The 101,352-nt window shown below is 64.2% G+C and carries 106 protein-coding genes and 1 pseudogene (1 of these 107 cut by a window edge); 35 read left to right on the top strand and 72 right to left on the bottom strand.

Going from position 1 to position 101,352, the window contains the following annotated elements; all coding sequences use genetic code 11:
• The 6 genes from FJ950_RS21480 to FJ950_RS21455 form a co-directional block, all read right to left on the bottom strand.
• Positions 1–610: hypothetical protein (locus FJ950_RS21480; protein WP_140618412.1), on the bottom strand; the 610-nt coding region annotated here is incomplete at its 3' end.
• 285 nt (positions 611–895) lie between these two features.
• On the bottom strand, positions 896–1,657 hold the full coding sequence (locus FJ950_RS21475; RefSeq protein WP_015315091.1) for a glucose 1-dehydrogenase: 762 nt from the start codon (positions 1,655–1,657) through the stop codon (positions 896–898).
• A gap of 10 nt (positions 1,658–1,667) precedes the next feature.
• Positions 1,668–2,480: an ABC transporter permease gene (locus FJ950_RS21470; protein WP_015315090.1), complete on the bottom strand. Its 813-nt coding sequence runs from the start codon at positions 2,478–2,480 to the stop codon at positions 1,668–1,670.
• Positions 2,480–3,343 (bottom strand): ABC transporter permease, encoded by an 864-nt coding sequence (locus FJ950_RS21465; RefSeq protein ID WP_041163641.1) that lies wholly within the window; start codon positions 3,341–3,343, stop codon positions 2,480–2,482. The genes FJ950_RS21470 and FJ950_RS21465 overlap by 1 nt, the downstream gene beginning before the upstream one ends.
• A 63-nt stretch (positions 3,344–3,406) precedes the next feature.
• Complete coding sequence (locus FJ950_RS21460; RefSeq protein ID WP_015315088.1) at positions 3,407–4,570, bottom strand: spermidine/putrescine ABC transporter substrate-binding protein; 1,164 nt, start codon at positions 4,568–4,570, stop codon at positions 3,407–3,409.
• Complete coding sequence (locus tag FJ950_RS21455; protein ID WP_140618410.1) at positions 4,551–5,687, bottom strand: ABC transporter ATP-binding protein; 1,137 nt, start codon at positions 5,685–5,687, stop codon at positions 4,551–4,553. Before FJ950_RS21455 ends, FJ950_RS21460 begins: the two co-directional genes overlap by 20 nt.
• 114 nt (positions 5,688–5,801) lie before the next feature.
• Between FJ950_RS21455 and FJ950_RS21450 the strand changes: the two genes are divergently transcribed.
• Positions 5,802–6,614 (top strand): LuxR C-terminal-related transcriptional regulator, encoded by an 813-nt coding sequence (locus tag FJ950_RS21450; protein WP_015315086.1) that lies wholly within the window; start codon positions 5,802–5,804, stop codon positions 6,612–6,614.
• 27 nt (positions 6,615–6,641) lie between these two features.
• Here the strand turns inward: FJ950_RS21450 and FJ950_RS21445 are convergent, their stop codons facing one another.
• The 5 genes from FJ950_RS21445 to FJ950_RS21425 all read right to left on the bottom strand — a co-directional run bounded on the left by FJ950_RS21445 (position 6,642) and on the right by FJ950_RS21425 (position 13,338).
• Positions 6,642–8,702 (bottom strand): 3-hydroxyacyl-CoA dehydrogenase NAD-binding domain-containing protein, encoded by a 2,061-nt coding sequence (locus FJ950_RS21445; protein ID WP_140618408.1) that lies wholly within the window; start codon positions 8,700–8,702, stop codon positions 6,642–6,644.
• A gap of 119 nt (positions 8,703–8,821) precedes the next feature.
• Positions 8,822–9,769, bottom strand: coding sequence for an ABC transporter permease (locus FJ950_RS21440; protein ID WP_140618406.1), 948 nt, complete (start codon positions 9,767–9,769; stop codon positions 8,822–8,824).
• Positions 9,770–9,772: 3 nt separating this feature from the next.
• Positions 9,773–10,753, bottom strand: a complete 981-nt coding sequence (locus FJ950_RS21435) for an ABC transporter permease (RefSeq protein WP_181171364.1) — start codon at positions 10,751–10,753, stop codon at positions 9,773–9,775.
• Between the two features lies 1 nt (position 10,754).
• Positions 10,755–12,275 (bottom strand): sugar ABC transporter ATP-binding protein, encoded by a 1,521-nt coding sequence (locus FJ950_RS21430; protein ID WP_246681358.1) that lies wholly within the window; start codon positions 12,273–12,275, stop codon positions 10,755–10,757.
• A 49-nt stretch (positions 12,276–12,324) separates the two neighbouring features.
• Positions 12,325–13,338, bottom strand: coding sequence for an ABC transporter substrate-binding protein (locus FJ950_RS21425; protein ID WP_015315081.1), 1,014 nt, complete (start codon positions 13,336–13,338; stop codon positions 12,325–12,327).
• A gap of 210 nt (positions 13,339–13,548) precedes the next feature.
• On the opposite strand from FJ950_RS21425, the gene FJ950_RS21420 reads away from it, so the two are divergent.
• The 8 genes from FJ950_RS21420 to FJ950_RS21385 all read left to right on the top strand — a co-directional run bounded on the left by FJ950_RS21420 (position 13,549) and on the right by FJ950_RS21385 (position 22,730).
• Entirely contained in the window at positions 13,549–15,966 is a 2,418-nt protein-coding gene (locus FJ950_RS21420) for a glucan 1,4-alpha-glucosidase (protein WP_140618402.1), read from the top strand.
• A 49-nt stretch (positions 15,967–16,015) separates the two neighbouring features.
• Positions 16,016–17,032: a phosphogluconate dehydrogenase (NAD(+)-dependent, decarboxylating) gene (gene gnd, locus FJ950_RS21415; RefSeq protein ID WP_140618400.1), complete on the top strand. Its 1,017-nt coding sequence runs from the start codon at positions 16,016–16,018 to the stop codon at positions 17,030–17,032.
• 22 nt (positions 17,033–17,054) lie between these two features.
• Positions 17,055–18,431: a glucose-6-phosphate dehydrogenase gene (zwf, locus tag FJ950_RS21410; protein WP_140618399.1), complete on the top strand. Its 1,377-nt coding sequence runs from the start codon at positions 17,055–17,057 to the stop codon at positions 18,429–18,431.
• 14 nt (positions 18,432–18,445) lie between these two features.
• The gene (locus tag FJ950_RS21405; RefSeq protein WP_140618435.1) at positions 18,446–19,150 is read left to right on the top strand and encodes an ROK family protein; all 705 of its coding nucleotides are present in this window, start codon (positions 18,446–18,448) and stop codon (positions 19,148–19,150) included.
• Positions 19,151–19,357: 207 nt separating this feature from the next.
• Positions 19,358–19,822, top strand: coding sequence for a MucR family transcriptional regulator (locus FJ950_RS21400; protein WP_140618397.1), 465 nt, complete (start codon positions 19,358–19,360; stop codon positions 19,820–19,822).
• 125 nt (positions 19,823–19,947) lie between these two features.
• The gene (locus tag FJ950_RS21395; protein ID WP_140618395.1) at positions 19,948–21,048 is read left to right on the top strand and encodes an aminotransferase class I/II-fold pyridoxal phosphate-dependent enzyme; all 1,101 of its coding nucleotides are present in this window, start codon (positions 19,948–19,950) and stop codon (positions 21,046–21,048) included.
• Between the two features lie 158 nt (positions 21,049–21,206).
• The gene (locus tag FJ950_RS21390) at positions 21,207–22,445 is read left to right on the top strand and encodes an MFS transporter (RefSeq protein ID WP_015315074.1); all 1,239 of its coding nucleotides are present in this window, start codon (positions 21,207–21,209) and stop codon (positions 22,443–22,445) included.
• Between the two features lie 15 nt (positions 22,446–22,460).
• Entirely contained in the window at positions 22,461–22,730 is a 270-nt protein-coding gene (locus FJ950_RS21385; RefSeq protein ID WP_051041236.1) for a hypothetical protein, read from the top strand.
• 58 nt (positions 22,731–22,788) lie between these two features.
• Here the strand turns inward: FJ950_RS21385 and FJ950_RS21380 are convergent, their stop codons facing one another.
• The 6 genes from FJ950_RS21380 to hemC all read right to left on the bottom strand — a co-directional run bounded on the left by FJ950_RS21380 (position 22,789) and on the right by hemC (position 28,874).
• Entirely contained in the window at positions 22,789–23,505 is a 717-nt protein-coding gene (locus FJ950_RS21380; RefSeq protein WP_140618394.1) for a glutamine amidotransferase, read from the bottom strand.
• Between the two features lie 15 nt (positions 23,506–23,520).
• Positions 23,521–24,000, bottom strand: coding sequence for a TerB family tellurite resistance protein (locus FJ950_RS21375; protein ID WP_140618392.1), 480 nt, complete (start codon positions 23,998–24,000; stop codon positions 23,521–23,523).
• Positions 24,001–24,037: 37 nt separating this feature from the next.
• Positions 24,038–25,630: a heme biosynthesis protein HemY gene (locus FJ950_RS21370; protein ID WP_140618390.1), complete on the bottom strand. Its 1,593-nt coding sequence runs from the start codon at positions 25,628–25,630 to the stop codon at positions 24,038–24,040.
• Positions 25,631–25,640: 10 nt separating this feature from the next.
• A complete protein-coding gene (locus FJ950_RS21365; RefSeq protein ID WP_140618388.1) occupies positions 25,641–27,119 on the bottom strand; it encodes a COG4223 family protein in 1,479 nt (492 codons plus the stop codon).
• 109 nt (positions 27,120–27,228) lie between these two features.
• Positions 27,229–27,945, bottom strand: a complete 717-nt coding sequence (locus tag FJ950_RS21360; protein ID WP_140618386.1) for a uroporphyrinogen-III synthase — start codon at positions 27,943–27,945, stop codon at positions 27,229–27,231.
• Positions 27,946–27,947: 2 nt separating this feature from the next.
• Positions 27,948–28,874: a hydroxymethylbilane synthase gene (gene hemC / locus FJ950_RS21355; RefSeq protein WP_140618384.1), complete on the bottom strand. Its 927-nt coding sequence runs from the start codon at positions 28,872–28,874 to the stop codon at positions 27,948–27,950.
• A 101-nt stretch (positions 28,875–28,975) separates the two neighbouring features.
• Here hemC and tsaD point away from each other — a divergent pair, with 101 nt between their 5' ends.
• Genes tsaD through FJ950_RS21320 form a run of 7 tightly spaced genes read left to right on the top strand, consistent with a single transcriptional unit; the run spans position 28,976 to position 33,754 of the window.
• Positions 28,976–30,061 carry a tRNA (adenosine(37)-N6)-threonylcarbamoyltransferase complex transferase subunit TsaD gene (tsaD, locus tag FJ950_RS21350; protein WP_181171368.1) on the top strand — a complete coding sequence of 362 codons (1,086 nt, stop codon included), beginning with the start codon at positions 28,976–28,978 and terminating at the stop codon, positions 30,059–30,061.
• Positions 30,058–31,080 carry an NAD(P)H-dependent glycerol-3-phosphate dehydrogenase gene (locus tag FJ950_RS21345; RefSeq protein ID WP_140618380.1) on the top strand — a complete coding sequence of 341 codons (1,023 nt, stop codon included), beginning with the start codon at positions 30,058–30,060 and terminating at the stop codon, positions 31,078–31,080. The genes tsaD and FJ950_RS21345 overlap by 4 nt, the downstream gene beginning before the upstream one ends.
• A 37-nt stretch (positions 31,081–31,117) precedes the next feature.
• Positions 31,118–31,414, top strand: coding sequence for a YciI-like protein (locus FJ950_RS21340; protein WP_140618378.1), 297 nt, complete (start codon positions 31,118–31,120; stop codon positions 31,412–31,414).
• A gap of 39 nt (positions 31,415–31,453) precedes the next feature.
• Complete coding sequence (locus tag FJ950_RS21335) at positions 31,454–31,879, top strand: EVE domain-containing protein (RefSeq protein WP_140618376.1); 426 nt, start codon at positions 31,454–31,456, stop codon at positions 31,877–31,879.
• Complete coding sequence (locus FJ950_RS21330) at positions 31,834–32,559, top strand: methyltransferase (RefSeq protein ID WP_181171362.1); 726 nt, start codon at positions 31,834–31,836, stop codon at positions 32,557–32,559. Before FJ950_RS21335 ends, FJ950_RS21330 begins: the two co-directional genes overlap by 46 nt.
• A gap of 21 nt (positions 32,560–32,580) precedes the next feature.
• Positions 32,581–32,997, top strand: coding sequence for a DUF1761 domain-containing protein (locus tag FJ950_RS21325; RefSeq protein WP_015315061.1), 417 nt, complete (start codon positions 32,581–32,583; stop codon positions 32,995–32,997).
• Between the two features lie 13 nt (positions 32,998–33,010).
• Positions 33,011–33,754, top strand: coding sequence for a glycosyltransferase family 25 protein (locus FJ950_RS21320; protein ID WP_140618372.1), 744 nt, complete (start codon positions 33,011–33,013; stop codon positions 33,752–33,754).
• 4 nt (positions 33,755–33,758) lie between these two features.
• Here the strand turns inward: FJ950_RS21320 and gcvA are convergent, their stop codons facing one another.
• Positions 33,759–34,691 carry a transcriptional regulator GcvA gene (gcvA, locus tag FJ950_RS21315; protein ID WP_015315059.1) on the bottom strand — a complete coding sequence of 311 codons (933 nt, stop codon included), beginning with the start codon at positions 34,689–34,691 and terminating at the stop codon, positions 33,759–33,761.
• 166 nt (positions 34,692–34,857) lie between these two features.
• Between gcvA and FJ950_RS21310 the strand changes: the two genes are divergently transcribed.
• Positions 34,858–35,100: a hypothetical protein gene (locus FJ950_RS21310; RefSeq protein WP_140618370.1), complete on the top strand. Its 243-nt coding sequence runs from the start codon at positions 34,858–34,860 to the stop codon at positions 35,098–35,100.
• Between the two features lie 121 nt (positions 35,101–35,221).
• On the opposite strand, the gene FJ950_RS21300 is transcribed toward FJ950_RS21310, so the two are convergent.
• The gene (locus FJ950_RS21300) at positions 35,222–35,758 is read right to left on the bottom strand and encodes a L,D-transpeptidase (RefSeq protein WP_174361983.1); all 537 of its coding nucleotides are present in this window, start codon (positions 35,756–35,758) and stop codon (positions 35,222–35,224) included.
• A 144-nt stretch (positions 35,759–35,902) separates the two neighbouring features.
• Between FJ950_RS21300 and FJ950_RS21295 the strand changes: the two genes are divergently transcribed.
• The gene (locus tag FJ950_RS21295; RefSeq protein WP_015315056.1) at positions 35,903–36,586 is read left to right on the top strand and encodes a response regulator transcription factor; all 684 of its coding nucleotides are present in this window, start codon (positions 35,903–35,905) and stop codon (positions 36,584–36,586) included.
• Between the two features lie 123 nt (positions 36,587–36,709).
• A complete protein-coding gene (locus FJ950_RS21290) occupies positions 36,710–37,165 on the top strand; it encodes a cyclic nucleotide-binding domain-containing protein (RefSeq protein ID WP_140618369.1) in 456 nt (151 codons plus the stop codon).
• Between the two features lie 169 nt (positions 37,166–37,334).
• On the opposite strand, the gene FJ950_RS21285 is transcribed toward FJ950_RS21290, so the two are convergent.
• From FJ950_RS21285 to tesB, 7 genes are all read right to left on the bottom strand, one after another.
• Entirely contained in the window at positions 37,335–38,141 is an 807-nt protein-coding gene (locus tag FJ950_RS21285) for an exodeoxyribonuclease III (RefSeq protein ID WP_140618367.1), read from the bottom strand.
• Positions 38,142–38,239: 98 nt separating this feature from the next.
• Complete coding sequence (locus tag FJ950_RS21280) at positions 38,240–38,920, bottom strand: outer membrane lipoprotein carrier protein LolA (protein ID WP_140618433.1); 681 nt, start codon at positions 38,918–38,920, stop codon at positions 38,240–38,242.
• A 133-nt stretch (positions 38,921–39,053) separates the two neighbouring features.
• Positions 39,054–41,711, bottom strand: coding sequence for a DNA translocase FtsK (locus tag FJ950_RS21275; RefSeq protein WP_140618365.1), 2,658 nt, complete (start codon positions 41,709–41,711; stop codon positions 39,054–39,056).
• Positions 41,712–41,919: 208 nt separating this feature from the next.
• Positions 41,920–42,198, bottom strand: a complete 279-nt coding sequence (locus FJ950_RS21270; RefSeq protein WP_015315051.1) for a hypothetical protein — start codon at positions 42,196–42,198, stop codon at positions 41,920–41,922.
• A gap of 325 nt (positions 42,199–42,523) precedes the next feature.
• Complete coding sequence (locus FJ950_RS21265) at positions 42,524–43,879, bottom strand: ammonium transporter (RefSeq protein ID WP_015315050.1); 1,356 nt, start codon at positions 43,877–43,879, stop codon at positions 42,524–42,526.
• Between the two features lie 31 nt (positions 43,880–43,910).
• Positions 43,911–44,249, bottom strand: coding sequence for a P-II family nitrogen regulator (locus FJ950_RS21260; protein ID WP_015315049.1), 339 nt, complete (start codon positions 44,247–44,249; stop codon positions 43,911–43,913).
• Between the two features lie 298 nt (positions 44,250–44,547).
• The gene (tesB, locus tag FJ950_RS21255) at positions 44,548–45,408 is read right to left on the bottom strand and encodes an acyl-CoA thioesterase II (RefSeq protein ID WP_015315048.1); all 861 of its coding nucleotides are present in this window, start codon (positions 45,406–45,408) and stop codon (positions 44,548–44,550) included.
• A 98-nt stretch (positions 45,409–45,506) separates the two neighbouring features.
• Here tesB and FJ950_RS21250 point away from each other — a divergent pair, with 98 nt between their 5' ends.
• On the top strand, positions 45,507–46,766 hold the full coding sequence (locus FJ950_RS21250) for a ubiquinone biosynthesis hydroxylase (protein ID WP_140618363.1): 1,260 nt from the start codon (positions 45,507–45,509) through the stop codon (positions 46,764–46,766).
• A 118-nt stretch (positions 46,767–46,884) separates the two neighbouring features.
• Here the strand turns inward: FJ950_RS21250 and FJ950_RS21245 are convergent, their stop codons facing one another.
• From FJ950_RS21245 to FJ950_RS21235, 3 genes are all read right to left on the bottom strand, one after another.
• Complete coding sequence (locus FJ950_RS21245; RefSeq protein WP_015315046.1) at positions 46,885–47,415, bottom strand: hypothetical protein; 531 nt, start codon at positions 47,413–47,415, stop codon at positions 46,885–46,887.
• 141 nt (positions 47,416–47,556) lie between these two features.
• The gene (locus tag FJ950_RS21240) at positions 47,557–47,913 is read right to left on the bottom strand and encodes a YciI family protein (RefSeq protein ID WP_140618362.1); all 357 of its coding nucleotides are present in this window, start codon (positions 47,911–47,913) and stop codon (positions 47,557–47,559) included.
• Positions 47,910–48,137 carry a hypothetical protein gene (locus tag FJ950_RS21235; RefSeq protein ID WP_140618360.1) on the bottom strand — a complete coding sequence of 76 codons (228 nt, stop codon included), beginning with the start codon at positions 48,135–48,137 and terminating at the stop codon, positions 47,910–47,912. Before FJ950_RS21235 ends, FJ950_RS21240 begins: the two co-directional genes overlap by 4 nt.
• Positions 48,138–48,349: 212 nt before the next feature.
• Between FJ950_RS21235 and FJ950_RS21230 the strand changes: the two genes are divergently transcribed.
• On the top strand, positions 48,350–48,775 hold the full coding sequence (locus FJ950_RS21230) for an OsmC family protein (RefSeq protein WP_023771884.1): 426 nt from the start codon (positions 48,350–48,352) through the stop codon (positions 48,773–48,775).
• A 157-nt stretch (positions 48,776–48,932) separates the two neighbouring features.
• Here the strand turns inward: FJ950_RS21230 and FJ950_RS21225 are convergent, their stop codons facing one another.
• From FJ950_RS21225 to FJ950_RS21195, 7 genes are all read right to left on the bottom strand, one after another.
• Positions 48,933–49,562, bottom strand: a complete 630-nt coding sequence (locus tag FJ950_RS21225; RefSeq protein WP_140618358.1) for a DUF480 domain-containing protein — start codon at positions 49,560–49,562, stop codon at positions 48,933–48,935.
• Positions 49,563–49,699: 137 nt separating this feature from the next.
• A complete protein-coding gene (locus tag FJ950_RS21220; RefSeq protein ID WP_140618356.1) occupies positions 49,700–50,479 on the bottom strand; it encodes a succinate dehydrogenase iron-sulfur subunit in 780 nt (259 codons plus the stop codon).
• Positions 50,479–50,913 (bottom strand): DUF3052 domain-containing protein, encoded by a 435-nt coding sequence (locus FJ950_RS21215; protein ID WP_140618354.1) that lies wholly within the window; start codon positions 50,911–50,913, stop codon positions 50,479–50,481. Before FJ950_RS21215 ends, FJ950_RS21220 begins: the two co-directional genes overlap by 1 nt.
• A 2-nt stretch (positions 50,914–50,915) precedes the next feature.
• Positions 50,916–52,751: a succinate dehydrogenase flavoprotein subunit gene (sdhA, locus tag FJ950_RS21210; protein WP_140618352.1), complete on the bottom strand. Its 1,836-nt coding sequence runs from the start codon at positions 52,749–52,751 to the stop codon at positions 50,916–50,918.
• A gap of 4 nt (positions 52,752–52,755) precedes the next feature.
• Entirely contained in the window at positions 52,756–53,151 is a 396-nt protein-coding gene (sdhD, locus tag FJ950_RS21205; protein ID WP_015315037.1) for a succinate dehydrogenase, hydrophobic membrane anchor protein, read from the bottom strand.
• Complete coding sequence (sdhC, locus tag FJ950_RS21200; protein WP_140618350.1) at positions 53,151–53,567, bottom strand: succinate dehydrogenase, cytochrome b556 subunit; 417 nt, start codon at positions 53,565–53,567, stop codon at positions 53,151–53,153. The genes sdhD and sdhC overlap by 1 nt, the downstream gene beginning before the upstream one ends.
• A gap of 256 nt (positions 53,568–53,823) precedes the next feature.
• On the bottom strand, positions 53,824–54,249 hold the full coding sequence (locus FJ950_RS21195; protein WP_181171360.1) for a hypothetical protein: 426 nt from the start codon (positions 54,247–54,249) through the stop codon (positions 53,824–53,826).
• A 240-nt stretch (positions 54,250–54,489) separates the two neighbouring features.
• On the opposite strand from FJ950_RS21195, the gene FJ950_RS21185 reads away from it, so the two are divergent.
• Positions 54,490–54,897 carry a hypothetical protein gene (locus tag FJ950_RS21185; protein WP_140618347.1) on the top strand — a complete coding sequence of 136 codons (408 nt, stop codon included), beginning with the start codon at positions 54,490–54,492 and terminating at the stop codon, positions 54,895–54,897.
• On the opposite strand, the gene FJ950_RS21180 is transcribed toward FJ950_RS21185, so the two are convergent.
• Together FJ950_RS21180 and FJ950_RS21175 are read right to left on the bottom strand one after the other, a co-directional pair.
• Entirely contained in the window at positions 54,881–56,098 is a 1,218-nt protein-coding gene (locus FJ950_RS21180; protein WP_140618345.1) for a GGDEF domain-containing protein, read from the bottom strand. The two genes, FJ950_RS21185 and FJ950_RS21180, sit on opposite strands and share 17 nt — an antisense overlap.
• 75 nt (positions 56,099–56,173) lie before the next feature.
• Positions 56,174–57,370, bottom strand: coding sequence for a GGDEF domain-containing protein (locus FJ950_RS21175; RefSeq protein ID WP_140618344.1), 1,197 nt, complete (start codon positions 57,368–57,370; stop codon positions 56,174–56,176).
• 149 nt (positions 57,371–57,519) lie between these two features.
• Between FJ950_RS21175 and FJ950_RS21170 the strand changes: the two genes are divergently transcribed.
• Positions 57,520–57,837 (top strand): hypothetical protein, encoded by a 318-nt coding sequence (locus FJ950_RS21170; protein WP_015315031.1) that lies wholly within the window; start codon positions 57,520–57,522, stop codon positions 57,835–57,837.
• Between the two features lie 39 nt (positions 57,838–57,876).
• Here the strand turns inward: FJ950_RS21170 and leuC are convergent, their stop codons facing one another.
• From leuC to rplS, 7 genes are all read right to left on the bottom strand, one after another.
• Positions 57,877–59,286, bottom strand: a complete 1,410-nt coding sequence (gene leuC / locus FJ950_RS21165; RefSeq protein WP_140618342.1) for a 3-isopropylmalate dehydratase large subunit — start codon at positions 59,284–59,286, stop codon at positions 57,877–57,879.
• Between the two features lie 255 nt (positions 59,287–59,541).
• Positions 59,542–60,177, bottom strand: coding sequence for a class I SAM-dependent methyltransferase (locus FJ950_RS21155; RefSeq protein ID WP_140618340.1), 636 nt, complete (start codon positions 60,175–60,177; stop codon positions 59,542–59,544).
• A gap of 53 nt (positions 60,178–60,230) precedes the next feature.
• Positions 60,231–61,040: an amino acid ABC transporter permease gene (locus FJ950_RS21150; protein WP_140618338.1), complete on the bottom strand. Its 810-nt coding sequence runs from the start codon at positions 61,038–61,040 to the stop codon at positions 60,231–60,233.
• A 90-nt stretch (positions 61,041–61,130) separates the two neighbouring features.
• Positions 61,131–61,928, bottom strand: coding sequence for a basic amino acid ABC transporter substrate-binding protein (locus tag FJ950_RS21145; RefSeq protein WP_140618336.1), 798 nt, complete (start codon positions 61,926–61,928; stop codon positions 61,131–61,133).
• Positions 61,929–62,098: 170 nt separating this feature from the next.
• Entirely contained in the window at positions 62,099–62,599 is a 501-nt protein-coding gene (locus FJ950_RS21140) for a MarR family winged helix-turn-helix transcriptional regulator (RefSeq protein ID WP_140618335.1), read from the bottom strand.
• Positions 62,596–63,009, bottom strand: a complete 414-nt coding sequence (locus FJ950_RS21135; RefSeq protein WP_140618333.1) for an organic hydroperoxide resistance protein — start codon at positions 63,007–63,009, stop codon at positions 62,596–62,598. The genes FJ950_RS21140 and FJ950_RS21135 overlap by 4 nt, the downstream gene beginning before the upstream one ends.
• Positions 63,010–63,166: 157 nt before the next feature.
• The gene (gene rplS, locus FJ950_RS21130) at positions 63,167–63,718 is read right to left on the bottom strand and encodes a 50S ribosomal protein L19 (protein WP_013892267.1); all 552 of its coding nucleotides are present in this window, start codon (positions 63,716–63,718) and stop codon (positions 63,167–63,169) included.
• Positions 63,719–64,055: 337 nt separating this feature from the next.
• Here rplS and FJ950_RS21120 point away from each other — a divergent pair, with 337 nt between their 5' ends.
• Both FJ950_RS21120 and FJ950_RS21115 read left to right on the top strand, forming a co-directional pair.
• Positions 64,056–64,808, top strand: a complete 753-nt coding sequence (locus tag FJ950_RS21120) for a sulfite exporter TauE/SafE family protein (RefSeq protein WP_140618332.1) — start codon at positions 64,056–64,058, stop codon at positions 64,806–64,808.
• 32 nt (positions 64,809–64,840) lie between these two features.
• Positions 64,841–65,212 (top strand): hypothetical protein, encoded by a 372-nt coding sequence (locus FJ950_RS21115; protein ID WP_140618330.1) that lies wholly within the window; start codon positions 64,841–64,843, stop codon positions 65,210–65,212.
• A 10-nt stretch (positions 65,213–65,222) separates the two neighbouring features.
• Here FJ950_RS21115 and trmD read toward each other — a convergent pair whose 3' ends face one another.
• Entirely contained in the window at positions 65,223–65,915 is a 693-nt protein-coding gene (gene trmD / locus FJ950_RS21110; RefSeq protein ID WP_140618328.1) for a tRNA (guanosine(37)-N1)-methyltransferase TrmD, read from the bottom strand.
• Positions 65,912–66,523: a ribosome maturation factor RimM gene (gene rimM, locus FJ950_RS21105; RefSeq protein ID WP_140618327.1), complete on the bottom strand. Its 612-nt coding sequence runs from the start codon at positions 66,521–66,523 to the stop codon at positions 65,912–65,914. The genes trmD and rimM overlap by 4 nt, the downstream gene beginning before the upstream one ends.
• Positions 66,524–66,638: 115 nt before the next feature.
• Between rimM and FJ950_RS21100 the strand changes: the two genes are divergently transcribed.
• Entirely contained in the window at positions 66,639–67,577 is a 939-nt protein-coding gene (locus tag FJ950_RS21100; protein ID WP_140618325.1) for a tyrosine recombinase XerC, read from the top strand.
• Positions 67,578–67,905: 328 nt separating this feature from the next.
• Complete coding sequence (locus FJ950_RS21095) at positions 67,906–68,973, top strand: TraB/GumN family protein (protein WP_140618323.1); 1,068 nt, start codon at positions 67,906–67,908, stop codon at positions 68,971–68,973.
• Positions 68,974–69,205: 232 nt separating this feature from the next.
• Here the strand turns inward: FJ950_RS21095 and FJ950_RS29565 are convergent, their stop codons facing one another.
• The 11 genes and pseudogenes from FJ950_RS29565 to mdh all read right to left on the bottom strand — a co-directional run bounded on the left by FJ950_RS29565 (position 69,206) and on the right by mdh (position 80,831).
• A complete protein-coding gene (locus FJ950_RS29565) occupies positions 69,206–69,586 on the bottom strand; it encodes a hypothetical protein (RefSeq protein WP_181171358.1) in 381 nt (126 codons plus the stop codon).
• 76 nt (positions 69,587–69,662) lie between these two features.
• On the bottom strand, positions 69,663–71,069 hold the full coding sequence (gene lpdA, locus FJ950_RS21085) for a dihydrolipoyl dehydrogenase (RefSeq protein WP_140618319.1): 1,407 nt from the start codon (positions 71,067–71,069) through the stop codon (positions 69,663–69,665).
• Positions 71,070–71,093: 24 nt separating this feature from the next.
• Positions 71,094–71,849: an SDR family oxidoreductase gene (locus FJ950_RS21080; RefSeq protein ID WP_015315017.1), complete on the bottom strand. Its 756-nt coding sequence runs from the start codon at positions 71,847–71,849 to the stop codon at positions 71,094–71,096.
• Positions 71,846–72,313 (bottom strand): hypothetical protein, encoded by a 468-nt coding sequence (locus tag FJ950_RS21075; RefSeq protein WP_181171366.1) that lies wholly within the window; start codon positions 72,311–72,313, stop codon positions 71,846–71,848. The genes FJ950_RS21080 and FJ950_RS21075 overlap by 4 nt, the downstream gene beginning before the upstream one ends.
• 78 nt (positions 72,314–72,391) lie before the next feature.
• Entirely contained in the window at positions 72,392–73,669 is a 1,278-nt protein-coding gene (odhB, locus tag FJ950_RS21070; protein WP_140618315.1) for a 2-oxoglutarate dehydrogenase complex dihydrolipoyllysine-residue succinyltransferase, read from the bottom strand.
• A gap of 32 nt (positions 73,670–73,701) precedes the next feature.
• Entirely contained in the window at positions 73,702–76,686 is a 2,985-nt protein-coding gene (locus FJ950_RS21065) for a 2-oxoglutarate dehydrogenase E1 component (RefSeq protein ID WP_140618313.1), read from the bottom strand.
• Positions 76,687–76,830: 144 nt separating this feature from the next.
• On the bottom strand, positions 76,831–77,733 hold the full coding sequence (gene sucD / locus FJ950_RS21060) for a succinate--CoA ligase subunit alpha (RefSeq protein WP_023784122.1): 903 nt from the start codon (positions 77,731–77,733) through the stop codon (positions 76,831–76,833).
• Between the two features lie 11 nt (positions 77,734–77,744).
• A pseudogene (locus FJ950_RS21055) lies at positions 77,745–78,243 on the bottom strand (DUF1579 family protein).
• A gap of 3 nt (positions 78,244–78,246) precedes the next feature.
• Positions 78,247–78,618 carry a cupin domain-containing protein gene (locus FJ950_RS21050; RefSeq protein WP_140618311.1) on the bottom strand — a complete coding sequence of 124 codons (372 nt, stop codon included), beginning with the start codon at positions 78,616–78,618 and terminating at the stop codon, positions 78,247–78,249.
• Between the two features lie 4 nt (positions 78,619–78,622).
• Complete coding sequence (sucC, locus tag FJ950_RS21045) at positions 78,623–79,816, bottom strand: ADP-forming succinate--CoA ligase subunit beta (protein ID WP_140618309.1); 1,194 nt, start codon at positions 79,814–79,816, stop codon at positions 78,623–78,625.
• Positions 79,817–79,862: 46 nt separating this feature from the next.
• Positions 79,863–80,831 carry a malate dehydrogenase gene (gene mdh / locus FJ950_RS21040; RefSeq protein ID WP_015315009.1) on the bottom strand — a complete coding sequence of 323 codons (969 nt, stop codon included), beginning with the start codon at positions 80,829–80,831 and terminating at the stop codon, positions 79,863–79,865.
• A 212-nt stretch (positions 80,832–81,043) separates the two neighbouring features.
• Between mdh and FJ950_RS21035 the strand changes: the two genes are divergently transcribed.
• Positions 81,044–81,472, top strand: a complete 429-nt coding sequence (locus FJ950_RS21035; protein ID WP_140618307.1) for a GNAT family N-acetyltransferase — start codon at positions 81,044–81,046, stop codon at positions 81,470–81,472.
• A gap of 72 nt (positions 81,473–81,544) precedes the next feature.
• On the opposite strand, the gene FJ950_RS21030 is transcribed toward FJ950_RS21035, so the two are convergent.
• From FJ950_RS21030 to FJ950_RS20985, 9 genes are all read right to left on the bottom strand, one after another.
• The gene (locus FJ950_RS21030; RefSeq protein WP_140618305.1) at positions 81,545–82,084 is read right to left on the bottom strand and encodes an NADPH-dependent FMN reductase; all 540 of its coding nucleotides are present in this window, start codon (positions 82,082–82,084) and stop codon (positions 81,545–81,547) included.
• A 36-nt stretch (positions 82,085–82,120) separates the two neighbouring features.
• On the bottom strand, positions 82,121–82,741 hold the full coding sequence (locus FJ950_RS21025) for a pyridoxamine 5'-phosphate oxidase family protein (RefSeq protein ID WP_015315006.1): 621 nt from the start codon (positions 82,739–82,741) through the stop codon (positions 82,121–82,123).
• Between the two features lie 19 nt (positions 82,742–82,760).
• Positions 82,761–83,435, bottom strand: coding sequence for a septation protein A (locus FJ950_RS21020; RefSeq protein ID WP_015315005.1), 675 nt, complete (start codon positions 83,433–83,435; stop codon positions 82,761–82,763).
• Positions 83,436–83,493: 58 nt separating this feature from the next.
• Positions 83,494–85,386, bottom strand: a complete 1,893-nt coding sequence (ftsY, locus tag FJ950_RS21015) for a signal recognition particle-docking protein FtsY (protein ID WP_140618303.1) — start codon at positions 85,384–85,386, stop codon at positions 83,494–83,496.
• Between the two features lie 12 nt (positions 85,387–85,398).
• On the bottom strand, positions 85,399–86,724 hold the full coding sequence (mtaB, locus tag FJ950_RS21010) for a tRNA (N(6)-L-threonylcarbamoyladenosine(37)-C(2))-methylthiotransferase MtaB (protein WP_140618430.1): 1,326 nt from the start codon (positions 86,722–86,724) through the stop codon (positions 85,399–85,401).
• Positions 86,724–87,608: a diaminopimelate epimerase gene (gene dapF / locus FJ950_RS21005; RefSeq protein WP_140618301.1), complete on the bottom strand. Its 885-nt coding sequence runs from the start codon at positions 87,606–87,608 to the stop codon at positions 86,724–86,726. Before dapF ends, mtaB begins: the two co-directional genes overlap by 1 nt.
• A gap of 93 nt (positions 87,609–87,701) precedes the next feature.
• Positions 87,702–87,863, bottom strand: a complete 162-nt coding sequence (locus FJ950_RS21000) for a DUF1328 family protein (protein WP_015315001.1) — start codon at positions 87,861–87,863, stop codon at positions 87,702–87,704.
• A gap of 213 nt (positions 87,864–88,076) precedes the next feature.
• Positions 88,077–88,643: a hypothetical protein gene (locus tag FJ950_RS20990; RefSeq protein WP_140618299.1), complete on the bottom strand. Its 567-nt coding sequence runs from the start codon at positions 88,641–88,643 to the stop codon at positions 88,077–88,079.
• 80 nt (positions 88,644–88,723) lie between these two features.
• Complete coding sequence (locus tag FJ950_RS20985; RefSeq protein WP_140618297.1) at positions 88,724–89,734, bottom strand: MBL fold metallo-hydrolase; 1,011 nt, start codon at positions 89,732–89,734, stop codon at positions 88,724–88,726.
• Positions 89,735–89,949: 215 nt separating this feature from the next.
• Here FJ950_RS20985 and FJ950_RS20980 point away from each other — a divergent pair, with 215 nt between their 5' ends.
• The 3 genes from FJ950_RS20980 (at position 89,950) to zapE (ending at position 92,375) form a co-directional block, all read left to right on the top strand.
• Positions 89,950–90,393: a hypothetical protein gene (locus tag FJ950_RS20980; protein WP_015314998.1), complete on the top strand. Its 444-nt coding sequence runs from the start codon at positions 89,950–89,952 to the stop codon at positions 90,391–90,393.
• A gap of 138 nt (positions 90,394–90,531) precedes the next feature.
• Positions 90,532–91,071 (top strand): protease inhibitor Inh/omp19 family protein, encoded by a 540-nt coding sequence (locus FJ950_RS20975; RefSeq protein ID WP_015314997.1) that lies wholly within the window; start codon positions 90,532–90,534, stop codon positions 91,069–91,071.
• A gap of 92 nt (positions 91,072–91,163) precedes the next feature.
• The gene (gene zapE / locus FJ950_RS20970; RefSeq protein ID WP_140618296.1) at positions 91,164–92,375 is read left to right on the top strand and encodes a cell division protein ZapE; all 1,212 of its coding nucleotides are present in this window, start codon (positions 91,164–91,166) and stop codon (positions 92,373–92,375) included.
• Positions 92,376–92,414: 39 nt separating this feature from the next.
• Here zapE and FJ950_RS20965 read toward each other — a convergent pair whose 3' ends face one another.
• Positions 92,415–92,624: a 4-oxalocrotonate tautomerase family protein gene (locus tag FJ950_RS20965; RefSeq protein ID WP_140618294.1), complete on the bottom strand. Its 210-nt coding sequence runs from the start codon at positions 92,622–92,624 to the stop codon at positions 92,415–92,417.
• A gap of 162 nt (positions 92,625–92,786) precedes the next feature.
• Complete coding sequence (locus FJ950_RS20960) at positions 92,787–93,707, bottom strand: SMP-30/gluconolactonase/LRE family protein (RefSeq protein WP_015314994.1); 921 nt, start codon at positions 93,705–93,707, stop codon at positions 92,787–92,789.
• Between the two features lie 282 nt (positions 93,708–93,989).
• On the opposite strand from FJ950_RS20960, the gene FJ950_RS20955 reads away from it, so the two are divergent.
• Positions 93,990–94,157, top strand: a complete 168-nt coding sequence (locus FJ950_RS20955) for a hypothetical protein (RefSeq protein ID WP_015314993.1) — start codon at positions 93,990–93,992, stop codon at positions 94,155–94,157.
• Between the two features lie 84 nt (positions 94,158–94,241).
• Here the strand turns inward: FJ950_RS20955 and FJ950_RS20950 are convergent, their stop codons facing one another.
• From FJ950_RS20950 to FJ950_RS20940, 3 genes are read right to left on the bottom strand one after another with little or no spacing between them, the layout of a single operon-like run.
• A complete protein-coding gene (locus tag FJ950_RS20950) occupies positions 94,242–97,577 on the bottom strand; it encodes an error-prone DNA polymerase (RefSeq protein WP_140618292.1) in 3,336 nt (1,111 codons plus the stop codon).
• Entirely contained in the window at positions 97,574–99,052 is a 1,479-nt protein-coding gene (locus FJ950_RS20945; RefSeq protein ID WP_140618291.1) for a DUF6504 family protein, read from the bottom strand. Before FJ950_RS20945 ends, FJ950_RS20950 begins: the two co-directional genes overlap by 4 nt.
• Entirely contained in the window at positions 98,994–100,037 is a 1,044-nt protein-coding gene (locus FJ950_RS20940) for a hypothetical protein (protein ID WP_140618289.1), read from the bottom strand. Before FJ950_RS20940 ends, FJ950_RS20945 begins: the two co-directional genes overlap by 59 nt.
• A gap of 178 nt (positions 100,038–100,215) precedes the next feature.
• On the opposite strand from FJ950_RS20940, the gene FJ950_RS20935 reads away from it, so the two are divergent.
• The 3 genes from FJ950_RS20935 to FJ950_RS30190 form a co-directional block, all read left to right on the top strand.
• Positions 100,216–100,638, top strand: coding sequence for a metallopeptidase family protein (locus tag FJ950_RS20935; protein ID WP_140618287.1), 423 nt, complete (start codon positions 100,216–100,218; stop codon positions 100,636–100,638).
• A gap of 200 nt (positions 100,639–100,838) precedes the next feature.
• Entirely contained in the window at positions 100,839–101,159 is a 321-nt protein-coding gene (locus tag FJ950_RS20930; RefSeq protein ID WP_348641175.1) for a type II toxin-antitoxin system RelE/ParE family toxin, read from the top strand.
• A 14-nt stretch (positions 101,160–101,173) separates the two neighbouring features.
• Positions 101,174–101,352, top strand: the 5' portion of a protein-coding gene (locus FJ950_RS30190) for an XRE family transcriptional regulator (protein WP_015314988.1). The gene runs 103 nt beyond the window's last position; only the first 179 of its 282 coding nucleotides appear in the window; its start codon is at positions 101,174–101,176; its stop codon lies off the right edge, out of view.

Below are 101,352 nucleotides of genomic sequence, written 5' to 3'. Positions count from 1 at the left end.
CCGCCTGCTGGGCAGTGATGTCAGCCTGCAGCGCCGATATCTGGCCGGGCAGGGCCGCCTGCTGTTCGGCTGTCATGGCGTCGATTTCGGCCTGAGACAGCGACGTCAGTGCGCTCAACTGCGAATTCAGCGTATCCAGTTGAGCCTGGGCCGCGGCAGCTGTGGCAGCGGCCGCCGCAGCCGCGGTCTGCGCGTTCTTGGCTTTCGCCGACTGCGTCACGAATGCCTGAACGGCGGCGAACTTCTTGCTCTTGGAGTTCATATAGGCGTTGACGTTGCGCTGCAGCGAGTTCAGCCGGCCAAGCTTGGCGTGGATATTCTTCTCCTTGGGCACGGACGAGACCTTTGTGTTCGTATCGACCGTGGCGTCGGCCGTTGTGTCCGTGTCCGTCTTGGCTGCCCGTCCCGGTGCCGACGACTTGCCGTGCGAAGCACCGCTGTTGCCGTTGCCATTCCCATGGGTGCCGCCATTGCCGCCGCCATTGCCGTTGCCGCCGCCATTGCCTCCAGCATTGCCGCCGCCATTGCCATGCCCATTGCCGGCGAGCGCCGGAGACGCCAGAAGCGCCAATGCGGCCACGGCCGCGAACAGTGTTTTCCGGTTTGTCATGCTAATCTCCTCGGGAATCGCCGCACTCGCCCACCGCTGAACCACCTGCGTATGAGAAATCACTAATCATACCCGGTAAACTTTAGACAAATGCGGTCTCAATCCGAGAGCGCGCGCTGCATCGGATCAATAACCAATTGAAAAGACAAGGAAATACACAGCTTTGACCTGGCTTGGCACTGAAGTCCCATACCCGCCAGACCATGGTCTTGTGCCGTCCGGCATCCCGCGAAACGACAGAAAAAGCGGGGCTGAACTGGGAAAGGTCGATCGATGAAAGCAGCGTCAGCCGATGCTCTCGCCGCCATCGATCACCAGCGCTTGCCCGGTCATGAAGGATGAACGGTCCGAGACGAGGAACAGGATCGCCTCGGCGATCTCTTCGGCCACCGCCCAGCGCCCCATCGGGATCTTGGTGCGGACATAGGTTTCGATCGCCTCGCGTCCGCCCATCTGGGCGATGAACGGCTCATTGAATGGGGTGTCGACCCAGCCCGGGCAAAGCGCGTTGACGCGCACATTGTGCCGGGCATAGTCGAGCGACATCTGCCTGGTCATCGCCACCACGGCATGTTTCGACGTCGCATAGGCGATCATCTCGCGGTCGTAGAACACACCCGAATTCGAAGCCGTGTTGAGGATGACGCCACCGCCTTGCGCGATCATCGACGGCATCACGATCCTCGCCGCGAGGAATTGCGCCCGCACATTGACCCGCCAGGATGCGTCCATGCCGGCGGTCTCGACCTCGGTCAGCGTGCCGCCGACCTGGATGCCGGCATGATTATGCAGGATGTCGATGCGCTGATGTCTGTCGAGCGTGCCGACGATGAGTTGGTCGATCGCATTGTCGTTCGAGACGTCGGTCGCGATCGCCTCGGCCCGGCCGCCCGCCGCCCGGATATCTGCGGCCGTTGCCTCGCCGGCGGTCCCGTCCCTGTCGGCGATGACGACCACCGCGCCTTCCCTGGCCATGATCATGGCGCCGGCACGTCCGATGCCGGAGCCGGCGCCTGTCACCACGGCGATGCGGTCTTTGAGGATCATGGAGCGGCTTTCAGTTTGACGGCTTGCGCTGGCGCAGTTGCCATTGGGCAAGCACCACGAGCAGGACGGAGGCGACGAGCACGATCGTCGCGATGGCGTTGATCTCCGGCGTTACGCCGCGCCGGATAGAGGCAAAGACATAGATCGGCAGCGTCGTCTGCGCGCCGGCGACGAAGAAGGCGACGATGAAGTCGTCGAAGGAGAAGGTGAAAGCGAGCAGGAAACCGGCGACCACCGCCGGCATGATCTGCGGCAGGACGATCGAGCGGAAGGTCGTCAACGGCGTGGCGTATAGATCGCTGGAGGCCTCGACCAGATTGCGATCGAGGCTGCCGAGCCGCGTGCCGACGATCATCGTTACCAGCGCCATCGAGAACAGGCCATGCGCGGCGATGATCGAGCCGTAGCCGAGCGACAGGCGCGGCGGCTGGTCGCCCGGCCAGACCGAGGCGAGGAACGGATTGACGACCGCGAACAGCTGAACGAGCGCGACCAGCGTCGAGATGCCGATGACGACGCCCGGAACAACGATCGCCGCGCCAAGCAGGCCGTCGAAGACGGCGCGGGTTCTGGCGCCGACACGCGCCAGGCCAAGCGCCGCCGCGGTACCGAACACCGCCGCCAGCAGGGCACTGGTGCTGGCGATGAACAGGCTGTTCTTCAGCGCCTCGACCAGGAACGGGTTGGACAGGGCCTTGCCATACCACTGCACCGAGAAACCGGTGAACTCGCTGGCGTGGTGGCCGGCGTTGAAGGAAAACAGCACGACCAGCACGATCGGCAGATAGAGGAACGCAAAGACGGCAATGACGAAGGCGCGCATCAGATGAGGTCCACCCGGCGAGCGCCCGCAACGCGGTTCGAAATGCGGTTGGCGACAATCAGCACCACCACCGAGACCAGCACCAGCGTGATCGCGATGGCCGACCCGAACGGCCAGTTGCGCGACTGCAGGAAGAGGTCGACCAGCGCGTTGCCGATGAAGAACACCTTGCCACCGCCAAGCAGCGTCGGGATCAGGTATTCGCCGAGCAGCAGGATCATGACCAGCGAGAAGCCGGTCATCACGCCCGGCAGCGACAGCTTCAGGGTCACGCCGAGAAAGGTCGACAACGGCCTCGCGCCGAGATCGGCGGAGGCCTCCAGCAGCCTTCGGTCGAGCCGTTCGAGGCTGACATAGATCGGCAGGATCATCAGCGGCAGATAGCCGTAGACGATGCCGAGCAGGACCGCGCCCGGCGTGTTGATCAACCTGACATCCTCGATGCCGGCAAAGGCGAGCAGCGCCGGGATGCCGCGTCCACCCAGAATGTACATCCAGGCATAGGTCCGCATCAAAAGGCTGGTCCAGAACGGAATGACGACCAGCGCGAGCAGGATCAGCCGCCAGCGCTGCGGCGCCCGCAGGGCGAGGTAATAAGCGACGGGATAGGCGACGAGCAGGCAGGCGAGCGCGCCCACTGGCGCCAGCACCATCGTGTTCCAGAACGCGGTCGCCCGTGCCGGGAGATTGGCATACTGCGCCAGCGTGAAGGCTGCCTGGTAGCCGCCCTCGGGCGCCCGCTCGCCGACGCTGAACACGGCGATGGCGATGAATGGCAGCACCAGGAAGACCACCAGCCATGCCGTCGCCGGCGCGAGCAGCAAGGCGGTCAGGAAATTACGCCGAAATCTGTTGCCGTGCATCGAAACCGCCCCGGTGCCGGCGAGCATGGGCCCGCCGGTCGATTGTCTTTATCCAGGCCAGTCTCAAGCCGATTTGAAGCGCGCCATCAGTTCGGCACGGCCTGGGTCGGTCAGCGTTGCCGCCGCGCCGAATTCGAGCGGCGTCAACAGCTCCGCCGCCGGATAGAGGATCGGATTGTCGAGCACTTCCTTGGGCAGCAGCTTGTTGACGCGCGCATCCGTCGAAGGCGCGCCGTTGGCAAGGTGCTCCTTCACCGCGACCTGGGGGTTCATCAGATAGTTGAGCAGCGCATAACCGGCGGGCTTGTTGGGCGCGTCCTTCGGGATGGCATAAAAATCGGTCCAGATCTCGCCGCCCTCCTTGCCCAGCACATAGGCGATCTCGGGAATGTCGCGATGCAGCTGCGCACCGTCATTGGTCCAGCACATCGTCATCCACGCGTCGCCCGCACGCATACCCGGCTGGTAGTCGGACGAGACGGCGAACAGATGCGGCTTGACCTTCAGCAGCAGTTCCTCTGCTTTGGCGAGCTCGTCCTGCTTCAGCGAATTGAACGAATAGCCGTAATATTTCAGCGCGTTGCCGATGGTGGTGAGCTGGTAGTCGTGCACCATGGTGCGGCCATCGCCCTCGGCCATGGCGGTATCCCAGAACTCCTTCCAGCTCGTCATCGGCTTGGTCAGCTTCTTGGTGTTCACTGCAAAGCCCGTGGTGCCCCAGTTCTTCGGCACGGCGTAGATCACCTTGTCGATCGTGCCCTCGGAGGTGAAGCGCGGATCTTCCTGCGTACCGTCGAAATTCGGCAGCTTCGCCATCTCCAGCGGCTCGATAATGCCGAGCTTCTTGTAGGTCGAGATCGTATAATTGGTCGGCACGAACAGGCTCCAGCCCGAGGCGCCGGCCTGCAGCTTGGCCAGCATCTCCTCATTGGAGCCGAACACGTTGACCTCGACGGCGACGCCGGTGTCCTTCTTGAAGTTCTCGAAGGTCTGCGGGTCATGGTAATTCGGCCAGGTGGCGATCGACATGCGGTCGCCAAGGCTTTCGGCGGCGAAGGCAGGGGTCGGCATGATGCCGATCTCGCGCGCCATCACCGCCGTTGCGATACCAAGGCCGGTGAGGCCAAGGAAGTCGCGGCGGCCGATCGAGCCGCGCTTCAGGCGCATCAGCTGGTCGACGAAATTCTCTGGGCTTATCGGCAGTCCGTCACGATATGATTTCGACATGTTTGTTTACCCTCTGGTTGGTCCCGTTGTTCTTGGTTTCCGGAAACGCCAGCGGCGTTCCCGTGGCATAGCCGATGGCGACGGGTTCACCCGGCTTGAAGAGATTGCCTTGGCCGATCAGGTGATCGGCCTTGGCGAGCAAAGTGCCGATGCCCTGCACTTCGATCGCGTATTCCGCGGTCGAGCCGAGGAATATCCGGTTGCGGACGATGCCCTTGAGCGGACCGCTTTCGGGAGCGCCAAGGCTGAGTGATTCGGGGCGCAGACTGACCGAGACGGTCTCGCCTTGTCGAAGCGCGGCTCGCTCGCGCGCCGCGACCACAGTGCCGTCCGCCAGCGCCACGTCCACCAGGTCGCCCGTGTGCCCGGCGACGGTGCCGCTCAACAGATTGGTCTTGCCGACGAAATCGGCGACGAACAGGTCGGCCGGCTCGTCATAGATCTCGCTCGGCTGGCCGAGCTGGACGATGCGCCCGCCATTCATGACGCAGACGAAATCGCTCATCGACAGCGCTTCCTCCTGGTCGTGGGTCACCAGCACGAAGGTGATGCCGATCTCGCGCTGCAGGTTCTGCAGCTCGATCTGCATGTCGGTGCGCAGCTTCTTGTCGAGCGCCGCCAGCGGTTCGTCGAGCAGCAGCACCGCCGGCTTGTTGACCAATGCACGCGCCAGCGCGACACGCTGCTGCTGGCCGCCGGACAGTTCGTGGATCTTGCGGCCGCCATAGCCGGCGAGCCGCACCATTTCGAGCGCTTCGCCAGCCCGCCGGCCGATATCGCGCGACGACAGCCGTGGCCTTGCCTGGCGCAGCCCGTAGGAAACGTTGGCTTCGACATCGAGATGCGGAAACAGCGCGTATTGCTGGAACACCATGTTGACAGGCCGTCGGTAGGGCGGCGTGCCGGCCATGTCCTGGCCACGGATGAACACCTGGCCTTCGCTCGGCTGTTCGAACCCGCCGATCATGCGCAGGCAGGTGGTCTTGCCGCAGCCGGACGGTCCAAGCAGCGCAACGAAGGCGGAGGGCGGCACGGCAAGGTCGATGCCGCTGACCGCGGTCACCGCGCCATAGCGCTTGGCGACGCCGCGAAATTCGATGTCGGGCACTGCGGTCAAGGCTGCGGGCTCCAGGACGATGCGATTTCAAGACGCTACCAGAGCTAATGGCAGCTAGTATATACCTCGCAGGTGGTATATCTGATCTATTTTCCCGTTTAAGGGGGTATTGGATTGAGCGCTTCCCGCAGCGACGAATACAGCCGGCTCGCGACGCTTGTCGCGGCGACGCGGGAGACGAGCGGCGATCTCTTCGGCCAAGCGATGGTCGATTGGCTGCGGCAGCATGTCGGCTTCGACCATTGCGTGATCTTCGGCTATCGGGGTGCCGCGCGCCCGCCACTGCTGTTCGAGACCTTCACGCCGGCCGAAAGCCACGTCTTCGTCGCGCTCTATCAGGAAGGCCCCTATCTGCTCGACCCCTTCCATCACGCGGCGGTCGAGCGCAAGGAAGGGTTCTGGCGCATGCGCGAACTGGCTCCTGATCGCTTCTACGCCAGCGAATATTTTCGCTCCTATTACAGCCAGACCAGGCTGGCCGAGGAAGTCGGCTTCTTCGTGCCGCTGCCGGGCAAGGACGCGCTGGTGCTGTCGCTGATGCGGCTCAGCGCTTCCGGTCCGTTCGGCACCGCCGATGCCAGGCTGCTGCGCGACATGGCGCCGACGGTGATCAGCTTCACCAGGCTGCGCTGGCCAACTCTTCCCGCCGACGAACCGGCCGAGACGAAGCAGGACGAGGAAATCACCGAGGTCAACGAGTTCGACCGCGCCCATATCTGGAAAAGCCTGTCGCTGACGCCGCGCGAAAAACACGTCGTCGACCTGGTGCTGCAGGGCCATTCGACGGAATCGATCGCCAGGGCCATGCGCATCGTGCCGGGAACCGTGAAGGTCCATCGCCGCAACATCTACCGCAAGCTCAACATCAAGTCGCAGGCCGGCCTTTTCGCCCGCTTCGTCGAGATCATCGACGCGCGGATCCGGTGATTCCCGCAGGCCGCTGACTACCCCGGGTCAGGCTTCCCACGAGTCGGTTTTGGCCATCCGCTCGAGCAAGGGCGCCGGTTTGAAAACATCCTTGCCCGTCCGCTCATGCCAATACCTGAGTCGCCCGACGATCCTGGCCGCGCCTTCGAGGCCGGCCCAGAACATCGGGCCGCCCTTGCCGATGGGAAAGCCGTAGCCATTGACCCAGACGACATCGATGTCGGACGCACGGGCCGCGATTCCCTCCTCCAGAATCTTCGCGCCTTCGTTGACCAGGGGATAGAGTGTGCGCTCGATGATTTCGTCGGCGTCTATCGTGCGCGGCACGATGCCCTTTTCCGCCGCCTTGTCGCGGATCAGCGCCTCGACCTCGGGATCGGGCACCGGCGTGCGCGAACCGTTCTCGTAGAGATAGAAGCCACGGCCGGTTTTCTGGCCGAAGCGCCCCTGTTCGCACAGCGTGTCGGCGATGACGGCCGTCAGGCCCCGCGCCTTGCGGTTGCGCCAGCCGATGTCGAGGCCGGCAAGGTCGCCCATCTGGAACGGACCCATCGGCCAGCCGAAATCGGTGAACGCCTTGTCGATCTGGCTGGGGGTCGCGCCTTCGAGCAGCAGCGCCTCGGATTCCGAGCCGCGCGCGGCCAGCATACGGTTGCCGACGAAGCCGTGACAGACGCCGACGACGACAGCCACCTTGCCGATCCGGCGCGCAAGGTCAATCACGGTCGCCAGCGCATCGGGCGCCGTTTTTTCGGCGCGCACGATCTCCAGCAGCTTCATGACGTTGGCCGGCGAGAAGAAATGCAGGCCGAGCACATCCTGCGGCCGCGAGGTCGAGGCGGCGATTTCGTCGATGTCGAGATAAGAGGTGTTGGTGGCGAGGATGGCGCCCGGCCTCGCCACCGCGTCGAGCTTCCCGAAGATTTCTTTCTTGACCGCCATGTCCTCGAACGCCGCCTCGACGATCAGGTCGCACTCGGCGAGATCGGCATGATCTATCGTGCCTTTGAACTGGGCGAGCCGCTGCCGCTTGGCATCCTCGCTCAAGGAGCCGCGTGCAACCGAGACGGTGTAATTCTTCTCGATCGTCGCCAGCCCGCGCCGCAGCGCCTCCTGGCTGGTTTCCAGCAAGGTGACGGGAAAGCCGCCATTGGCGAAGGCCATGGCAATGCCGCCGCCCATCGTGCCGGCGCCGATGACGCCGACGCGGGCGATCCTGCGCTTGACGACGTCCTTGCCGGGAAGCTTGGCCGCCTCGCGTTCGGCGAAAAACAGATGCCGTTGGGCGCGCGACTGGTCGCTGGCGACAAGCTTGACGAACAGCGCCCGCTCCTCCGCCAGCGCCTCGTCGAAGGGCAGCGTGACGGCATTGCGCACCGCCTGCGCACAGGCAATTGGCGCTTCGAGGCCACGCGCCTTCCTGGAAGAATCCGCGGCCTCGGCATCGAAGGCGGCAAGGTCGGTCTCCTTCAGGACGTCGTCGCGGTCGCGCACCGGCGAGAACGGACCGCCCTTGCGGGCCATTTCGCGGGCGAAATTCACTGCGTGGGTGGTCAGGTCGCCTTCGAAAACGGCATCCACCAGGCCGGCGCCGTAAGCCTCATCGGCACCGATCGGTGCACCGGAAACGATCATCTTCAATGCCTTGGCGGCGCCAACTAGGCGCGGCAGCCGTACCGTGCCGCCGCCACCGGGCAGGATGCCGAGCTTCACCTCGGGCAGGCCGAGCCTGGCGCCTTGATCGGCAACCCGGAAATGGCAGCCGAGCGCCAATTCCAGCCCACCGCCGAGCGCGGTACCGTGGATGGCGGCGACCGTCGGCTTGGCAATGGCTTCCAGCACCGCCACGATGGAACGCAATTCCGGCTGTCGCATCGGCTTGCCGAATTCGGTGATGTCGGCACCGGCAACGAAGGTCCGACCGGCGCAAGCAATGACGATGGCGGCGACCGATGCGTCATCGCGCAAAGCGACCAGAGCCTGCATCAGCGGTTCGCGGACGTGGAAACTCAGCGCGTTTACCGGCGGATTGTCGATGGTGAGGATGGCGACGCCACCCTCGTTCGCGACGCTGACAGAACTGGACAAGTGGGGGCCTCCCATGACCGACTGAGATCGGGGACCGGTTTACAAGGCCACGCCGCGAATGGGAACCGGCTGGTCCAATGGTTGGCGGATAGGCTGCGGTCGCGCCGGAGACGTTGCGGTCATCGCACCGCCTTCTCGCCGCCCGCAGCCGTAATCACCCCTACGATGATAAGCCCGGTCAGCAGGAGACGCACCCCGGCGCTGACGCCGAATGTGTTGAGCATGGTGAGCAGCAGCACTAGGAACAGCGCCGCGCCCCAGACGCCCGGCACATTCGCCTTGCCGCCCGCCACCGACGTGCCGCCGATGACGACCACGGCGATCGAAGCGAGCAGGTATTCGTTGCCGATGTCGACATTGGCGCCGCGGAAATAACCGGCGAGCAGCGCGCCATCGATGCCGCCGAGCGCGCCCGACAGCGTATAGGTGAGAAAACGGATGCGCCCGACATTGACGCCGGCGAGCCAGGCGGCGCGGATGTTCTGGCCGATAGCCAGCACCGAGCGGCCATAGATCATGCGCTGTAAGGCGATGGCCGCACCGATGGTGAACAGCACGGTGAGGATCGCCAGCACGGGCACGCCCAGCACCTGCCAGTTGGTGAAATCGGCGAAGCCAGGCGGCGGCTTGATCTGCAGTCCGCGCCCATAGCTGATGTCGACCGACTGGATGATGAAGCTCGCCGACAGCGTGGCGATGATCGGCGGAATGCGCAGCGCCCAGATCAAGAGATAGTTGATGGCGCCGATCGCTGCGCCACAGGCGAGCGCCGCCAGCAATCCGACCAGGATCATGGCATCGCTGCCGCCCATCACCTTCATGGCGACCGCGCTGGCGAGGCCGATATTGGCCGGCAGCGACAGGTCGACATTGCCGGGTCCGAGCGTGATGACGAACATCTGGCCGACACCGACGATGACGGTGAACACGGCAAGCGACAATGCCGCCGTGACCATGCCGCCGCCGCCATAGCCCCCGGTGAAGGCGATCGTCGCCAGCCACACCAGCAGCGCACCGACAAACGACCAGATCCAGGGTTTTGTGAGCAGGGTTTTCAGCGAAGCCATCGCTCACCTCTCCTTGCGGCTGATCAGCACCCGCGCCGCAAGCACGATGATCAGGATGGCGCCGTTGGCGGCCACCTGCCAGTCGGGCGGAATGTGCATGAAGGTGAGCAGCGGCGAGGCGGCCAGCGCCAGCGTCAGCGCGCCGATGACGGCGCCGATCGGCGAGACCCGGCCGCCGACGAACTCGCCGCCGCCGAGGATGACGCCGGCGATGGCCAGCAGCGTGTAACCATTGCCGATATTGGCGTCAGCCGAGGTGGTGATGCCGATCAGCGCCATGCCCGACAGCACGCCGAACAGGCCGGCCAGCGCAAACAGCACGATCTTGGTCTTGAGCAGCGACCAGCCGGCGCGCTTGAGCGCCGCCGGATTGCCGCCCGAGCCGCGCAGGATCACCCCATAGGAGGTACGCATCAGGCCGAAATGCACGACCGCCGCGATCAGCAGCGCGGCGATGATCGGAAACGGAATGAAAGGCGGCTTGAACGACATGATCGCCAGCAGCCAGTCCGGCGCCTTGCCGCCCGGTTTTGGCAGGACGAGAATGGCGAGGCCCTGCCAGACGAAGCTCATGCCGAGCGTCACCACGATGGAGGGCAGGTTGCGCAGATGGATCAGCGCGCCGAGCAGCGCATAGATGCCGATCGATCCGGCGAGAATAAGGACTCCAACGAGCGGCGCATCCTTCAGCCAGGTCGCGGTGACGCAACCGACAAAACCGACAAAGGTGCCGATCGAGAGATCAAGCTCGTTGCCGGCGATGACGAACATCTGCGCGATCGTCGCCAGCGCGATCGGAATCGCCAGATTCAACATCAGGCTGAAGCCGAAATAGCTGATGGCGCGCGGATTGAGCCAGGCGATCGCGAGCAACACCAGCGCCAGCGATAGCGCGGGCAGCAGGCCGCGCAACAGCCGCGCCCGCGCCGCCGCATTGCGTGCCGCCGATCCCTTGAAGCCATTGTCGATTGGCGTCGCCGTCATCTCAGGCCGCATCGCCGAAGGAGGACTGGATGATCTTCTCTTCGGTCAGCTCGTCGCGCGTCAGATTGGCGACGATGCGGCCGTTCTTGAAGACATAGATGTGGTCGCAATTGTCGAGCTCTTCGGTTTCGGTCGTGTACCAGAGGAAGGTGCGTCCGCGGCCCGCCTCCTCGCGCACGAGATCGTAGACCTCCAGCTTGGTACCGATGTCGACGCCGCGCATCGGGTCGTCCATCAGCACGATCTGGGCATCGGAGCCGAGCGCCCTGGCGAACAGCGCTTTCTGCTGGTTGCCGCCCGACAGCGAGAAAATATTGTTGTTCATGTCAGGCGTGCGGATGCCGATCTTCTTCTGCCAGAACGCGGCCAATTCGGCCTCACGCTGGGGTGAAATCAACAGCCCGTTGCGCAAGCGCGCCAGCGAGCGGATGCCGATGTTTTCGGCAATCGACCATTGCGGGAAAATGCCATCGGACTGGCGGTCGCCTGCCACCAGGGCCACCGGCGCCGTCACCTCGATGCCGGTCTTGGCGCGTGCGGCGGCATCAAAGATGCGCAGCAGCAAGTCGGTCTGTCCGTGACCGGCCAGGCCGGCAAGGCCGATGATCTCGCCCGCGCGCGCGACGAGGTCCTTGTCATCCGCCTGTCCGGCCGGCCGCGCCCGCACGCGCAGCGGATTGGCGCCTGTCTTGGCGGCGGCGGCCTGCGCGGCGGTCTTCGCACGCGCCTCGGCTCCGCCCATCACGGCTACCAGCCGGTCGCGATCAAAGGCACCAGCCGCGTCCGACGCCACCACCTTGCCGTCGCGCATCACCACGATCCGGTCGGCGTTCCGCAGCACCTCGCCCAGCACGTGCGAGATCAGGATGCAGCTTTTGCCACCAGCGACGAAGCGGCGCACGAAGGCCAGCAACTGGCCTGATGTGTGCGCGTCGAGCGACGAGGTCGGTTCGTCGAGGATGACCAGGTCGAGCCGGTCCTGCGTCACGGTGAAGGCACGCGCCACCTCGACCATCTGGCGCCGGCCGATCGACAGATCGCCGACAATGTCCCAGGCCGAGATGCCATGGTCCGGAAAAATTTCGTCCAGCTTGGCGGCGATCAGCTCTGCCGCCTTGCGCCGCCAGCCGAAGCCGGTGAGCGAAGCATGGTTGATGCGCGTGTTTTCGGCGACGCTGAGATTGGGGCACAGCGACAGTTCCTGGAACACGCAGCGTATGCCGAGCTGCTGCGCCCGCGACACCGAGTAGTTGTCCTCGATGCCGCCATGCACGGTGATCGTGCCGCTGTCGGGCGTCGAGGTCCCGGCCACCATGTGCATCAGCGTCGACTTGCCGGCGCCGTTATGGCCGACGAGGCCGACGCATTCGCCGGGCCCGACATGGAAATCCACCCCGCCCAGCGCCCTGACGGCGCCAAAATGCTTTTCGGCACCGTCAAGTCTTACGATATCAACACTGGCGGCGCCGAATTGGTTTTCGGCGCCGCCCAGTCTGATGATGTCCGTGTCGCCTGCAGCCATGCTCAACGATATCCGCTCGGTGATGCCCGCGGCAACGCGTCTGCGACTTTCACTTGATATTGGCTTTGATCGCCGCGATGGCATCTTCCTGCGTGTATTCGTGGGTGGCGACACCGCCCTCCTTGATCTTGGGCAGGGCCGCCTCGAAATCGTCCTGGGTGAAGGCCAGATACGGCACCAGCAGATCGTGCGGAATGTCCTTGCGGCCATCGAGCACCTGCTGCGCCACCCAGAAGGCGAGCGTCGATACGCCCGGCGCGATCGAAGCCGACCAGGTCTGGTAGCCGTCCTTGTCCTTCTGTTCCTTCCACCACTTCAATTCATCTTGCCGGTTGCCCATGATGATGGTCGGGCGCGGCTTGCCGGCGGCGGCGAAGGCTTGCGCGGCGCCATAGCCGTCACCGCCCTGGTCGACGATGCCGACGACGTCGGGTAGCGACGGCAGGATGGTCGCCACCGCTTTCTGAGCCGTGGTCTGGTCCCAGTCGCCGGTGACAGAACCGACGATCTTGAATTCGGGATGCGCGGCCACGCCTTCGAGGATGCCTGCATGGATGGCATCGTCGATCGAGGTGCCGGCAAGCCCCCGGATTTCAAGCAGATTGCCGCCCTTGGGCTGGAACTTGGCCATCTGCTCGACTTCCTGCTTGCCCATGTCCTTGAAGTCGACGACGACGCGGTAGGCGCAGGGCTCGGTGACGGTGCCGTCGAAGGAGACGACGGTGATGCCGGCATCGCAGGCCTGCTTGATGGCGCCGTTGAGCGCATCCGGCGAGGCGGCGTTGATGACGATGGCGTCATAGCCCTGCAGGATCAGGTTCTGCACCTGGGCGGCCTGGGTCGGCACCTCCTTGTCGGCGGTGGTGAAGACATCGGCCGCGCCGACGATCTTGTCGTCGACGGCCTTCTTGGTGACGATGCCATAGCTGTCGAGCATCGCCTGCCGCCACGAATTGCCGGCATAATTGTTGGAGAACGCGATCTTCTTGCCGCTGGTGTCGGCAAAAGCCGTACCGGCCGCGAGCACCGCCGCAAGCGTGCTGAGAACCAATAGTTTCTTCATGTGATACTCCTCCCGAGAGTTGCTGATCAGTTTGATTGTCGACGAATTTCGCGATTGAGATCCTGTTTTTTATCTATTGTCAGACAAAAGTGCAGAAGGCCGGCGGGCTGTCAACTGCAATCCGATGTGCGCCGGCGATCAACTTGCGGTGCGCTGATTGAAATGGCTTCGTTTGATGGCTAGGCATGCGGGCCAGGAGAGCGAACAAGCATGGCAGTGACGCCGACTGTGCCGCCGGGCGCACCGGGAATTCCCGCGCGCTGGACCTCTAGCGCCAAGAGCGGAGCCGGCTCGGCGCTTTCGCCGTCCAGCCGCGTCTGGTTCACCATCAGCCACGGCATCCTGAACGAGGTGTACTATCCGCGCGTCGACAGCGCCTGCACGCGCGACCTCGGCCTGATCGTCACCGGCATGGATGGCTATTTCTCCGAGGAGAAGCGCGATGCCTCGCACGGCATCGAGCCGTTCGAGGACGGCGTGCCCGCCTACAGGCTGGTCAATACAGCCGACGACGGCGCCTACTGGATCGAGAAGCGCATCGTGGCCGATCCGGCGCGTCCGACCTTGCTGCAGGAAATCACCTTCAGCCCGCTCAAGGGCTCCGCGGCCGATTACCGCGTCTACGCGCTTCTGGCGCCGCATCTGGTCAATGCCGGCATGGGCAACACCGCCTGGGTCGGCGAGTACCAGGGAAAGCCTGTCCTGTTTGCCTCGGGGCGCGGCACCTGCCTGGCGCTGGCCTCGTCCCTGCCCTGGCGGGATTGCTCGGCCGGCTATGTCGGCTTCTCCGACGGCTGGCAGCAACTCGACAATACCGGCAAGCTCGATACGGCTTGCCGGCGTGCCGAGGACGGCAATGTCGCGCTGACCGGCGAGATCGGCTTCACCGCCGCCAACACAAAAACCGTGCTGGCGCTGGGTTTTGGGACGACACCGGACGAAGCCGCCGAAAACGCCTTCGCCAGCCTGAAGCGGGGTTTTGAACCGGCGGCAAAATCCTACGTCGAACAATGGCGCGAATGGCAGGCGGGGCTGCTGCCACTGGACCGCCACGCGGTCCCCGGAGTGAACAGCTACCGCGTCTCCACCGCGGTGCTGGCAACCCACCGGTCGTCGGCAATGCCCGGCGCGGCGGTGGCCAGCCTGTCGATCCCATGGGGGTTCAACAAAGGCGACGATGATCTCGGCGGCTACCATCTTGTCTGGCCACGCGACCTGGTCGAAACAGCGGGCGGCTTTCTCGCCGCCGGCGATGCCGCCTCGGCACTGCGGATCCTGGAATATCTCCGCTCCATCCAGCAGCCGAACGGCCATTGGCCGCAGAACGCCTGGCTCGACGGCACGGCCTATTGGCCGGGCATTCAGATGGACGAATGCGCCTTTCCCTTGCTGCTGGCGGATGCCCTGCATCGCGCTGGCCACTTGCCGCATGCCAGGCTGAAGGCCTTCCTGCCGATGATCGAGCGCGCCGCCTCCTATGTCGTGCGCAATGGTCCGGTCACCGGCGAGGACCGCTGGGAAGAAGACGCCGGCTACAGCCCGTTCACGCTGGCCGTCGAGATCGCGGCACTGCTTGCCGGCGCCGACCTGCTCGACGCCTGCGGCAAAGCGGCGGAGGCGGCCTACCTGCGCGAAACCGCCGACTGCTGGAACGACCAGGTCGAACGCTGGACCTATGTCACCGGCACCGCCATCTGCAAGGCCGTCGGGGTCGGCGGCTATTACGTCCGCATTGCGCCGCCAGACGACCCCGAAGCCGGCTCGCCGAAGGACGGCTATGTGCTGATCAAGAACCGGCCACCAGGCGACACCGACCGACCGGCCGAGGAAATCGTCAGCCCGGACGCGCTGGCCCTGGTGCGCTTTGGCCTGAGGGCCACCGACGATCCGCGCATCGTCGACACCGTCAAGGTCATCGACGCGCAGCTGCGCTGCGAACTGCCACAAGGGCCGCTCTGGTACCGCTATAACAGCGACGGCTATGGCGAGCATGAGGATGGCGCGCCCTTCGACGGCACCGGCCAGGGCCGGCCGTGGCCCCTGCTGGCCGGCGAAAGGGCGCATTACGAGCTGGCCGCCGGGCGCAAGGACAAGGCGTCCAGCTTGCTCGATGCGCTGGAGCGGTCGGCCGGGCCTGGCGGCCTGCTGCCCGAACAGGTGTGGGACGGCGCCGATATTCCCGAGCGCGAGCTGCTGCATGGCAAGCCATCGGGCAGCGCCATGCCACTGGTCTGGGCGCATTCCGAACACATCAAGCTGGTGCGCTCGCTACGCGACGGCGCCGTCTTCGACATGCCGCCGCAAGGCGTGAAGCGCTACATCCAGGACAAGACCGTATCGTCGTTCAGGGCATGGCGCTTCAACAACAAGATCCGCGCACTGCCCGAGGGCAAGACATTGCGCGTCGAGCTGCTGACGGCGGCCACCATCCACTGGAGCACGGACAATTGGGCAACCGCCCACGACAGCCGGACAGCGGAAAACGCTTTCGGCCTTCATCTTGTCGATCTGCCCACGGCCAGCCTCCCCAACGGAAGCACGCTGATCTTCACTTTTTTCTGGCCCGGAACCGGCGATTGGGAGAATGTCGACTTCTCCATCATGTCAGGCGCGCAGGACAGCCAGTAGATCCTTCCTCGACAACCCCAGAAAATCTCTAGGAAACAGGGACGAAACCATGCAGATCGGAATGATGGGACTGGGCCGGATGGGCGCCAACATGGTGCGGCGGCTGATGCGCGACGGCCACGAATGCGTCGTCTATGACATCAACCCGGCCAGCGTCGCGGCGCTTGTGAGCGACGGCGCCTTGGGGGCGGCATCCCTGGAGGAATTCGTCGGCAAGCTGGCCAAGCCGCGCTGTGTCTGGCTGATGCTGCCGGCGGCGATCACCGGCAGGATCATCGATCAGGTCGCGGCGCTGATGGAGCCCGGCGACATCGTCATCGACGGCGGCAATTCCTACTATCACGACGCCGTCGACCAGGCCGCGAAACTGGCCACCAAGGGCATGCATCTTGTCGATGTCGGCACCAGTGGCGGCGTCTGGGGGCTGGAGCGCGGCTACTGCCTGATGATCGGCGGTCCCGACGTGGCGGTGCAGCACCTCGATTCGGTCTTTGCCACGCTGGCGCCTGGCGCTGATGCCGGCGCGCCCACCCCGGACAAGACCGCCGGCACCGCGCCCTATGGCTACCTGCATTGCGGACCGAGCGGCGCCGGCCATTTCGTTAAGATGGTGCACAACGGCATCGAATACGGCGTCATGGCCGCCTATGCCGAAGGCATGAACATCCTGAAGTCGGCCAATGCCGGCAAACGGCAGCGGACGGCGGACGCCGAGACAAGCCCGCTGGAAAACCCGCAATACTACCAGTTCGACATCGACCTTCCGCAGGTGGCCGAGGTGTGGCGGCATGGCAGCGTCATCGGCTCCTGGCTGCTCGATCTCACCGCCGGTGCGCTGAAGAGCGATCCGGGTCTGGCGCAATTCGGCGGCCGGGTCTCGGATTCCGGCGAGGGCCGCTGGACGCTGAAGGCGGCGATCGACACCGGCGTGCCGGCACCGGTGCTGTCGTCGGCCCTGTTCGACCGCTTCTCCTCGCAAGGCGAATCCGAATTCGCCGACAAGCTGTTGTCTGCCATGCGCTATGCCTTTGGCGGGCACATCGAAAAGCCGAAGGGCGGCAAGTGACGGCGACAGGGGAGACGCACGCATGAGCCAGGAACGGTCCGATACGCTGGTGCTCTTCGGAGCGACCGGCGACCTCGCCCACAAGAAGATATTTCCAGCGCTTTACCAGATGGTCGCCAAGGGCACGCTCACCGAACCGGTGATCGGCGTCGCCTTCGACGCCTGGGATTTGAAGCAGTTGCAGGACCGCGCCCGCGACGGCATCGTCCATGCCCTGGGCGCCGTCGATGAGAAGGTCTTCGCCAAGTTCGCGTCGCTGCTGCGCTATGTCAGCGGCGACTATCGCGATCCCACGACCTTCGAGAAGCTGAAGACGGCACTCGGCAGCGCCCAGCGGCCGCTGCATTACATGGCGGTGCCGCCGTCCATGTTCGAGACCGTCGTGCAAGGGCTGGAGCAATCCGGCACAGCGCATGGCGCGCGACTGATGGTCGAAAAGCCGTTCGGCCACGATCTCCAGTCGGCGCGCTGGCTGAACCGAGTGCTGCACCTGGTGTTCGACGAGCAGTCGATCTTCCGCATCGACCATTATCTCGGCAAGGAGGCGATCCAGAACCTGCTCTATTTCCGCTTCGCCAACTCCCTGCTGGAGCCGATCTGGAACCGCAATTACGTCGAGAGCGTGCAGATCACCATGGCCGAGGATTTCGGCGTCGAGGGGCGCGGGCGGTTCTATGACGATGTCGGCGCCATCCGCGACGTCATCGAGAACCATCTGCTCAACATCCTGCTGCTCCTGGCCATGGAGCCGCCCGTCGGCCGCTCCGCCGACGACCTGATCGACGAGAAGGTGCAGGTGTTGCGCGCCATCCGGACATTGACGAAAGACGATGTCGTGCGCGGCCAGTTCACCGGCTATCTCGCCGAGCCCGGCGTGGCGCCGAACTCGCCGGTGGAGACCTTCGCGGCGGTGCGCTTTTTCGTCGACACCTGGCGCTGGCAGGACGTGCCGTTCTTCATCCGCGCCGGCAAGAACATGCCGGTGCATGTCACCGAGGTGGTGGTGCGGCTGAAACGGCCGCCGCTCGACGTCTTCGACCCGATCAAGCCCGCCGACCAGAATTACGTCCGCTTCCGCATCGACCCGCAGGTGATGATCGCCATCGGCGCCCAGCGCAAGGCGCCCGGCGACGACATGATCGGCGAGCAGGTGGAACTCACCGCGCTCGACGATTCCAAGGGCGACATGCCGCCCTATGAACGGCTGATCGGCGACGCCATGAACGGCAACGGCCAGCTCTTCACCCGCCAGGACGCCGCCGAACTCGCCTGGCGCATCGTCGGTCCGGTGCTCGGCGACACCACGCCGCCGCATCTTTACGAACCGAGGACGTGGGGGCCAGCGGACGCCATGGCCGGCTTCGGGCCGCCCAATGGCTGGATCGACCCGGTCGCATGAGTGGAGGGGACGAGATGGCCAAGGTGGTCAAGAAGGCTGCGTCGGACACCGGGCAGGTAGTCCTTTCGATCGATATTGGCGGGTCGCACGTCAAGATCCTGACCAGCGACGGTGGCACCGAGCGCCGGACCGATTCCGGGCCTGACCTGACGCCAAGGCAGATGATCGACAAGGTGAAGAAGCTCGCCGACGGCCTGTCCTATGACGTCATTTCGATGGGGTATCCGGGCCCCGTGCGTCAAAACAAGCCGGTGCTCGATCCCATGAATCTCGGCAAGGGCTGGGCCGGCTTCGATTTCACCGCTGAGTTCGGCAAGCCGGTCAAGGTGGTCAATGACGCGCTGATGCAGGCCCTCGGCAGCTATGAGGGCGGGCGCATGCTGTTCCTCGGCCTCGGAACCGGCCTCGGTGCCGCGATGGTCCTCGACAATGTCGGCCAGCCGATGGAACTCGCCCACCTTCCCTACAGAAAAGGCCAGAGTTTCGAGGACTATGTCGGTGAACGTGGCCTCGTAAAGCGCGGCAAGAAGAAGTGGCGCGGTCATGTCTTCGACGTCGTCAACCGGCTGCGCGCCGCCCTGCAGCCAGACTATGCCGTCATCGGCGGCGGCAATGTCGACAAGCTAGACGAATTGCCCCCCGACTCCAGGCGCGGTGACAACACACGCGCCTTCGAAGGCGGATTTCGTCTGTGGCGCGACAAGGCCCTGATCGTCTGATATTGTTACAGCTTAGTATAGTTGTTCAAAATGCCGTGTTATGTCGCGGCGATAGATTGCATTGCGCAGATTTGCCGACTAGGAAGTCAGCCCCACTACATCGCGTCGCGCGCGACGCACGAAGACGACCCACTTTAATTTTGCGCATCATCCTTTTTGAAAACGGTCCCATTTTCGAGGTTATGCGCCATGGATGGAGGAAATAGATTGACCGACGAAAACAGCCACGCCAGCAAGACCCTCGACCTTCTCGAGCTGACGGCCCATATCGTATCGGCCTATGTCGAGAAGAATCGCCTGCCTGCGTCCGGCCTTCCCGAGCTGATCGCCAGCGTCAGCGCCTCGATCAGCGGGCTCGGCCAGCCGGTCGCCCCGGTGGCGGCACCGCTGGTCCCGGCCGTCAACCCGAAGAAGTCGGTGACGCCGGATTTCATCATCTGCCTCGAGGACGGCAAGAAATTCAAATCGCTGAAGCGTCATCTCGGCGTCCATTTCGGCCTGACGCCGGACGCCTATCGCGCCAAATGGGGCCTGCCTTCCGACTATCCGATGGTTGCCCCCAACTACGCGGCTTCGCGCTCCGAACTGGCGAAGTCGATCGGCCTCGGCCGCAAGGCCGCCGTGGTCGCCCCCGTCAAAGGCAAGGGCCGGAAGGCCAAAGTCCCGGCCTGAGGCTATTTGGACGCTGAGCCAATTGTTAGGACGACTGGAATAGAAGCCTGCCGGCGAATTCGCCTTGGCAGGCTTCGTGCTTTTGTGGCTTGGATAACCTGGGACAAGACGATCTGGGGGAAGCCATGAATTACACCAGGATGGTGATCGAGAAAGAAGCGCCGGAGGAGTACGGTTACGACCGCATCCGTTACAACCTCTCCGAAAGTTCGATCGCCGATCAGAAACTCTCCGACATCGGCCTCTCGCTGCCTGATCTGACCCTCTTCTATGGCGAGCATCGCGGCGACAGGGAGTTGCGCGCGCTGATCGCCGCGCAGGATGCCGGCATCGCACCCGACGACGTGCTGGTCACGGCCGGTGCGGCCGGCGCGTTGTTCATCATCTCCACCTCGCTGCTCTCGGCCAGCGATCACCTCGTCGTCATCAGGCCCAACTACGCCACCAACATCGAAACACCGCGGGCGATCGGCTGCGCCATTAGCTTTGTCGACCTCGCCTTCGACGAAGGCTTCGCCATCGACGTCGAGCGCGTCAGGGCCGCGATGCGGCCGAACACGAAGCTGATCAGCGTTACTTGCCCGCACAATCCGACCGGCACCATGATGAGCCGTGCCGAATTGGACGCGCTGGTCGCGCTCGCCGAGGCCAGCGGCTGCCATCTGCTGGTCGACGAAACCTATCGCGATCTCTCCTATGGCAGGCGCCTGCCTTTGGCGGCCTCGCTGAGCAAAAAAGCCATCAGCGTCTCGTCGCTGTCGAAAGCCTTCGGCATTCCCGGCATCCGCATCGGCTGGCTGATCACTAGGGATGCGGCCCTTCAGGAGACATTTCTGGCCGCCAAGGAGCAGATCGGCATCTGCGGCAGCGTCATCGACGAAGGCATAGCGCGCGGCATGCTGGAAGGCCGGGACGCTTTCCTGGCAAAGCTGCTGCCCGAAATGGCCAGGCGCCGGGACATCGTCCAGGCCTGGATCGACCGCGAGCCGCTGGTCGACTGGGTGCGGCCCGAAGGCGGTGTCGTCGGCTTCCCGCGCCTCGATGTCGAGCCCGGTTTCGACCTCGACCGCTTCTATGTCAGGCTGCTGGAAGATCACGGCACCTATGTCGGGCCCGGCCACTGGTTCGAAATGGAAAAGCGCTTCTTCCGCGTCGGCTTCGGCTGGCCGACGGAGGCCGAGTTGAAAGGCGGGCTGGACGCGATTTCAGCTGCGCTGCGGCAGTAAATTCCGCGTGCTATCGGTGGTGCGGATCGAAAGTCCCTTGATCCGGATCTGATTTTAAAGCATATCCGCCCCGAACTTTACCAAGTTCCATTGGTCGAACAGCGCCCATTCGGGAAGTGCCCCGCGAGCCGATGCCCACCGCAACGGGGCCTCACTTCATGATACCAGAACAAACCTTGCCGGAGCAGCGCTATGCCGCTTTCCGGCACAGAGCCTTCCTCAGCTACTGGACGGCGCGCTTTCTCACCACTTTCGCGACCATGATCGTTTCGGTGGCCGTCGGCTGGCAGGTCTATGATCTGACGCGCGATCCGTTCGATCTTGGCATTGTAGGCATCGTCCAATTCCTGCCGTCGCTGCTTCTGGTGCTGGTTACAGGTGTCGTCGCCGACCGTTTCGGCCGCCGGCTGATCATGACCTTGGCGACCTTGGTCGAAGGCGCCTGCGCGCTGGCTCTGCTGTTTCTGACCCTGCGCGGCCTTACGACCCCGCTGCCGATCTTCGCCGTGCTGGTCATGTTCGGCATTGCCCGCGCCTTCTACGGGCCGGCTTCGTCCTCCCTGTTCGCCAATCTCGTGCCGCAGCGCGATTTCGCCAACGCCATCGCCTGGAACTCCTCCGCCTGGCAGACCGCGACGATTGTCGGGCCTGTCGCCGGCGGCTTGCTCTATGGCGTGTCCGCGGAAGTGGCCTATGCGACGGCCGCAGTCCTGATGCTCGCCGCCGCGTTGCTGATCTTCACCATTCCCAAGCCCGCGCAACAGACCGCCACCGACAAGCCGACGATGGAGACGCTGTTTGCCGGCTTCCGCTACATCTGGAGCGAGAAGATCGTGCTTGGCGCCATCTCGCTCGACCTCTTCGCCGTGCTTCTGTCCGGCGCCTCGGCGCTGCTGCCGGTCTATGCGCGTGACATTCTGCAGCTTGGACCTTGGGGCCTCGGCTTGCTGCGCTCGGCACCGGGGATCGGCGCCATCTGCGTCGCCGTCTGGCTTGCGGGCCATCCGATCCGCGACCGTGCTGGCAAGATCATGCTGAGTTTCGTGGCGGCGTTCGGCGCCTGCACCGTGCTGTTCGGCCTGTCGACGCTCACCTGGCTCTCGATCGTAGCACTTGCCCTGCTCGGAGCCACCGACATGTTCAGTGTCTACATCAGGGAGACGCTGATCCAGCTGTGGACGCCCGACGAGGTGCGCGGCCGCGTCAACGCCGTCAATCAGGTCTTCGTCGGCGCCTCCAACGAGGTCGGCGAATTTCGCGCCGGCACCATGGCGGCGCTGATCGGCACGGTTCCGGCGGTGGTCATCGGCGGCATCGGCGCCGTCGCGGTTGCCGGCCTGTGGGCCTATCTGTTCCCGGCGCTGCGCAAGGTGAGGCACCTCAAAGGACGAAACTGACGGGGCAGCGAATCTATGCTAAGCCGCCGCCGAACCAACCAAAGGACGACACAAGTGAGCGAACCGACCGTGGCCGAAGCGACCGAAAATATCTACGCGTCGCTCAGGGCGGACAATGCCGACATCGACGCCCATATCGCGACGCTCAAGGCAGCGCTGGCGCGAGAGGGGATAAAACAGGCGGTGTTCGATCCTGCCAAATTGGCGCAGAGCAACCGCTCGGGCCGCAAGTTGATGCAGGCTTATTTTCGGCAGCGCGGCGTGAGCGTAACGTTTTCGGACTAGTTTTTAGGCTCCGAAAGTCGGTTGTCAGAAGCCGGCGATTCAGAGCACCGGCCCGGCACTAACGCGCCACTGGCTCGCCAAAAATCGCGCGCAAAAACTCGTCGAGCCAGCGCTTCAAATGCATGTCCCAGATCAGCCGGCCGCCGAGATGGTCGCGGCCGGGCTGCGCACCGGGCAGCTCGAAGCGATGGGCGCCGCGCACCACCCAGCGCTGCATCATCACTCGGGTCAGTTCGCCGTGGAACTGGATGCCCCAGGCATTATCGCCATAGCGGAAGGCCTGGTTGGGATAGGTCTCGTTCGTGGCCAGCAGCGTCGCGTCGCTCGGCAGCGAAAAGCCTTCACGATGGAACTGGTAGACCATCTCTGGCCAGTGCATCAGTTTCTTGCCGGCCTCGGTCGCTTTCAGGGGATACCAGCCGATCTCGACCAGCCCTTCGCCATGGCCCTCGACCTTGCCGCCGAGATGATTGGCCAGCATCTGCGCCCCAAGACAGATGCCGAGCAGTGGCCGGTTCTCCCTGAGTGGAATCTGCAGCCAGTTGGTCTCGCGACGGACGAACTCGTCCTCGTCATTGGCGCTCATCGGACCGCCGAAGACGACCGTGCCGGCGTGGCCATCCAGCGTTTCCGGCAAGGCGTCGCCGAGCGGCGGGCGGCGGATGTCGAGATCGAAGCCCTCTTCGAGCAGCATGTGACCGACGCGTCCGGGGCTCGAATTCTCCTGATGCAGCACGATCAGGATTTTTGGTTTCGACCTCGTCTGGCGCGGCATGGGACGGCGAAAATCCTATTCGTCCGAGGATGTTCCAGTGGCGCCCGGCGCGTGCGCCGCCGCCTTGCGGCGCGCCTCGACGCGGTCGTGGCGTTCGACGCCGATCAGCTCGGCGACACGCCACACCGTGTTGTCCTCCAGCTCATGCAGCTCGCCATCGGCATAGACGATCTCCCACATCAGGCCGATGAACGCCTTGCGCCCCTCCGCGTCGAGGTGACGCTTGAGCACGCTGGTGAAGGCGTAGAGGTCGATCGCCTCGTTGTCGGCCCGCTCGCCGGCGGCGGCGAGTGCTTCGAGTTCGGCACCGCTGATCGAATAGCTTTGCGCCAGCACCGTCTTGAACCGCTCCCATTCGACATCCTGGCGCACGCCGTCGGCATTCATCACATGATAGAGCAGCGCCGAGGCCGCGACGCGCGGATCGTCCGTGCTGGCATGGCTGCCGGAGCCAGCCGGTAAATCCCTGAGAAACGACAGAACGCGCTCGAACATCAATTCATTCCCAAACGGCCCAACGGCCTGCCCAAAATCAAAACAGCCGGAACCGGCGGGGCGACTTTTCCGCCTCGTCGTCCGGATCGACGCCTGGATCGTCCGGCAGCCGCGCCAGTTCTTCCGCCGGCTCGACGGCCTCGGCGTCGGCGGGCACCGCGGCAAAGGCGGCGGCCGTGACCGGGGGGACATGATCCTCGCGGCTTTCGGCGTCTTTGCCCGTCGCCTCGTCGCCGGGTGCGGCGTGATCGATCACCTCGACCGGCCTTTCCGGCCTGCCCGGCGCCTCGATGGCCACTGCCGGGGCGTCCGGCTCATCGTGGCTGTCGATCAGCTGGCCAAGCCGCTCCATCGGCGCGCGCCATTCGAAGGCGTCGAGCCGGCCGGTGACCGGCGAGACCGGTGCCCAGCGCTCGGAGACGACGCCGTCGGCGACCCAGGCCGGATCGCGCGGGGCTCGCACCGCCTTGGACAGCAGCTGCCGCACCTTGCCCTGGTCGCCGGTCTCGGCCTCCTCGATGTCGGCGAGCAGCAGATAGGCGCCCTCGCGTCGGTCCATCCGGATCGCGGCCTCTGCCTCGCGGCGGGCGGTTGAAAAATCCTGCGCGTCGAGCGCGGCACGCGCCACCGTCATTGACGATTCAGCGTGGTTCTTCTTCATCTCCTGCAGCTTCTTTGCCCGGTTGAGCCGATCGAGCACGGCGTCACCCGGCCTCGCATGGGTGTAGAGCTCGGCAATCTCGGGATGCGGCTCGGCCTTCCATGCCGCTTCGAGGATCTTCGAACCCTTGCGCACGTCGTTCTGCCTGAACAGCGCCGCGGCGGCGGCAACGGCGGCGGGGGCAAAATCCGGCTGCAATCTGTTGGCCTCGATCGCCGCTGTCCTGGCAGCCGCGGGATCGCTGTCCGCAAGCGACTGCGCCTTGGCGGTCAACAGCACCGCGCGGCGGCGGTTGGCGGCGTCACGCTCGATCTGCCGCGTCGACTTCTGCGCGTCGACCAGTTTCAGCGCGCCATCCCAGTCGCCGCGCGCGGTCAGTTCCTCCAGCGTCGATTCGGCCGCCCAGGCCAGTTGCGGCGCCACTGCGGCGGCACGGCCGGCATAGTGCCGGGCGGCGTTGCGGTCACCCAGTCGTTCGGCTTCCAGGTAAAGCCCTCGCAGGCCAAGCAGCCGCATTTCGGGATCGTCGAGCATGCTCTCGAATTTTTGGCGCGCGCCTTCATGGTCGCCTTCGAGCAGCGATGCCTGTGCCTCGAGCAGATGGATCAGCGGCTCCTGGTCGGAGCGGATCAGCTTGGCCGCTTCCTTGGTCTTCTTGCGGGCCAGCGCCCCGTCGCCGGCGCCGGCGGCGATCATGCCGGTCGACAGCGCCTGATAGCCACGGTCGCGGCGGCGCACGCGAAAATAGCGGGAGATGGTGTAGGGACTGTTCCACAGCGACTTGATGAGCCACCAGACAATCATCACCGCGGCGACGACAGCGACGACGGCAACCGCCGCCACCATCAGGCTCACCTGGTACTGATAGCCGTTGAAGGTGACGACCATGTCACCCGGCCGATCGGCCAGCCAGGCAAAGCCCAGCCCGAGCGCGAAGACGACGATGAGGAAGGCGAGCAGGCGGATCATCGTGTTGCCCTCATGCCTTCATCGCGCCGGAGATCAGCGCGTCGACCTGGGTTTCGACCTCGATGCGCGCCTTCAGTTTGCCGGCAAAGTCGGCGCCCGCTGCCTTCGCGGCTTCCGGCAGCGTGTCATATTCGCTGAGTGCCTTGGCATAGTCGCCCTGCGTGACCGCAGCCTCCATGCGCGCCACGGTTTCCGGTGCGCCGGGGCCTTCGACGGCACCGATCGGCCGGACCTTGACCAGCGATTCAGCGCTCGACATCAGGTTCTGAAGGAAGCCGGCATTCTGATCGACCGGCGTGGCGGCGGCGACCATGGCATTGGCGGCGGCGTCCATCCGCGAGGCGATCTCGGTACGGGTCGGCACGCCCTTTTCCGCATAGGGCCGCAAGGTCGCGAGTTCGGGCGCATCAGGCGAAATCGCGGCCAGCGTATCGAGTTCGGCTGAAAACGGCGCGCCGCGATCGAGCGCCGCCTTCAGCGCCGAGGCAGCGATGGCGAGTGCGATCTTTGGCTGGGACGCCTGCGCATCGACCTTGCCGGAAAGCTGCGACACCGACTGCTCCAGCGCGGAGAGACGGCCTTCCTGTGCCTTCGCCGCCTCGCCCGTCGACTTCACCAGCGCATCGAGACCCGCCAGCTTTTCGTTGAGCGGGCCGAGATCGACAGGCGCCGCGCTGCCGGCTTTGCCGAGGGCCGCCACCGTGGTTTCGATCTGCTTGACTTTGTCGCCCATCGCGGCAAGCCCGGCATTGTCGCCCGCGCCACCCTGTTCGACCGCTGATTTCAGCGCCGCGACATCGCTCTTGACCTGATCCAGCGCCGACGACAGGCCGTCGACCTTGGCCGATGCACCGCCGCTGCCGCCGGCTTCCCTCATATCCGCGATTTCGCTTTTCAACGAGGCGATCTCGCCATTGACGCCGTCGAGCGAGACACCGGGAGCGGCACCCGGCGCACCGAGCAGGCCGGCAAATTGCAGGCCACCGGCGCCGACCAGGGCGATGACACCACCGATGATACCGGCGGCGATGCCGTTGAGGCCGCCCCGCTTCGGCTGCGTGGCCATCGGTTCGCTCCTTGCGTCGGTTTTACCGGAAGCCGCCTTGGTCTCCGCGGTTTTGGCGGTTGCATCCTCAAAATTGTAGTCGGAAGCGTTGGCGCGGTTGGGGGGTATATCCGAACCGGGATAAGGCATTTCCGGCTCAGTGGATTTGGCCTCGGCTTGCGGTGGCGCGTCGGTGCCAGGCTGCCCGGCGGCTGCATCGCCATGCTCCCAAGGTTCGAGATCCGCCTGATCGGCATGTACCGGCTCGTCCGGCGGCTCTGGCCGCGAGGCGTTCGCCGCTTCCTCGGCCTTCGCCTCATCGGTCTGGGCGGTATTCTTGGCGGCATCCTCGTCGACGATGCGTGAGACGGCGCCCGGATCGAGATCGATGGTCACCGGCTCGCGGCGGCCTTTCGAGTGTCGCATCTTCGGCGTCTTGACCATGCAGGGGCTCCGCAAATTCGCTTCGTCTCAACGCCTGGCGGCGCGTGATGGTTCAGAAAGGGTCTAGCACATCACCAAGCGGTGAAAAGGGGCGGTGTGATGACGCGGGTCAGGGCCGTGCCCGCAAAAGTGCCAGCAGCGCCTCCTCGTCGGGCCGCGCGGCAACGTGCATTGCTTTGCCGGTGCCGTCGCCGAAAGCGGCGGCAATGCGCGCGGAAAGAGCAAAAAAACGGGTCTTTTCAAAGGCCTGCTGCAAGGTAAGTCGCCTGGCCAGTGTCTGCATTTCGGCAGCGGCCATGGCCGAATAGAGCAGCACCGCATCGACGGATTGACCGGATATCAGAGGAAGGATCGCTTCGTCCGAATAGCTCACCGCAAGCGTGTCATAAGTCTCGACGGCATGGACCTGGGCGTGAGCTGCTTCCAGCTTCTGCTCGAAGGCGGGAAATCGCACGCGCCCGCAGAAATAGACGATTGTTTTGCCGGAAAACGCGATTGCCATGCCGTCGGCCAGCGCCTCGGCATCGCCGAGCCCCTCATTGACCGAGAGAAAGCCGGCTTTGCGCGCGGCCTCCGCGGTCCTCCTGCCGACAGCATGACAAGGCAGATTGGACAGCACCGCAATCAGATCTCTGGGGGCGTGGCGCACCGCATTAGCGCTGGTGATGGCGACGACTGCCACGTCTTCCGGAATCGCCTTGGCATCGACCGGCAACGCCTTCGTCTCCGTCAAGGGCAGGAGAAGAGGCTCAAAACCCATCTCCTCCAGCTTTCGCGCGGTGCGCGACGCACCCGGCTCCGGTCTGGTGACCAGCACGCGGAGCATCTTCAGAGCCAGCCGTGGAAGAACTTTTCGCCGGCCTTGGCACGCACCGTCCGCGCCGCTTCATCACCGATGCGGGCGGCGTCCTGTGCCAGCCCTTGTAGCTCGACCGCGTGCGACTGCGTGCCGTCGGGCGAGATGATCAGCCCGGCGAAAGAGAGCTTTCCGGCCTTGATCGCGGCATAGCCGGCGATAGGCGTGCGGCAGGAACCATCGAGCGCCGCCAGGAAAGCGCGCTCGCAGGCGAGTGCCTGCCCTGTCGCCACATCGTGGATCGCCACCAGCATCTTCCCGACATCGCGGTCGCCGATCCGTGTCTCGATGCCGATCGCACCCTGGCCTGGTGCCGGCGGGAAGCTGTCTAGCGGCATCAAATCGGTGGCAACATCTTCCAGGCCCAGCCGCTTCAGGCCGGCATAGGCAAGGATGGTGCCGCTCACGACCTCTTCGTCGAGCTTGCGCAGCCGCGTCTGCACATTGCCGCGGAACATCACCACGTCGAGGTCCGGCCGCATGCGGCGGATCAACGCCTGCCGCCGCAGCGACGAGGAGCCGACTTTCGCCCCTTGCGGCAGTTCCGCGATCGTCTTCGCCGCCCTGCCCACAAAGGCATCGCGCGCATCCTCGCGCGGCAGGAAGGCGGAGAGTTCCAGGCCGGGCGGCAATTGCGTCGGCATGTCCTTTGACGAGTGCACGGCGATGTCGATCGCGCCGGCGAGCAGGGCTTCCTCGATTTCCTTGGTGAACAGGCCTTTGCCGCCAGCCTCCGACAGCGGCCGGTCCTGGATGCGGTCGCCGCTGGTCGAGATGACGACGACCTCGAACGCCTCCGCCGGCATGCCGTGCGCGGCCATCAGCCGCGCCTGTGTTTCATGCGCCTGCGCCAATGCCAGCGGGCTGCCGCGTGTTCCGATTTTCAAGATTGTTTGCATGGCGCGCGGTCCGTGATAACCCCCGGCTGGCTTTGCGTTTCCGGGCACTCTCCTAACGAGGAACGCCCTGACATACAATCTCTGGAGACAGCGACGAATTGATCCGCGTTCTGGGCATTGAGACGAGTTGCGATGAGACCGCCGCCAGCGTCGTGGCGCTGGAGGGCGATGCCGCGCCGAAAATCATGTCCAACATCGTGCTCTCCCAGATCGAGGAACATGCAGCGTTCGGCGGCGTCGTGCCGGAGATCGCCGCGCGCGCCCACGTCGAGGCGCTGGACGGCATTATCGAGGCCGCACTCGCCGATGCGGGCGTGGCGCTGGCCGAGCTCGATGCGATCGCCGCGACCGCCGGACCAGGCCTCGTCGGCGGACTGATCGTCGGCCTGATGACGGCCAAGGCGATCGCCGCGGCGGCCGGCAAGCCGCTGATCGCTGTCAATCACCTCGAAGGCCACGCCTTGACGGCGCGACTGACCGACGGGCTCGAATTCCCCTATCTCTTGCTGCTGGTCTCCGGCGGCCATACGCAGATTCTGGCCGTGCCCGGCGTTGGCGACTACCAGCGCTGGGCCACCACCATCGATGACGCGCTCGGGGAAGCCTTCGACAAGACCGCCAAGATGCTCGGCCTGCCCTATCCCGGCGGTCCCAATGTCGAGAAAGCAGCGCTGTCAGGCAATGCATCGCGTTTTGCCTTCCCACGGCCGATGAAAGGCTCGGCACAGCCCGATTTCTCCTTCTCCGGCCTGAAGACCGCGGTGCGCCAGGCGGCGACCGCGATCGAGCCCTTGAGCGACCAGGATGTCGCCGACATCTGCGCCTCGTTCCAGGCGGCCGTCGCCGATGCGCTCGCCGACCGTGTTTCTCGCGCGCTGGAACGCTTTCGCGAAACATTCCCTGGCACGAAAAACCCGGCGCTGGTCGTCGCCGGCGGCGTCGCCGCCAACCGCACGGTCAAGACAACGCTGGAGCGGCTTTGCACTGACGCCGGTTTCAGCTTCGTCGCGCCACCACTGAAGCTTTGCACCGACAACGCGGCGATGATTGCCTGGGCCGGTATCGAACGCCTGCGAGAAGGCATGGCGCAGGAGAACGGCTTCGATTTCGTGCCGCGCTCGCGCTGGCCGCTGGACAGCGTCTCGGCGCCAATGGTCGGCTCCGGCCGTCGCGGAGCCAAGGCATGACCGATCGAGCCATGAAGGGTGGGGGTCCGGGCAAAAGCGGCTGGCATGTCGCCGTGCTCGGCGGCGGCGCCTGGGGCACGGCGCTGGCGCTGGCCATGCTGCGCGCCGGCCATACGGTGCGGCTGTTCGCGCGTGACCCTGAAACCGTGGCTGCGATCGGCCGGGGCGAGAACCCACGCTATCTCCCGGGCATCGCCATCGCGCCCGGCATCGAGGCGACGAGCGACATGGAGGCAGCCCTCACTGGGGCCGATTGCGTGCTGACGGTGACGCCGGCTCAGGCGTTGCGGGCCACGCTGGCCGCCGCCAGGAATCATATGCCGGCCGGCATTCCGCTTGTGCTTTGCGCCAAGGGCATCGAGCGCGACACCGGCGCCTTGCTGTCGGCAATCGCTGCCGAAGTCTTGCCGCCAAACCCGGTCGCAGCCCTGTCGGGGCCGAGCTTTGCCAGCGATGTCGCCCGCGGCCTGCCGACGGCGGTGGTGGTGGCCGCCGGCGACGAGGCGCTTGCGGCCAACCTTGCCGCCCGTTTTTCGGCTGAAAACCTGCGCTGCTATTCGAGCGACGACTTGATCGGCGTCGAGATCGGCGGCGCCTTGAAGAACGTCTTCGCCATCGCCTCCGGCGCTGTCACCGGGGCCGGGCTCGGCGCCAGCGCACAGGCGGCCATGGTGACGCGCGGCTTTGTCGAACTGCGCCGCATCGGTGCCGCCTTCGGCGCCAGGCCCGAGACCCTGATGGGGCTTTCCGGGCTTGGCGACCTGCTGCTTACCTGCTCGTCGGCGCAGTCGCGCAATTTCGCCTATGGGCTGGCGCTCGGACAGGGCAAGGCACTTTCCGGATTGCCGCTGGCCGAGGGCGTGCCGACCGCGGCGATCGCCGCCCGCATCGCCGCCGAGCGCGAAATCGATGCGCCGATCATCGCCGCGGTCGCCGCCATACTGGACGGCACCATCACCATCGGGCAGGCCGTGACGGCGCTGATGACCCGGCCGCTGAAGACCGAAACCAACGATTGATCCCCACACTCTGATCCAACCACCCAGGAGAAAGACCATGCTGTTTGCTCTGATCTGCAAGGACAAGCCCGGAAGCCTGCAGGTGCGCCTCGACACGCGGCCCGAGCATGTCGCCTTTCTCGAAGGGCTGAATGGCGACAAGAAATTGGCCTTTGCCGGTCCGTTCCTCGACGCCGACGGCAAGCCCAATGGCAGCCTCGTGGTGGTCGAGGCGCCTGATCTGGCCAGCGCGCAGGCTCTGTCGGCCGCCGACCCCTATGCCAAGGCCGGCCTGTTCGAAAGCGTCGAAATCCGCCAGTGGAACTGGACGTTCAACAAGCCGGCGGCTAGTTAATTCGCGGCGCCCGCGACTGGGCCGCAAGGAGGAGAGAAAATGAACTACTGGCTGTTCAAATCCGAACCCTCGGTTTTCTCCTTCGAGGCGTTGAAGGCCAAGGGCAATGCCGGCACCCAATGGGACGGCGTACGCAACTACGCCGCCCGCAACAACATGAAGGCCATGCAGGTCGGCGATCTCGGCTTCTTCTACCATTCCAACGAGGGGCTGAACGTGGTCGGCATCGCCGAGGTCTGCGCGCTGGCCCATCCCGACACCACGTCGGATGATCCGCGCTGGGAGTGTGTCGACATCCGCGCCGTCAGGGACATGCCGAACCCGCCGACGCTGGAAGAAGTCAAAGCCAATCCGAAACTGGCCGAGATGGCGCTGGTGCGGCTCGGACGGCTTTCCGTGCAGCCGGTGACCCCGGCCGAATGGAAGGAAGTCTGCCGCATGGGCGGCCTGACGCCTGCGCCGTGACGGCACTCACACCCGATAGCGCCAAGCAATTCATTCTCGACAACACGGCGCTGATGGCGCCGCCGCATGTGCCTGAGATTCGTCTTCACCTCGCCGACGAAGCGCATGATCTCTGGCAGCGGACCGAGGACGAACTGGTCGAGATCGGCCTGCCGCCGCCCTTCTGGGCGTTTGCCTGGGCGGGCGGCCAGGGCCTCGCCCGCTATGTCATCGACAATCCCGATATGGTCCGAGGCAAGCGCGTGCTCGACTTCGCCTCGGGCTCCGGACTCGTCGCCATCGCCGCCGCCAAGGCGGGCGCTGCCGAGGTAACCGCCGCCGACATCGACCCGTTCTGCGCCACCGCGATCCGCCTCAACAGCGAGGCCAACGGCGTCGGCATCGGGTTCCTCGGCACGGACTGTGTGGGCACCGATGCGGGCTGGGACCTGGTCCTGGCAGGCGACGTCTTCTACGACAAACCCTTCGCCGACCGGCTGATGCCGTGGTTTTCGACGCTCAAACGGCGTGGCGCCGACATTCTGGTCGGCGATCCCGGCCGGTCCTATCTGCCGCGATCGGGGCTGGAGCCGCTTGCCGTCTATCAGGTGCCGGTGACAAGGGCGCTGGAGGATGCCGAAGTCAAACGCACCACGGTATGGCGACTGCTTGACGCCATCGCCGAACAGGCGTTTCCATAAAACCGCACAGGAGGGGAACGCATGGATTTTTCAGCGGTGAATTGGCTGGCGGTGATCGCCGCCGCCGTCGTGGCCTGGCTGTTCGGCGCCGCCTGGTACATGGCGTTGAGCAAGCCCTGGCTGAAGGCCGCCAGGCTCGATCCGGCGACGATGAAGAAATCGCCTCTGCCCTTCGTCATCTCCTTCATCGCCGAACTGCTGATGGCCTACATCATGGCCCTGGTCGTCGGCGCGATGACGGGTGGTGAGCCGACCTGGCTGGCCGGACTGATCTTCGGTTTCGTGCTTTGGCTGGGTTTTGTCGCCACGACGCTGTCGGTCAACCATCGCTACGAGAATTTCGGCTGGGACCTGACTGTCATTGATGGCGGTCACTGGCTTGGCGTGCTGTTGATCATCGGCGCGGTGATCGGCTGGTTCGGCGCCGCTGCAAGCTGACGGTGCGTTGACGATGGCGGATAAGTCCGGATTTCCCCGCGACCTGGTGTTCACCAGGATTTGTCACGTCAAGCAGGGCTACGACGACCGGCGCCGGCACATCGTGCGCGAGTTCGACCGGCGCGGCGTGCCGGTCACCTTCTACACAGACTGGGACAGGGCGGATATCACCCCGGAAATCCGTGCTGAATTGGTCGCCCCCGATTTTGTCCACCCGGCGCAGGTCTCGCTGGCGCTGAAGCATGTCGGCATCTGGCGCGACTTCCTCGAAACCGACCTGCCCTATTGCCTGGTCTTCGAGGATGACGTCTTCCTCGCGCGCGACTTCGTCGCCAAATTCCGGCAAGGGCTGGCCGAACTCGGCAGCCCGATGCGCAAGGCCGTCATCTATCTCGGCAACGGCAGCAACTACTACACGCCGAGCTGGAAATTGCGCAGGGGCCAGAGGCTCTACCCGGCACTGCATGCCAGGTGCGCGGATTCCTATCTCATCACCCGTCCGGTCGCCGAAGCCCGTTGTGCCTGGATCGATCAACACAAGATCTACACCGTGATCGACCACCAGATCGAGCAGATGGACGAAAAGCTGGGCGTTGAGATGCTGTGGTTCGAGCGGCCAATCGTCGAGCAAGGCAGCGAAAACGGCGCGTTCCAGACTTCCGTCGCCGGCAAGATGCAGCCGCTGCTCTACAAGAAGCTGAAATGGAACGTGAAGAAATACCGACGCATGATCTTCGGCCACAACGCCCGGTCCTGAGGGACTACACCTTGTCCGCTGTCCGCGTCCTGGAAACTTCCTCTAGGATCCATTCGCGGAAGGCGACAATGCGGGGATCGTCGGCCATGGCCTGGGGATAAACCAGGAAATAGGCATATTCCGGCGCAACCCTGATGCTGAGTTCGAAGGGCCGCACCAGCCGGCCCTCGGACAGGTCGTTTGCCACCATGGCGAAATCGGCGAGCGCGACGGCATTGCCGTCGAGCGCTGCCTGGACCGCATCCGTCGATGTGCCGAAGACCACGGTGCGGCTGTCGTCGAAATCGTTGATGCCGGCCGCCGCCATCCACATGCGCCAGTTCGGCCATGTCACGCCCTGGCGAGCCCATTCGATATGGGCAAGCGTGTGGTTGAACAGGTCGCGCGGCTCGCGCAGGGGCGGCCCCGATGTCAGGAGGCCCGGACTGCACACCGGAATGATGATGTTGTCGAACAGGCGGTGTGCGCTGAGCCCCGGATATTTGCCGGCGCCGAAGCGGATGCCGACATCGACGTCGTCGAGATCGAAATCGCGCAAGCCATAGGCGATGTCGAACCTGAGTTCGATGCCCGGCCGCTGCTGGCGGAAATTCTCGACGCGCCGCATCAGCCATTTCGCCGCGAACTGCGCGTCCAGCGTCACCTTCAGGAATTCGGTGCCGCGCGCCATCTTGCGCGCCCGCATCACGGCGCGGCCAAGCAGGTCGAGCGTGTCGGTCGCCGCCTCGTAAAGCACCGTGCCCGCCTCCGTCAGCCGGATGGTGCGGCTGGTGCGGGTGAACAGCACGATGCCGAGCTGATCCTCGATTTCCTTGATCTGGTGGCTGACGGCGGCAGGCGTCAGGCCGAGCTCGTCGGCGGCGCGGGTGAAGTTGAGGTGCCGGGCCGCCGCCTCCAGCGTCCTGAGCGCCCGCGTTCCCGGCAAGAGCGCTGCCATCAGCGTGCGACCTGATCGAAGCGGTCCATGGAGCCTCAAGCCTCAAATAAAACTTGATGATGAGACAAGAACTACTCGTTTCCCGTTTGTTTTTCAATACGGCATGATTGCAGCATCAATGACACCATCAAACCGGATTTGATGTCCGGGGAATACGGATGACCTCATGTCTCACATTGCTCTTCGCCCCGCATACATCGCCCGGCCAGACTGGCTGTCGGCTGCCCGTACCTGGCTGCGGCAGGCCAGGGTCGCGGTCAACCTTCCTCACCAGAACGTCGAGGATCTCTCCGATCGCCAGTTGCGCGATATCGGGGCCGGCCGCAGGGACATCGCCCGGGCCATGGACCGCGAGACAGGCCGGTTGGGCCTTCTCGACATCGGCTGGCAGCGGAACAGGAAGGGATAAGCGAGCAGGGGAGTAGGATGATGCAGCTTGAGCGTGTCTGCTGCCGCTGAAGACTTCCCTATTCCTATTCCCTATTCCCTATTCCCTATTCCCTATTCCCTATTCCCTATTCCCTATTCCCCTATCTCACCACCCTTACCACTGTCCGGTCCGACAGCAGCGGCAAAAGCCGCGCCATCGTGCGCGCGGTCACCGCCACGCAACCTTCCGTCGGCGTGAAGCCGGGACGCGCCAGATGGAAGAAGATGGCGCTGCCGCGCCCGCGCCGGCGCGGCGCGATGTTCCAGTCGAGCACCAGGCAGGCGTCATAGAGCCGGTCGTCGCGCCGCATGCGTTCGTGGCTGGCGCCGTAGGGAATCTTGACCGGCCTGTTATAGTTGCGGTCGTCAGGCACTTCGCACCAGCCGAGGTCCGGCCCGATCGACGCCATCGCCAGCCGCGTTCTGCGCCCGGCGGCAAACTGATCTCCCCGGAAATAGCCCGTCAGTATGCGCATCGAAGCGAGCGGCGTGGCACCGTCGCCTTCGCGCTTGCCGGCCGAGATGCCGCCACGCCCCAGCGCGCACGCAAACACCGTTTTGCCGGCCTGCAGCAGGCCCTGGCTTGGATGGCCGGGGCGAGCCCGCACGGTCAGCACGCGCAGCCCTTTTGCCAAAATTGCGCCGGCTGCATTGCGATCGCGTTTTTTCTTGTATGATCGTGCCACGGAACAAATCACTGTGATCGGCTATTGTGCCGGCCAGCTTCCGCATAAATACGCAGCGGTCAACTGAATTCACTTTTCAAAACAACGGATTGATCCATGACCTCACGTACCATCCTGATCGTCGATGACGATGACGACCTGCGCGGCACACTGGTCGAGCAACTGTCCCTCTATGAGGAATTCGATGTGCTGCAGGAAGCGACTGCGGCAAAAGGCGTCACCGCTGCGCGCGGCGGGCTCATCGACCTGCTCATCATGGATGTCGGTCTGCCCGACATGGACGGCCGGGAGGCGGTGAAGATCCTGCGCAAGGGCGGCTACAAGGCGCCCATCATCATGCTGACCGGCCACGATACCGATTCGGACACGATTCTGGGTCTCGAGGCCGGCGCCAACGACTATGTGACCAAGCCGTTCCGCTTCGCGGTGCTGCTTGCCCGTATCCGGGCGCAACTGCGCCAGCATGAGCAGAGCGAGGACGCGACCTTCTCGGTCGGCCCCTACACCTTCAAGCCCAGCCAGAAACTGCTCATCGATCAGCGCGGCGGCAAGGTGCGGCTGACGGAAAAGGAAGCCTCGATCATCAAGTATCTCTATCGCGCCGACCAGAAGGTGGTGACCCGCGACGTGCTGCTGGAGGAAGTGTGGGGATACAATTCCGGCGTCACCACGCATACCCTGGAAACCCATGTCTACCGTCTGCGCCAGAAGATCGAGCGTGATCCTTCCAATGCTGAAATTCTTGTGACAGAAAGCGGCGGCTACAAGCTGGTTCCTTAAACATTTCACCATTCAAATGAGCGGTTCGGGCGGGGCCGCTTTCGGGTACGATCCTGTTGGAGGGGGATTCTGGGATCGTACCGCAGAGGAGGGATTGGACTGACCGTTCGGGGACACAGCTAGATGGCGCTGGATGACGACATCCGCATCCTGTCCGCCGTGAGGCTTTTCGAGGGCTTCACGCAGGAACAGTTGCGCCTGCTCGCCTTCGGTGCCGAGACCACTTTGGTGCAGGCCGACCACAAGCTTTATCGCGAGGACGACGTGGCCGACTCGGCCTATGTCGTGGTCAGCGGGCGCATCGTGCTCTATCGCGAGCAGGATGGCGAGCGCATCCCGATCGGCAAGGTCGGCCCAGGCACGATGCTTAGCGAGCTGGCGCTGATCGCCGATACCAACCGGCTGACCAGCGCCTCGGCCGAAATCGACTCGGAAGTGATAAGGCTGAGCCGCAAGATGTTCCGGCGCATCCTGGAGGAATACCCGGAATTGGCGGTGAAGCTGCATCAGCGCATCTCCGACGAATTCCACGACATGATCCGCCGCATCGAGGAATTGGCGCCACGATTTTCGGGTTGACCTGGCATTTGGCGCCGTAGGTGTCGAGATTCAGGTCAGGCCGAGGCGAAAACGGCGGACTCCGAGAAGCGTACTAAAGTACGTGAGCACAGTTCTACTGCGACGTAGTAGAACTGGGAAGCGCAGGAAGCCGCCGTTTGCAGGCCGGCTTCACCTGAATATCATAAACTTAATCCAGGGCGAACCGGGCAATCACTGGCACATGGTCCGACGGCCGGTCCCAGCCACGGGCGGCTCTAAGGATCTCATAGCCGGCAAAACTGGGCAGCAGGTTTGGCGACGACCAGACATGGTCGAGCCGCCGGCCGCGATTGGACGCCTCCCAATCCTGCGCGCGATAACTCCACCAGGTATAGAGCTTCTGTTCCGGTGGCACGTTGTGCCGCATCAGGTCGACCCAGCCGCCGGCGCGCCGCATCGCCTCGAAGTTTTCGGTCTCGACCGGCGTGTGGCTGACCACGTTGAGCAGTTGCTTGTGCGACCAGACATCATGCTCCAGCGGCGCGATATTGAGGTCCCCGACCAGCACCGACGCCGATACCTCGCCATGCTCGGCCCGGATGGCGTTCATCTCGGCGACGAAATCGAGCTTGTGCCTGAACTTCCTGTTGATCTCGGGATCCGGCTCGTCGCCACCCGCGGGCACGTAAAAATTGTGCACCAGGATGGTCTTGCCGCCGGCCTGTACCGTCACCGACAGGTGCCGGCTGTCCTCGATGTCGCAAAAGCGGCGCTTTTCGACCACCTCGATCGGCCGCCGCGCCACCGTCGCCACGCCGTGATAGCCCTTCTGGCCATGAAATGCGATGTAGGGATAGCCGACCTTGCGAAAGGCTTTTTCGGGAAAGAGCTCGTCCGGGACCTTGGTTTCCTGCAGGCAGAGCACATCGGGCGCGTACTCATCGAGCAGGCGTTCGACGATCGGCATGCGCAGGCGCACGGAGTTGATGTTCCAGGTGGCGATCGAAAAGGGCATGCGGAGGGTCCGGCAAGAGATCGCCATTCTACTGCCAGCCGCGCGCCGCAAAAACAAGCCAGCCCGCTCCGCTAACGGGCCTGGCTATATCGGCGGGCCTACCGCGTCTTGGTGTTCAGCTCGCGATTGGCCGTATAGTCGATGGCGAACGTGTCGGGCGCGAAGCTGACGCCTTCCTTGGTGTTGAAGATCATCACCGTCGTGTCCTTGCCCTGCGCGTCGGTGATCGTCCACTGCCGCAGATCATAGGTTTTCGGGTCGAACATCATGGTGATCCGCGCATTGCCGAAAACCGACTTGTCGGAAAGCTGGATGGTGGTGAGGTCGTCTTCTTCCTTGACGCTCTTGACGCGGTTGCCGGAGAGGTCGATGCGGTCGTCGAGCAGCAGTTTCAGCGGCGTCTTCGACAGCGGATAAAGGTCCGACGTGTTCAGTTTCTTGTTGAGTATGGCAACCGATCTGCCGTCGGAAATCACCCGGAAATTCGAAGACCCGTCATAGTTGAAGCGGATCTTGCCCGGCCGTTCCAGGAAGAATTTTCCGCCGGTCTGCTCGCCCTTGGGGCCGAACTGGACGAATTCGCCGCTCATCGATTTGACCGCCGAGAAATGGTCGGCGATCTTCTGTGCCGCCGCGGGCACAGCCGCCTGCGCTGAGGCCAGCAACTCGAATCCGGGCACCACGTTAAGTGCGGCGGCACCCGCTAAGACCAGGCCGAGGCCAACCAACTGGCGGCGTGTCGGGGCAAAATCGCTGAGCGCTGAAAGATCGTTTTTCATATCGGTCACTCTCGTCCGGTTCCTGATTTGGCCGCTGTCGTGAACCCCCAGTTGGGCTGAAGTTTGGCGAGCCGATCGCTGCTCAGTCGGTGAACGCGCCAGAAGGTTCAAAGTTGCCGCGAACTCTGCGCTATCAGAACTTGTCGTCTTCTGTCGGCACCAAGATTTCGCGTTTTCCGGCATGGTTGGCCGGGCCGACAATGCCTTCCTTTTCCATCTTCTCGATAATCGAGGCGGCTCTGTTATAGCCGATGCCCAGACGCCGCTGGATGTAGCTGGTCGAGGCCTTGCCGTCGCGCAGCACCACCGAAACCGCCTGATCGTAAGGGTCGTCGGAATCCTCGAAATTGCCACCGCCGCCGCCGCCCGAACCGCCCTTGCCGGACGACTCGTCGTCGTCCTCGCCGTCGTCCTCGGTGATGGCGTCGAGATATTCCGGCACGCCCTGCAGCTTCAGGTGCCCAACGATCTTCTCGACCTCGTCATCGGAGACGAACGGCCCGTGCACGCGCTGGATGCGGCCGCCGCCGGCCATGTAGAGCATGTCGCCCATGCCGAGCAGCTGCTCGGCGCCCTGCTCGCCCAGAATGGTGCGGCTGTCGATCTTGGACGTCACCTGGAAGGAGATGCGGGTCGGGAAATTGGCCTTGATGGTGCCGGTGATGACGTCGACCGAGGGACGTTGCGTGGCCATGATGACGTGGATGCCGGCGGCACGCGCCATCTGCGCCAGGCGCTGGACGGCTCCTTCGATGTCCTTGCCGGCGACCATCATCAGGTCGGCCATTTCGTCGATGATGACGACGATATAGGGCATCGGCTCGAGATCGAGATCCTCGGTCTCGTAGATCGCCTCGCCTGTCTGGCGGTCGAAGCCGGTCTGCACAGTGCGCGAGATCTTTTCGCCCTTCTTCTCGGCCTGCTGCACGCGTGCGTTGAAGCCGTCGATGTTGCGCACGCCGACCTTGGACATCTTGCGGTAGCGGTCCTCCATCTCGCGCACGGTCCATTTCAGCGCCACCACCGCCTTCTTCGGGTCGGTGACCACGGGCGTCAGCAGATGCGGAATGCCGTCATAGACGGAGAGTTCGAGCATTTTCGGGTCGATCATGATCAGCCGGCACTCCTGCGGGGTGAGCCGGTAGAGCAGCGACAGGATCATGGTGTTGATGGCGACCGACTTGCCCGAACCGGTGGTGCCGGCGACCAGCACGTGCGGCATCTTGGCAATGTCGACGATGACGGCTTCGCCATTGATGGTCTTGCCCAGCGCCAGCGCCAGCTTGGCCTTGGTCGTCTCGAAGTCGCGGCTGGCCATGATCTCGCGGAGGTAAACCGTTTCGCGCTTGGCGTTGGGCAGTTCGATGCCGATGGCGTTGCGGCCCGGCACCACGGCGACGCGGCAGGCGATCGCGCTCATCGAACGGGCGATGTCGTCGGAAAGGCCGATGACCCGCGACGACTTGATGCCCGGTGCGGGTTCGAGTTCGTAAAGGGTGACGACCGGACCCGGGCGAACGGCAATGATCTCGCCCTTGACGCCGAAATCCTCCAGCACGCCTTCGAGCAGGCGCGCATTCTGTTCCAGCGCGTCCTTGGAAAGACTTGGGTCGCGCGCGACATTCTTCGGTTCGGACAGGAAATGCAGCGACGGCATTTCGAACGTGTCGGAGCCGATCAGCGAGGTTTGCGCCTCGCGCTGGACGCGGGCGCCCGGTACCGGTCGCGCCGCCGGCGCCTCCACCCGGGTGGCGGCATCGGAACGGAACTGCTGGACCTTGGCCGTGGGAGCACGCCGCTGCGCGACGGGCTCGTCATCGAAATCCATATCCGCGTCGTCGCGGCCGAAGACATCGTCGTCGTCCGGGTCGACGGAGACGCTGCGGTCGTTGACCATGGCGGCGAAGAATTCCGGTTCGACACGGGCGCGGCCGTCATGGCTCATGCGCTGCTCGGCGAACTCGGCCGACTCGACGCGTTCGGCGGCCCGGCGCCAGGCGCTGGCGCGCGGCTCCATCTCCGGTTCGAACTCGTCGCGCTCCTGCCTGCGGCGCACCGCGCGGCGATGCATCCACGCGCGGAAAGAAAGCCACCAATGGGTGATTGCGCCGAGCGCCAGTATGCCCTCGTCGCCCTCGTCCTCGTCATTGTCGAACAGAAGCTCGTCCTCGCGCGGGTCCGCGGCGGCCGGTTCTTCCATCACGGCGAAGCCGTTCTTGCGCCCGAGCAGCGCCGCGCCATGGGCGAACAGCCAGAGCGCGGGCGCAGCCAGCACTATGGCGAGCACGCTGGCCACCAGCCCGGTTGGATAGCCGCCGATTAGGACACCGGGGATCTTTAGCACCATGTCGCCGAAGACGCCGCCGAGGCCGGTGGGCAGCGGCCAGGTCTTGGGCGGAACGATGCAGCCGGCGATGGCGGCGGCGAGCAGCGCGAAACCGAACCAGAACAGCCCGCGCCTGGGCAGCCGGTCGACGCCGCGCGCCGAAAACAGGAGGTATCCCCAGATCACTGCCGGAACCAGCGCGGCGACCGCGGCAAGGCCGAAGAACTGCATGGCGAGGTCGGAGAACACCGCGCCGGCATAGCCCATGGCGTTGGTGACGATGTTGGCGGTGGCATGCGAGAAGCTTGGATCGGCGACGTTCCAGGTCGCGAGGCTGGCGACGGCGAAGGCCGTGAACGCGAACAGGCCGGTGCCGACCAGACGGCCGACCTGGCGCCGCGCGAATGCCTGGATGCCGTGCCCCGTATCGGTCAGCGCGAGCGGTGCTGAAGCCCCTGAACGCATGCTCTTCCCCGTCAGTGATTGCCTGGCCGCAGCGCATGACGCACTCCGGCAGATTCGGATGCCAGACTAGGCGTGGGAAGGTTAAGGGCGCATTAACTATAAGACCGTGGGGGCCGTCCTTTTGGCACCGACATCTACCAGTGACCGCACCATAAGAAAAATGGCGGGCGCCCTGGCCCGCCATCCATTCGTTGGGCTGGGCAGCGTGCTACTTGCTGGCGCCGCCGAGCATCTTCACATTGGCGCAGAACTCGGCGTGCGGCTTGCTCATCGCAGCGTCCTGGCATTCCTTCATCATGGCGTCCTGCTTCTCCTTCGGCATGGCCATGAAAGCTGCCTTGAATTCCTCCATTGGCTTCATGGTCTTCATGCTGGAATCGGTGAAGAACGGCGCCATGTTGTCCGGCTCGTCCAGTGCGCCGGCAAATGCAAAGCCGCTGACCATGGAAAGTGCGAGTGCCCCGAGGCAGATATTCTTGAGGTTCATGAGAAATTCCTTCCCTGTTTCAAAATCACGAGCGTCAGAACGACGATCGCCTCCTGAGTTCGGCGACAGAGCGGTCGATGTTTCCTCGAAAAGCTTCTTCACGCGAACGTGATTGCGTGGACTCGGACGAAGCGAGAACGAATTTGCAAAAAAAGAGGCCCGGAGCGATCCGGGCCTCAAGGCGTGACCTCCTTGCGGGAGCATCACGACGGGATGCTTTCAAAGCAATTCCAGCAGAAGGGATTCGCGGTTTTCCCTCCGGAATTGCGCGGCAAACATGGGGCCGGCGGGAGGAGGGTTCCGCCGGCCCGTTGGCAAGGATGCCTTACGGCACCACTTCGCCATGCTGGGAGATGTCGAGGCCTTCGACTTCTTCCTGGGTCGTCGGACGCAGGCCGACCAGCGCCTTGACGACGTAGAGGATGACGAAGGTGGCAACCGCCGTCCAGACAATGGTGACGGCGACACCGTAGATCTGCTTGCCGAGAGAAGCGCCCGACGAGAGGCTGTTGATCGCCGGGTCGGCAAGCACGCCGGTCAGCAGGGCGCCGACCACGCCGCCGACGCCATGCACGCCGAAGGCATCGAGCGAGTCGTCATAGCCGAACATGTGCTTCACCTTGACCGCCGAGAGGTAGCAGACGACGCCGGCGACGATGCCGACGATGAAGGCGCCGGTCGGGTTGACGAAACCGGAAGCCGGCGTCACCGCGACGAGGCCCGCGACGGCGCCCGAGATGATGCCGAGCACGGAAGGCTTCTTGGCGATGATCCATTCGGCGAACATCCAGGCCAGTGCCGCGGCGGCGGTGGCAACCTGGGTGTTGAGCATGGCGGCACCGGCAAGGCCGTCGGCCGCCAGTTCCGAACCGGCGTTGAAGCCGAACCAGCCGACCCACAGCAGCGATGCGCCGATGACCGAATAGACGAGGTTGTGCGGCGCCATGTTGGTGGTGCCATAGCCTTCGCGCTTGCCGAGAACCAGTGCACAGACGAGGCCCGCGACACCGGCATTGATGTGAACGACCGTGCCGCCGGCGAAGTCGAGCACGCCAGCCGTACCGAGGAAGCCGCCACCCCAGACCCAATGCGCGATCGGCACATAGACGATCAGCAGCCACAGTGCCATGAAGATCAGCAGTGCCGAGAACTTGAAGCGTTCGGCGAAGGCGCCGGCAATCAGCGCCGGCGTGATGATGGCGAAGGTCATCTGAAACATCGAGAAGACGAATTCAGGGATGTTGGCCACACCCGGCAGCCACAGGCTGGCGGTGGTGATGCCGTGGTGGAAGAATTTCGAGGTGCCGCCGAGATAGGCATTCATGCCGCCGCCGTCGGAAAAGGCCAGCGAATAGCCGAACATGAACCATAGCACCGTCACCAGGCAGGTGATGGCGAAGCTCTGCATGACGGTGGCGAGCACGTTCTTCTTGCGCACCATGCCGCCGTAGAACAGCGCCAGGCCCGGGATGGTCATCATCAGCACCAGCGCCGTGGAGGTCAGCATCCAGGCGGTGTTGCCGGTATCGAGCACCGGGGTGGGCGCGGCGGCAGGTGCCGCGGCAGCGGCAGCGGGTGCGGCTTCCTGCGCGAAGGCGGCGACGCTGCCCAGCGCTGCGAGAGCGAGCGTGCCCAGAAGGGCCGCCCGTCCCGTCGTTTTCAAGGTGGAAGGAATATTCATTGAACTCTCCATTGGAATACGTGTTCGCCGCTCAGAGCGCGTCGCTGTCTGTTTCGCCGGTGCGGATGCGCACCGCCTGGTCGATGCCGAAAACGAAGATCTTGCCGTCGCCGATCTGGCCGGTCTTGGCTGCGGCGGTGATGGCTTCGACGGCCTTGTCGACCATGTCGGCCGCGACCGCGACCTCGATCTTGATCTTCGGCAGGAAAGAGACCGCGTATTCCGCCCCCCGATAGATTTCCGTATGCCCTTTCTGACGCCCGTAGCCTTTGACTTCGGTGACGGTCAGGCCCTGGATGCCGACGGCGGTAAGCGCTTCGCGTACCTCGTCCAGCTTGAACGGCTTGATGATTGCCATCACGATTTTCATAGGTTCACCCTTTGCTGTTGCGGTGCCCCGCGTTTGCACGACTTCACCGATCCCAAAGAGCCGGAGAGTGCCCCCAAGGATTCAAGCTCCGTGCCAAGTGCCGAAGCAGGGCGTTAACCTATTGGAAACAAAGGGAATGGAGCGCCCGCCGCCAATTGCTGTATGCATGTGCGGCACGCCGCATGCTCAAAATTTAAGCAATTTTGTGAAATTGCCTAATTTGCCGGCTTTGAGCATGATCAGGAAAAATGGAATCGGCTTTCGCAAAGAATCTTGCTCAAACAAGACTCGCGAATGCTCAACGCTTGAGCCGGATCAACCCTTCCTGGGCCATCGAGGCGATCAGCGTGCCGTCACGGGCATAGAGCGTGCCGCGGCTGAAACCGCGCGATCCCGAACTCGAGGGGCTGTCCTGCGCATAAAGCAGCCAGCCGTCGAGCGAATGCGGCCGATGGAACCACATCGAATGGTCGAGGCTGGCGGCCTGGATGTCGGGGTCGAACAGGCCGCGCCCATGGGCGAAGGTCGAGGTGTCGAGCAGCGTCATGTCGGAGAGATAGGCGAGCAGCACCGACTGCAGCGCGCGGTCGTCGGGAACCGGCCCGGCAAGGCGGATCCAGACATTCTGCCGGGGCGGCAGCTTGTCGCGGCTTTCATAGTGCTGGAGGTTGACCGGCCGCAACTCAAGCGGCCGCTCGCGCGCCCAGAAACGGCGAACCGCCTCCGGCACCCGGTCGGCCGTTTCGAGCAGCTGGCGCTGCGTCTTCAGCCCTTCCGGCGGCGGCACGTCGTCAGGTAGCGCGAACTGGTGCTCGAGCCCCTTCTCGTCGACCTGGAACGAGGCTTCCAGCGAAAAGATCGCCTGTCCGTGCTGGATTGCCAGCACCCTCCGCGTGGTGAAGGAACCGCCGTCGCGGATGCGATCGACCTCGTAGATGATCGGCACCTTGATGTCGCCCGGGCGCATGAAATAGCCATGCAGCGAATGCACGAAACGGTCGGGCTCCACCGTTCGCTGCGCCGCCACCAGCGCCTGCGCGATGGTCTGGCCGCCGAACACGCGCTGCCACTCCACCTGGGGGCTGCGACCACGATACAGATTGTGTTCCAGCTTCTCGAGGTCGAGAATGCGCAGAAGCTCGTCGATCGCCGCCGTCATGTTTTGTGACCTCGCCGCAAAATTGCTATGGCGGTTTCCGACAGGAAGAACGAGCCGTCAAGGGCGCAAGCCCCGTAGGCGCGCAAGGAGCCAAGACAATGGAACGCAAGGCGGACGCCAAGGCCAGATCCGGGATCGATGTTCTCGTCGCGGGTGCCGGCTATGTCGGCCTGGCCGCCGCGGTCTCGCTGAAACAGGCTCGCCCGGGCCTCGCCGTGGCGCTGGTCGACGCGGCGCCCGCCGGTTCCTGGCAAAGGGATGGCCGCGCTTCCGCCATCGCCGCGGCGGCCTGCCGCATGCTCGACCAGCTCGGCGTCTGGGCCGAGATCGCGCCGAAGGCGCAGGCGATCACTGAGATGATCATCACCGATTCACGCAGCGCCGATCCGGTGCGCCCGGTCTTCCTGACCTTCGGCGGCGAGGTGGCGCCGGGTGAGCCTTTCGCGCATATGGTCGCCAACAGGGCGTTGAACGGCGCCTTGCGGGCCAAAGCCGAACAGCTCGGCATCGACATCATCGAAGGCGTGGCGGTGCAAGGTTTTGAGACCAATGGAGCCGGCATGTCAGTGCATCTGGCGGACGGCGCCACGTTGGCGGCGCGGTTGCTGGTTGCCGCCGATGGTGTCAATTCGAAACTGCGCGACATGGCCGGCATCAAGACGGTCAAGTGGGAATACGGTCAGTCCGGCATCGTCTGCACCGTGGCCCATGAACGCCCGCACAACGGCCGCGCCGAAGAGCATTTCCTGCCCGCCGGCCCGTTCGCCACGCTGCCGCTGATACCCGACGAGGACGGCACCAACCGCTCTTCGATCGTCTGGGTCGAACGGGCGGAAGATGCGAAAACGCTCGTCGAAGGCGACGATCTCGTCTTCGAACACGAACTTGAACAACGTTTTGGGCTGAAACTTGGAGAAATCCGCGTCGCCGACAAGCCGCGCGCCTGGCCGCTTGGTCTCACCATCGCGCGCGCCTTCGTGGCACCGCGCATCGCGCTTGCCGGCGATGCCGCCCACGGCATCCATCCGATCGCCGGCCAGGGGCTCAATCTCGGCTTCAAGGATGTGGCCGCCCTTGCCGAGGTGATCGTCGAGGCCGACCGGCTCGGCCAGGACATCGGCGCGCTCGACGTGCTGGAACGCTATCAGCAATGGCGCCGTTTCGACACGGTGCAGATGGGCATCACGACCGATGTGCTGAACCGGCTGTTTTCCAACGACATCACCCCGCTGCGCACCGTCCGCGACATCGGCCTCGGTCTCGTCGAGCGTATGCCGCGGCTGAAGGAGTTCTTCATCCGCCAGGCATCGGGACTATCCGCGGGCACGCCGCGCCTGCTGAAGGGCGAGGCGATCTGATCGTCTCGCTGACTTGACGTCGCGGCCTGTGGGCTGCGCCGCGTCGCTTCGCTCCTTGCTCCGCCATGGGGATGAGAAAGAAGCGGGAGTTTCGCGCCAATCGCCGAGGCCGGCGATCTCAGTTCACTTCAAAACCAAGCTTCTGGCGCAGCCGCAGCATGCGCTGGTCGGGTATCTTCAGGCTCTGCTCTCCGCCCTGAGCCACCCGGTTCAGCATTTGCAGCAGATCGTCCCGTTCGTTCGGGTCGAGGCGTTCGCGCAGGAAGGGCGCCAGCTTGTCGATGACGATGGTAGTGTCGTCTATCTGGGTCGCGGCCCACTTGGCATAGACAACCGCCTCGTCGGTCTTCTTCGGCCCGGCTGCGATCTGCGAAATCACCTCGCGAATGACGGCCTCGCGCCGCGGCAGAACAGGGCCATCTTCCGAAACGATCGCGGTGATCAGCGTCGCTGCCGCCACCACCGGATCATCGATCGCCGTCAGCGGCGAAAGCGCGGCCTGCTTGCGCAGCTTCTTGCGCCGGATGTTGCCTTGAACGCGCCCGACGACTTCGGCGACCTCGCGCGCGGCGTCGTTCATCGCCTTCATCCGGTACCACCACAATGCCGCCGCTCCGAGCACGCCAAGGACAGCAATCAGGAAAGGCATGTCCAAATCCCCCAAAGTCTTGGGCGACGATAGGAGAACTCGTGGCTTGCTTCAACACGCAAGAATTGAGCCCGGCAAGGGCAGGACCTTCGCTCAACCGAACGCCCAGGTTTATAAGGGAGCGCAACGCATGACAGGGAATTATGACCCCGGCACGTTGTAGATCGCGCGCACTTCGATCGTACCGATTTCGGCCAGCGGAATCTCGCCGGCGATGTCCAGCGCCTCGTCGAGATCCTTCGCTTCGATCATGACGAAACCGAGCAACTGCTCCTTCGTTTCCGCGAACGGGCCGTCGGTGATCAGCTGCTTGCCCTTGCGCCGCCGTACGGTCTTCGACGTCTTCACCGATTGCAGTGCCTGCGCGATGATCAGCTTGCCTTGTTGATCCAATGACCTGTCATAGGCCAGCGAGTCGGCATCGAGCTTGGCGGCACCCTCGGCGGTCAGCGCATGGAGGTCTTTTTCCTCACCATAGACCAGGCAGACATATTTCATCTCGAGCTCCCTTCTTGTGACAAATCATAGGCTGCGGCGACAACCATGTCAGCCTTGCCCGAGATCGGTCCCGCATGGTCGAGAAGGCATGCCGCGACCGTGATGATGGCAATCGCCACCAGCAGCCTGCCGAGGCCGGACGCCGGCGGGTCCAGCCAGAAGTCCTCCTGTCGCCCAGGCCCGCGGCCTGGCCTCTTCCACAGCGCGAAAAACAGATTGTCCATGTCAACCTCCATCCGGCCACAAATCCCGTGGCCTCCCGCAGGACGGCCGGCCCGGATGGAAGCCGACATTTTTGCGTGGGTATTTTTTCGGCGGAAAAGGCCGTCATCGTGCCGTGGTCCAAACAGCGCAGTGGTCTTCGGCGACGTCCGCGCTATAGTTGGCCGGACGCTGGCTCACCCAGGACAAGTTCACGACAACCCAGGAGGACTTCATGGACCGCACCGCAAACGCCGTCTGGAAAGGCAATTTGAAAGAGGGCAAGGGCACGCTCGACACGCAGAGCGGGACCCTGAAGGGTACGCCCTATTCGTTCAAGGCGCGCTTCGAGGACGAAAGCGGCAAATCCGGCACCAATCCGGAAGAACTGATCGCGGCCGCCCATGCCGGCTGCTACGCCATGCAGCTCTCGCATTTCCTCGCCGAAAACGGCACGCCGGCGCAAGAACTCGACGCCAAGGCCGTGGTCACGCTGGTTCCCGGCACCGGCATCACCGGCAGCGCCATCACCCTGGTCGGCAAGGTGCCCGGCATCGATGCGGCGAAGTTCAAGGAATTGGCCGAGAAGGCCAAGGCCGAATGCCCGGTCTCTCAGGCGCTCGGCGCGATCAAGGTTTCGCTCGACGCCAGGCTTGGCTGAAGGGCTTGGCCTGAAGCGACAAACGCCGGCTCCAGGGCCGGCGTTTCTGCATCGGAGATTGGCGAAAGCGGTCGCAGCATCCAATGTTCCCCTCGTGGGGAGATGCCCGGCAGAACAGAGGGGGGCGCCGTCCCGCCGACGTCTCGGATTGGTGGCCTCAACCCCCCAGCGCATCAAGCCGGGCGCGAAGGGCCGCGACTTCCTGCTCCAGCGCCTCCAACCTCGCTTCCAGATGGGAGGCAGGCGCGGCCGGCGCACTGCGCTGAGCCGAGAGGGCGGCAACATCCACTGGACCGGCGAGCAGATGCACGTAGCGGTCCTCGCGCTGGCCCGGCCCGCGTGGGATTTCCTGGACCAATGGCGGCCGGCGGCCGATCAGCATGTCGAGTTCGCCGCGAAGGTCTTCGATCGATGAAAACCGCGCCATGCGCTCAGCTCGCGCCAGGAGTTCGTGTGCCGTCTGCGGTCCGCGCAGCAAGAGCAGACCGAGCAACGCGGTCTGCGGCGTGGTCAGCGAGAAACGCTGCGCCATCTGATGCTCGTAGCGCTCGACGCGCGAACCGAACATCTGCCGGACCAGTCCTTTCTGCTCCAGCAGCTTCAACGCCCTGTGCACCTCCGTCTGTTCCAGCGTCATGACAGGCTCGCGCGCCGTCTTCTGGTTGGCCGCGGCAAGTGCCGCGTTGAGCGTCAGCGGATAGACGTCCGGCGTCAGCTCCTTCTTCTCGATCAAGCAGCCAAGCACGCGGGCTTCGGCGGGAGAGAGGATGGGAAGGTCTTCGCTCATTGGATTGGTTATCCTTTCGAGTTTGGCGGGACAGCACCCCTCCGTGCTGCCGAACCTAAACCCGTCTCTCCACCATTATCTTGCTGATCTCGGCAGCCGTGTCGCCGAAGGCGCACAAAGAAGAAAAACGATCGCCGTCAGACGCGCCGCTCCACCATCATCTTCTTGATCTCGGCGATCGCCTTCGCGGGATTGAGCCCCTTCGGGCAGGTCTGCGCGCAGTTCATGATGGTGTGGCAGCGATAGAGCCGGAACGGGTCTTCGAGATTGTCGAGCCGTTCCCCCTTGGCCTCGTCGCGGCTGTCGATCAGCCAGCGATAGGCCTGCAGCAGCGTCGCCGGGCCGAGATAGCGGTCGCCGTTCCACCAGTAGCTCGGGCACGAGGTCGAGCAGCAGGCGCACAATATGCACTCGTAAAGCCCGTCGAGCTTTTCGCGGTCCTCGTGGCTCTGCAGCCATTCCTTGGCCGGCGTTGGCGACACCGTCTTCAGCCATGGCTCGATGGAGGCGTGCTGGGCGTAGAAATTGGTAAGATCGGGCACCAGGTCCTTGATCACGGGCATATGCGGAAGCGGATAGATCTTGATCGCGCCCGATATGTCGTCGCAGCCCTTGGTGCAGGCGAGCGTGTTCGAGCCGTCGATGTTCATGGCGCAGGAACCGCAAATGCCTTCGCGGCAGGAGCGGCGCAAGGTCAGTGTCGGGTCGATCTTGTTCTTGATCCACAGCAGCGCGTCGAGCACCATCGGCCCGCAATCGTCCATATCGACGAAGTAGGTGTCCATGCGCGGGTTCTCGTCGTCGTCCGGCGACCAGCGATAGATGCGGTATTCCCTGAGATTGGTGGCACCCTCCGGCTTCGGCCAGGTCTTGCCCTGCTGGACCTTCGAGTTCTTTGGGAGCGTGAGTTCGACCATTACCTCAGGTCCTTTCGGATGACGAGCTTCAGCCCGGACCAAATTTCGTTCACGGCGGCGACCTTGACGTCGACAAGGTCGAGCTTGAGCGCTTCAGCACGGACAACGCCCTCGGTGACATCGGTGGCCACTTTCGAGGCCTTCTTTGGCCAGGAGACCCAGACCATGCCGTCGCGCTTGATCGCCGCCTCGAGTGCGCCGAGGCGATCCTCGATCTCGGCGCGTTGTCTGGTGAAGGCGTGGACCGCGTCGTATTTCAGCACCGCGCCCGAAATGTCGGACCATTCGGCCAGCCGGTCGACCTCGGCGAAATCGACGGCCTCGGCGAGGTCCGTGAGTTCCGGCGGCAGGGCGATGAAGGCAGCCATCATCCCATCCTTCAGGCCGAGCTTGGCCGGAAGGGACGTACCGGAATATCCCGCCGCCGTCGCCATCCTCAGTACACCCTGGCCTTCGGCGCTATCTTGGCCAGACTGATGCCGCCGTCCTTTTCGGCCAAAAGCGGCTCGGTGTGCACCGGCCTATAGGTCAGCGTCACCGCGCCGTCCTCGCTGAGATGGGCGAGCGTATGCTTGCGCCAGTTGGCGTCGTCGCGGGCGGAAAAATCTTCCCGAGCATGCGCGCCACGGCTCTCCTTGCGCGCCTCGGCGCCGTAGACGGTGGTGATGGCATTGGCCATCAGGTTTTCCAGTTCCAGAGTCTCGACCAGGTCCGAGTTCCAGATCATCGAGCGGTCGAAGACTTTGACATCCTTGAGTTCGGTCCAGATTTCCGAAATACGCTTGCAGCCGTTTTCGAGCGATTCCTGCGTGCGGAACACGGCGGCGTCTTCCTGCATCGCCTTCTGCATCTTTTCACGAAGGACAGCCGTCGGCGTCGAGCCGTTGGCGTGGCGGAGCCGGTCGAAGCGATCCATGATCTTGTCGACCGAAGCCTGGTTGGGCGACGGGATCGCCGCCTTGCGGTCGATGACCTGGCCGGCGCGGATCGCCGCGGCGCGGCCGAACACCACAAGGTCGATCAGCGAGTTCGAGCCAAGCCGGTTGGCGCCGTGCACGGAAGCGCAACCGGCCTCGCCGACCGCCATCAGGCCGGGCGAGACCCGGTCGGGGTTGTCCGCGGTTGGATTGAGCACCTCGCCCCAATAATTGGTCGGCACGCCGCCCATATTGTAGTGCACCGTCGGCAGCACCGGGATCGGCTCCTTGGTCAGGTCGACGCCGGCGAAGATTTTCGCCGACTCCGAAATGCCTGGAAGCCTTTCGTGCAAGACCGCCGGATCGAGATGATCGAGGTGCAGGAAGATGTGGTCCTTGGCCTTGCCGACGCCGCGGCCCTCGCGAATTTCCAGCGTCATGCAGCGCGAGACGACATCGCGCGAGGCGAGGTCCTTGGCCGACGGTGCGTAGCGCTCCATGAAGCGTTCGCCCTCGGAGTTGACGAGATAGCCGCCCTCGCCGCGCGCGCCCTCGGTAATCAGGCAGCCGGCGCCATAGATTCCGGTCGGGTGAAACTGCACGAACTCCATGTCCTGCAACGGGAACCCCGCCCGCGCCGCCATGCCGCCACCGTCGCCGGTGCAGGTGTGCGCCGAGGTCGCCGAAAAATAGGCGCGCCCATAGCCGCCGGTCGCCAGCACCACCATCTTGGCCGAGAAGCGGTGGATGGTGCCGTCGTCCAGATTCCACGCCACGACGCCGGTGCAGGTTCCGTCCGGTTCCATGATCAGATCGAGCGCGAAATACTCGATGAAGAACTGCGCGTTGTTCTTCAGCGACTGGCCGTAGAGCGTGTGCAGGATGGCGTGGCCGGTGCGGTCGGCGGCCGCACAGGTGCGCTGCACAGGCGGCCCGTCGCCATAGTTCATCATATGGCCGCCGAACGGCCGCTGGTAGATCTTGCCCTCTTCGGTGCGCGAGAACGGCACCCCGTAATGTTCGAGTTCGTAAACGGCGGACGGGGCTTCGCGCACCAGATATTCCATGGCGTCGACATCGCCCAGCCAGTCCGAGCCCTTGACGGTGTCGTACATGTGCCACTGCCAGGAATCCGGGCCCATGTTGGACAGCGACGCGGCGATGCCGCCTTGTGCGGCAACCGTGTGCGAGCGGGTCGGGAACACCTTGGTGATGCAGGCGGTGCGCAGGCCCTGTTCGGCCATGCCAAGCGTGGCGCGCAGCCCGGCGCCGCCGGCGCCGACGACGACCACGTCGAACTTGTGATCGACAAAGGTGTAGCCTGCCGCGTTGGCTGATTTCCTGTCCTGGGCCAAGACTTCAGCCTCCGAATGCCAGTTTCAGCAGGGCGAACAGCGAAGCGACGCCGACTGCTATGGTGAAGAATGTGTTGAGGGCGATCAGCGTCAGCTTCATGCCTTCGCCATGCACATAGTCCTCGATGATCACCTGCATGCCGATCCGCATATGATAGAGCGGCGAGATCAGTACCAGGGCCATCACCAGCGCCACGAACGGGTTGGCGAGCGCTGCCCGCACCTGTGCATAGCCGGCGCCGTTGAGCGCGATCAGGAACCCGGTGAAAAACAGGATCAGCGGGATGTTGGCGATCGCCGTCAATCGCTGGCGCCAGAAATGCCCGGTGCCTTCGCGGGCAGAGCCCAGGCCGCGCACCCTGGCCAGCGGGGTACGCATGTCGGTGTTCTTCGCACTCATCACAAGGCTCCCCGCGCCATGGTGCCGGCGACCCAGATCAGCAGCGTGAGCAGAACCGAGCCGGCAAGCGTCGCCCAGGCGATCTTCGAGGCCGTGTGTTTTTCCAGCCCGGCCCCGGTGTCCCAGATCAGATGGCGGACACCGCCCAGCATGTGATGCATCAGCGCCCAGGTATAGCCGAACAGGATCAGCCGCCCGAGCCAGGTGCCGAAGGCCCAGTTCACCCAATCGAAAGCCGGCTGCGAGGATGCCGCCGCCATCAGCCAGACGGCAACCAGCAGCGTGCCGAAGTAAAGCGCGCCCCCGGTGATGCGATGGATAATCGACATCGTCATGGTGATCGGCGGCCGGTACACGCTCAGGTGCGGCGACAGCGGCCTTTCGCGTCTGGCTTGGGTGGCTGGTGATTTGCTCATGGCTGCCCCAGTTCGGCGTCTGCCGCCTCAGGTGGAAATGCGGCAATGCCGCTTCCGGTTGCGACTTCGGACAGCCGGTTTCTAATGCTCTTTTTGCACCGCGTCAAAGCCAGAAAACCGTTTCGAAAACGTAATTTAGTCTGACTAAAAGCCCGGATGCGGCTTCAATCGATTAGCGGGCGAACGGCCGAAGCCGGCTTGATATCGCTGCAGTGCAGCATGTCTCGCCAGGGGCGCGGCCGTGTCGAGATTTGGCTCACCGGGTGCAGGTCTGCGGCGTCGATCCCTTCTTCATCACCAGCGCCTCGCGTCCGTCGATCACGATTGCGTCATGCGTGACCCCCTGGTAGCGGCTGCTCTGGTTTGCCGGTGACGCCGCGAACTCCTCGGTGGCGCCTTCCTGGCCGACCACGCGCAGCGACGTGCCGAGATTCTGAATGGTGATCATGCCGCCATTGCCGCATCTGTAGGTGGCCGTGCCCGTGGTGAAGCGCGGGGCGGTGAGGTCGGTGGTGATCTTGGTCGCCGGGCGCGCGGACTGTTGCTGGACGGGAGCAGCAGGCGCCACCACGGGTGTCGCTGTGTTGGCGGCCTTGGGCGCGCCATCCTCCGGCACACAGGCGCCGGCCGCGAGAAGCAGCGGAATAGCGAACGACATCCGAAGCGTTCGGTCAAACATCATGTGCTGCCCCCTCATGGCTGGGCACGCTAGCCACGCGGCGCGCCAAGATCAAGTTCACCCCGGATTCGAGCGGCCATGTCGTCCCGTTGGGACATCGGCGGCGACCGCGAAATTAACCATGTTCATTAAGAAACGGCCGTCGGGCCGCTCCTCCCCTTAACAAAGGTTAAGAAAGGGTTAATTTCCGATTCGGATCAGATCGGGGCGCGATCTCTCTCGCGCCGACAAAGGGAGAGCGACATGCGTTCTAGATCAGTGCGGGCTAAATCAGTGGATTCTAAATCAGCGCGGGCCAAATCAGTGCGGACAAGCCTCGCGGCCCTCACGCTGGCAGCGCTTGCCGTCACGGTGGCCGCGCCGGCCGAGGCCGGTTTGCGCCATCATGACCGCGTCTACGCCGATTCGCTCGGCAATCTCGTCATCGACAGCGCAGCCGGCTACAAGCGCATCATCGTCGGCGAAGGCAAGCTGGCCAGGCAATTGTCCGACTACACCAGCGCCGGCCAGCCCAAGGTGATCTACCAGAACGAATCCGACGACATATCGGGCGAAGGCGACTGCTACCGCCCGCCGGTGTTCGTCAAGGGCCGCTCCTATATGTACGGCCTGTCCGACGGCGAAATGCCGGAGCTCAGCCCCTGCCGTTGATGCGGGCCTGACCGATTTTGAACACGGCCAGCCCATCGGCTGGCCCGGTGGAGACACGCACGCAGTCGCGCCCGGCATTCTTTGCCAGGTAGAGCGCTTCATCCGCGCGCCGCATCAGGTCGGAAAACCCCTCGCTCACGTGGAGCTCGGCAATCCCGAAGCTCGACGTGCAGCGGCTGTCGGCCGGCAACCCGCTGATGGGCAATGCGCCGAACGCGTGGCGGGTGCCTTCCGCGAACAGCCGGGCGGCTGCAAGGTTGGCGCCTGTCAGGATAACGGCGAACTCCTCGCCACCGATGCGGCCAACCACGTGATGGCCCTCGGCCGCTTCTCGCAGCAGGCCGGCAAAGGCCTCGATCACCCGGTCGCCGGAGGCATGGCCGAAGCTGTCGTTGACGGACTTGAAATGATCGAGATCGGCAATGACCATCGCCACCGGCACGCCCAGGCGCGTGGCGTCGTGTACGGCCAGCTCCGCATGACGCGTGAAGCCGCCACGGTTGAGCAGGCCCGACAGCGTGTCCACCTCCGACTTCGACGTCACTTCGGCAAGCACATCGCGAACGAGAATGCCCAGCGTCAGCAGCGCCAGTGCCAGGGCAAAGACAGTGCCCAGCGATTGCGACACCAGCGCGTAGCTGCTTTGCAGATAGGCCTGCGGATTGGCGCCCCAGCCGCCGAGCGCATGCGCGATGAACGGCTTTGAGGCAAACTGCAGGCCGCTGGCCGCCAGCACCGCCATCAAGATCAGATCGAGGCGACCGCGGCTTTGCCTAGACGTCCAGACGATGCCAAGGCCAACGACCTGCATGGCGGCGTAGGGAAGCTGGTAGGCCATGATGCGGGTGAGCGACTGGCGCGGCAGATCCTGCACGAAATAGACCGCGAGGGTGGTTGCGGCCAGGAAGAACAGCATCGGCGTCCATGGCGGCGCCACGCCATATTTGCGGGCAAGTCCGCCGTTGAAGGCAATGGTGGCGCCGAGGAAAACGGCAAAGGCCGTAACCACAGGAAGCCGCGCATCGTTGAAGGCCGGAATGCTGAATTCGATCGCCGAATAGACCACGCCCAGGACATAAGCTGACGCCATCCAGCGCGCCGGCGCGCGGCCGGCATCATGGAACGAGACAGCCATGAAGGATACCGCCAGCAGGCCGGCAACCGCCAGATTGATCAACAGGATGAAGTTGGCGCCGCTCATCTATCCTCAAACCCCCGCCGACAGCTAAACATCGACGGGCGAAAAAGACGTTAACGCGAAGCGCGGACGCGGCGGTCAGCTGGCCCTGAGCGGCTCCGGCACGAACACCGTCTCCGGTCGCTCGTAGGAGAGGCGCACGCTGTCGCGACCGTTTTTCTTGGCCTTGTAAAGCGCCTCGTCCGCCCGTCGCATCAACGGTTCCAGCGTCTCGTCGCCGCTGCGGGCCGCCACGCCGAAGCTGGCGGTGACCTTGGTGCCGGCGGGAAGCCCGTCGACGCCGCCAGCCGAATAGAGTGTGCGCACCGCCTCGGCGAAGAGCCGCGCCGCGGCGAGATCGGTCAGCGGCAAAAGCACGGCGAATTCCTCGCCGCCGATGCGCCCCGCGGCACCTCGCGCTCCCGTGGCCGAGCGCAGCTTCCCGGCGAAATCCGCGATCACGCGGTCGCCGGCGGCATGCCCGTGCATATCGTTGAGCGCCTTGAAATGGTCGAGGTCCGCCAGCACCAGCGCCACCGGGAATTTGGCCACGGCGCAACGCTGCAGCAGCATGGCGGCGCGCTCCTCGAAACCCCGGCGGTTGAGCAGCCCCGAAAGCGGATCGGTGTGGGTTTCCGTCTTAAGCGCCTTCATCACGTCGAGCGCGGCGGCGGTGAAGAGGCAAAGCGCGATCAGCAGCGACAGCAGCGCGTGCGACAGCAGCGCCGTCGTCCAGTAGGACGAGCCGTAGAAGCCGTCATAACCGGCGAAGGGCCCGTGCGCGATGACGACCGCCAGGGTGCGCACGAAGAAATTGACGCTGGACAGCAGCGACAGCACGAACAGGATCTTTTCCGTCGGGCCGTTGTTGCGCACCGGGCGCAGTTCGGCGGCGACGAGCAGGCTGACGCCGCCGAAACCGAAATTCATCGCCAGGATGCGCCAGGTGAGATCCGGGGTGACGAACAGGAACCACGCGAATGCCGCAAGGCCGCCGCCCGCCAGCACGGCGATCCCGACGCCGGGCACCTTCCGGCCGTAGCGGGCGATGATGGCGCCGGACAGGCAGCAGGCGGCGATGGTGAAGCAGATGTTCGACACCAGCTTGGTCAGCGTCACACCGATGGGCAAGGTGAAATATTGGAACAGGAAGCCGGGCGCCGAGACGCAGTAGCTGAGCGCCAGCACCGCCAGATAGGGGCGATGGCGCTGATGGAACCACAGCATGAGGAAGGCCGCGCCGAGCGCCAGCGCGATCGTCGGGTTGAGCAACGCAATGAACAGGCCGGTGTCCAAAGGACTGTGACTTCCCCTCTGTTGACGTCGCGGAAGACCTTAGAGGGCAAGCCCAAACAAGCCGTTAAGCCTGGGCTGTCGGCGCCGTATGTTTGCGGGAACCCGGTGTTGTCGGAAGCGTTCCTGAATTCACAATCCAGGAGCAGGCCATGGCCGACACGATCACATTGACCGACCACGATGCAATCCGTTCATGGGCTGCCGGGCGTGCCGGCTTTCCCGCGATCGTCGACATATCGCCAGAGGCTGGGACGCAGCCCATGCTTAGGCTGGTCTTCGGCCAGCACGCCTATCAGGATCAGGACCAGCCGGAACGGCCCGTCAACGCCGGCGGCTATGAGCTTGTCGAATGGGACGAGTGGTTCAAGCTCTTCGACGAAGAGCAGCTGGCGCTCGTGGTCGCGGCGGACGAACCTGGGCGCCGCGAGGAATTCCATGAACTCATCCGGCGCGACAGGAAGGCTTGACCCAAGCCCTGCAAAGGCTCGGGTCAACTCCAGCCTGGCTTATTTCCAGTCCCGAATGTCGACGAAGTGGCCGGCAATCGCCGCGGCGGCCGCCATGGCCGGCGACACAAGGTGGGTGCGGCCCTTGAAGCCCTGGCGGCCTTCGAAATTGCGGTTCGAGGTCGAGGCGCAGCGCTCATGCGGCTTCAGCCGGTCGTCGTTCATGGCCAGGCACATCGAACAGCCCGGCTCGCGCCAGTCGAACCCGGCGGCGCGGAAGATCTTGTCCAGCCCCTCGGCTTCGGCCTGCTCCTTGACCAGGCCGGAGCCCGGCACGATCATGGCATCGACATGCGGGCTGACTGTCTTGCCCTCGACCACCTTGGCGACGGCGCGCAGATCCTCGATGCGGCCGTTGGTGCAGGAGCCGATGAAGACGCGGTCGAGGGTGATGTCGGTGATCTTCGTCCCCGGCGTCAGGCCCATATAGTCGAGCGCGCGCAGCTTGGAGGTGCGCTTGTTCTCGTCGGTGATGTCTTCCGGGTTCGGCACGATGCCCTGCACGGAGACGACATCCTCGGGCGAGGAGCCCCAGGAGACGATCGGCGGCAGCTTGGCCGCGTCGAGCACGATCACCTTGTCGAAATGCGCGCCTTCGTCGGTCTGCAGCGTCTTCCAGTATTCGAGCGCCGCGTCCCAGGCAGCGCCCTTCGGCGCGCGCGGCTTGTCCTTGACATAGGCGAAGGTGGTCTCGTCGGCCGCGATCAGGCCGGCGCGCGCGCCGCCCTCGATCGACATGTTGCAGATCGTCATGCGGCCTTCCATCGACAGCGCACGGATCGCCTCGCCGGCATATTCGATGACATAGCCGGTGCCGCCGGCGGTGCCGATCTCGCCGATGATTGCAAGGATGATGTCCTTGGCGGTGACCCCTTCCGGCAGCTGGCCGTCGACGCGCACCAGCATGTTCTTGGCCTTGCGCTGGATCAGCGTTTGCGTCGCCAGCACATGCTCGACCTCGGACGTGCCGATGCCATGCGCCAGCGCGCCGAAGGCACCGTGCGTCGAAGTGTGGCTGTCGCCGCAGACGATGGTCATGCCGGGCAGCGTAAAGCCCTGCTCGGGGCCGATGATGTGGACGATGCCCTGGCGGATATCGTTCTCGGAATAATATTCGACGCCGAAATCCCTGGCGTTCCTGGCCAGCGCTTCGACCTGGATGCGGCTTTCCTCGTTCTTGATGCCGAACTTGCGCTCGGGCGAGGTCGAGACGTTGTGGTCGACCACGGCCAGCGTCTTTTCCGGGTGACGGACTTTCCGGCCGCTCATGCGCAGGCCTTCGAAGGCCTGCGGACTGGTCACCTCATGGACGAGGTGGCGGTCAATGTAGAGCAGGCAGGTGCCGTCGTCCTGGCGGTCGACGACATGGTCGTCGAAAATCTTGTCGTAGAGGGTGCGCGGTGCGCTCATGTGCGTAAATCCGTCGATATGAGAATGGGAAGGAGCTGATGCCGCAAGCCCGCGGCCGGCCGGCAGGGATCAGCGAAGTCGGCTGGTCAGGGCGCCGGACACGCGCGCGGAAAAGCGCGACGGCAGGCGTTTTCTGTCCTGCAGCACGAACCCCTTGTAGGCCGGATCGCTGAAAAGCTTTTCCATGGCGGGCTAGATAGCAATGTTTTGGCTTTTCGGCAATTGCGGCGTGTCGCCGGCACCTCTTCCCTCGGCTTACATCACCTCGAACACAAAAGTCTTCACCAGCGCGTCGGGCTCGGCGATGGCGTAACAGCGAAACCACGGGCTTGCCTCGACCGCCCGCCATTTCGCTGCCTGTTCCAACTCATCGAACACAGCCTGAAAACCGCCACTCTCAAACACCTGGTCGCGCACCGTGAAGATGGCGTGGCCGCCCTTTTTCGTGATGCGCACCAGTTCGTGCAGGCCGGTGGCCGGCGCGTGGCTGATGGTGAACACGCCGGTGGAGAAGAAGGCGCGGAAATGCCCGTCCGGCCATGGCAGCGGCCCGCCCAGCATTGCCTGCTTCAGCTCGCTGTAGGCGTTGCGGCTGCCGGCGATCTTGAGCATGTCGTCCGATAGGTCGAGTCCGGCAATGTCGCTGTAGCCGAGCGCCTTCAGCGACGGTCCCGACAGGCCCGTGCCGCAGCCGGCGTCGAGCAGCGGCCCTTCTCCCGCAGGCACGTGGCGGGTAACCCAGGCGGTGATCAGGAACGGCAGGAGATACCCGAGCGAGGCGGTTTCGCCATCATAGGTCGCGGCCCATGCGGCATAGGCCCGCGCCAGCGTTTCGGGCGTATCGGCCGTGTAGACCGAATCCAGCGCCGCATTGGCCTTGTCGATGTTCACTGGCAGCTCCTCCTCCGGCAAGCACCGAGCGTAACGCTGTCCCGGCCCAAAAACTATTCCTCGTGCTGGCGGCGCAAACGCCGCTCCAGCGCCCTGAGCGCCAGCGACAGGCCGACGGTGAGGATGAGATAGATATAGGCTGTTATCGAATAGGTCTCGAAGAAGCGGAACGAGCCGGCGGCATACACTTTGCCCATCTGCGTGATGTCGGCGACGCCGAGCACCGAGACCAGCGAGGAATCCTTGACCAGGGCGACGAAATCATTGCCGAGCGGCGGCAGGATGGTGCGGATCGCCTGCGGGAACACGACCAGCCGGAAGCGCTGCGCACGGCTCAGCCCCAAGGCCTTCGCTGCCTCGATCTGTCCTTTCTCGACCGACTGGATGCCGGCGCGAAAAACCTCGGAGATGAAGGCCGAATAGCCGATGGTCAGCGCCATGATGGCACGCCACAGCAACGACACGTCACGCACCAGCAATTCACCGAGGATACCGGCATTCTGCAATGGCGCGGTCAGCGCGTTCCAGGCCGCGACGAAGGCCGGCGCGCCGGCAAAGGCTATCCAGAACAGCAGCACCAGGATCGGCACGCCGCGAATGATCTCGACATAGAAGCGCGCGATCTGCCGCAGCCAGGCCGAACCCGACAGTCCCATCAAAGCGATGCCGAGGCCGATCACCGACGCCAGGACAAAGGCGATCACGGTGACGAAGACGGTGATGCCGATGCCCTTGGCGACAGTGGCGAAGACCTGCGCATAGAGATCGCTGGCGGCGATGGCGAGGGCGGCCGCCAGCGCAAGGACACCGGCAACGGCGAGCCACCAGGGGAAGTCGGGTTTGGAAATGCTGGGGGCTGCCATTAGCAGGGATCGGCGACGCAAGAACTGCGAGAGGGACGCAGACTCAACGCAAATCCCTGCCCATCAGACCGGGCCCTCAACAAGATTGGCTCACTGCCCCATCTTGTAATCAAGGAACCACTTCTTGTTCAGCGCATCGAAGGTGCCATCCGCCTTCAGCGCTGCGATCGCCGCGTTGACCGGCTTCACGAGGTCGGAGCCCTTGGGGAAGATGAAGCCGAAATCCTCGCTGCCGAGCGGGCCACCGATCAGCTTCAGCTTGCCATCCGAAGCATCGACATAACCCTTGCCGGCGGTGCCGTCGGTCAGCACGACATCGACGTCGCCGGACTTCAGTGCCTGGACGGTGGCGCCAAACGTCTCGAACAGTTTGATGCGCGGGTTCTGCTCATTGCCGTCGAGCACACTGTAGACGGCGGTGTAGAAAGGCGTGGTGCCGGCCTGTGCGCCGATCAGTCCGTCCTTGAAGGCGCCGAAGGTCTTGGCGTCGGTGAAGCGGCTTTCATCGCCGCGCACCAGCATGAACTGTTCCGAGCGCATATAGGGGTCGGAGAAATCCACCTTCTGCTTGCGGTCGTCCTTGATGGTGATGCCGGTCATGCCGATGTTGTACTGGTTGTCGGAGACCGCCTGGATCATCGCATCCCAGGATGTGTTCTGGTATTCGACCTTGAAATTGAGCCGCTTGGCGATCTCGTTCATCGCGTCATATTCCCAGCCGATCTGTTTTCCCGTCTTGGCATCGATGAACTGCAGCGGCGGATAGGCGTTTTCAGTCACCACCACCACTTGTCTGCCGCCGAGATCGGGCAGCGCCTGCGCGAAGGCGGCAACGGGCGCCAGGACCAGGGCCAACAGGCCGGCCAGCAGCAATTTCGATTTGGTCATGACACACTCCCCGAAATGATTGGCCGCGCGATGCTTGCGCGGCAGAGAAATCCGGCGCCGACTTTAGCTTTCCGCAAGCGCCTTGCAAGACGGGTCCACCGCGACCTTGCGCGTTAACGTGGATTCCAGTGCGTCCGGGAGGCGGTTTTTGAGGACAGTCCTTGCCTCGATCAATCTTGCTCGGTCGCGGCTTCGCGCAATCCCGCGACAAGGCGGGTGAGCGTGCCGTGAAGGGTTTTGAGCTCAGCCCGCTCCAGCGGCATGCCGCAATCGAGCGCCGCCTGCACATCCTTCATGTTCGCGCGCAGCGCCTGGCCCTTGGCCGTCGGCTCGACCAGCACCCGGCGCTCGTCGTCAGCATCGCGTCGGCGGGTGACGAGGCCGCCCGCTTCCATTCGCTTGAGCAGCGGCGTCAGCGTCGCTGAATCCAGGCCGAGCGCTTCGCCAAGGTCGCCCACCGTGCTCGGCGCGCGTTCCCACAGCGCCAGCATCACCAGATATTGCGGATAGGTCAGGCCGAGCGGATCGAGCAACGGCCGGTAGAGCTTGGTCATCAATCCGCTCGCCGAATAGAGCGCGAAACAGAGCTGTTGATCGAGCCGTGGCACCGGGTACGCCCCGGCGGCCTCCGCCGGGGCTTCTCTGGCTTTCGTTTCGACTTTTGTCGTCATGCCACCTTTACCGAAAGCGCCACCTCGACATTGCCCCTGATGGCATTCGAATAGGGGCAAATCTGATGCGCCGCCGATACAAGCGCTTCCGCCGCCGCCTGATCAAGGCCTTTCGTCTCCGCTGCCAACGCGACGCCGAGCTTGAAGCCTTCGCCATTGGGGAGCAGGCTGACGGTGGCCGCTACCGCTGCATCTTCGAGCGGCAGCTTCTGCTTGCGCGCCACGAAGCGGATCGCGCTTTCGAAGCAGGCGGCATAGCCGATGGCGAAAAGCTGTTCGGGATTGGTCGCGCCACCTGGTCCGCCGAGCTCCTTGGGCATTGCCAGATCGACCTTGAGCAGGCCATCGCTGGTTTCGCCATGGCCGGCGCGACCGCCCGTCACGTAGGCCTGTGTGGTGTAGAGTGCCATCTTCCATTCTCCAATTAGATTGTGCACGATTAGTTAGTACACAATATGATTGGACGTCAATTGCCGATCCCGATCTCCGAGGCTGAACCCGTTCACAGTTCGGTGAAACGAAAAAAGGCGGCCGAAGCCGCCTTTTTCAAATTCCTTCGTCGAACTCTTATTCGGCCGGGGTCGCTTCGGCGGCAGCCTTGGCTGCTGCTTCAGCCTCGGCGGCTGCCTTCTTCTCGGCGGCTTCCTTGGCGGCCGTCTCGGCGGCCAGCGCCTGGGCGGCTGCGACCTTCTCGGCCTCGATGCGCGCCTTCTCGGCGTTCAGCGCGTCGCGCTCCTCATCATTGAGCTTGCGGGCGCGCACGCCGGTGTTTTCCGAAATACGGGCCGACTTGCCGCGACGATCGCGCAGGTAATAGAGCTTGGCGCGACGCACCTTGCCGCGGCGCACGATCTCGACGCCTTCGACCATCGGCGAGTAGACGGGGAACACGCGCTCGACGCCTTCGCCGTAGGAGATCTTGCGGACGGTGAAATTTTCCTGGAAGCCGGAACCGGCGCGGGCGATGACGACGCCCTCATAAGCCTGGACGCGGGTGCGGGTGCCTTCGGTCACGCGGACCTGGACGCGCACGGTGTCGCCGGGCTGGAATTCGGGAAGCTTGCGCTTGGCTTCGATCTTGGCGGCCTGTTCGGCCTCGAGCTGACGGATGAGATCCATCTAAAAATCCACTTCTTGTTCTTCCGACAGTCAGAGCGCCCTACGCTCGCCTTGCAGTTCCATTGACCGCTCGGCTATGTCCTTTGTCTCCAAGACATTTGTCTCCAGACATCGGGCAGGGGCGACTACACCGTCATTGTTGACGGGTCCGGCAGATTTGTTCTTGCCGGTACGGGCGGGCACATACAGCTATTTCGGCGCTTTGTCACGCCTTGCCGATGCATTTTTTGCCGGCATGGCTCCCGGCATGGCACCATCTTAATCCTGCCGTGCCGGGTTGCGTCTGTCCACCAAGCTTCCTAAGCCAGAATAGCACACTTCTTCACGGCGGCCATCCATGTCTGTTTTCGACGCCATCCTGCTCTTCCTGGCGGGCTTTCTGTCAGGCGCCGCCAATGCGGTCGCCGGCGGCGGCACCTTCATCACCTTCGGCGCCATGACACTGGTCGGCGTCCCCCCGATCGTGGCCAACGCCACCTCCTCGGTGACGCAGTTCCCCGGCTACATCACCTCGACCCTCGCTTACTGGGCCGACATCAGGCACTTCTGGCGCGGCGCGCTGCTGCTCTGCCTGATCTCGGCCGTCGGCGCGCTAGCCGGCGCCCTGATCCTGCTGGCGCTCGACAATCCGTCCTTTCGCGTCCTGGTGCCGTGGCTGCTTTTGGGCGCGACGGCACTGTTTGCCGCCGGGCCCTGGCTGAAGCCGGCGCCGAAACCCGGACACGAAGCGGCTGTCGGCTCACTCGCCGGTTCGCTGGCGCAATTCGTCACCGCCATCTATGGCGGCTTCTTCGGCGCCGGCATGGGCGTGATGATGCTGGCCACCCTCGGCCTGACCCAGGCCGGCGACTACCACCGGCTGAACGCGCTGAAGAACATGCTGGCCGTGGTCATCGCGGCCGTCGCCATCGTCGTCTTCGTCTCGGGCGGCGTCGTCGCCTGGCCGGAGGCCATCGTCATGATCCCCGGCGGCGCGCTCGGCGGCTATGCAGGCGTCTGGATCGCCAAGCGCGTACCGCAGAACGTGGTGCGCGGCTTCGTCATCGCCGTCGGCCTGTTTCTGGCCTTCTACTATTTCACCAAGGGCTGAGAGTCTGACTCGGAAATAGATAGGGTATCGTAATGGCGACGGAGAAAATCGAAAACCCAGAGAATTTCATAAATTCTTTTTCATTCCACGATGTTAATTTAGATCGGATAAATATCGATTTTGATATTCAAACCGCAGAGCTGGTTACTCCAGATATGAATTGGAATTACGAAGGAAGATACGGATATGTGAAGCGACCTTGCAGATTGATATTTGGATGCGTGACTGGATATTTAATTAATGTTACTGACTTGGAAGGAGTGAGAATAGATTCCATGTCAGCGAATATTAATGAAGGATATATTTTGGCAAATATCAAACTTAATCTTGGAAGAGGCGACTTTGGTTCGGAGTTGGATCACATAAGTTTTAAGTTTAAAACTCTTGAAGTGGTCGACATGTGACGGTGCACCATTATGTCTGAGAGGCGGCAAGTAAGTCCGGCCGCCGCTCCCGCGTGAGCTTCTCGGCTTCCGCGCGGCGCCAGGCGGCGATCTTCTTGTGATTGCCGGAGATCAGCACTTCCGGAATCTCCCGGCCCTCGAATTCCTGCGGTCGCGTGTAGTGCGGATGTTCGAGCAGGCCGTTTTCGAAACTCTCTTCTTCCCCGGAGACCGCATTGCCCATCACCCCGGGCAACAGCCGCACCACGGCGTCGAGCAGCACTAGGGCCGCCGGCTCGCCGCCGGACAGGATGAAATCGCCGATCGAGACTTCCTCCAGTCCCCGTGCATCGATCACCCGCTGGTCGACGCCTTCGAAGCGGCCGCACAGGATGACGGCACCCGGCCCGGCGGCGAGTTCGCGCACGCGAGCCTGCGTCAGCGGTTTGCCGCGCGGGCTCATCAGGAGGCGCGGACGCAAATCGCCCTCCGGCGAGGCATGGTCGATCGCCTTCGCCAGGACATCGGCGCGCATCACCATGCCGGCGCCGCCGCCGGCCGGCGTGTCGTCGACGGTGCGATGCCGGTCGGTGGCGAAGTCGCGGATATGAATCGCATCCAGCGACCATGTGCCCGCCTCCAGCGCCCGCCCGGCCAGCGACAGGCCAAGCGGGCCCGGAAACATCTCGGGATAGAGCGTCAGCACCGACGCGGCAAAACTCACCGGTTGCCCCCGGCGTCGCGCGGTCCGCGCGGCCGGCCCTTCGGGTCGAAATCCTCCTCGCGCGGCGCGTCCGCGTCCGCGTCCTCGTCCTCGTCCTCGACCAGTCCAGCCGCCATCGGATCGACGCGGACAAAGCCCTCGGCGATCGACACGGCAGGCACGGCGGCTTGCGTGAACGGGATCAGCACGCCCTTGCGTCCGGCGAGCGTCACATCGAGGATGTCGCCGCCGCCGAAATTGTGCACCGCGACGACCTTGCCGATAGCGGCGCCGGTATCATCCCGGATTTCCAGCCCGATCAGGTCGGCATGGTAGAATTCGTCCTCCTCGCCATCATCGGGCAGCATCGAACGGTCGACGAACAGCTCCGTGCCGGCGAGCGCCTCGGCCGCATTGCGGTCGCTGACACCCTTGAAGCGCACCACGACAACGGTGTTGGCAGGCCTTATGTCGGTTATCTGAAAGGCTCGTCCATCCCTGGCGTAGAGCGGCCCATAATCCGCCAGCGCCATTGGCTCGCCGGTGAAGGTTTTTACCCTGAGTTCGCCCTTGATGCCGTGCGCGGCGCCGACTACGGCCATCTGGACGGGGTTCTGCGGCTTGCTCATGGGCGAAAATCCTTTGTCCCTGCTCTAGCGCTGCCTCGCCATCATTTCAACAACGGGCTCTTCACCGCTTCCTAACCCGGCTGCCGGAAAATGACGGCGAACCGGAACAGACCCGATGCAGGAATTCCTCATACCGGCAAAAGCCGATCTCCAGGCCGCGCGCGAAAGCTGGCTGAAGATGCTCGCGCGTGAACGTCGCCTGTCACCCGAGACAGTGGAAGCCTATGAGCGCGATTCGCGCCAGTTCCTGCACTTCCTCACCGGCCATCTCGGCGGACCGCCCGGCATTTCCGATACCGCCGACCTGCGCCCAGCCGATTTGCGCGGCTTCCTCGCCGCCCGCCGCAATGCCGGCGCCGGCGCCCGCACGCTTGGCCGTGGCTTGGCCGGCATCCGCTCGCTGCTGCGGTTCCTCGAGCGGCGCGGCCTCGCCAATGCGGCAGGTGCGGCGGCCTTGCGCGCGCCGCGCCAGCCCAAATCGCTGCCCAAGCCGCTGACGGCGAGCGATGCCAGGCACGTGGTCTCCGTCGAGGGTCAACTGGCGGAAGAACCCTGGATCGCCGCCCGCAACGCCGCCGTGCTGACGCTGCTCTACGGCTCGGGCCTGCGCATTTCCGAGGCGCTTGGCCTCAACGCCGCCGATCTGGCGTCGGAAGCCGACACCGTGCTGCGCGTCACCGGCAAGGGCGGCAAGACACGGCTGGTGCCGGTGTTGCCGGTGGCGCTCAGGGCGATCGCCGAATACCGCCGGCTCTGCCCCTATCACCTCGATCCGAAGGGTCTGCTGTTTCGCGGCGCGCGCGGCGGCCCGCTCAACCCGGCCATCATCCAGCGTGACATGGCGAAGCTGCGTTCGGCGCTCAACCTGCCGGACACGGCGACGCCACATGCCTTGCGCCATTCCTTCGCCACCCATCTGCTCGGCCGAGGCGGCGATCTGCGCACCATCCAGGAACTCCTGGGCCACGCCAGCCTGTCGACGACGCAGATCTACACCGGCGTCGACACCGCAAGGCTGCTCGAAATCTACGAATCGGCCCATCCCAGGGCATGAACGTCGGTAAAGCCATGCAGTATCGGTGGCCCATTATAAACATTCGCGATTGGCCGAAGCCTTCCCAACTTCGTCATCCTAGGGCGAAGCAGGAGCGAAGCTCCGTCGCGGAGACCCTGGGATCCATGCCGTGACATCAGCCGTGGAATGCAGCGGAGCTGAATTCTGCACCGTGGGCGGTGCTCTGAAGTCGCGGCATGGATCCTCGGGTCTGCGCCGCGTCGCTATGCTCCTTGCTCCGCCCGTGGATGACGAAGAATGGGCGGTTAGGACAATTTCATAACCCCGATTAACGGTTTTGCCGCTTTTCAGTCCTAGGAATGGGACCATGAAACGTGTCATTGCCATCGCCGACCGTGCGGCTTCCGTCTCGCTGAAACTGCTTGTCGCGCTCAACGTGCTGTTTTTCCTGTCCTTCCTTGCTGTCCTGCTGTTCGCCGCCGGCAGGGCGCACGCGGAAATCCCGACCTGTACCGGCGCCGACATGCTGTCGGCCTTGCAGAAGAACAATCCCGCCACCTACGGCAAAATCGAGGCCGAGGCGGCTGCCACGCTGAACGGCAAGGGACTGCTGTGGAAGCTGGAAAAACCGGGCGAACAGCCATCCTACCTGTTCGGCACCATGCACATGACCGATCCGCGCGTCACCACGCTGCCGGCCTATGCACAGAAGGCCTTCGATGCAGCCGGCACGCTCATTATCGAGACCACCGACGTGCTCGACAAGCAGAAGATGATGACGGCGATGCTGAAGGAGCCGGACCTGATGATGTTCACCGACTCCACGACGCTTTCGTCACTGCTGTCGCCGGACGAAGCGGCGGCCATGAACGCCGCGCTCGATGCGCGCGGCATTCCGCCGGCGACGGTCGCAAAGATGAAGCCATGGATGCTGTCGGCCATGATGGCGCTTCCGGCTTGCGAACTCGCCCGCCAGTCCGGCGGCGCGCCGGTGCTCGACGTCAAGCTGGCCGAGAGCGCCAAGGCGGCCGGCAAGCCGGTGGAAGGATTGGAAACGGCCGAGAGCCAGCTGCGCGCCATGGCCTCGCTGCCGCTCGCGTTTCACATGAAGGGTCTGGTCGACACGCTGAAGCTGGGCGACAAGGTCAACGACATTAACGAAACCATGATCGTGCTCTACCAGCGTGGCGACACCGGGATGTTCTGGCCGCTGTTCCGCGCCGCCATGCCCGAGGAGCAGGACGACCCCGCGGGCTACGCCGCCTTCGAGGAAACCATGATCACCAGCCGCAACAAGGTGATGGTCGATCATGCAGGACCGATCCTGGCCAAGGGCAACGCCTTCATGGCGGTCGGCGCGCTGCACCTTCCCGGTCCAGAGGGACTGGTCGAGGATTTCCGCAAAGCCGGCTATACTGTCACCGCCGTCAATTGAGTCGGATGGCAGCGGAGGCACGCAAACGCCGCGTTTCCGGCGTTTTCCTCCGCTAGCGTGAAACCCATTCAACGGTTGCGCGTTGATGGATGTTGATTGACCTTTTTCATTTTCCCGGAGGACACATTTATGGCGAACACACCAAACCCAAACGACCCGTACAATTCGACCACCAATGCCCCTCGGCCGAGCGGCGGTGGCGGCAGCCCCTGGCTGATTGCACTGGTCGTCGTTATCCTGGCGATTGTCGCGTATTATGTTTTCGGAAGAAGTGGTGGCGAGCACCCGGCACCCGCCGAGCCGCCAGCGGCCAGCACACCGGCTCCGGCGCCCGCACCGGCTGAACCGATGAAGCCCGCCGAACCGGCCAAGCCAGCCGAACCAGCTCCTGCACCCGCCCCGGCTCCTGCACCAGCGCCAGCGCCAGCGCCAGCGCCGGCTCCCGCACCAGCGCCCGCCCCGGCACCAGCGCCGGCCCAGTAAGGGGCTCGATATCAAAGACCAACGGCCTGCTGAAAGGCGGGCCGTTTTGTTTTGGGTGATGACCGTTGGGGGCCTTGGCGCCAAGCCACTCCGCCCGTTCGTCATCCTCGGGCTTGACCCGAGGATCCATGCCGCGACCTCGGCCGGTCTACGCCGCGTCGCTTCGCTCCTTGCTCCGCCATAGGACGACGAAGCGTTGGGCACCCTTAGATGTGGATCGGCTTGAAGAAGGTGGCCAGCGCCGCTTCCTTCACCGCTTCCGACATCGTCGGATGGGCGTGGCAGGTGCGGGCCAGATCTTCCGACGAGCCGCCGAACTCCATCAGTACCGCCGCCTCATGGATCATCTCGCCGGCGCCGAAGCCGACGATATGGACGCCGAGCACGCGGTCGCTCTGCTTGTCGGCCAGGATCTTCACGAAACCGTCGGTATGCAGCATGGCGCGCGCGCGGCCGTTGGCGGTGAAGGGGAATTTGCCGACCTTGTAGTCGATGCCGGCTTTCTTCAGCTCTTCCTCGGTCCTGCCGACCGACGCGATCTCCGGACTGGTGTAGACGACGCTCGGAATGACGTCATAGTTCACATGGCCGGCCTGGCCGGCGATGGTCTCGGCCACCGCCACGCCCTCGTCCTCGGCCTTGTGGGCGAGCATCGGCCCTGCGATGACGTCGCCGATGGCGTAGATCCCGGGAACATTGGTCCTGAGATGCCCGTCGGTCTTGACCCGGCCGCGCTCGTCGACCTCGGCGCCGGCCTCCTTCAGCCCGAGGCTGTCCGAAAAGGCGCGGCGTCCCGTCGAGATCAGCACGGCATCGGCCTCGATGGTTTCGGCTGCACCCCCCTTGACCGGCTCGAAGGTCACGGTCGCGCCCTTCTTGGCCTTGGCGACGCCGGTCACCTTGGCGCCGAGCTTGAATTCGAAGCGCTGCTTGGAGAGCAGCCGCTGGAACTGTTTCGACACCTCGCCGTCCATGCCGCCCAAAATGGTGTCGAGGAACTCGACCACAGTGACCTTAGCGCCAAGCCGTGCCCAGACCGAGCCAAGTTCGAGGCCGATGACACCGCCGCCCACCACCACCAAATGGCCAGGCACCTTCTCCAGCGACAGCGCGCCGGTCGAGGACACGATGATCTTTTCGTCGAAGTCGACCTTGACGCCGGGAATGCCGGCGACGTCGGACCCGGTGGCGATGACGATGTTCTTGGTCTCGATCTCGTCGACCTTGCCATCCTCGCCGGTCACCGAGACCTTGCCTGCGGCAACCACCTTGCCGGTGCCGCGGAAGGCATCGATCTTGTTCTTCTTGAACAGGAAGGCGACGCCATTGACGTTGGACGACACCGTCGCGTCCTTGTGCGCCATCATTTTCTTCAGGTTCAGCCTGGGTGCCGGAATTTCGACGCCGAGCGTGTCGAAGGAATGGCCGGCCTCGGCGAACATTTCCGAGGCATAAAGCAGCGCCTTGGACGGGATGCAGCCGATGTTGAGGCAGGTGCCGCCGAAGGTCGCGTTCTTCTCGACCACCGCGACCTTCAGCCCAAGCTGTGCCGCCTTGATGGCGCAGACATAGCCGCCGGGTCCCGAGCCGATGATAACCACGTCATAAGCCATGTTTGTTTCCCTTTTGCTTGGGGTTCAGCGGCCGCCGCTGACATTCAGGATCGCGCCCGTCGTATAGGACGCGGCATCGGATAAAAGATAGAGGACCGCACCGGCGACTTCATCCGCCGTGCCCGCCCTTTTCATCGGCAGCAGATCGCGGAACCGTTCTATCCGGTCCGGCTGGCCTCCGGAGGCGTGGATGTCGGTGTCGATGATGCCCGGCCGCACCGCATTGACACGGATGCCTTCCAGCGCCACCTCGCGGGCAAGCCCGATGGTGAAGGTGTCGATGGCGCCCTTGGAGGCGGCATAGTCGACATATTCGCCCGGCGAGCCCAGCGTCGCCGCCGCCGACGAGATGTTGACGATCGCACCGCCCGACCCGCCATGCCGCGTCGACATGCGCTTCACCGCCTCGCGGGCGCACAGGAACGAGCCGACGACATTGATGCGCATCATGCGTTCCAGCCGCGCGACATCCATCTCGTCGACGCGCGCCTTGACGTCGACGATGCCGGCATTGTTGACGAAGGCGTCGAGCCGGCCAAAGGCGCGGTCGACGGCGCCGAACATGGCCACGATATCGGTTTCCTTGCCGACATCGCCCCTGACGGCAACGGCTTCGCCGCCGCCGTCCTTGATTTCGGCGACCAGCGCATCGGCGGCGGCCTTGTTGGAGGCGTAATTGACCGCGACGCGATAGCCCGCCTCCAACCCCAGCCGGCAGATGGCGGCGCCGATGCCGCGGCTGCCGCCGGTGACCAGCAGCACTTTTTGCGCCGCGCTCATTCCTGGCATCCTTTCATCGCGAACACATCCGACGGCACTTTCGAAAATCCTCCGCCGCCATACGCTCGGGATTGCCTAAGCACCGGCCCGAGATCGGGCAGGATCAGCGTTTTCGGCGCCTCGACGGCCTCGGCCGGCAAAAGCCCGACAGTGCCCTTGTCGTCGGACGTATAGATGACGCCGTTCCACAGCGTGCAGGCGGCGAGCTCCTCGCCGGTCACGTCGCCTTCCGGGCACTTATACATTAGCGCGCCGTTCGGCCGCGCAACATCCGCGGTCCACATGACGATGCCGTTCAGCACCACATTGTTGTCGAGGATCAGCCGGAAACTGTTGGTGACAACAGCCGATGTGCCGGTCGGGGTAAAATCGATCTCGCTGCCGCTCTGGCTATCCCCATAGACGGCGAGTTCGATCGGGCAGGCGGCTTGGGCGGCTGCGGTAGCCATCACGATACCGATCATCAGCACAACCCGTTTGGTGGCTCCGAGCAAGCGAGCCATCATTGGCCGCTCTTTGCCGCAAGCCGCCATCCGACCGCCTCACAGATCGAGCACCAGCCGCTCCGGATCCTCCAGGCTTTCCTTGACCCGCACCAGGAAGGTCACGGCTTCCTTGCCGTCGACGATGCGGTGATCGTAGCTGAGCGCCAGGTACATCATCGGCCGGATCACGATCTGGCCGCCGACCACAACCGGCCGGTCCTGGATCTTGTGCATGCCCAGAATGCCCGACTGCGGCGCATTGAGGATCGGCGTCGACATCAGCGACCCGTAGACGCCACCATTGGAGATGGTGAAGGTGCCGCCTTGCATGTCGGCGACCGACAGCTTGCCGTCGCGCGCTGCGATGCCCAGCCGGCCGATATCCTTCTCGATCTCGGCGATCGACATCTGGTCGGCATCGCGCACGACCGGAACCACGAGACCCTTTTCGGTGCCGACCGCGACACCGATATGGGCATAGTTCTTGAAGATGATGTCGGTGCCGTCGATCTCGGCATTGACCGAGGGGATTTCCTTCAGCGCGTGGGTGACCGCCTTGGTGAAGAAGCCCATGAAGCCGAGCTTCACGCCGTGCTTCTTCTCGAAAACGTCCTTGTACTTCGTCCTGAGCGCCATCACCGCCGACATGTCGACTTCGTTGAAGGTGGTCAGCATGGCGGCGGTCGACTGCGCCTCCTTCAGGCGGCGCGCGATGGTCTGGCGCAGCTTGGTCATGCGCACGCGCTCCTCGCGCGATGCATCCTCGCCCGACGACGGTGCCCGAACCGCGATCGGTGCCGGCGCTGCCTTTGGCGTCTCGGCCGGCTGCGACGGCGCACCCTTGGAGATGGCATCCAGCACGTCGCCCTTCAGCACTTGGCCGCGCTTGCCCGAGCCGGAGAGCTGGTCGACCGACAGATTGTTCTCGGCGATCAATTTTGCCGCCGCCGGCGCCGGCGGCATGGTGCGCGGCTCGACCGGTCCGGCATCGCCGGCAACCTTGGCGGTCTCGGCCGCGGCCTGCTTGGTGGTGGATGCCGCGTCGGGGCTGGACGCCTGCGCGACCGCTTGCGGCTTGGTCGCGGGAGCAGCCGCGCCACCGGCCGAAATCGACCCGAGCAGGGCGCCGACGCCGACCGTCTCGCCTTCCCCAACCGTGATTTCACCGAGCGTCCCGGCGGCGGCGGCGGGCACCTCTATCGTCACCTTGTCGGTTTCGAGCTCGACCAGCGGTTCGTCGGCGGCAATGGCATCGCCGACCTTCTTGAACCATTTGCCGACGGTCGCTTCGGTGACGGATTCGCCGAGTGTGGGAACGCGGATTTCGGTAGCCATTGTGCCTGTCCGTTCTTTCGGTTCTGTTCTGCTTATTCGCCGAGCGCGTCTTCGAGCAAGGCGGCGAGCTGGGCGAGGTGCTTCGACATCAGCCCGGTCGCCGGCGAGGCGGCCGCCGGACGGCCGGTGTAGCGCACCCGCTGATGTTTGGCGTCGATATGCGCCAGCACCCATTCCAGATACGGATCGATGAACGACCAGGCACCCATGTTCTTGGGCTCCTCCTGGCACCACACCATCTCGGCGTTGCGGAAGCGTGACAGCTCGGTGATCAGCGCCTTGGCCGGGAACGGATAGAGCTGTTCGACGCGCAGCAGATAGATGTCGTTGATGCCGCGCTTCTCGCGCTCTTCATAGAGGTCGTAATAGACCTTGCCCGAGCACAGCACGACGCGGCGGATCTTGGAATCCTTGGTCAGCTTGATCGCCTGGTTGGGCAACAGCTGGGCGTCGTCCCACAGCAGCCGGTGGAACGAGCTTTCGCCCGAGATTTCCGGCAGCGTCGACACCGCCCGCTTGTGGCGCAGCAGCGACTTCGGCGTCATCAGGATCAGCGGCTTGCGGAAGTCGCGCTTCAGCTGTCGGCGCAAGATGTGGAAGTAGTTGGCCGGCGTCGTGCAGTTGGCGACTTGCATATTGTCTTCGGCGCAAAGCTGCAGGAAGCGCTCCAGCCGGGCGGAAGAATGTTCCGGGCCCTGGCCTTCATAGCCATGCGGCAGCAGGCAGACGAGGCCCGACATTCTGAGCCACTTGCGTTCGCCCGACGAGATGAACTGGTCGAACACGACCTGGGCGCCGTTGGCGAAGTCGCCGAACTGCGCCTCCCACAAGGTCAGCGCCTTCGGCTCGGCCAGGCTGTAGCCATATTCGAAGCCCAGCACCGCTTCTTCCGACAGCATCGAGTTGATGACTTCGTAGCCGGCCTGCGCCGCCGACAGATTGTTGAGCGGGATGTAGCGGGTCTCGTCGCGCTGGTCGTAGAGCACGGAATGGCGCTGCGAGAAGGTGCCGCGCTCGGAATCCTGTCCGGACAGCCGGATCGGATTGCCGTCGAGCAGGATCGCGCCGAAGGCCAGCGCCTCGGCCGTCGACCAGTCGATGCCTTCGCCGGACTCGATCGCCTGACGCCGGTTTTCGAGGAAGCGGATGATCGTCTTGTGCGCTTCGAAGCCCTTCGGCACCTCGGTCAGCTTCTTGCCGATTTCCTTCAGCGTCTTGACCGGTACCGCGGTCTTGCCGCGCCTTGTCTCGTCCTGGTTGTCGGCCGTGCGCAGGCCTGACCAGGCGCCGTCGAGCCAGTCGGCCTTGTTGGGCTTGTAGTGCTGGCCGACTTCCCATTCGGCTTCCAGATGCGCGCGCCAGTCGGCCTTCATCTGATCGAGCTCGGCCTGGGTGATGTGCCCTTCGGCGATCAGGCGATCGCCATAGATCTGCACCGTCGTCTTGTGGGCGCGGATGTTGCTGTACATGAGCGGCTGCGTGAAGGCCGGTTCGTCGCCCTCATTGTGGCCGAAGCGGCGGTAGCAGAACATGTCCACGACCACCGGCTTATGGAACTTCATGCGGAATTCGATCGCCACCTTGGTGGCGTGCACCACAGCCTCCGGATCGTCGCCATTGACGTGAAAGATCGGTGCCTCGATCATCTTGGCGACATCGGACGGATAGGGCGATGAGCGCGAGAAGCGCGGATTGGTGGTGAAGCCGATCTGGTTGTTGATGATGAAGTGCAGCGTGCCGGCGACGCGGTGGCCACGCAGGCCCGACAGGCCGAGGATCTCGGCGATCACGCCCTGGCCGGCGAAGGCGGCGTCGCCATGCAGCAAGAGGGGCAGCACCTTGGCCCGCTCTTCCAGCGGAACGATCTCTTCGCGGCCGCGGCCGAACAGGGAATCCTGCTTGGCGCGCGCCTTGCCCATCACCACGGGATCGACGATCTCCAGATGCGAAGGGTTCGCCGTCAGCGAAAGGTGAACCTTGTTGCCGTCGAACTCGCGGTCCGACGAGGCACCGAGATGGTACTTCACGTCGCCCGAGCCCTCGACCTCGTCGGGGGCCGCCGAGCCGCCCTTGAATTCGTGGAAGATGGCGCGGTGCGGCTTGGCCATCACCTGGGAAAGCACATTGAGGCGGCCGCGATGGGCCATGCCGAGCACGATCTCCTTCATGCCGAGCTGGCCGCCGCGCTTGACGATCTGCTCCAGCGCCGGGATCAGCGATTCACCGCCGTCGAGACCGAAGCGCTTGGTGCCCTTGTACTTGACGTCGATGAACTGCTCGAAGCCTTCCGCCTCGACCAGCTTCTGCAGGATCGCCTTCTTGCCGGTGGCGGTGAACGAGATCTCCTTGTCGGCGCCCTCGATGCGCGCCTGGATCCAGGCCTTTTCCTCGGGATCGGAAATATGCATGAACTCGACGCCGAGCGTCGAACAATAGGTGCGGGTGAGGATCTCCAGCATCTGCCGGATGCTGCCGAATTCGAGCCCCAGCACATTGTCGAGGAAGATCGGCCGGTCGTAGTCGGCTTCGGTGAAGCCGTAATTTTCCGGCGACAGTTCGTTGTAATCCTCGAGCGTGTTGATGCCGAGCGGATCGAGATTGGCGTGCAGATGGCCGCGCATGCGGAAGGCGCGGATCATCATGATGGCGCGCACGGAATCACGTGTCGCCTGGTGCACATCGGCGTCGGACAGCACGACACCGTTGGTGACGGCCTTGTCCTTGACCTTCTTTTCCAGGTGCTTTTCGACGATGCCCCAATTGCCGTCCAGCGCCGACACCAGCTCGCCATTGGCCTGCAGCGGCCAGGATGGTTTCGCCCACGAAGCGCCCTTGGCGTTCCTGCGCACATCGCCGGCATCGTCCTTCAGTCCGGCGAAGAACTCCTGCCACTCGGGATTGACCGAGGCGGGATCGTCCTCATACGCCGCGTAGAGAGCGTCGATGTAATCGGCATTGCCGCCATAGAGGAAAGAGGTGAGCGAAAATTGGTCGTTGGCCTGATCTTGTCTTGCCATGTCGTTTCAGCGGAGCCTGGCTCCGTCTCCTTTCGAGGGAACGGTGAGTAGCCGGTAGTGAGTGGAAAATGGAATTTTCCACTCAGTTGCTACTCACCCGTTCTTCCCTTCTTCACTACTGACTACCTGCTACTCACTACTGGCTTAACCCTTGATCGCCTCGACCAGCGTCGTGCCCAGCCGCGCCGGCGACGGCGAAACTTTTATCCCGGCCGATTCCATCGCCGCGATCTTGTCTTCCGCCCCGCCCTTGCCGCCGGAGATGACCGCGCCCGCATGGCCCATGGTGCGTCCGGCCGGCGCCGTGCGCCCGGCGATGAAGCCGGCCATCGGCTTCTTGCGACCACGCTTGGCTTCGTCCTTGAGAAACTGCGCGGCGTCTTCCTCGGCCGAACCGCCGATCTCGCCGATCATGATGATCGACTTGGTCTCATCATCGGCCAGGAACATCTCGAGCATGTCGATGAACTCGGTGCCCTTGACGGGGTCGCCGCCGATGCCGACGGCGGTGGTCTGGCCGAGGCCGACATTGGTGGTCTGGAACACAGCCTCATAGGTAAGTGTTCCCGAGCGCGAAACAACGCCGACCGAGCCCTTGCGGAAGATGTTCCCGGGCATGATGCCGATCTTGCATTCGTCGGGGGTAAGCACGCCCGGGCAGTTCGGTCCGATCAGCCGCGAGGCCGAGCGATCGAGCCGCGCCTTGACCTTGATCATGTCCATCACCGGAATGCCTTCCGTGATGCAGACGATCAGCGGGATCTCCGCCTCGATCGCCTCGATGATGGCTTCCGCGGCGCCCGCCGGCGGCACGTAGATGACGGAGGCGTTGGCGCCTGTTTTTTCCTTGCCTTCGGCGACAGTGGCGAAGATCGGCAGGCTCTCGCCTTTCGAGCCCGTCCAGGTCTCGCCGCCCTTCTTGGGATGGATGCCGCCGACCATCTTTGTCCCGTGATAGGCCAGCGCCTGCTCGGTGTGGAACGTACCGGTCTTGCCGGTCAGGCCCTGCACCAGCACCTTGGTATTCTTGTCGACGAGAATGGACATGGTCGCCCTTTTTAAAAACCGTTGATCGAGGAAGGCGAGACGCGCCGGTAGACGCCGCTCACCATGTCTTGCCAGCCATCGCTGCCGGCGGGTTTGAAATGCAATCGCATGCGGTAGGTGTCGGCGTCGTCGAAAACATACGTCACCCTCGCAAGGCCGCGCGGCGACGACCGCTCCAGCACCAGCTCGCTGCCGTTCCATGTGCCCGTGGCGGGCGAGGACGGAACAAAGCCCATCGAATTCGAACTGGTGCATGGTGACGACGCTGTTCTGCTGGTCGAAGCCGAATACATTGTGCGCGCCGAAGGAGACCGTGCCATCGCGGCGCTGTTTATAGCGCTGCACCACGAACAGACCGCCGAACTGTGCTTCCGCTGTCACTTCGCTCGTCGCCATGCCGCCATCGGCCCACTGCGTATCCGCCACCTCCTCCTCGCCGCGCCAAGCACCGACCAAAGCCTGCAGGAGCTGGTGATCGGCCGAGAGCGAAGAGAAGGATGAGGCGTTCATCGGTCAGAGCCGCTTCAGATGGGCGACCGTCAGATCGCTCTTGGCATTGCCGGTGTTGAGTGTCGTCGCCGGTTCGAACATCAGCACCACCGGCTCTGATGTCAGCGAACGCGGCCGATGCTCGACGCCGCGCGGTACGACGATGAAGTCGCCCTCGCCGAGCTCGATCGGCCCGTCGCGGAAATCGATGGCGATCCTGCCGCGCAGCACGAGGAAGGCTTCGTCTTCATTGTCATGCGCATGCCAGTCGAAGACCTCGCCGAACTTGGCGACCTTGGCCTGGCTGTCATTCACGTCGCCGGCGATATGCGGATCGAAGACCTCAGTGATGGTCCGATCCGCCGCCTCGACCAGGTTTATCTTGCGTGGAGGCACCGGCTCAGCCCTTCACCGCCGCCACGATCTTCTTGGCCGCGTCGTCGAGATCGTCCGCCGAGACGACGTTCAGGCCGCTGTCGTTGATGATCTTCTTGCCAAGCTCGGCATTGGTGCCTTCCAGGCGCACGACCAGCGGCACCTTGAGCCCGACTTCCTTGACCGCGGCAATCACACCCTCGGCGATGATGTCGCACTTCATGATGCCGCCGAAGATATTGATCAGGATGCCCTTGACCGCCGGATCCCTGGTGATGATCTTGAACGCCGCCGTCACCTTCTCCTTGGAAGCGCCGCCGCCGACATCGAGGAAGTTGGCGGGTTCGGCGCCATAGAGCTTGATGATGTCCATCGTCGCCATGGCAAGGCCGGCGCCGTTGACCATGCAGCCGATATTGCCATCGAGCGCGACATAGGCGAGGTCGTATTTCGACGCCTCGATCTCCTTCTCGTCCTCTTCTGACGTGTCGCGCAGTTCGAGCACATCTGGGTGGCGAAACAGCGCGTTGTTGTCGAACGACACCTTCGCGTCGAGCACGCGCAGATGCCCATCCTTCATGACGATCAGCGGGTTGACCTCGAGCAGGCTCATATCCTTCTCGACGAAGGCCTTGTAGAGGATCGGGAACAGCGTGCCGCCATCCCTGGCCGCGTCGCCGTCGAGCTTCAGCGCATCGTTGAGCGCCTTGACGTCCTCAGCCGTAACGCCCTTTTCCGGATCGATGGCGACGGTGATGATCTTTTCCGGCGTGTCGTGCGCGACGCCCTCGATGTCCATGCCGCCCTCGGTCGAGACGACAAAGGCGATGCGGTCGACCGAGCGGTCGACCAGGATGGAGAGATAGAGCTCACGCTCGATGTCGGCGCCGACCTCGATATAGAGGCGGTTGACCTGCTTGCCGGCCGGGCCGGTCTGCTTGGTCACCAGCGTATGGCCGAGCATCTCGTTGGCGTTGGCGACCACCTCGGCGACGGACTTCGCCAGCCGCACACCGCCCTTGGCGTCGGCGCCGAGTTCCTTGAATTTGCCTTTGCCGCGGCCGCCGGCATGGATCTGGCTCTTCACCACATAGAGTGGGCCGGGCAGCGCCTGTGCAGCGGCTTCCGCCTCGCTTGCCTTGAAAACCGGCACGCCTTCGGCCACCGGCGCGCCAAAGCTCTTCAGCAGCGCCTTGCCTTGATATTCATGGATGTTCATCGGGAACTATCTCCAGGTCGTTTTGCCGGGGTGACGTTTGGGCGGGTTATTTCGAGGCGAGCTGCGGCGCGATCTTGACGCAGGCCTCGGTCAGGCCCTGCACGGTCGCCACCGATGCCTCGAACATCTTCTGCTCGGCCTTGTTAAGGTCGATCTCGATGACGCGCTCGACACCGCCGGCGCCGATCACCACGGGCACGCCGACATAGGTACCCTTGACGCCATACTGGCCGGAGAGGTGTGCCGCGCAAGGCAGCACGCGCTTCTTGTCCTTGAGATAGGATTCGGCCATCTGGATCGCCGAGGCCGCCGGCGCGTAATAGGCCGAGCCGGTCTTCAGGAGGCCGACGATCTCGGCGCCGCCGTCACGGGTGCGCTGCACGATCTGGTCGAGCTTTTCCTTCGAGGTCCAGCCCATCTTGATCAGGTCGGGAAGCGGAATGCCCGACACCGTGGAATAGCGGATCATCGGCACCATGGAATCGCCGTGGCCGCCGAGCACGAAGGCGGTGACGTCCTCGACCGAAACCTTGAATTCCTCGGCCAGGAAGTAGCGGAAGCGCGCGCTGTCGAGCACGCCGGCCATGCCGACGACATGGGTCTTGGGCAAGCCCGAAAACTTCTGCAGCGCCCACACCATGGCGTCGAGCGGATTGGTAATGCAGATGACGAAGGCCTTCGGCGCGTACTTCTTCAGCCCTGCGCCGACCTGCTCCATGACCTTCAGGTTGATGCCCAGCAGGTCGTCGCGGCTCATGCCCGGCTTGCGCGGCACGCCGGCGGTGACGATGCAGACATCGGCGCCCTCGATGCCGGCATAGTCGTTGACGCCGGTCAGCCGGGAATCGAAACCATCGACCGGCGACGACTGCGCGATATCGAGCCCCTTGCCTTGCGGGATACCCTCGGCGATATCGAACAGGACCACGTCGCCGAGATCCTTGAGGCCGATCATGTGGGCGAGCGTGCCGCCGATCATGCCAGAGCCGATAAGCGCTATCTTGTTGCGTGCCATGTGAGGATGATTTCCCTTTGTCTGTGACGCGCCAACACGGCGTCGAGGAAGAGCCGGACTGCTGCGGGGAACCGCGAATTTCCCGCACCCAATAACTCTGGTGCGGGATAAATTCAAACGATTATTTCGACCCCTGCATTTTCAATCGGTTAGTGTCTTTGGGATTTACGTAAACGTCAAAGTTTGTAAGCCGACTTGGGAGAATTTACACAATGGCGATTGAGATCAGAAGGCTTTATCCCGGAGATGACGCCCTTGTGATGCGGATTGCCGACGACGTGTTCGACGAGCCGGTGCGGCCCGATCGCCTGGCAAGCTATCTCGCGCAATCGGGCCATTTCATGATCGTGGCCCTGGCCGAGGACGTTGTCGTCGGCCAATGCGCGGCGGTCATGCACCGCCATCCGGACAAGGCGCCCGAACTCTATGTCGACGAGGTCGGCGTCTCGCCAGCCTTCCAGCGCCAAGGCATCGCGCGCGGAATGCTCGACGCCATGTTCGCGCTCGGTCGCGAGCATGGCTGCGAAGAGGCCTGGGTCGGCACCGAGCCGGACAATCTGCCCGCCCGCGCACTTTATGGCGGGCGCAAGGAGGCGCATGGCGAGGCGGAGACCTTTGTGATGTACGTCTATCGGCTGTAGCGATTGGCCGACGCCTCCGGTCCTTCCAGGACGACGACACGATGGCGTCCGCTCAATTTGGCGCGAGTCCGCTCAAATTTGGCGCGAGCGGATGAAGGCCGCGAAGGCTGACAGGCCATCGCAAATTGTCCGCACGTTTGCCGGCTCTCGCAGGATACTTTCAACCTCCGCCGGCTTCTTGCCGAGGAGCGAAACCTCGAGCATGGCCTCTTCGCAAAGCGCGAACGACATGGTGCGCATGATCTCCGCCAGCGCCGCGCGGGCGTAGAGAGAGCGTGGCGACGCGTGCGCCAGCATCGCCGGCTTGCCCACGGCGGCGTCACGCGAGACCAGCCAGTCGAGCGCATTCTTCAGCCCGCCAGGCACGCCATGGGCATATTCGGGACAGGAGACGACGACACCGTCCGCGCCGGTGACGGCCTCGATCAGATCGGAGGCCTCGCGCGGCGTCCGCTCGCCCTCGTCGTCGGGGTTGAAGATCGGCAGCCGGCCAAGCCCGTCATAGACGGTGACGCGACAGCCCGCTGGCGTGTTCAGCGCCAGTGCCGCGACTAGGGCCGAATTGGTGGAGGCCGCCCGCAGGCTGCCGGATATCGCAATGAGGTTGAGCAAGGCGGACCAGTCCAGACGAATCGGGGGGCGACAACCCTACCACATCGTCTGTTTGTACTCGCCGTCGAGCCAGCGGTCGGTCGCCTCGGCCGAATCGGCCAGTGCCAACTGGTCGCGCAGGATCTGGCCGAGCGTCGGCAGCGTGGCGCGATCATGCCAGCTGTCGGGCTTCCACAAATCGGAGCGCATGAAAGCCTTGGCGCAATGCATGTAAGCGGCCTTGACTACGATCACGATAACGCTTTGCGGCTCCTTGCCGTCGACCGCAAGGCGCTCGCGCAAGGTGGCATCGACGGTGATGCGGGCATCGCCATTGACGCGCAGCGTCTCGTTCATGCCTGGTATGAGGAAGAGCAGCCCGACCGAGGGATTGCGGATGATGTTTTCCAGCGTATCCAGCCGGTTGTTGCCGGGCCGGTCGGGGATGGCGATGGTGTTCTCGTCGAGAATGGCGGCGAAGCCGGGCTTGTCGCCTTTCGGGGTCACGTCGGCATTGCCTTCGCCATCGGACGAGCCGATCAGCACGAATGGGCTCTTGCCGATGAAGGAGCGGCAATGGGCGTCCAGCGCCTTCAATTCCTTGCGGATCGAGCCATCGGTCGGGCGCGGCGTCTTGTAGATCGTCCGCAGCTCGTCCTGGGTGGTGACGAATTCCATGGCTCTCCCCTTTACAGCCTTATTTGCCGACTTTCTCTTCGCCGCCGGCCTTGTCGTCCAGCGAGTGGCGCAGGATCAGCGGCATCTGGCTGAAGGTGAAAAGAAGCGTGATCGGCATGATGCCCCAGACCTTGAACGTAACCCAGGCGTCGGTGGAAAAATTCCGCCAGACGACTTCGTTGACGAGGGCCAGGAACAGGAAGAACAGGCCCCAGCGGAAGGTGAGCTTGCGCCAGCCTTCGGCATCGAGCTTGAATGCGGACTCGAAGACATAGCCGAGCAGCGAGCGGCCGAAATACAGGCCGCCAAGCAGCACGCCGCCGAACAGCGTGTTGACGATGGTCGGCTTCATCTTGATGAAGATATCGTCCTGCAGATAAAGCGTCAGCGCGCCGAAGATGAAAACGACGACCCCCGACACCATCGGCATGATCGGCAAGGTGCGGGTGAGCAGCCATGAGGCGATCAGCGCGATGGCGGTCGCGGCCATGAACAGGCCTGTGGCGACGAAGATCGGGCCGCCGAATTCAGCCAGCACGGGCAATTTCTGCGTCAGCCACTCGCCGCGCGCATTGGCGAAGAAGAAGACGAGCAGCGGCCCGAGCTCCAGCGCCAGCTTGAGCACGGGATTGATGCCTTCCTTCTTCTCTTTCTGCGGGTCGGACGGATCGCGTTCGAGAATGGGTGGGTTCATGGTTTCCTTCTAACGCACGATCCAATCCGGAAGCCTCACTTCCGGCATCGTGCCTTGTTCAAGCCACTCCAGCGATCGCCCTGGCGAATTCGCTTGCGGAAAACGGTTCGAGGTCGTCGACCTGTTCGCCGACGCCGATGAAATAGACCGGCAATTTATGTTTTGCCGCGATCGCCACCAGAATACCGCCCCGCGCCGTGCCGTCCAGCTTGGTCATCACCAGGCCGTTGACGCCGGCGATATTGCGGAAGATCTCGACCTGGTTGAGCGCGTTCTGGCCGGTCGTGGCGTCGACCGTCTGCAGCACGGTGTGCGGCGCTTCGGGATCGAGCTTGCCCAGCACGCGGACGATCTTTTCCAACTCCGCCATCAGTTCGGTCTTGTTCTGCAGCCGGCCGGCGGTGTCGATGATCAGCACGTCGGAGCCGGCTTCCTTTGCCCGCTCGAAGGCATCGTAGGCGAGACCGGCGGCGTCGGCGCCGAGCTTGGAAGCAATGACGGGCGATTTCGTGCGCTCGCCCCAGATCTTCAGCTGCTCGATCGCGGCGGCGCGGAACGTGTCGCCGGCGGCCAGCATCACCGACAGGCCGCCATCGGTCAGCTTGGCGGCGAGCTTGCCGATGGTCGTGGTCTTGCCGGTGCCGTTGACGCCGACCACCAGGATGACATGCGGCTTGTGCGAGAGGTCAAGCTCGAGTGGTTTCGCGACCGGGGCGAGCACCTTCTCCACCTCGGCCGCCATGACGGCGCGCACTTCGGTATCGGAAACATCCTTGCCGTAGCGGCTGGCGGCCAGTGAATCGGTGACGCGCAGCGCCGTTTCGACGCCCAGATCGGCGCGGATCAGCACGTCCTCCAGGTCCTGCAGCGTCTCCTCGTCCAGCTTGCGCTTGGTGAAGACGCCGGCGATGTTGCCGGTCAGTTCGCGCGAGGACCGGGCTAGCCCGTCCCGCATGCGCTGGAACCAGGATTGCCTCGGCGCCGGTTCCGGCGCCTTCTGTGGCTCGGCCTTCTGCTCGACCTTCCTGGCGACCGTCACCTTGCCGGGAACGGGTCTTGGCTCCGGGGTGGGCCGCGGGACCGATTGAGTCTCGGGCGCGACCTCGGCAACGACCGGCTGCGTCTCGACCGGTGCAGGCTGGCGAATGGGAGGGGCGATTTCAGCTGGTGGCGCTTCGCGCCCCGCTTCGACGGCAGGTCCGCCCTTTCCTTCATGCTCTCCCCGCAAACCGGGCGAGGACGGTGCTGGAGCCCCTTCCTTCGCCTCGTCCCTATACGGGGAGAAGGTGCCGGCAGGCGGATGAGGGGCAGCGCCGGCCTCTGAAGGCTGCCCGACGGCGGCCGCCGACGGAGGCACTTCAACCGGCGACGCCGGCGGCACCTCGACCGGTGCGGGTATCTCGGCCGGCACTTCGACTGGCGGCGTCGGCACTTCGACGGGCGCGGGTTCCGGTCGCCTCTCCGGACGCGAGGGAACGATCTCCGGCTCCGATGGCGCCGGCGGGATCTCCTGCGGCTGGGGTTCGGGCGTGGGCTCGGGAGCAACCGGCGGCGGCGGGACCTCTTCGGGCGCGGGCGGTTCAGGTGTCTCGGGCGCGGGTGCCGGTTTCTCTTCCGGCGCAGGCTCCGGCTGCCGCTCCGGTTCTGACGGAACCGTCGGCTCCGGCGCGGGCGGAATGGTCGGCGCAGGTTCGGGTGTGGGTTCCTCGGGTGTGGGTTCCTCGGGCTGCGGCCCGGGCGCGGCCTCGACCGGAGCAGACACGGTCGCCGGCACGGCTTCCGTCACAGGCTCCTCGCGCTTCAAAAACTCCGGCACGGCCTGCTCGGCCGCCGGCTTCAGCGCGTCGAGCTGGTCCCATTTGATCGGCGGCAGCGGGGCGGTCTCGTCGATGCGCTCCTCGACCACCTCCTTCTTGCCGAACGAAAATATCTTCTTGAAAAAACCAGCCATGCTTTTGTGTTCTCAGGCGGCGCGGGCGGCAAGGGGAGTGGCTATCAGCCTGATCCCGTCGTGGCCGGTTATATCAGCCTCGACGATCTCTCCCGGCGCGCCGGTGCCGAGTGCGGCAAGCGTGAACCCTTCGGTGCGGCCAAGGCCGTCGCGCTCGATCAGGACTGACTGACGGCTGCCGGCGAGCGAGGACAGATGGCGCTGGTAGACCGCTTCGCCGGCGGCGCGCAGCCGGGCGGCACGCTGCTTGACCAGCTCTCGACGCAGCTGCGGCATGCGCGCGGCGGGTGTGCCCTCGCGCGGCGAAAATGGGAAGACGTGGAGATGGGTCAGGCCGCACACGTCGACGATCTCCAGCGAATTCTCGAACATGGCTTCGGTCTCGGTCGGGAAACCCGCGATAATGTCGGCGCCGAAGACAATGCCGGGCCGCAGCTTGCGCACATCCTCGCAAAAGCGGATCGACTGATCGCGCAGATGCCGGCGCTTCATGCGCTTCAGGATCATGTCGTCGCCCGACTGCAGCGACAGATGCAGATGCGGCATCAGCCTGGGTTCTGTGGCGAGCGCATCGAGCAAGTCGTCGTCGGCCTCGATCGAATCGATGGAGGACAGCCTGAGCCGCTTTACGTCGGACACCTGCCTGAGAATGGTCTTCACCAGCTTGCCGAGCTTCGGCGCGCCTGGCAGGTCGGCGCCGAAAGACGTCATGTCGACGCCGGTCAGCACGATCTCGGCATAGCCGTTGCCCGCCAGCCGCTTGACCTGCTCGACCACGGCGCCCATTGGCACCGAGCGCGAATTGCCGCGGCCGTAGGGGATGATGCAGAAGGTGCAGCGATGGTCGCAGCCATTCTGCACCTGCACGAACGCACGGGCCCGGCCCTCGATGGCATCGACCATGTGGCCGGCGGTCTCACGCACCGAAAAGATGTCGTTGACGCGCGCCTTCTCGGTATCGTTGACGCCAAAATCGGGCAGCGCGCGATAGGAATTGGCCTTCAGCTTCTCTTCATTGCCCAGCACGAGATCGACCTCGTCCATGGCGGCGAATTTTTCGGGCTCGGTCTGCGCGGCGCAGCCGGTGACGATGATGCGCGCGGCCGGGTTGTCGCGGCGCGTCTTGCGGATCGCCTGCCTGGCCTGGCGCACCGCTTCGCCGGTGACGGCGCAGGTGTTGAAGATGACGGCGCCGCCATCCAGCGCGCCGAGGCCGGCATTTTCGGCCTCGCGCCGCATCACTTCGGACTCATAGGTGTTGAGACGGCAACCGAAAGTCACCACGTCGATGCGGCCGGCCTCCTTCGCCACGTCGACGTCCTTGGCAAGGGGGGACATCACGCCGCGCTTTCGGTGTCGCGGGCCCATTGTCCGGTCGACGGATCGAAGCTGCCGGAAAATTCCCACTCGGCCGCGCCGGTCAGGATGACGTGGTCGTCCTCGCGCCACTCGACATGCAGCGTACCGCCGCCGGGGGTCAAAAGGTTGACGCTGCGGCCCGTGCGCCTGGTGCGCGCGGCGGCAACCACAGCCGCGCACGAGGCGGAGCCGCAGGCCTTGGTGAGCCCGGCGCCACGCTCCCAGGTGCGGATGATCATCGAGTCGGGCGAGGTCACCTGCGCGATGGTTATGTTGGCGCGCTCGGGAAAGATCGGATGGTTTTCGAGCAGCGGGCCGAAACGATCGAGTTCATAAGTCCAGACATCGGCGTCGACCCAGAAGATGGCGTGCGGGTTGCCCATCGAGACCGCCGAAGGCGAATGCAGCACCGGCGCGTCGATCGGGCCGACCTGCAATTCGATCATGCGGGTGTCGCGGAACTCCTCGGCCAGCGGGATGTCGCGCCAGCCGAAGCGCGGCGTGCCCATGTCGACCGAGATCGAGCCGTCCGCGTGTTCGCGGGCGTTCAAGATCCCGGCCACGGTTTCGAAGGTGAAGGTCTTCTCGCCGGTCTCGGCGGCCAGCGCCTGGACGACACAGCGCATGCCGTTGCCGCAGGCCTGCGCGCCCGACCCGTCGGAATTCAGGATGTCGACGAAATAAGCGGTGCCCGGCGTCCTGGCGTCGTGGATCGCCATGATCTGGTCGAACCGCGTCGAGGCATCGGCGTTGAGCGCGATGGCAGCCGCGGCCGTCACCCGATCCGCACGGCCACGCATGTCGGCAACGATGATCTCGTTGCCGATGCCGTTCATCTTGGCGAAAGGGGCCGTGCCTGCCATTGCTCCGAAATTTCCATGTCCGTTCGGCGCTATATGGCGGAAACGGGCAGGAATTACCAGTGCGCAGCCGCTTTCACGGCGAAGGTGCGGGACTTACGTCACCGCAAAGACCCCAAGCAAGATCAACAGGAAGATGATGAGCACGATGCCGATGAGAATGCGCGCGCCAGTGGCGGCCGCGCCCGCCAGCGCCGGCATGCCGAGCAGGCTCGCCGCGGCGGCGATGATCAGGAGAATGATGATCCATTTGAGCATGGGAACGCCTCGCAAGCCGGACACATTGAAACCGGTTGAAAAACGCGGCTGTCGTGCTTGGGTTCCCGAGGCCGGGAGATAGCGTCGGCGATGTCGAGGCAGCCGAGGTCGTAGAAAGTGCAGTTCTGATTGATGAAGACATTACGCCCGACGCGGATTTCGTCCCCGCCGGTGCCGTCTCCATCGGACATCGGTGGTTTTCCCGGCATCGCCTCAGCCGGCGATCTCGATATCCGTGCTGAAGGGGGCCGTCTTGCTCGAATTCTCGTCATGCATGACGAAGTTGCACCGGTATTTGCCGGCCGGCAGGCCGTCGAGGGAGAGGTCGAGTTTGAAGAACAGTTCGCGATTGTGCGAGCGAGAGGCGATCTGAACACGGCCGACTTTTTCCATTGTGCCGAGCGTTTCGCCGGCTGCGGACACGACGGTGATGTCGACAGAGAGCGCGATCATGCTGTTGCCGAGGCCGTCCTTGCCGTAGCCATAGCCGACCGGCTCCATGTACAGCACGATTTTCTCGCCGGGCTTGTAGATGTGGTTGGCGCGCTCGCTGTAGATACCGAAGCCGGAGGCCGTGTCGACTTGCTTGACGTTCAGGACGCCAAGCGGCATCGCTTGCCAGAGCGCTTCCTGGGCGCTGCTGAATTTCTCCAGCGCACCGGCGCCATCACCCGACTGGAGCAGCTTCTCGGCCTCGGCCGCCCGATCGCTGATCTCGCCCGCGAAAGCCGCCGGCACAGAGACCGCCAGCGCCAAAAGACCTGCCATGATTGACTTCATCTGATTCCCCTATCCTGTCCGCGGATGACCATCAGCGAAAACCATGGCAGCGTAAACGGTCATTCCAGCCATCGAGGCGATCATATCCGGGGCACTTCCCAGATCTCGCCGGGCCGCAAGGCGCGAAAGCGCTCCTGTGGGATGCCTCGGCCGTCCAGCGCCTCGGCCAGCTTCCGCACCGGTTCGTCGAACGGCTCGTCGGTGAGCTGGAACGTGCCCCAATGGCAGCCGGCGGCGAAGGCTGCGTTGCACAACGACATGCCCTGGACCGCTTCCTCGGGGTTCTGGTGCTGCGGCGCCATGAACCAGCGCGGCTCGTAGGCGCCGATCGGCAGGATGGCGAAGCGGAAGCCGCCATGCCTCTCCGCCATCAGCCGGTAGTTGATGCCGCCGTGGAAGCCGGTATCACCGGCGAAATAGATTTTTCCGCCCGGCGTCTCGATGACGAAGCCGGCCCACAGCGCCATGCGCCGGTCGCGCGCCCCGCGCGCCGACCAGTGATGCGCGGGCTCGACGTGGATAGCGGTGCCGTCGGAGACATCGACCCTGTCGCCCCAGTCATGCGCGGAAAGCCGCGTCCCGGGCACCGCGGCGGCGATGATGGCATCGTTGCCGAGCGGCGTCACCACCAGCGGATCGTGCTTCTCCTGCAACTGCCTCAGCGTGGCAAGGTCGAGATGGTCATAGTGGTTGTGGCTGACCAGCACGAGGTCGATCGCCGGCAGATCGCCAAGGGCGATACCCGGCGGATTGACGCGCCTGGGTCCGGCAAAGGAGAACGGCGATGTGCGCTCCGACCAGACCGGATCGGTAAGGATGTTCAGCCCGGCTGTCTGGATCAGCAAGGTCGAATGGCCGACCATGGTCACGACCAGATCGGCGCCTTCGACCGCCGCCGCCGGCTTTGCCTGCGCAAAGGGGCTCGGGCTGGCAGCCGGCCATTTCGAGCGCTGGCCGCTGAACTGCCATTTCAGCAGATCCTTGAAGGGGCCGGGCATCCGGCCGCCGGGATTGAAGAACAGGCTGCCGTCGAAATGGTCGCTGGGCGGGCCGCTGTAGTAGCGGTTGGCGGCTTTCTTTCTGGCGGCCAAGGTCTGCGCTCCGGCGGGTTTCGGTGAACTCTTTGTTTTCACTCAATTCCCAGGGGGAAAGTGCTGCGCGTTTTCCCGGGGAAATCGCCACACACCTTTCCTGGAATTGGCCATAGACATAAGCCCTGACGCGGCTGGCGCAAGCGTTTGCCGGCCGAAGGCCAAGGGCGGCAAGGCGGTCTCGGCTAGGATCGCGGCATCAGGAGGAAGACGCCATGGCGATGAAGCGGACCAAGACACCCTGGATGAAGGCCGAGGATTTCGGCCGCTCGCTGCCGCGCGGCATCGGCGTCAATCTGCTGGTATCGGACATGGCGGCGATGGAAGCCTTCTGCGGTGACGTGCTTGGCGCCCGCATCGTCTATGCCGACGAGGATTTCGCCGCGCTCGAGCTTCTGGGATCGGTGTTCATGCTGCATGCGGACCATTCGTATCTCGACAATCCCATGACGGGCTCCATCGCGGGTACGGAGACGCGCGGTGCCGGCATCGAACTACGTCTCTATGGCGCGGAGCCCGACGCGATCGAGGCGGCGGCGCTGGAGCATGGCCACATCGTGCTGGCCGGCGCGATCGACAAGCCGCATGGTCTGCGCGAGTGCTATATCGTCGGACCGGACGGATATGTGTTCGTGCCGAGTGCGCCGCTCGCCGGGTGAGTGCGATAAATTTGCAACAATTCATCCCACAAACCCTATTTTAACCATATCGGGTTGAAATTTCGCCACCTTCTCCATCTTGGTGGAGGTGAGATTGCGCGGACGGTTTCCCCCCAGCCGGATCCGACGGAGGTTGTAATGAATTTTTCGAAAGGCGGCCTGGTGGCCGTATCCCTGGCGGCACTCGTTGCGAGCGGCTGCTCAACCTCACGCTTCTCGTCGATGGACGACCAGCAACCGGCGCCGCTGCAGCCAGCCCCCGCTGGCCAGGTGAGTTCCAACCAGCTGCCGCCGCCGGCCTCACCCGGCACCACCGACCCGTCGCGGTTCCCGACCGCGCCGGCTAACACGCAAGTTGCTTCGCTGCCGCCGGACGGCGCGGCGCCCGCGGGTGCCGCCGATCTCAGCGCGGCGGCCGTCGCCGGTGTCTGGAACGTCAGCGTCTCCGGCCAGAGCTGCAAGGTGGCGACGCCGCAGACCAAGTTCGGCGCCGGTTTCCGCGCCGGGCCGCTGCATTGCCCGGCGCCGATCGACGGCATCAAGTCGTGGAACGTCGCCGGCAAGCAGCTGACGCTTTATGACGAGAATGGCGGTTCGCTGGCGCGGCTCTATTCGTCGGGCGGCTCGAAATTCGACGGCCAGACTTCCAACGGGCAACCGATCTCGCTTACGAGGTAGGAGATGCCGACATTCAGGTGATGCCGGCGGCGTGACCTCAATCTCGGCGCACCCTTTCTCTGGGCATCCTGCTCTGAACAATGACGTGATCGATGCATCTGCGTGACGGCCTCCAGACCCATCCGACCGTCCGGCAGCGCTACGACCATCTGGTGGTATCAGGCGCGATCGAGCGCGATGCTGCGCAGGAAGCGATCGCCGCCGCGCTCGACCGGCTGACCGTCGAGATCTCGGCTAAGCGGCTGGCGCACAAGTCCAGTGCACTGGGCTGGCTGTTTGCGCGCAAGCGCGAGACGCATGAAGCTGTCAAGGGCCTCTACATCCATGGCGGCGTCGGCCGCGGCAAGACCATGCTGATGGACATGTTCTTCGAGCTCCTCCCGGTCAGGCGCAAGCGCCGTGTGCATTTCAACGACTTCATGGCCGATGTGCAGGACCGTATCCAGAAACACCGGCAGGCGCGCAAGGAAGGCACGGTCAGGGAAGACGATCCGATCCCGCCGGTGGCCAAGGCGCTCGCCGAGCAGGCCTGGGTGCTGTGTTTCGACGAGTTCTCGGTCACCGACATCGCCGACGCCATGATCCTGTCCAGGCTGTTCTCGGCACTGTTTGCCAACGGGGTCGTACTGGTGGCCACCTCGAACGTGGCGCCGCAAGACCTTTACCGTGACGGGTTGAACCGCCAGCTTTTCCTACCGTTCATCGCCATACTGGAACGCCACGCGCAGGTGCTGTCGCTGGACAGCGACAAGGATTACCGGCTGGAAAAGCTCGCCCGTACGCCGGTCTATGTCACGCCGGCCGATGCGGCGGCCGACCAGGCGCTCGACGAGGCCTGGCAGGCGATGACGCGCGGTGCGCCGACGGCCGAGACCTCGCTGACGCTGAAGGGACGCAAGGTGGTGGTGCCGGCCGCCGCTGGTGACGCTGCGCGTTTCACCTTCGCCGACCTCTGCGAAAAGCCGCTCGGCGCGCGCGATTACCTGGCGATCACCGGGCGGTTTTCGACTGTTTTCATCGACCGTGTGCCGGTACTGGGCGAAGGCAAGCGCAACGAGGCCAAACGCTTCATCCTGTTGATCGACACGCTCTACGACCATCATACGCGGCTGGTGGTGAGCGCCGAGGCGCCACCGCACGCGCTTTATGTGGCCAAGCGCGGCGTCGAGGTGTTCGAATTCGAGCGAACCGCATCGCGGCTGATCGAGATGCAAAGCCGCGACTGGCTGGAGAGCTGGGCGAAGCGCCGGCCGGGTGAAGGTACGGCCGGCGCGGACACGGCCGCCGCACCTTCACCTTCCTGAGCAGAGCCCAGGATTTACGGCGCTCATCGCGCCTTGGGATTATTTCTTGCCTCTCAACGTCTCCACGTCGGTCTTGCCGACGTACCAGTCGCGGGCATTGACCTCCTCGAAGACCACCCAGACATCGTCATTGCCCAGCCCGGTGGCGTCCATGATGGCCGCCGTGACTTTCCTGGCGATGTCAGCCTTCTTGCCGGCCGGATCGGCGGCGATCACTTCCTTGACGATGCGGATGTTGACGAATGGCATGACGCCCTCCCCTTGAATTGTGTCTGATACCGCCGACAGGCGGCTTCGAACTCCGCTCCGGCGAACTGCAGGATCGTGGCTCCGGAAGCCGCGGCGAAGCGGGCGCTGTGGCTACCCGCAAAACGGCCAATAAGGGACGCCAGAGAAGCGTTTCCAGCAGGCTCAATAGGTCTTGGCCCCATTCACCATCAGGCGCACCGAATAAAGCGAGGTGGTGCCTGCGATGTAGAGACAGTTCAGCTTGGCGCCGCCGAAAACGCAATTGGCGGTCACCTCCGGCACCTTGACCTTGCCGATCAGCGTGCCGTCGGGATCGTAGCAATGGATGCCGTCGGCGGCACTCGTCCAGATACGCCCATCGGCGTCGAGCCGGAAGCCGTCGAACAGTCCGGCCGTGCAGTCGGCGAACACCTTGCCTCCGGAAACCTTCTTGCCGTGCTTGCCGACGTTGAACACCCGCATATGCGCCGGGTTCTCGGCGCCATGCGTGCGGCCGGTGTCGACGACATAGAGCAGGCTTTCGTCGAGTGAGAAGGCAAGGCCGTTCGGCCTGACCATGTCGGTGATGACAGCCTCGATATCGCCCGTGTCGGGATCGACCCGGTAGACATGGCAGGCGCCGATTTCACTCTCGGCTTTGTCGCCCTCATAGTCGGTGTCGATGCCGTAGGTCGGATCGGTGAACCAGATCGAGCCGTCGGACTTCACCACCGCGTCGTTGGGCGAGTTCAGCGGCTTGCCCTTCCATTTGGCGGCGATGGTGGTGATCGAGCCGTCATGCTCGGTGCGGCTGACGCGCCGGCCCGAATGCTCGCAGGTGACCAGCCGGCCTTGCCGGTCGACGGTGTTGCCGTTGGAATTGCCGGACGGCTGACGGAAGACACTAACGCTGCCGTCCGTCTCGTCGTAGCGCATCATGCGGTTGTTCGGAATGTCCGACCAGACGACATAGCGGCCGGCGGCGAACCAGGCCGGCCCTTCCGCCCACCGGCAGCCGGTGAACAGCTTCTCCACCTGCGCGTTGCCGTTGAACAGGCGCCCGAAACGCGGATCGAGAACTTCATAATAATCTGCGGCCGCCATGTTTCCTCCAGGCATCAGGTGACATTGGATCAAGCCAGCCCGCAATCGATCTGGCAAGACGGGGTAACGCTAATTTGTAAGACAAAATAGAAGGCGGCTCGTCTGCCGGCCCGGGCCGCGCGTCGTGCGGGAGCTTAGGAAGCCATTAACCGGCTATGCGCTGGCTGCAATGGTGCATTGCAACATCTTCTTTTTGCAACGCACCATTCCTATGTCATGATCCGTACCGATCAAGGGAGGAAGAAACGGCCGCGCCGAATGCGGCACAGAAGGAACCTTGCTATGATCTTCAACGACCTCGTGACCCGCGCTCGCACCAGCATCGCCAAGCGCAAGCACTACAATCGCCTCATCGCCGAAATCGACAGCTTCTCCAGCCGCGATCTGGCCGACATGCGCGCCGACCGTTCGGAAATGCTCTACCAGATCCACAAGCAGATCTACGGCTGAGCAACCCATCACGTTTGTCGTCCTCGGGTCGCCGCGACGGAGCTTCGCTCCTGCTCGCCCGTGGATGACGAAGGTGGGTCGGGCCTACTGAAAATTACGCCCTTTGGGCATGACCCTCTCCGCCTCTTCCGACAGCGTTGCGAGATCCCGTCCGTCTTTCAGCATCGCGGGCCGAATTGCGGGTTGGCCGGAGCGGTCCGAAGGATCGGCGGCCGGCAGTGCGGCCGCACCGACCTTCTCCAGCAGCACGGTCAGCCAGGGCGTCAGGTCCTCGATCTTCTCGGCGACGATATGGACGACACCTGATTCCGACTGCAGTTTTCCGGTGACCTTCACAAACCGGGCACCCATGACGATGGGCCGGAAACGGGTGAAGGTCCTTTCCCAGAAGATGACGTTGGCGACGGCCTTGTCGTCTTCCAGCGTGAGAAAGATCGCGTTGCCCTTGCCGGGGCGCTGGCGCACCAGCACCAGCCCGGCAACGGAGACCCGCCTGCCGTCGCGCACGGAAGGCAGGCTGGCATTGGGAGTGATGCCGGCGCGGTCGAGCCGCTCGCGCAGGAAGGCGACCGGATGCGCCTTCAGCGACAGGCCGAGCGAGCGGTAGTCATGGATGACATGCTCGCCGAGCGGCATTTTCGGCAGCTTCGTTTCGGGCTCCAGCTCGCGCAGGCTGAGCGCCGGCTGGTCGAACAGCGGCAGCTTCTCGGCGGCACTCTTGCCGTCGAGCGCGCGGACCTCCCATAGTGCCGCGCGGCGGTCGAGGCCGATGGAACGAAAGGCGTCGGCTTGCGCTAATTTCTCGATCTCGTCGACATTGAGGCCGGAGCGCAGCCAGACATCCCGGACCGTCGAGTAGCCGGCGCCGCGCCGCTCGACGAAAACCTCCATGCGTTCCTTGGAAAGTCCCTTGATCTGCCGGAAGCCGAGCCGCACCGCATGCTGAGTCTCGATGACACCGCGCATTTCGGCATGGCGCGGCAGGATGCGGGCCGGGTCGAAAAGCGCCTTTTCCAAAGTGCAGTCCCAGACGGAGAAATTGACGTCGACCTCGCGGATGTCGACGCCATGGTCGCGGGCGTCGCGCACCAGCTGCGCCGGCTGATAGAAGCCCATCGGCTGCGAATTCAGGATCGCGGCGCAGAACACGTCCGGGTAGAAGGTCTTGAACCAGCAGGAGGCATAGACGAGCAGGGCGAAGGAGGCGGCGTGGCTTTCGGGAAAGCCATACTCGCCAAAGCCCTCGATCTGCTTGAAACAGCGCTCGGCGAAGTCCTTTTCATAGCCTCGTCCTGTCATGCCGTCGATCATCTGCTGGCGATAATTGCCGATCGTGCCGGTGCGCTTGAAGGTGGCCATGGCACGGCGCAGTTCATCGGCCTTGCCCGGTTTGAAGCCGCCGGCGACGATGGCGATCTTCATCGCCTGCTCCTGGAACAGCGGCACGCCCAGCGTCTTGCCGAGAATCTCTTTCAGCTCCGCCTTGGGATATTCGGGTTTTTCCTTGCCTTGCCGCCGGCGCAGATAGGGGTGCACCATGTCGCCCTGGATCGGGCCCGGCCGTACGATCGCCACCTCGATGACGAGGTCGTAGAATTCGCGCGGCTTGAGACGCGGTAGCATCGACATCTGAGCACGCGATTCGATCTGGAAGACGCCGAGCGTATCGGCACGGCAGATCATGTCGTAGACACGGGAATCCTCCTTGGCGATCGTATCCAGGGTCAATGGCCTGCCATAATCGTCTCTCACGCCGTAATGGGTCTCGAGCAAAGTGAAAGCGCGCTGCAGGCAGGTCAGCATGCCGAGCGCCAGGATATCCACCTTGAGGATTTTCACCGAATCGAGATCATCCTTGTCCCATTCGACCATCTTGCGCTCGTCCATCGCCGTCTTGACGATGGGGACGATCTCGTCGAGCCGGTCCCTGGTGATGACGAAGCCGCCGACATGCTGGGAGAGGTGGCGGGGAAAGCCCATGATCTCGTTGGCGCGTTCCATCACATGCCGTGACACCGGATCCCTGCGGTCGAGGCCGCCGGCCCTGGCTTCCTTCTCGCCGAGTTCCGAGGTCGACCAACCCCAGATCGAGCCGGAGAGAGACGCCCTGACATCCTCCAAAAGGCCCATCGCTTTCGACACTTCGCGCAGCGCCGAACGGCCGCGATAGCTGATGACGGCGGCGGCGAGTGCCGTGCGTTTGGAGCTGTATTTCGTATAGATGTACTGCATCACCTCTTCGCGCCGTTCATGCTCGAAGTCGACGTCGATATCCGGCGGCTCGTTGCGTTCCTCGGAAATGAAACGCTCGAAGAGCGTGTCGATCTTGTCCGGCCCGACCTCGGTAATGCCAATGCAGAAGCAGATAATCGAATTGGCCGCGGAGCCGCGGCCCTGGCAGAGAATGCCTTCGCCTCGGGCGAATTTGATGATGTCATGGACGGTCAGGAAATAACGGGCGTAATTCAGCCGCTCGATCAGGGCGAGCTCTTCCTGGATTCGTTTTATCACGCTGGCGGGGATACCGCCGGGAAAGCGCCGGGCCGCACCTTCCCGAGCCAGTCGCTCCAGCTCCGCCTGCGGTCCGAGACCCGATTCCGTCGGCTCGTCGGGATAATTGTACTGAAGGTCGCCGAGCGAGAAGGTCAGCTCTTGCGCAAACCGCAGCGTCTCCGCCAGCGCTTGCGGATACCGGCGGAACAGGCGCGCCATTTCCAGCGGCGGCTTCAGATGGCGTTCGGCATTGGCGGTCAGTTCCAGCCCCACCTCGGCGACCGGAACATTGAGGCGGATCGCGGTCAGCACGTCCTGCAGCGGGCGCCGTTCGGCCGTGTGGTAGAGCACGTCGTTGGTCGCCATCAGCGGGATGCCGGTGCTCTCGGCGAACGCCGCCGCCTGCTCGATCCGGAAGCGATCATGGCCGGCATAACAGGGTGAGACGCCGAGCCGCAGGACCCTGCCGAAGCGATCCCTGAGTTCACGGAGCAAAGCCAGACTGTCTTGCGCGCCGGCCGCCAGATCGGGCAGGACCGCCAGCGACATCCGGTCCCCCCATTCGAGCAGGTCGTCGCGCCGGAGCAGGGTGGCGCCCTTTTCGGTCTCGTCACGCAGATTGGCCTGGGTGAGCATGCGGCACAGATGGCCCCAGCCCGCACGGTCCCTGGGATAGGCGAGAATGTCCGGCGTGCCGTCGCCAAAAACCAGCCGGCAGCCAGGATGGTAGGCAAGCTTTTCGACCTTGGCCTGCTGCCAGGCGCGCACCACGCCGGCGACGCTGTTGCGGTCGGCGAGCCCGATCGCGGAGAAGCCCATGAGCTTGGCCGCGACCACCAGCTCCTCGGGTTTGGAGGCGCCGCGCAGGAAGGAGAAATTCGACTGGATGCCGAACTCGGCATAAGGAATGACGGTCAGCGCGTTCATGCGAAGACCCCATGCATGAACCAGCGCGGCGGGGTTTGCGAGACGCCGCCGTAAAGGCCTTGCCGGTAGAGCCAGTAGCGGCGGCCACCGGCATCCTCGATGCGGAAATAATCGCGTGTCGACGCCGCCGCGTCGCCCGGCGCCTCGCGCCACCATTCGGCGGCGATGCGCTCCGGCCCTTCGGCGCGCGTCACACGGTAAAGCGCGCGGCGCCAACGAAAATGCAGCGGCGGTCCCTCCGGCATTTCGGTGGCCGGCACCTCGATGGGCTCGGGCGAACGGAACAGCCGGATCGGTCGTTCCGGCGGGAAGATGGTCATCGGCGCCTGCATCCTGTCCGGCTTCTTGGGTGGTGTGGTCCGGCGCGGGGCTTCGGTGAAGGGAATGACGGCGACGGCGCGTTCCGGCAGGTGGCTTTCCACGGGAACCGGCTGCAGAACCGCGCCCTCGCCGAGGCGGGCGCGGATACGGTCAGCGAACAGGGCGATGTCGGCGCCGTCATCGGCCGCTTCGCCGGTCAGATCGGCCTGCTGCATGTCGAAAGCGGCGACGGCCAGCACCGAGAGGCGCACCAGGTCGAAGCCAAAGCCGGCATCGATATGCTGCTCGAGTGCCGCCAGCCTTTCATGGAACAATTTCCGGATCAGCAAGGGTTCGCGCATCGGCCGCGAGGTGCCGAGCGCGATGCGGCTGACGGCGCCGTCGACGCGAAAAAGCAGCAGCGCCAGGCTCCTTGCGCCTTCGCCGCGGCGTTCGAGGTCGGTCTTCAAGGTCGTCGCCAGCATGCCCACCAGCCGCTCTATCTCCTCCGTCAGCGTGACGGGCTCGGCGAGATGACGCTCGACCGAAAGCGGCGCGACGGGAAGACGCGGTGAGATCGCCTCGTCGAGACGGCCAAGCGCCTGGTCGAGGCGCTGGAGCAGCAAAGCGCCGAAGCGGCGGGCGAGCGGCGCGCGCGGTGCCGCCATGACGGCACCCGCCGTGCGCAGCCCCACGCTTTCCAGGCTGGTACGGGTTTCCGGCGCTATGCGAAGGGCGGCCAGCGGCAAGGGCGCGAGCAGGGCTTCCTCCTCGCCTGATGGAACGATGCGGTCGCCGCAAAAGCGGGCCGCCGCCCAGGCCGCCCCGGGCGTGCCGGCAAGCCCGGCGCGGACGTCGAAACCCTGCTGGAAGAAGCGCGACAGGATTTCGTCCAGCATGGCGCGTTCGCCGCCGAACAGATGGGTGCAGCCGGTGACGTCGAGGAACAGGCCGTCGATGCCGTCCAGCGCCACCAGCGGCGTGTAGCGGTCGCACCAGTCGGCAAGGCCCTCGAGCAGGCGCCGGTCGGCCTCCGGATCGGCTTCGACGATGTCGATCGACGGATGCATGGCGCGCGCATCGGCAATCCCCATGTCGCGCTTCAGGTGCAGCGCCTCAGCCCGCGCGTCGAGGGCCGAGATGCGCTGCGCGTTGCCCTGGCGATGGCTGATCACGAGCGGTGGATGAGATGGCTGCGGATGATCCGGCGGCCGGGAACGCCAGGATTTCCCCAGACGCTGCCGCAGGATCCTTTCGGTCGCGAGATAGGGAAACCACAGGGACAGGATTCTCTGCCCATTCGTTGCTTGCCCTGCTTCTTTCCTCGCCCCTTCTTTCATCGAATCTGCGTTCATCGGGGTTCCACTCCAGTGTGAATTGTCCAGGCAGGGCCGTGCGGCTCTTGCCGATGCTGATGGTGAAGGCCGGGTGGCCGATCGAGCCGGCGAGCGGCCCGGCGACTGTTTCGCGCGGCACGGCCGGCGCCGAAGCGACAATCAGACGAACAGGCGCCGCTGTCGGTTCGGGCTCGGCCGCTTGTCGCAGCAGGAACACCGGCCGGCCGGCACCTTGCGCCCGCGCATGCAGGCGGCGTGTCGCGGTCAGGTCCAGCCGCTGCGGATTGCCGCGGATCTCCAGGATGACGGCTGCAAGCGCGGTCATGCGGGCCGCCTCCTCGGCGATCCACAGCGCATCGACAAGCCTGGGCGCCTCGGAAAACAGCAATTGCTGGGGCTCGATGCCGAACGAGGCATGCAGCCCCCTGGCATAGGGAAAGCCGGCCTCATGGAAAATTTCCGATGTCCCGATCCACAGGATGGGCAGCCCCTGCGCCTGGTTGAGGATCAGGCTGACGATCGACAGAGCGAAACCGGCGACGGCGCCCGCATCGCGGGTTTCCAGGCCATGGATTTCGGTCAGGGCGGCTTTCGGCAGGCCGCCGCTGAGCGCGGCATCGAGCCGCTCGATGCCGATGGGCAGGCAAGCATCCGGCAAGGCCGCGGCAAGGCCGCGCCGGACGATCGTCAGATCGCTGCCGGCGTCAGCATCAAGGGGCGCGCCAGCCGGCGCCTGCAGGCGCTCGGGCAGTGTTCCCTCGATCTTCGCGATCTGGCGGCGCAGGGCAAAAACAGTCTCCCGCGCCACGGCGGTCATCGCCATGACGGTCAGCTTTCACTCACAATTGTTCCTGTTATGTTCCTATAGATTCCAGAGGGGATCGGAAGAGTCAAGCAGGCTCATCAAGGAATTTATTCCTCTTCTTGCGCGACACCGGCGTACAGGCGTCATTTGCCTCGACCAGCGCGAACGCCTATATGCCGGGATCAAAGGACAAAGCATGGCCCGCATCTACAAGACCCGCACCTGGCATGGTGAACTTGCGCCCTCGATGGAGGAATTGGAGTTCCTGGCCCTGGAGGCCTACGCCCACCTGCCGGAGGATTTTCGCAAGCTGACCGGCGAGATCGTCATCCAGATCGCCGAATTCCCGACCGACGAGATCATGGACGACCTGTCGCTGGAAACGCCGTTCGACCTGCTCGGCCTGTTCGAGGGGCGCGGTATCGCCGAACGCTGGAACCCGCAGACAGGCGAAGGCCCGAACCGCATCACGCTCTACCGCCGCGCCATGCTCGACTACTGGGCCGAAAACGAGGAAACGCTGGGCGATATCGTCACCCACGTACTGGTCCACGAGATCGGCCACCATTTCGGCCTGTCGGACGATGATATGGAGAAGATCGAAGAGGCGGCTGAATAGCCCGTACCTTCGTCTTCCTGCTCTATGCCGCTTCGCTTCTTGCTTCGCCCTAGGTGACGAAGAGAGAGGTTACCGCGCTTCCCTTCTCAGTCGATATCCCTAACCATGTTGGTCTCAGCATGGTCGGTGAGCCGCCGCTATGGTCGATTGGCCGGATCACCGCCTTGCGCAATTATACAAGTTTTGATATAAATCCACCAATCCCAGTAACAAAGCGCTTAGAGTTTCTCGGAGATTCTCTTGCCCAGCTCCGGGATTTTCCAGAGGCGGCACGCAAGGAAACGGGCGTTCAGCTGCATAAGGTGCAGCTCGGACTAGAGCCAAGCGACTGGAAGCCGATGACGACGGTCGGCCCAGGTGTGCGGGAATCCGCGTCCGCGACGCCACCGGCGCGTTCCGGGGTGCTTTACGTCGCGAGCATAGGCGACGCTGTCTATGTGCTGCACGCCTTCCAGAAGAAGACGCAACAGACAGTGAAACGAAACTTGGATCTTGCCGCATCCCGGTTCAGACAAATCTAGTGGAGGTAAGGACGATGGACCGTCAGAGTTTTGAAAACGTGTGGGACGCACTGGAGGAGACTCCGGCCGAGTCCGCCAACATGACCATGCGCTCCAACTTGCTGATCGCTATCGAACAGCGGGTGCGGAGTTGGGACGTTACCCAGGCCGAAGCAGCCAACCGGCTTGGGATTACCCAGCCACGCCTTAGCGA

It is taken from the genome of Mesorhizobium sp. B2-3-14 (assembly GCF_006442175.1).
Classification (GTDB): domain Bacteria; phylum Pseudomonadota; class Alphaproteobacteria; order Rhizobiales; family Rhizobiaceae; genus Mesorhizobium; species Mesorhizobium australicum.
Note: the sequence above shows the minus strand (reverse complement) of the source record. Positions and strands in the feature narration are given on the sequence as shown.

What these genes read in the sequence shown, in the direction of transcription:
- FJ950_RS21325 (WP_015315061.1), top strand. Translation starts at nt 32,581, where the DNA reads ATGGATTTTTCAGCGGTGAATTGGCTGGCGGTGATCGCCGCCGCCGTC.
- leuC (WP_140618342.1), bottom strand. Translation starts at nt 59,286, where the DNA reads ATGAGCGCACCGCGCACCCTCTACGACAAGATTTTCGACGACCATGTC.
- ftsY (WP_140618303.1), bottom strand. Translation starts at nt 85,386, where the DNA reads ATGGCTGGTTTTTTCAAGAAGATATTTTCGTTCGGCAAGAAGGAGGTG.
- FJ950_RS20990 (WP_140618299.1), bottom strand. Translation starts at nt 88,643, where the DNA reads ATGAAGTCAATCATGGCAGGTCTTTTGGCGCTGGCGGTCTCTGTGCCG.
- FJ950_RS21150 (WP_140618338.1), bottom strand. Translation starts at nt 61,040, where the DNA reads ATGGCAGCCCCCAGCATTTCCAAACCCGACTTCCCCTGGTGGCTCGCC.
- lpdA (WP_140618319.1), bottom strand. Translation starts at nt 71,069, where the DNA reads ATGGCTTATGACGTGGTTATCATCGGCTCGGGACCCGGCGGCTATGTC.
- FJ950_RS21120 (WP_140618332.1), top strand. Translation starts at nt 64,056, where the DNA reads ATGTCTGTTTTCGACGCCATCCTGCTCTTCCTGGCGGGCTTTCTGTCA.
- rplS (WP_013892267.1), bottom strand. Translation starts at nt 63,718, where the DNA reads ATGGATCTCATCCGTCAGCTCGAGGCCGAACAGGCCGCCAAGATCGAA.
- FJ950_RS21230 (WP_023771884.1), top strand. Translation starts at nt 48,350, where the DNA reads ATGGACCGCACCGCAAACGCCGTCTGGAAAGGCAATTTGAAAGAGGGC.
- FJ950_RS21285 (WP_140618367.1), bottom strand. Translation starts at nt 38,141, where the DNA reads ATGCCCTTTTCGATCGCCACCTGGAACATCAACTCCGTGCGCCTGCGC.
- gcvA (WP_015315059.1), bottom strand. Translation starts at nt 34,691, where the DNA reads ATGGCAGCGCTCTTGCCGGGAACGCGGGCGCTCAGGACGCTGGAGGCG.
- FJ950_RS20980 (WP_015314998.1), top strand. Translation starts at nt 89,950, where the DNA reads ATGGCGATGAAGCGGACCAAGACACCCTGGATGAAGGCCGAGGATTTC.
- FJ950_RS21025 (WP_015315006.1), bottom strand. Translation starts at nt 82,741, where the DNA reads ATGGAATTCGTCACCACCCAGGACGAGCTGCGGACGATCTACAAGACG.
- FJ950_RS21430 (WP_246681358.1), bottom strand. Translation starts at nt 12,275, where the DNA reads ATGGCTGCAGGCGACACGGACATCATCAGACTGGGCGGCGCCGAAAAC.
- FJ950_RS21170 (WP_015315031.1), top strand. Translation starts at nt 57,520, where the DNA reads ATGGCCGACACGATCACATTGACCGACCACGATGCAATCCGTTCATGG.
- FJ950_RS21475 (WP_015315091.1), bottom strand. Translation starts at nt 1,657, where the DNA reads ATGATCCTCAAAGACCGCATCGCCGTGGTGACAGGCGCCGGCTCCGGC.
- FJ950_RS20950 (WP_140618292.1), bottom strand. Translation starts at nt 97,577, where the DNA reads ATGAACGCGCTGACCGTCATTCCTTATGCCGAGTTCGGCATCCAGTCG.
- FJ950_RS21215 (WP_140618354.1), bottom strand. Translation starts at nt 50,913, where the DNA reads ATGGCGACGGCGGCGGGATATTCCGGTACGTCCCTTCCGGCCAAGCTC.
- FJ950_RS21270 (WP_015315051.1), bottom strand. Translation starts at nt 42,198, where the DNA reads ATGAACCTCAAGAATATCTGCCTCGGGGCACTCGCACTTTCCATGGTC.
- dapF (WP_140618301.1), bottom strand. Translation starts at nt 87,608, where the DNA reads ATGGCAGGCACGGCCCCTTTCGCCAAGATGAACGGCATCGGCAACGAG.
- FJ950_RS20935 (WP_140618287.1), top strand. Translation starts at nt 100,216, where the DNA reads ATGGCCCGCATCTACAAGACCCGCACCTGGCATGGTGAACTTGCGCCC.
- FJ950_RS21250 (WP_140618363.1), top strand. Translation starts at nt 45,507, where the DNA reads ATGGAACGCAAGGCGGACGCCAAGGCCAGATCCGGGATCGATGTTCTC.
- FJ950_RS21260 (WP_015315049.1), bottom strand. Translation starts at nt 44,249, where the DNA reads ATGAAAATCGTGATGGCAATCATCAAGCCGTTCAAGCTGGACGAGGTA.
- FJ950_RS21380 (WP_140618394.1), bottom strand. Translation starts at nt 23,505, where the DNA reads ATGCCGCGCCAGACGAGGTCGAAACCAAAAATCCTGATCGTGCTGCAT.
- zwf (WP_140618399.1), top strand. Translation starts at nt 17,055, where the DNA reads ATGAGCCAGGAACGGTCCGATACGCTGGTGCTCTTCGGAGCGACCGGC.
- FJ950_RS21330 (WP_181171362.1), top strand. Translation starts at nt 31,834, where the DNA reads ATGGAAGGAAGTCTGCCGCATGGGCGGCCTGACGCCTGCGCCGTGACG.
- FJ950_RS21365 (WP_140618388.1), bottom strand. Translation starts at nt 27,119, where the DNA reads ATGGTCAAGACGCCGAAGATGCGACACTCGAAAGGCCGCCGCGAGCCG.
- FJ950_RS20940 (WP_140618289.1), bottom strand. Translation starts at nt 100,037, where the DNA reads ATGGCGATGACCGCCGTGGCGCGGGAGACTGTTTTTGCCCTGCGCCGC.
- FJ950_RS21335 (WP_140618376.1), top strand. Translation starts at nt 31,454, where the DNA reads ATGAACTACTGGCTGTTCAAATCCGAACCCTCGGTTTTCTCCTTCGAG.
- FJ950_RS21235 (WP_140618360.1), bottom strand. Translation starts at nt 48,137, where the DNA reads ATGGACAATCTGTTTTTCGCGCTGTGGAAGAGGCCAGGCCGCGGGCCT.
- rimM (WP_140618327.1), bottom strand. Translation starts at nt 66,523, where the DNA reads ATGAGCAAGCCGCAGAACCCCGTCCAGATGGCCGTAGTCGGCGCCGCG.
- FJ950_RS21320 (WP_140618372.1), top strand. Translation starts at nt 33,011, where the DNA reads ATGGCGGATAAGTCCGGATTTCCCCGCGACCTGGTGTTCACCAGGATT.
- FJ950_RS21470 (WP_015315090.1), bottom strand. Translation starts at nt 2,480, where the DNA reads ATGCGCGCCTTCGTCATTGCCGTCTTTGCGTTCCTCTATCTGCCGATC.
- FJ950_RS21345 (WP_140618380.1), top strand. Translation starts at nt 30,058, where the DNA reads ATGACCGATCGAGCCATGAAGGGTGGGGGTCCGGGCAAAAGCGGCTGG.
- FJ950_RS21310 (WP_140618370.1), top strand. Translation starts at nt 34,858, where the DNA reads ATGTCTCACATTGCTCTTCGCCCCGCATACATCGCCCGGCCAGACTGG.
- FJ950_RS29565 (WP_181171358.1), bottom strand. Translation starts at nt 69,586, where the DNA reads ATGGATCCTCGGGTCAAGCCCGAGGATGACGAACGGGCGGAGTGGCTT.
- FJ950_RS21420 (WP_140618402.1), top strand. Translation starts at nt 13,549, where the DNA reads ATGGCAGTGACGCCGACTGTGCCGCCGGGCGCACCGGGAATTCCCGCG.
- FJ950_RS21340 (WP_140618378.1), top strand. Translation starts at nt 31,118, where the DNA reads ATGCTGTTTGCTCTGATCTGCAAGGACAAGCCCGGAAGCCTGCAGGTG.
- FJ950_RS21065 (WP_140618313.1), bottom strand. Translation starts at nt 76,686, where the DNA reads ATGGCAAGACAAGATCAGGCCAACGACCAATTTTCGCTCACCTCTTTC.
- sdhC (WP_140618350.1), bottom strand. Translation starts at nt 53,567, where the DNA reads ATGAGCAAATCACCAGCCACCCAAGCCAGACGCGAAAGGCCGCTGTCG.
- FJ950_RS21460 (WP_015315088.1), bottom strand. Translation starts at nt 4,570, where the DNA reads ATGTCGAAATCATATCGTGACGGACTGCCGATAAGCCCAGAGAATTTC.
- FJ950_RS21370 (WP_140618390.1), bottom strand. Translation starts at nt 25,630, where the DNA reads ATGATCCGCCTGCTCGCCTTCCTCATCGTCGTCTTCGCGCTCGGGCTG.
- FJ950_RS21275 (WP_140618365.1), bottom strand. Translation starts at nt 41,711, where the DNA reads ATGCGTTCAGGGGCTTCAGCACCGCTCGCGCTGACCGATACGGGGCAC.
- FJ950_RS21195 (WP_181171360.1), bottom strand. Translation starts at nt 54,249, where the DNA reads ATGATGTTTGACCGAACGCTTCGGATGTCGTTCGCTATTCCGCTGCTT.
- FJ950_RS21440 (WP_140618406.1), bottom strand. Translation starts at nt 9,769, where the DNA reads ATGGCTTCGCTGAAAACCCTGCTCACAAAACCCTGGATCTGGTCGTTT.
- FJ950_RS21390 (WP_015315074.1), top strand. Translation starts at nt 21,207, where the DNA reads ATGATACCAGAACAAACCTTGCCGGAGCAGCGCTATGCCGCTTTCCGG.
- FJ950_RS21145 (WP_140618336.1), bottom strand. Translation starts at nt 61,928, where the DNA reads ATGACCAAATCGAAATTGCTGCTGGCCGGCCTGTTGGCCCTGGTCCTG.
- FJ950_RS21100 (WP_140618325.1), top strand. Translation starts at nt 66,639, where the DNA reads ATGCAGGAATTCCTCATACCGGCAAAAGCCGATCTCCAGGCCGCGCGC.
- sdhD (WP_015315037.1), bottom strand. Translation starts at nt 53,151, where the DNA reads ATGAGTGCGAAGAACACCGACATGCGTACCCCGCTGGCCAGGGTGCGC.
- mdh (WP_015315009.1), bottom strand. Translation starts at nt 80,831, where the DNA reads ATGGCACGCAACAAGATAGCGCTTATCGGCTCTGGCATGATCGGCGGC.
- FJ950_RS20975 (WP_015314997.1), top strand. Translation starts at nt 90,532, where the DNA reads ATGAATTTTTCGAAAGGCGGCCTGGTGGCCGTATCCCTGGCGGCACTC.
- FJ950_RS20960 (WP_015314994.1), bottom strand. Translation starts at nt 93,707, where the DNA reads ATGGCGGCCGCAGATTATTATGAAGTTCTCGATCCGCGTTTCGGGCGC.
- FJ950_RS21360 (WP_140618386.1), bottom strand. Translation starts at nt 27,945, where the DNA reads ATGCTCCGCGTGCTGGTCACCAGACCGGAGCCGGGTGCGTCGCGCACC.
- FJ950_RS21220 (WP_140618356.1), bottom strand. Translation starts at nt 50,479, where the DNA reads ATGGTCGAACTCACGCTCCCAAAGAACTCGAAGGTCCAGCAGGGCAAG.
- FJ950_RS21405 (WP_140618435.1), top strand. Translation starts at nt 18,446, where the DNA reads ATGGCCAAGGTGGTCAAGAAGGCTGCGTCGGACACCGGGCAGGTAGTC.
- sucC (WP_140618309.1), bottom strand. Translation starts at nt 79,816, where the DNA reads ATGAACATCCATGAATATCAAGGCAAGGCGCTGCTGAAGAGCTTTGGC.
- FJ950_RS21080 (WP_015315017.1), bottom strand. Translation starts at nt 71,849, where the DNA reads ATGAGCGCGGCGCAAAAAGTGCTGCTGGTCACCGGCGGCAGCCGCGGC.
- FJ950_RS21265 (WP_015315050.1), bottom strand. Translation starts at nt 43,879, where the DNA reads ATGAATATTCCTTCCACCTTGAAAACGACGGGACGGGCGGCCCTTCTG.
- hemC (WP_140618384.1), bottom strand. Translation starts at nt 28,874, where the DNA reads ATGCAAACAATCTTGAAAATCGGAACACGCGGCAGCCCGCTGGCATTG.
- FJ950_RS21395 (WP_140618395.1), top strand. Translation starts at nt 19,948, where the DNA reads ATGAATTACACCAGGATGGTGATCGAGAAAGAAGCGCCGGAGGAGTAC.
- FJ950_RS20955 (WP_015314993.1), top strand. Translation starts at nt 93,990, where the DNA reads ATGATCTTCAACGACCTCGTGACCCGCGCTCGCACCAGCATCGCCAAG.
- FJ950_RS21280 (WP_140618433.1), bottom strand. Translation starts at nt 38,920, where the DNA reads ATGAAAAACGATCTTTCAGCGCTCAGCGATTTTGCCCCGACACGCCGC.
- odhB (WP_140618315.1), bottom strand. Translation starts at nt 73,669, where the DNA reads ATGGCTACCGAAATCCGCGTTCCCACACTCGGCGAATCCGTCACCGAA.
- FJ950_RS21245 (WP_015315046.1), bottom strand. Translation starts at nt 47,415, where the DNA reads ATGCCTTTCCTGATTGCTGTCCTTGGCGTGCTCGGAGCGGCGGCATTG.
- FJ950_RS21020 (WP_015315005.1), bottom strand. Translation starts at nt 83,435, where the DNA reads ATGAACCCACCCATTCTCGAACGCGATCCGTCCGACCCGCAGAAAGAG.
- zapE (WP_140618296.1), top strand. Translation starts at nt 91,164, where the DNA reads ATGCATCTGCGTGACGGCCTCCAGACCCATCCGACCGTCCGGCAGCGC.
- FJ950_RS21180 (WP_140618345.1), bottom strand. Translation starts at nt 56,098, where the DNA reads ATGAGCGGCGCCAACTTCATCCTGTTGATCAATCTGGCGGTTGCCGGC.
- FJ950_RS21185 (WP_140618347.1), top strand. Translation starts at nt 54,490, where the DNA reads ATGCGTTCTAGATCAGTGCGGGCTAAATCAGTGGATTCTAAATCAGCG.
- FJ950_RS21000 (WP_015315001.1), bottom strand. Translation starts at nt 87,863, where the DNA reads ATGCTCAAATGGATCATCATTCTCCTGATCATCGCCGCCGCGGCGAGC.
- FJ950_RS21075 (WP_181171366.1), bottom strand. Translation starts at nt 72,313, where the DNA reads ATGATCGGTATCGTGATGGCTACCGCAGCCGCCCAAGCCGCCTGCCCG.
- FJ950_RS21295 (WP_015315056.1), top strand. Translation starts at nt 35,903, where the DNA reads ATGACCTCACGTACCATCCTGATCGTCGATGACGATGACGACCTGCGC.
- FJ950_RS21425 (WP_015315081.1), bottom strand. Translation starts at nt 13,338, where the DNA reads ATGAAGAAACTATTGGTTCTCAGCACGCTTGCGGCGGTGCTCGCGGCC.
- FJ950_RS21385 (WP_051041236.1), top strand. Translation starts at nt 22,461, where the DNA reads ATGCTAAGCCGCCGCCGAACCAACCAAAGGACGACACAAGTGAGCGAA.
- tesB (WP_015315048.1), bottom strand. Translation starts at nt 45,408, where the DNA reads ATGACGGCGGCGATCGACGAGCTTCTGCGCATTCTCGACCTCGAGAAG.
- FJ950_RS21115 (WP_140618330.1), top strand. Translation starts at nt 64,841, where the DNA reads ATGGCGACGGAGAAAATCGAAAACCCAGAGAATTTCATAAATTCTTTT.
- FJ950_RS21290 (WP_140618369.1), top strand. Translation starts at nt 36,710, where the DNA reads ATGGCGCTGGATGACGACATCCGCATCCTGTCCGCCGTGAGGCTTTTC.
- FJ950_RS21240 (WP_140618362.1), bottom strand. Translation starts at nt 47,913, where the DNA reads ATGAAATATGTCTGCCTGGTCTATGGTGAGGAAAAAGACCTCCATGCG.
- FJ950_RS20965 (WP_140618294.1), bottom strand. Translation starts at nt 92,624, where the DNA reads ATGCCATTCGTCAACATCCGCATCGTCAAGGAAGTGATCGCCGCCGAT.
- FJ950_RS21135 (WP_140618333.1), bottom strand. Translation starts at nt 63,009, where the DNA reads ATGGCACTCTACACCACACAGGCCTACGTGACGGGCGGTCGCGCCGGC.
- FJ950_RS21375 (WP_140618392.1), bottom strand. Translation starts at nt 24,000, where the DNA reads ATGTTCGAGCGCGTTCTGTCGTTTCTCAGGGATTTACCGGCTGGCTCC.
- FJ950_RS21140 (WP_140618335.1), bottom strand. Translation starts at nt 62,599, where the DNA reads ATGACGACAAAAGTCGAAACGAAAGCCAGAGAAGCCCCGGCGGAGGCC.
- FJ950_RS21095 (WP_140618323.1), top strand. Translation starts at nt 67,906, where the DNA reads ATGAAACGTGTCATTGCCATCGCCGACCGTGCGGCTTCCGTCTCGCTG.
- FJ950_RS21465 (WP_041163641.1), bottom strand. Translation starts at nt 3,343, where the DNA reads ATGCACGGCAACAGATTTCGGCGTAATTTCCTGACCGCCTTGCTGCTC.
- gnd (WP_140618400.1), top strand. Translation starts at nt 16,016, where the DNA reads ATGCAGATCGGAATGATGGGACTGGGCCGGATGGGCGCCAACATGGTG.
- sucD (WP_023784122.1), bottom strand. Translation starts at nt 77,733, where the DNA reads ATGTCCATTCTCGTCGACAAGAATACCAAGGTGCTGGTGCAGGGCCTG.
- FJ950_RS21035 (WP_140618307.1), top strand. Translation starts at nt 81,044, where the DNA reads ATGGCGATTGAGATCAGAAGGCTTTATCCCGGAGATGACGCCCTTGTG.
- FJ950_RS21225 (WP_140618358.1), bottom strand. Translation starts at nt 49,562, where the DNA reads ATGAGCGAAGACCTTCCCATCCTCTCTCCCGCCGAAGCCCGCGTGCTT.
- mtaB (WP_140618430.1), bottom strand. Translation starts at nt 86,724, where the DNA reads ATGTCCCCCCTTGCCAAGGACGTCGACGTGGCGAAGGAGGCCGGCCGC.
- FJ950_RS21435 (WP_181171364.1), bottom strand. Translation starts at nt 10,753, where the DNA reads ATGACGGCGACGCCAATCGACAATGGCTTCAAGGGATCGGCGGCACGC.